The organism is Pseudomonas sp. NBRC 111123, from assembly GCF_001320205.1.
Lineage (GTDB): Bacteria > Pseudomonadota > Gammaproteobacteria > Pseudomonadales > Pseudomonadaceae > Aquipseudomonas > Aquipseudomonas putida_J.
The window spans coordinates 1-104,573 of the sequence record NZ_BCAZ01000017.1 but is presented as its reverse complement, the minus strand read 5'-3'; the positions used below and the strand labels follow the sequence as shown (position 1 = coordinate 104,573).

Below are 104,573 nucleotides of genomic sequence, written 5' to 3'. Positions count from 1 at the left end.
GCGAAGAGGCAGGTGCGGCTTAGCTGTCGTACCCGAGGTTAGGCGCCAACCAGCGCTCGCTCAGGCTGATCTCCTGGCCCTTGCGTGCGCTATAGCGCTCGATCTGGTCCTTGTCGACCTTGCCCACGGCAAAATATTGCGCCTGCGGGTGGGCGAAGTACCAGCCGCTGACCGCCGCCGCCGGGAACATCGCGAAGTGCTCGGTGAGGAACACGCCGCTTGGGCCGGTCTCGCCGATGGCGGTGCCATCGAGCAGGCGGAACAGGGTTTCTTTCTCGGTGTGGTCCGGGCACGCCGGGTAGCCCGGGGCAGGGCGGATACCGCGGTACTGCTCCTTGATCAGCGCCTCGTTGTCCAGGTGCTCGTCGCGGGCATAGCCCCAGTGCTCTTTACGCACCTGCTCGTGCAGCCATTCGGCGCAGGCCTCGGCCAGGCGGTCGGCCAGCGCCTTGACCATGATCGAGCTGTAGTCGTCGCCCTTGTCCTGGTACGCCTTGGCCACTTCCTCGGCGCCGATGCCGGCGGTGGTGATGAAGCCGCCGACGTAGTCGGTGACGCCGCTGGCTTTCGGCGCGACGAAGTCGGCCAGGGACAGGTTCGGCTTGCCATCGGGCTTGATGGTCTGCTGGCGCAGGTGGTGCAGGGTGGCCAGGGCCTGGCCGTCCTCACCGTAGACTTCGATGTCATCATCGGCGACCTGGTTCGCCGGCCAGAAGCCGAACACCGCGCGGGCGCTGATCAGCTTCTCGTCGATCAGCTTGTCGAGCATTTCGCGGGCATCCTTGTACAGCGCGGTGGCCGCTTCGCCGACCACTTCGTCGGTGAGAATGCGCGGGAACTTGCCGGCCAGGTCCCAGGAGATGAAAAACGGAGTCCAGTCGATGTACTCGGCCAGGGTGCGCAGGTCGATGTCTTCCAGCACCTTGACCCCGGTGAAGGCGGGCACTGCTGGCTGGTAACCGGCCCAGTCGTACTGTGGCTTGGCGGCGATGGCCTGGGCATAGCTCAGGCGCTCGGTGCGGGCGCTGCGGTTGGCGGTGCGCTCACGCACCTCCACGTAGTCCTGGCGGGTCTTCTCGACGAAGCCTGGCTTGAGCTCCTTCGACAGCAGCTGGGTGGCAACACCCACGGCGCGGGAGGCGTCGGTGACGTAGACCACGGCGTCGTTGCTGTACTTGGGCTCGATCTTGACTGCGGTGTGCGCCTTGGAGGTGGTGGCGCCGCCGATCATCAGCGGCAGGTGGAAATCCTGGCGCTGCATTTCGCGGGCGACGTGGACCATCTCGTCCAGCGACGGGGTGATCAGGCCGGACAGGCCAATGATGTCGCACTTCTGCTCGCGGGCGGTTTGCAGGATCTTCTCGGCCGGCACCATCACGCCGAGGTCGACGATGTCGTAGCCGTTGCAGCCCAGCACTACACCGACGATGTTCTTGCCGATGTCGTGCACGTCACCCTTGACCGTGGCCATGAGGATCTTGCCCTTGGCTTCTGGCTTGTCGCCTTTCTCGGCTTCGATGAACGGGATCAGGTGCGCCACGGCCTGCTTCATCACCCGGGCCGACTTGACCACCTGTGGCAGGAACATCTTGCCGGCGCCGAACAGGTCGCCGACCACGTTCATGCCGTTCATCAGCGGCCCTTCGATAACCTCGATCGGGCGAGTGCACTGCTGACGGCACTCTTCGGTATCTTCGACGATGAAGGCGGTGATGCCTTTGACCAGCGCGTGTTCCAGGCGCTTTTCAACGGGCAGCGAGCGCCACTCTTCGTTTTCCACTTCCTTGGTCGCGCCGCCGCCCTTGTAGTCGTCGGCAATCGCCAGCAGGGCATCGGTGCCGTGCGGGGTACGGTTGAGCACCACGTCCTCGACCTTCTCGCGCAACGCCGCGGGGATCTCGTCGTAGATCTCCAACTGGCCGGCGTTGACGATACCCATGGTCAGGCCATTCTGGATCGCGTGGTAGAGGAACACCGAGTGAATCGCCTCACGCACCGGGTTGTTGCCGCGGAACGAGAACGACACGTTGGATACACCGCCCGAGCTCAGCGCGTGGGGCAAGTGGTCACGGATGTAGGCACAGGCCTCGATGAAATCGACGGCATAGTTGTTGTGCTCTTCGATGCCGGTGGCGACGGCGAAGATGTTCGGGTCGAAGATGATGTCTTCCGGCGGGAAGCCGACTTCGTTGACCAGGATGTCGTAGCTGCGCTGGCAGATTTCCTTCTTGCGCGCGGCGGTGTCGGCCTGGCCGACCTCGTCGAAGGCCATCACCACCACGGCGGCGCCATAGCGCTTGCACAGGCGGGCGTGGTGCTTGAACTGCTCGACGCCTTCCTTCATGGAGATCGAGTTGACGATGCCCTTGCCCTGGATGCACTTCAGGCCCGCTTCGATCACTTCCCACTTCGACGAGTCGATCATGATCGGCACGCGGGAGATGTCTGGCTCACCGGCGATCAGGTTGAGGAAGCGGACCATGGCGGCCTGGGAGTCGAGCATCCCTTCGTCCATGTTGATGTCGATCACCTGGGCGCCGGCCTCGACCTGCTGCAGGGCGACCTCCAGGGCTTCGGTGTAGTTCTCTTCGCGGATCAGCCGGGCGAACTTGGCGGAACCGGTGATGTTGGTGCGCTCACCGACGTTGACGAACAGCGACTGGCGGTCGATGGTGAACGGCTCCAGGCCCGACAGGCGGCAGGCCTTGGGGATTTCTGGAATCGCGCGCGGGCGGTACTTGCCCACAGCCTCGGCGATGGCCTGGATGTGGCCCGGGGTGGTGCCGCAGCAGCCGCCGATGATGTTGAGGAAGCCGCTGGCGGCGAACTCCTCGACTACCGCCGCCATCTCGGCCGGGGTTTCGTCGTATTCACCGAAGGCGTTCGGCAGGCCGGCGTTAGGGTGGGCGGACACGTGGGTGTCGGCCTTGGTCGCCAGCTCTTCCAGGTACGGGCGCAGGTCCTTGGCGCCAAGGGCGCAGTTCAGGCCCACGGAGATCGGCTTGGCGTGGCGCACCGAGTTCCAGAACGCTTCGGTTGTCTGGCCCGACAGGGTGCGGCCGGAGGCGTCGGTGATGGTGCCGGAGATCATGATCGGCAGCTCGATGCCGTCGTCCTCGAACACCTGTTGCACGGCAAAGATCGCCGCCTTGGCGTTGAGGGTGTCGAAGATGGTCTCGATCAGGATCAGGTCGGCGCCGCCCTCGATCAGGCCGCGGGTGGCCTCGATGTAGTTCTCGACCAGTTCGTCGAAGGTGACGTTGCGGTAGCCGGGGTCGTTGACGTCCGGGGAAATCGAGCAGGTGCGGCTGGTCGGGCCGAGCACGCCGGCGACGAAGCGCGGCTTGTCCGGGGTTTCCAGGGTCTTGGCATCGGCCACCTGGCGGGCGATACGCGCACCCTCGACGTTCAGCTCGTACACCAGCGACTCCATGCCGTAGTCGGCCTGGGAGATCTGGGTGGCGTTGAAGGTGTTGGTTTCGAGGATATCGGCGCCAGCGTCCAGGTAGGCCTTCTCGATCGCGGCGATTACGTCCGGGCGGCTGAGCAGCAGCAGGTCGTTGTTGCCTTTCACATCGCTTGGCCAATCGGCGAAGCGCGTGCCACGATAGTCGTGTTCCTCGAGGCGATAGCTTTGGATCATAGTACCCATGCCGCCGTCGAGGATCAGGATGCGCTCTTTGAGTGCGTGCTGGAGTGCTTGGAGACGAGCGCTGCGGTCGGACATAGGAACTACCTGGTCGGGCAAATATCAGAAGGTGCCGAATCATAACAAAGCTGCGCGGTTTTTAGGCGCATTGCCCATTTGCATGAATTCTGCTCATGTTGGGCTGGCGCTTTGCGAACAGAGCACCCAGGGACGACCAGGCAAATCGTGATGGCTTTCAATTCTCAGGACTTTCCGCACATGGTGCATCGTATCCTTGTCAGCGTCTTCGCTCTGCTCATCAGCAGCGTGGCGTTTGGACAAGCCCCCCAATCGAGCCCGGCCATTTCATACACCCGGGATATCCAGCCGATCTTCACCGAGAAATGCGTGGCTTGCCATGCCTGCAACGATGCCGCGTGCCAGCTCAAGCTGGAAAGCCCCGAGGGCGCAGTACGCGGTGCCACCAAGGTGCCGGTGTACCAGGGCGAGCGAAGCAAGGCAGTGCCCCCCACGCGGTTGTTCTACGACGCCCACAGTGAAGATGAATGGCGCAAGAAAGGCTTCTATTCGGTGCTCGATAACCAGGGCAGCCAGGCGGCGCTGATGGCGCGCATGCTCGAATTGGGGCACAAGACCCCGCTCACACCCAACGCCAAGCTGCCCGACGAGATTGTCCTGGGGCTCAACCGCAACAACATGTGCCCGCTGCCGGAAGAGTTCGATGCCTACGCCGGCGCCCACCCCAAAGAGGGCATGCCGCTGGCGGTGACCGGGCTGACCGACAAGGAATACGACACCATGCGCCGCTGGCTCGCTGCTGGCGCACCGGTCGAGTACCAGCCGATCCAGCCAAGCGCGGCCGAGGCCAGGCAGATCACCGACTGGGAAGAGCTGCTCAACCGCCCAGGCTCCACTGAGGCGCTGGTCGGCCGCTGGCTGTATGAACACCTGTTCCTGGCGCACATCTACTTCGTTGGTGGCGAGCCTGGCCATTTCTTCCAGTGGGTACGCTCGCGCACGCCAAGCGGCAAGCCGGTCGACATCATCGCCACGCGCCGCCCCAATGACCCGCCAGGTACCGACTTCTATTACCGCTTGATCCCGGTGCAAGGCGTGATCGTGCACAAGACCCACATCACCTATCCGATGGGGCCGCAGAAGCTCAAGCGCATCAAGCAGCTGTTCTATGCCGGCGACTGGCATGCCACCGCGCTGCCAGGCTACGGCCCACGCCACCGGGCCAACCCGTTCGAAACCTTCGAGGCGATCCCGGCGGTGGCGCGCTACCAGTTCATGCTGGATAACGCCGAATACTTCGTGCGCACCTTCATCCGTGGCCCGGTGTGCCGCGGGCAGATCGCCACCGACGTGATCCGCGACAACTTCTGGGCGCTGTTCCAGGAGCCGGCCCACGACCGCTACATCACCGACGCCAAGTACCGCGGCGAAGCCACGCCGCTGCTGGCCATGCCCGGGCAGATCGATGATGTCGGCAGCGTGCTGAACCTGTGGCATGCCTACCGCGACAAGCGCAACGAGTACGAAAAACTGCGCCGCGCGGCCTACGCCGAAATGCCCGCGCCAGGTTGGGCAACCCTGTGGGCCGGCAACGACAACGCACTGCTGAGCATCTTCCGCCACTTCGACAGCGCCTCGGTGACCAAGGGCCTGATCGGCGATGTGCCGTTGACCGTGTGGCTGTTCGACTACCCGTTGTTCGAGCGCACCTACTACCAACTGGCGGTCAACTTCGATGTGTACGGCAATGTCTCGCACCAGTTGCAGACGCGGCTGTACTTCGACCTGATCCGCAATGGTGCCGAGGTCAACTTCCTGCGCCTGATGCCGGCCGACCAGCGCGGCAAGATCCTCGGTAGCTGGTACCAGAACAGCGGCAAGGTGAAGATGTGGATGGACTACGAGGACATCGACACCGACACCCCGAGCGGCATCAAGCTCGACCCGCGCGACCCCAAGCGCGACTTCGGCCTGAAACTGCTGCAGCGCACCGGCAGCCTGAACGCCGCGCCCGATCCGATCAACCGCTGTACCGGCGCGTACTGCTCGCGGCCACAGATGAGCGAGGAGTTCCGTAATGTCGAGCAGTCGCTCAGCCGCCTGGTGTCGCGCCCGGCCGCCGGCCTGAAGGTGATCAGCCAGTTGCCCGAGGCGACCATGCTGCGCATCGAAGGCGAGGGCGGCCAACGCCAGGTCTACAGCCTGCTGCGCAACCGCGCGCACAGCAATGTGGCGTTCCTGCTGGGTGAGGCGTACCGCTACCAGCCTGGCCTGGATACATTGACCCTGTACCCGGGCGTGCTCAGCAGCTACCCGAACTTCATCTTCAACATCCCGGCCAGTGATGTGCCGGAGTTCGTCGAAGACATGGAGTACGCCAAGGATGACGCGGCGAAGTTCGAGCGCATCGTCATGCGTTGGGGCGTGCGCCGCAGCCACCCTGAGTTCTGGCGCTACTTCCATGACCTGAACACCTACATCAAGGAGACCGAGCCGGTGGAGGCCGGGGTGCTGGACATGAACCGCTACGAGAACCTCTGATCGGGTCGGTTGACCTTTGCGAATACCTTACGGTCGGAACGGGTGGGTGGTCCGGGGGCTGCAAGTAGCCCCCGAGGCCTCAATGCACCGGCAATCGCAGGGTATTCCATGCTGTATTCGCTTCAGGCACTGCGGGCGTTCGCCGCCTGGGTAGTGGTCTGCCACCACTTCATGCAGATCTTCTTCGACTTCCATGCCACCGGCCCCATCGGCCAACTGCTCACCGACCGCGGCGCTGTAGGCGTCGACATCTTCTTCGTCATCAGCGGGCTGGTCATCTACCTGTCGACCCGTGACAAACCCATCGAGCCGCGCCAGTTCCTGCTCAACCGGGCAATGCGTATCATCCCGGCCTACTGGTTCTATACCGCGCTGATGGCGGCGCTGTTGCTGGCATTCAGCCAATGGATGCCGCACCAGGCCTTCAACTGGCATCACCTGGTGCTGTCGCTGCTGTTCATTCCTGCGGAAAACCCAGGCGGCTACGGCTTGTACCCGACCCTGAACGTGGGCTGGACGCTGAATTTCGAGATGTTTTTCTACCTGTTGTTCGGCCTGGCTTTCCTGGTGCGTCAGCGCCACCACTTGTTGCTGGTGACCGCTGCGTTGCTGCTGGTCAGTGAAGTGCTGGGGCGCATGGGCGTGCTTAGCCGCTTCTACAACAACGACATCATTTACGAGTTCCTGTTGGGCATCGGCCTGGGCGTGATGCATCGCCGCGGCCTGATCCGCGAAGGCCTGTGGCTGCCGCTGGCCGTGCTGGGCGTGGCAGGTTATGCGATCTACCACCTGGACGCGTCACAACGCCTGCTGCACTGGGGCGTGCCAAGCGCCATGATCGTGCTGGCGTTCATCGCCCTTGAGCCGTACTTCAAGGGCAATCGCCTGCTCAAGGCGCTGGGTGACTGCTCCTACTCGGTGTACCTGATCCACGTGCTGGTGCTGTACGCCGGCTGGTTCGCCAGCCAGCGTCTGGGCCTGAACCCGTACCTGGTGTTCGCCTTGTGCGTGCCGTCCATTGGACTAATGTCGTGGTTCAGCTATCAGTGGCTGGAGCGCGGCCTGTACCGGCGGATGCAGGCCTGGCTGGCGGCGCCACGGGGGCAAGGCCGGGAATTTGCGCTATCCCGAGTCAAATACTAGGACTTTGTTCAAGGGCCAGGTTGGCGTACACTTGGCCGCAAGTCTGTGAGGAACTTCCATGAGCGCTATAACCATTACTGACGCCGCCCATGATTACCTGGCCGATCTGCTCTCCAAGCAGAACACGCCTGGCATTGGCATCCGTATTTTCATCACCCAGCCGGGCACCCAGTACGCCGAGACCTGCATCGCCTACTGCAAGCCGGGCGAAGAGAAGCCCGACGACGAACCCGTCGGCCTGAAGAGCTTCACCGCCTACCTTGACGCGGTCAGCGTGCCGTTCCTGGAAGATGCGCTGGTCGACTACGCCACCGATCGCATGGGCGGCCAGCTGACCATCAAGGCGCCGAATGCCAAGGTGCCGATGGTCAATGAAGACAGCCCGATCAACGAGCGTATCAATTACTACCTGCAGACCGAGATCAACCCGGGGCTGGCCAGCCACGGCGGCCAGGTAAGCCTGGTGGACGTGGTCGACGACGGCATTGCCGTGCTGCAGTTCGGTGGCGGCTGCCAGGGCTGCGGCCAGGCCGACGTGACCCTCAAGGAAGGCATCGAGCGCACCCTGCTCGAGCGCATTCCGGAGCTCAAGGGCGTGCGCGACGTAACTGACCACACGCAGAAAGAGAACGCCTACTACTGATCCAGGCGCGGTCATTGTGTAGGAGCGGCTTCGTGTCGCGAGAGGGCTGCGCAGCAGCCTCGGGATATCGGCGGCGAAGCGGATATTGCTGGGGCCGCCATGCGGCCGTTTCGCGACACGAGGCCGCTCTTACAAAGATCGCGACGGGTCAAGGCCTAGCAACAAAGTGTTACGGATTCAACCCCTGCGACAACAGGCCGCAGCCCGTGTTTAAAGGGCTGCGGGCCGTCACCGCCTTGGTCGGGTAGAAGCTCGCCGGGTGTCATGCCAGAATGCCCCGGTTTTTCGGCCGGCCCGCCCCGAGGGTTGGCACCTTCCCTTTAAAGGATGGTTTCATGAATGATCAGTTTACCCGGCGCGCGGTTGTCGCCGGGATGGGCGTTCTGGGGCTCGGCCTGCTGGCAGGTTGCAACCCGGCCCGAGGGCTCGAGTTCAAGTACGGCAAGAACATGAGCAACGAAATCCTTGGGCGCAAGTTCAGCCTCAAGGACCCCCAGGGCAATGTCCGCACCTTGTCGAGCTTCTACGGCAGCATGCCGATGATCTTCTTCGGTTTCACCCAGTGCCCGGCCGTCTGCCCGACCACCCTGGCGCGTGCGGCACAGATCAAGAAGCTGCTCAGGGGCCGCGACCGCGAGATCTTCCAGGTGGTGTTCATCACCCTGGACCCGGAGCGCGACACCCCGGAAGTGCTCGATGCCTACGTCAAGGCCTTCGACCCGTCGTTCACCGCCCTGACCGGCACCCCGGAAGAAATCGCCGCGGTGGCCAAGGAATTCAAGGTGTTCTACGAGAAGGTCCCGGCCGGTGACACCTACACCCTCTCTCACTCGTCCACCAGCTACGTCTACGATACACGTGGCACCCTGCGCCTGAGCCTGGGCCATTCGCTGAATGCCAAGGAATGCGCTGAAGACCTGGCTACCCTGATGGAGATTTGCTAATGGCTGTATCACTGCAACCAATCAAGCGCGGCCTGGCCGCCATCGCCCTGCTGGGCCTGGCCCTGCCAGCCCTGGCCCAGACTACCGTGAGCGATGCCTGGGTACGCGCCAGCGTGCCGCACCAGCCGTCCACCGGCGCCTTCATGACCCTGACCGCCAGCACCGACAGCAAGCTGGTCGGCGTGGCTTCGCCGGTGGCCAAGACCGTGCAGGTGCACGAGATGACCATGAACGGCGACGTGATGGGCATGAAGGAAGTCAAAGCCGTGGAGCTGCCAGCGGGCAAGCCGGTAAGCCTGGACCCCAAGGGTTACCACGTGATGCTGATGGGGCTGACCCAGCAGGTGAAGGAAGGCGAGAAAGTACCGCTGACCCTGACCATCGAAGATGCCAAGGGCGCCAAGGAAACCGTCGAGGTGCAGGCAGAAGTACGCCCGCTCAACGCCGAGGCCGGCGGGCACGATCACATGCACATGAACCACTGACCATCGAAAGGGCCGCATCAGCGGCCCTTTTTCATTGTGCTGCGCGTCTCAGCTGCGAAAGCGTGGCAGCGGCCTGTCGAGGGTCAGCGAGGTCAGGGTCTTGCGGACCTGGGCCTCATCGGCCTCCAACGCCTTGAGGCTGGCGCGGATCTTGCCCGCAGCGGGCACATCGCCCTGGCGGTCGATCCAGTCGGCAATTTCCTTGCAGGCACTGCTCAGGCAGGCTTGGCGCTGGTTCATCAGCGATATCAGGGTGGTGAGCTCTCTTTCGGACATGGCAGGATCCTCCGTTCTGCTCTGTCAGTGTAGCAGTGGCTGCAGGGCTTGCCTGAGGCCTGGGGTCGCAGCTACTCGCTGTGCAGGCAGGCGCTGCGGTAGGCGCCCGGCGTTACGCCATACGCCTGCTTGAACTGCCGGCTCAAGTGGCTCTGGTCGGCAAAACCCAGCGCAAACGCCACGTCAGAGGCCGCCAACCCGCTTTTCAGAAACTCCCTTGCCCGTGCCAGGCGCCGCTGCTTCAGCCAGGCGTGGGGTGGCAGGCCGGTGGCCTGGCGGAACACCCGGGCAAAATGGAATGGCGAAAGGTTGACCGCAGCGGCCAGGGCTTCCAGTGACGGCGGGTTCGCCAACTGGCTTTCCAGCAATTCCCGCGCGCGTGCCACTGCCAGCGGTTCATAGCCGGGGGCTGTGGGTTCAGGGCAGTGGCCGTGGCGCTGCACCAGCGCCAGCACCGCCTGGCGCCAGGCGGTTTGTTGCTCCAAGGCGCTGGCACCGGCTTCCGACAGCTGGTGCAACTGGCTGAAAGCCCGCGCCAGGGCTGGGTCCTGGATCACGCTGTCGTTGAAACGCGGCATCCCGTTGCGGCCCAGTTCCAATTCATCCAGCACGCCGGTTACCCGCTCATGCTCCGGATAAAAACCCCGGTAGCGCCAGCCGGCTTCGTGGGCGGTGGCGCCGGTGTGCAGTTCGTCCGGGTTGATCAGCACCATGCTGCCAACCGGCGCCAAGTGCTCGCTGCCGCGGTGCCAAAAACGCTGTGCGCCCGACTCGATCACGGTGAACACGTAGCCTTCATGCACATGTGGGGCAAAGCGCTGCTGGAAATAGCGCGCGTGCAGCATCTCGACGTCACCGAGGGCCGGCGCCTGCCAGAGGTGGGTCTGTTCGCGCAGGGGCGTGCTCATGCCAGCCAGCTGCGCAGCAGGAAGAAGATCAACATGCTCACCAGCATGCTCAGCAACACGCTACGGGTCAACAGTACCAGCGCAACGGCCACCAGCGCGCCGAGCAGGTAGGGGTTGAGCGGGCTCAGGTCGAGTTGGTGCCCAGGCAAGAAAATGATCGGTCCGCAGATCGCAGTGAGCATGCCGGGCACGGCAAAGCCGAGGAACTGCCGGGCGTTGGAGCTCAGGCGCAGGGGCAGGCGCGGCTCCAGGAAGGCGTAGCGGTTGAGAAATACCACTGCGCCCATGGCAAAGATCAGCAGCCAGATCATGCTCGGCCTCCGGTGAATTTCTGACAGATGAAGCCTGCGGCCATGCCCAGCAAGCCCGCCGCGACCAGTGCGGTTTCCCAGTGCCAATAGCTGAACAGTACCGAGCAGAACAGCGACACCGTCACGCACACCACGGTGGCGAGGTTGCGCACCAGTGGTGCGATTAGCGCGACAAAGGTAGCGACGATGGAGAAGTCCAGGCCCAGTTGATCGAGGTGCGGGATGTTCTGGCCCAGCACGATGCCGGCCAGGGTGAACACGTTCCAGGCGATGTAGAAGGTAAGGCCCACGCCGAGTGCGTACCAGCGGTTGAACTGCTGCTGGTCATAGTGGCTGGTGAGGGCAAAGAATTCGTCGGTGAGCAGGAAGCCCAGGCCCAGCCGCCAGCGCAACGGCTGATTCGACAGCACGGGGCGCATGGACAAGCCATAGAGCAGGTGCTGGGACGTCAGCAGCAGGGTGGTGAGCAGGATCGACAGCAGGCTGGCCCCCCCCTTGAGCATGCCGATGGCCACCAGTTGCGCGGCACCGGCGAAGACGATCGCCGACAGGCCCTGGCCTTGCCAGGCGCTGAGGTTGGCTTCGATGGCCATGGAGCCGGCGAGCAGGCCCCAAGGGGCGACCGCCAGGGACAGCGGCAGGATGGCAATGGCGCCGTGCAGGAAGGCTTGGCGGGCGACGGGGGGACTGATGGGCATGATGGCTGCGACACTTTTTGCGAGGTAGGGCAGCATGACAGAGCCGTGGGGCGGGTGGCTTGAACGATCTTGCTTGTTTGCTGCGTGTCCCGGCCCCTTCGCGGCTGAAGCCGCTCCTACAGCGCAGGCTTCAACCTGCAGGAGCGGCGATAGCCGGTAAGGGCCCCGGGGCAGGCGTTTATCGCTTGCTCAAGTGTTGCTGCGCTGCCACACAGCCATTGATGTCCACGGCCTTCTGCAGGAGTGCCTGGCGATGCTGTGGATCAAGGTCACCCAGCAGCCGGTAGACCTCGGCCTGGTAGTCGCGCTGGCGCCCCCATTGCATCTGCAACCCCTGCGGGTGGCTGCGGCTGCAGGCCAGGCGTGTGGCCGGCTGCGGGTAGTAGGGGGCGTACAACGTCGCCATGCTCGGGACCGCTTCGAGGGCTTCGCGGTAGGCCGGGCTGGCATTGTAGGGTGGGCACCAGGCAGCAATCGCTGTTGCCGGCGGTGCGAAGCCCTGGTTCAGGCTGGCTTCCAGCAGTGGGCAGGCAGCATCGGCGATCTGTGCTGCAGGCAGGTAGGTGGTGTAGTACAGCGCCAGGCGATATTGAGCCACCGGATGGCCAAGCTCTACTGACTTTTTCAGCAAGGCCACCGCCGTCGGCAAGGTTTGCGCCATTGCCCGGCCCTGGCGATTGAGCTCTGGGTCGCCACCCATGGCCGTGCGCAGGGTGCTGTTGTCGTCCTGGTTGTCGGCCTGTTCCAGCAGCGGCAGCGCCTGGCGGTAAAGCAGGTCGGCGTGTGGATCGATGCGAACTTCGAGCGCGTTCACGGCCGCCGGGGCCAGCGCGATGAAGAGGGCCGGTGCCAGCGCGACACGGCTCACAGGCGTGCCCCGAGCAACGAACGGAGCCGGCAGGCTGCCAGGCAGGGATGGGCGGCTTGAAGATTGATCACAACTACGCGTACGCCTCGGGCGAATCGGAACGACGGGGTATTCTAGCCAACCGCAGGCTGAAACCGAAACCCCGACGGTCGGCTGTCAGACCCGCGTGATCGGTGTGACCTTGCGTTGGGCGTGTCGCTCTTGGGCCAGCCCCAGTTTGGCGGTGATCACCTTGGCCAGTGCATTGTTGCCAAGGTCGTTAAGGTGCAGGCGGTCGACGAACAGGTCGGCGCCGAATACCGGCGAGCTGCTGAGCATGCTGTTCATGTCGTAGCAGGGCACGGGGTCCGCCTGGCTCTTGATGCGGCGGAAGAAGGCCATGTGCAGTTGGCTGTCGAATGCGCCTTCGAGCAGGCGATCGAAGTTCGTCGGTTGCCGCTGCAGTGCGGCCAGCATCGCGTGCTCACCCGCTGGCAAGGTTTCCCGGCACCAGGGCAGCAAAGGTTGAAGGATAAAGGTCAATGTGGCGTGGCTGTCAGCCAGCATCCGCTCCCACTGGCGCAAGGTGCGGCCGATGCTGTCGGCCGCTCGAGCGAGGCGTTTTTCCGGGGCGGACAGCGGCCAGACGGGGGCAGGTTCGTTGCGCCGCGGCGCCAGTGCCTGCCCCAGGCGTTGCAACAGGGACACCCGGCGAGCCGGGCCAACCGGCGGCATGCCCTCGTTGAAACTGTTCAGGTAAGCCTGGTGCGCCTTGGCCTGTTGTGGGTCATGCGCGCCGGCCAGGATTTCGCCGAGGGCTTCATGGGCCAAGGTGTTCAGGCCACTGAGCAGCACCACATGGCCCACTTCGCCGAAGCGGTGCTGGTGGGTCAGGAACATCAGTAGCTCCTGGCTGGCGTTGAGACCGCAGCCGGCCAGGCTCAGCCATACCTCACCGGTCAGCATCGACAGGTGCGAGGCCACCGTATGTTCATCGGAGCTGGCACCGATGCCCATGGCGGTCGAACCGCCGACCAGCAGGTTGATGCGTGGTGCACCGCCGCGCTCGGCGGCGGAGAAGCGCTTGCCGGCGCAATGGCTGTAGCGCAGGCCAAGGGCATCGGTGTTGATGGTGCCCGAGCGGTAGCCGCTCTCGTGCACATGCAGGGTGTGCGGTGCGCGGCGGTTGCCCAGCAGCAGAAAGCGCTGGTAGTCCTGATGCAGTGGCGAAGTGAGGCCCGGAACGTGTGTGGCGGTTACCGACGGTGTCATGGGCGCTCCTTCTTGGCTGGCGTAGCCAGGGCTGTCAGCCCGCCAGTTCTTTGAGGTTATAGGCCAGACCACCGGCGGCGATCAGTAGCAGGACGACTCCCGAGGCCAAGGAAATCATGCGGTTGCTACGCTGCGAAGTGATCTTGCCGATGGCGAAGATGTAAAGGCTGAGCACGGCGAAATCGATCAGCACCCACAACAGCGACAGCACCACCATGCTCTTGCCGAACGATTCGGTGATCTGGATGAACTGCGGGAAGAAGGCGATGAAGAAGATGATGTCCTTCGGGTTGGAAATGCCCACCATGAAGCCTTGCCACAAGCCACCGCGCCCGGCCTTGGCTGGCGGGATATCGGCCTCTTCGACGGCAGGCGCCTGCAGGCACTCGCGCAAGGTGCCGACGGCGATGTAGCCGATGAACAGGCAGCCCAGCAGGCTCATGCCGCTGAGCCAGGCCTTGTCGATGGCCGCACTGGTCAGGATCACCCACGCAGCGGCGCCGATCAGCACCAGTGACGCCCAGTTGGTGCCGACGGCGGTGAAAATGGCCTTGCGCGAGCCGGAGGCCGCGGCGGTGTTGACGATCAGCGCCACCACCGGGCCCGGGGTGGCGATCAACAGCAGGACGGTGAGTGCGTAAGTCAGGGTCAGTGCGGTATTCACGGTCAGTTCTCGATCAGAGTGTCAGGTGTCGCATGGGCGTGGGCATGGAAGGGGCAGCGCGACGGATTGAGCGAGCCGGCTTCCTGCAGTTGGTACTGCTTCCATTCGAAGTTGTCGTCCTGGCCAAAGAAGCCCAGGGTTTCGGGCATCACCCCATCGTTGTAATGGCGCACGCGATCACGAATGCGGGCGCGTATACGTTGGCCGCTTTCGGTGCTGGCGTTGGCCACTTCGTCGAAGTTCTCCCGCGGGTTGATGACGAACGTGATCTGCGGGCCAAGGTTGCGGCTTTTCATTTGCTGGTGGCCGGGGAAGTTCATGTTGATGAACAGCGGCATGCCGGCGTAGCAGAACGACCAGGCGTTGTCGTGCGGGTCGGTGGGGATCGCCTGTGGCCAGGGATGCGGGTCACGGGCGTGGACCCCTCGCAGTACTTTCCAGGCCAGTGCCTGTTGTTCGGCCAGGCTGCTGTCGGCGGCGGTCTCGAGAAACACCACCAGGGGGCTGCCGATGCGCTGTTTGATCGGCACGGGAGTCATGGTGCGGACATACTCGGCCAGGCCCTGGGCGATGTCATCGGCCAGTTGCTCGGCACGGGCAAAGAGGATGTGGCAGGATGCGCCGGCTACCGCTTTGCGCCCGAACAGGCAAGGGAAGTCGGGATTGGCGAGTACGTTGCGAAAATGTTGTATGGTTTGGTGCGTCCAGTGCTGAGAGTTCCGTACATGTTCATCGGCCAGCTCTAGCGCATCCAGGCGATAGCAGTTTCCATAAACCGTAAACATGATTTCCCCAGGAGATTCAAGTAAGAGAGAGTTCCACTCATATGCAGGCAGGTTGGTTACTTATCTTTGTTATTTAACTGCATTTTCTGAGACGCTCTTCACGTTGTAAAACGCGTGGAACTATGACCTACTATTAGTCTTACTCATGCTTCGAGGGCGTCATGTCGGAACGGATTCAAGCTTTGCACGCCCTGCGTGCCTTCGAGGTGGCCTCGCGCTACGGCTCGTTCACCCGCGCCGCCGAGGAGCTCGCCTTGACCCAGGGAGCGGTCAGCCATCACATCAAGACGCTCGAGTCCATGTTCGGCTGCGACCTGTTCGAGCGCCGCGGCCCCAAGTTGAGCCTCACCGAACATGGGCGGCTGCTGGCCCAAGAGTTGAAGGTCGGGTTCAAGATCATCGAAAACGCCTGTGCGCTGCTGCGCCAGGACCGCTACGGGCTGCGCTTGAAAGCCCCCTCGACACTGACCGTGCGCTGGCTGCTGCGGGCGCTGGACGGCTTCAAGAAGCTCGAAGACAACTGCAGCGTGCAGCTGTCGAGCGTGTGGATGGACATCGACTCGGTGGACTTCTATTCCGAGCCCTACGACTGCGCCATTCTTCTGGCCAACGGCCGTTTTCCGGCCGATGTCGAGAGCGTCAAGCTGTTCGATGAATGGCTGATTCCGGTGTGCCACCCGGACTACATGGCACAAGCGCAACCGGTGCTGGCCGACCTGCGCCAATGTGAGTTCTTGCACCCGTCACCGGACCGCCGCGACTGGCGGCGCTGGCTGGCGCGCATGGATGCGCTGGACATCAGCATCGACCAGGGCCAGGTGTTCGATACCCTCGACCAAGGCATTTCGGCTGCGCAGCAAGGCCTGGGCATTTCGGTGGTCGACCTGGTGCTGGCCAGTGCCGACCTCGCTGCCGGGCGCCTGGTGACGCCGTACAAGCATGCCGTGTCGACCGGTGACGGTTATTACATGACCTGGCTCAAGAGCAGCCCCAAGGCGCGGCAGATGCACAAGCTGCGCGAGTACCTGCTCGGCCAGGTGCCGCCGCTGGGCTACAAGGACATCAACTACCTGTACGGCTGAACACGCGCTCCAGCATGAAGTCGATGAACACCCGCAGCTTGGGTGGCACGTGGCGCCCGGACGGCCACAGCAGGTAGAAGCTGCCGCGCCGTTCGATGAAGCCGTCAAGCACGCTCACCAGGGTGCCAGCGGCCAGCTCGCGTCGCACGCTGAAGTCTGGCAGGCAGGTGATGCCACGGTGGTTGAGGGCGAAGCAGATACGCGTCTCGACATGGTTGCAGACCATCGATATGGGGATGTCGTAGCCCTGTTCCGGGTGCTCCTGGCGCAGCGGCCAGGTTTCCAGCTTGCCGTTGCTGGGGAAGCGGTAGTGCAGGCAGCTGTGTGCGCCGAGTTCGCGCGGGTGCAGCGGTGTGCCACGCGTGTGCAAGTACTCGGGCGAGGCCACCAGGCAGTGCTGGAAGTGCCCGAGAAATTTGGCATTGAGCCGTGAGTCCAGCGGCTGGCCGCCGCGCATCACCACATCGAAGCCTTCGCCGACGATATCGACCATGCGGTCGGTGAACTCCAGGTCCAGTTCCACCTCTGGGTAGCGTTCCATGAATTCGGCCAAGGCCGGCATCACCAACCCGGTCACCTGAGGCAGGCTTACGCGCAGGCGGCCGCGTGGTGTTTCGCTGGCCTGCGACAGTTCTTGTTCGGTGGCCTCGATCTCGGCCAGGATGCGCCGGCTGCGCTCGAGAAACAGCGTCCCCTCGGCGGTGAGGGTGATGCTGCGGGTGCTGCGGTGGAACAGGCGTACACCCAGGCGACTCTCAAGGCGCGCCACACGCTTGCCCACGGCCGAGGCACTGATCCCCAGCGACTGGCCGGCGGCGACGAAGCTGCGGGTTTCGGCGACCCGGTTGAAGACCATGAAGCCGCTGAGGCTGTCCATTGTGCGCTCCTGATTGCGGACACCGACGTCCTGGGTGAGCGGTATTGTAACCGTCTTTTTCCGCAATCTGGGGCCTTGCAGACTGTCGGCCTTGATCGAAACCACAAGGCATCCTGCAATGTCCCAGACATCCACTGCTTCTCTGACCCGCGCCGAACGCCTGCCCTTGAGCGGGCTGCTGGCGCTGGCCATGACCGGCTTCATCGCCATCCTCAGCGAGACCCTCCCGGCGGGCCTGCTCGACCAGATCGCCGATGGCATGCACATCAGCCAGGCCATGGCCGGGCAATGGGTGACCGCATACGCACTGGGTTCGTTGCTGACAGCCATCCCGCTGGTGACCCTGACCCAAGGCTGGTACCGGCGCCGAGCGCTCTTGCTGGCCATTGTCGGCTTTGTGCTGTTCAACGGCCTGACCGCCATTTCGCCTTCCAACACCCTGACCCTGCTGCTGCGCTTTCTCACCGGCGCCGCTGCCGGATTGGCCTGGGGCCTGATTGCCGGGCATGCCCGGCGCATGGTGCCAGCAGCACTGCAGGGGCGGGCGATGGCCGTGGCCATGCTCGGCCAGCCGATTGCGCTGTCATTGGGTTTGCCGATTGCCACATGGCTGGGAGCGGGGCTTGGCTGGCGCGCCACCTTCGCCCTGGTCACGCTGGTGGCGCTGCTGTTGGTGGCGTGGGTGCTCAAAGCTGTGCCTGATTATCCAGGGCAGGCCTCCGGCAGGCGCCCGTCAGCGTTGCAGGTACTGCGTACGCCAGGCGTGGCCCTGGTGCTGCTGGTGATCCTCACCTGGATCCTCGGCCACAACATGCTCTACACCTACATCGTGCCGTTGCTGGCCGCAGCGGGCATGGCGGCCGATATCGGCCAGGTGCTGATGCTGTTCGGCCTTTCGGCGCTGGCCGGGATCGGCCTGGTGGGCCTGCTGGTCGATCACCACCTGCGCACGCTGGTCGTACTGAGTCTGGCAGGGTTTGCCCTGGCTACCCTGTTGCTGGGGCAGGCCTGGCCATGGGCCATCTACCTGAGCGTTGCGCTATGGGGGGTGACCTACGGCGGCGCGCCGACCCTGTTGCAAACCGCCTGCGCCGATGCGGCGGGTGAGGGAGGCGATGTTGCGCAGTCGATGCTGGTGACGGTGTGGAACAGCGCCATTGCCCTGGGCGGGATCGTCGGTGGCCTGTTGTTGGCCGCGGTGGGCGTCGAGGCGTTCGGCAGTGTGGTGTTGGCACTGGTCGCAATCGCCTTGCTGGTGGTACTGGCAGCGCGCAGAAGCGGCTTCGTGGCGGGGCCGCGCTAGCGTAGAATCGTCTTTTTCAGCAGAGGTCGACGCGGTGGAGTTGCAGCAGGGCTTTGTCCTGACCCGGCATTGGCATGACACGCCCGATGGCACCTGTGTGGAATTCTGGCTGGCCACAGATGCCGGGCCACGGCTATTGCGCCTGGCCCCCCAGGAATCGGTGGCCTTCATCCCGCAGGCGCAGGCCGAACACGCTCGGGTATTGTTGGCCAAGGAAGCGGGCGCGCAGCTCAAGCCGCTGCGTTTGAAAGACTTTGACCAGCGCCCCATGCTCGGCCTCTACACCCGCCAGCACCGTCAGCTGATGCAGCTGGAGCAGCGCCTGCGTAACGCCGGCATCGATGTGTTCGAGGCTGATATCCGCCCCCCGGAGCGCTACCTGATGGAGCGCTTCATCACCGCCCCGGTGCAGTTCACCGGCAAGGTGGATGAGCACGGTGTGTACTGCGACGCCCAGCTCAAGCCGTGCCTGGACTACCGCCCAACCTTGCGCCTGGTGTCGCTGGACATCGAGACCAGCGAACGCGGCGAGCTTTACAGCATCGCGCTTGAAGGTTGTGGCCAGCGCCAGGTGTACATGCTCGGCCCGCCCAACGGCGAAGCCGGCGACCTGGATTTCGACCTGCGCTACTGTGCCGACCGTGCCGAGTTGCTGGTGTGCCTCAACCAATGGCTGGCCGAGCACGATCCAGATGCGATCATCGGCTGGAACCTGATCCAGTTCGACCTGCGCCTGCTGCACGAGCACGCCAAGCTGTTGCAAGTGCCGCTGGCGCTGGGGCGCAACGGCGCGCCGATGACCTTGCGCAGCCATGCCGGTGGTGGCCACGTGTTCGCCGATGCCCCAGGGCGCCTGCTGATCGACGGCATCGAAGCGCTGCGCTCGGCGACCTGGAGCTTCCCCTCGTTCAGCCTCGAAAGCGTCGCGCAGACCTTGCTCGGAGAAGGCAAGGCCATCGACACGCCTTACCAGCGCATGGACGAGATCAACCGCCGCTTCGCCGAAGACAAGCCTGCGCTTGCCCGCTACAACCTCAAGGACTGCGAGCTGGTCACGCGCATCTTCGCCCACACCCGGCTGCTCGACTTCCTGCTGGAGCGCTCATCGGTCACTGGCTTGGCGGTGGACCGCAGTGGCGGTTCGGTCGCCGCATTCTGCCACCTGTATATCCCGCACATGCACCGCATGGGCTTTGTCGCGCCCAGCCTTGGCAGCCGCCCGGAGGAAGCCAGCCCCGGCGGTTTCGTCATGGACTCGCGCCCAGGGCTGTACGACTCGGTGCTGGTTCTCGACTACAAAAGCCTGTATCCCTCGATTATCCGCACCTTCCTGATCGACCCGGTCGGTTTGGTCGAGGGCTTGCGCCTGGCCGATGACGAGCATTCGGTAGAAGGTTTTCGCGGCGGGCGCTTTTCGCGCACCGAGCATTGCCTGCCGGCCATCGTCGAGCGCGTTTGGCAGGGCCGGGAAGCGGCCAAACGCGAGGGCAATGCGCCGCTGTCGCAAGCGCTGAAGATCATCATGAATGCCTTTTACGGCGTGCTCGGCTCCAGTGGTTGCCGTTTCTTCGACCCACGCCTGGCCTCATCGATCACCATGCGTGGCCACCAGATCATGCGCCAGACCCGCGCGCTGATCGAAGCGCAGGGTTACGAGGTGATCTACGGCGACACCGATTCCACCTTCGTCTGGCTCAAGGGCGCCCATGGCGAAGAGGCGGCGGCGCGTATCGGCCATGATCTGGTGGCGCGGGTCAACCAGTGGTGGCGCGAGCACCTGCTGGCAACCGTGAAGCTGGAAAGTGCGCTGGAACTGCAGTTCGAGGTGCATTACCGGCGGTTCCTGATGCCGACCATCCGCGGTACAGAGGAGGGCAGCAAGAAGCGTTACGCCGGCTTGGTGCAGCGTGCAGACGGCAGCGAGGGCATGGTCTACAAGGGGCTGGAGTCGGTGCGTACCGACTGGTCGCCGTTGGCCCGTCAGTTCCAGCAGGCGCTGTACGAGCGTGTGTTCCGGGGCCAGCCGTATCGCGACTATGTGCGCGGCTTCGTGCAGCAGACCCTGGCCGGTGAGCTGGATGAGCTGCTGATCTATCGCAAGCGCCTGCGTCGCCCGTTGGCCGACTACCAGCGCAACGTCCCCCCCCATGTACGTGCGGCGCGTCTGGCCGATGAATACAACAGCCGCCTGGGCCGTGCCCGGCAATATCAGAATGGCGGCTGGATCAGCTACGTCATCACCACGGCAGGCCCTGAGCCGATGGAGAATCGCCAGTCGCCAATCGACTACGAGCACTACCTGAGCCGTCAACTGCAGCCGGTGGCAGATGCCATTCTGCCGTTTGTCGGTGATGATTTCGCGGCTTTGACAGACCGGCAACTGCTCTTGTTCTGAGTGCGGGCGTTAGCTATCTGGCACCTCGCCCAAGGTGCTCGACATAGGCTGGCTGCTTTCTTTCAGGAAGCAGCGAACATGGGCGCCTTACCACCCGACACTCCGCCGAATGGCGATACCCCAGCTACCGTTGCATTGCACGCCGACACGCCGCGGTTTCTCTCTCGGCACCAGCTTAGCGAGGCATTTCAGGATGAGGTCATTGGCAAACGCCTGCCCGACTGGATACGAAAAGTGCCGGTCGACCAATGGCCTGTGCTCAGTCAGGCGCTTGCCAGCAGCCTGAATTGCCGCCAGCGCCTGAACACGCTGCTGGCACGCATCGAGGGCATCGATCGGTTCGTCGCTTCGGCACTGGAGCGCGCGCTCGCCGAGCGACATGGCCTCAGGTGCAATGCACATCGGATGCGGTTCATTGCAGGCCGACGAGAACCGGTGATCAACACGCAACCGGTTGGCGTCCACCTGACTGAAGTGGTGTACGAAGAAAAGCCATTGCTGGAGGTGGTGCTGCGCAATTTCACCGCGGATCAGACCCAGGCGGGTGGACAACCCGCAGGCAACCGTCTGCTTGTGCCCTGTCGGGTCAGCGGTAGATTACCGACGGCTATCGAGTTTGCAGCCCTGTGCCGTGAGTTGGACCTGGGCGAGCGTTACCAGCGTCACCTCGATTCGATCCTGGAGCCTGCGGATGACAGCCAAAGCGTCAAGACGTTGCTGGTGGACGCATGCCGTCATGCCATGCTGGTGGACGCACACAAGGCCAGGCAGGACGGTCGCCTGGATGATAGTGAACTCAGGCTGTTGACAGCCATGTGCCGTGAACGCGTTCTGCTGCGCCTTGCCGGCGATCTGGTCGAGCCCAGGCGCCTGACCCTGTTGGGCTGCACGCTGGAGCAGGTGGTGGTGCTCGAAGTGATTGATCAGGGCGTTCTGTTCAACACCACCCGGCGCTTGCTGATGTATATACCCGGTGACCCGGTCGCTCCCTGGACTGCATTCGACAGTTTGAACGCGCTCAACCGTGAGCTGGGACACCGCTTACGCGTCAAGTCTTATCAGGGCTTTTTCAGCCGGTTCGTGCTTCGGCGTGACAGCCAGGCTTTCTTTGGCAGGGCGGTTCCCGTTTTCGACGACTTGCCGGTCTGGGCCAGCTTCGACCTGAAGCCGCAGTTGCGGCCTTATCCAGCCCCATTGTTCATTAGACTCGCCCAGTCGCGTATCAGGCAGATAAAAGAAGACGCGGCGACGATCGCCATGCCCGTGGCGCGTCTGGATCGCGACGCCCAGCGTGCCCACGACCAGCGTCTGGCTGCGGAAGGTTGGCTGTTGCTAAACGTTGCCGGGCTTTTCGTGCCAGGCATCGGTCTGGGGTTGCTTGCGTTGACCGTGTGGGAGGTGATGGGTGAGGTCTACCATGGCCTTGAGGCGCTGCACGAAAAGGACGCGCAGGAGGCGCTGGAGCACCTGAGCAATGTCGCCATCGACCTGGCGACGATCGCAGCCGCGGTCGTTGGTGTTACCGCGGTGCAGCGTGTGTGGTCACGTTCGGCGGTGGTCGATGCCATGCTGCCGGCACGCCTGGAAGACGGCAGCGTCAAGCTCTGGCAGCAGGACCTGGCGCCTTACCGTTCTGGCGTGCCAAGCGCTGCGGCATCGCGTGATGCCTTGGGCATCCTGCGCCTGGACGGGGCTGCATGGGTGGAAATGGATGGGCATCATTACCCCGTCGTCGAAGCTGACCCTGGCCAATGGCAACTGCGACCGCGCGACGGCAATGGGCCATCCTTGCGCCACAATGGCGCGGGTGCCTGGCGGGTGTGGAGCGAGCAGCCCGCGCAGTGGGATGACACTCGGCGGATGTTCCGTCGGCTGGGTGAACCGTTGAACCAGATGAGCGACGAACAGATCGACGAGGTGCTGAACATCCACGGGCTGGAGGCAGAGCACCTGCGCGCCTTGCATGTGTACGGTCGTGCCCCGGAGCCGGGCATGCTCGACACCGCCGAGCGCTGCCGGCTCGCGCAGCGCATCAGGCAGCTTGTTAACCGCTTGCGCGCAGGCCAGCAAGTCGAGGATGTCACCGTGTTGCAGCATGCCCGGCGCCTGCCGGGGGCAAGCGAGGCATCCGACCAGGCCTTGGCCGAATTGGCATGGACGCAGCGTCGCACGCTGCTCGGCCATCTGTATGATGCCGTGCAGGCCAGCGACAGTACGGCAAGTGCCACCCTGCGCAGAATGTTCCCCAGCTTGCATCCGCGTGCTGCGCAGGCATTGCTGGCGGCGGCCAGTGGTGAGGATCGGCGGCGCTTGCTGGAAACTGGCCGCGTGTCGTTGAGCCTGTCCGAGGCGGCCAGGCGCAGTGCCGCCAGCACCCGCGCTGTCAGGGTTTTCGAAGCCTTCTTCCTGGACACCCCACAAAACGCTGACCTGGCACGCGTGGTTCTCGCGCTTCTCAAATATCTGCCTGGTGCTGCAGAAGGGCTACGCTGGCGTCTGTTCGAAGGTTCGATGAACGGGCCGCTGCTGCTGGCGACCGAACAAGGTGTCGAGCCATTCGCGCTGGTGCACGCCTATGGCACCTTCCAACTGATCGATGGGCAAGGGCTTGCGCAGGGCAATGCGGGAGAGCTGTTCGAGGTGATGGCCGCCGCCTATTCGTCACAGCAGCGCCAGGCCATGCAGATTGGCGACCCTTTTGCGCACAATCTGCGAGTGATGCTGGCGCGCGAAGCCATCCGCCGTCGAGCCGAGGTGGTAAGTGTGCTCAGCCCATTGCGCCCCGGTGCTTTTCGCCCGCCACAGCGCTGGGCGCAGGGGCGGCTGGGTTATCCCTTGGGTGGCAGCAATTCGTCAGGGACCAGGACCAGGCGTGCCAACAGGTCCTTGGCAGCGATGTTGCGTGATCTGTACCCTTCGTTCAGCGATGAACAAGTGGCGGCGTGGGCAGCCAATGTCCAGCGTTCGAGGCGCCCGGTAGAGGATGTACTGTCGGCTCTGCGTCAGCAGTACACAGTGCTGCAGAATGTGCTCCGTGCCTGGGTCGCGCAGGCCGAAGGTGAAACGCAGCAAGATCGTGGCAATGTACGCGACACGTTGATCAACGGCTGGCGGCGAATGGTTACGGATGCAGAGTGCCACATCGACACTGAGGACAACTACCGGATTGTCATCTACAACAACCGGGTCGGGGATTTGCCGGAACTCCCGGCCCAGGTAAGTTTCCCCCATGTCTCCGACCTGTCATTGCTACGCCTGCAGCTTGAAGAGGTTCCGCAGAGTTTTCTCCTGGCATTCCCGCGTCTGCGCAGCCTGGACCTGGGTGGCAACCTGCTGACCCGGTTACCGCAGCCCTTGCTGCAGATGCCGCATTTACGGCAGTTGAGCCTGACCGACAACCAGATCGTGCTTACCATCAGCCAGGCCGCCACACTGGCCAGCGCCTCGACGCTCGAGTACATCGACCTGTCGTTCAACCCGCTGGGGCGTACATTCACCCTCAATGGCCTGGCCTCGCTGCGTTGGCTGAGCCTGCGCAGCACCGGGCTTACGCATTTCCCCCATGCGTTCAACAGCCGTGCAAACCTCTTGTTCATGGATATGCGGGAGAATCGTATCCGGCAGATTCCGGAGGAATTCTTCCGCTTGCCCATCGACATGCGCCGGCGCATCAGGCTAGCTGGAAACCCTCTGAGCGAAGCTGAGTCGCTGCGCCTTCAGGCCTCACTGTTCGCGCCTTTCCTGCCAGTTGACGAGGCGCTGCTCCAGGAGCAGTACGCACGGGCGCGCGAAGTGTGGGGCGACGCCATCGGCCCGCGTTACCGCGGTGTAATGATCGCGGCTTGGGAAGCGGTGGACGTTGGCGAACCTGCGAACCGCTTCTTTCGCGTGCTGCAGCAGTTGTTGCAGTCCGCCGATTTTCAGATCAATGCCCAGGCGCTCGCCCAGCGGATACTTGCGCTGCTGCAGGCGATGGCTACGGAGCCGGCATTGCGTGAAGAACTGTTGGCTGTTGCCAATGATGAGTGGGGCTGCCAGGACGGCGCCACCTGGTGCCTGAGCAATCTTGAGTTGAATGTGCTGGTTTGGCGGGCGCGCACCGATGTGCGGGGCAATACGGAGCAGGCTTTGCTGGCGCTTGGAGTACGCCTTTGGCGCCTGGATGAAGTCGACCGAATTGCCTTGCAGGACATTCTCCAACGCGGTGGCAACCCTGATGAAAGCGAGGTAGGGCTTGCCTATCGCGTCGGCTTGCGTACTCGGCTGAACCTGCCCATTGAAGTCGGGGATATGAGTTTTGGGCAAATAGCGGGCGTAACCGATGAGCAGCTGGAGCGAGCCGCCGCGCGGGTAGAGGAAAACCAGACGCAGGAAGAAATTGCTCGCTCGATGGTCGACCGCACATTCTGGCAGACGTACCTGGAGCGTGCCCACCCCGAACGTTTCCTCCAGCTCGACAGGCCTTTCCGGCGGCGCCTGGATGCCGTGCTGGACGATGACACGCTGACGGATGAAACCCGCCGCCTGCATGCCGATGCCATCCTTGGGGAACAACGTGCAGCCCGGCGTGGCCTGATGCTCGACCTGACGCTCAATGCGCTGCAAGTCGGGCCAGACGACCCTGCCATCGAGGCGCGCTGATACCGGTGACGGCTTTGGGCTATGCTCTATATCGATGGCAGCAGCGGCTGACAGCGGCGTCATTGGCCAGGGGCGGGCTGGAAATTACCAGTTACTTTTCCCTGGCCATCCCTTGTTCGAAGTGGTTTAGGCTCCAGATCGGATTTTTCTCCATGATCTGTAGTCATTGATATATCGGGACAATAAGGAGATTCGCATGCTCTTCCGGTCACTGACCCTCGCCACCTTGTTCGCTGTCGCCGGTCCGCTGTTTGCTGCCGACAGTGACGCGCCACTGGCCAAGGAGCTTGGCAAGGCCAGGCCATTGGTCGTTATCGCACCAAGCAGTGCCGACCCCACCTTGCGAGGGTTGAATGAAGCTCTCAAGGACCCTGCTACCCAGGCGGGTTTCAAAGAGCGCAACCTGGTGCTGTTCAGCGTTGCCCAGATGATGGGCAAGCGTGAAGACAAGAACCTTGAACAGCAGACTACGATGGCCCTTATTCGCGAGCTCAAGCTAGGTGCCAGCAAGGGTACCAAGGTGATCCTGGTGGGTATGGACGGTGAGCGTCACGTGCTCAAGGATGATGAGTCCGGCGAGAAGATCGACCCGCAGTTGATCTTCAAGGCCGTCGACGAGCTGCCAGCCAGCGAAAAGGCCGCGCGTGCGCCAGAACCCGTAGCGGCGGCCGCACCTGAACCCAAGGCCAAGGACAGCAAGCCGGCGAAGCCGGCCAAACCTGCCGCCCCGCCTAAACCCTTGGATGATTGAGTGGCGGCGACCTTCCCGAACGGTTGGCCGAGTCCTACATGGGCAGCCGAATCAGGCGATATCGGCCCATTCCCCTGAACGGTTGAATGGCTCCACATTCTCACCCCAAGTGGAGCTTCACCATGACGCAAGCATGCAACAAACTCGGGCTGTTCGGCGCTGCGCTTATCGGCAGCATGGCCATCGGCAGCCAGGCGTTCGCTGTCGAACCTCTGTCCCAGGGTTACGCGTTGGCTTCGGCCAAGACCCAGGGCGAGGGCAAGTGCGGAGAGGGCAAGTGCGGTGGCAGCGCCAAGGCCGGCCAGAGTGAAGGCAAGTGCGGTGAAGGTAAATGTGGCGGCAGTGGCAAGGCCGGCAAAAGCGAAGGCAAGTGCGGTGAAGGCAAATGTGGTGGCAGTGGCAACCACGCTGAAGGTTAATCCTTAACCGAATCCTTGAGAGATGTGGCAACGCCCCGCCTGCTGGTCAGGCGGGGCATTGTGCTTGTTATGGAGACTCAAAGATGAAAACCACGCCCATGCACGCCGGTCTCGGCCTGCGTCGCAGCCTGATGCCCGAGTTGCTGGCGCTGGACGCAGGTGCAGTGGACTTCCTGGAATGTGCCCCGGAAAACTGGATTGGTGTCGGTGGCGCCTTTGGCCGGGGCCTGGCACAGCTGGCCGAGCGCTTCCCCCTGGCCTGCCACGGCCTGTCGCTGTCGCTGGGCGGCAGCTTGCCACTGGATCGTGAACTGCTCGAGCAGATCCGCCGGTTCCTCGACCATCATCAGGTACACCTCTACAGCGAGCACCTGAGCTACTGCAGCGATGATGGTCACCTCTACGACCTGCTGCCGCTGCCTTTCACCGAAGCGTCCGTAAGGCACGTCAGCGCGCGTATTCGCCAGGTGCAGGATGTGCTGCAACGGCGCATAGCCATCGAAAACATCAGCTACTACGCCGCCCCCTACCAGGCGATGGAGGAGCTGGCGTTCATTCGGGCGGTGCTCGACGAAGCAGACTGCGAACTGCTGCTGGACGTCAACAATGTCTTCGTCAATGCCTGCAACCACGGGTACGACGCACTGGCATTTCTGCAGGGGCTTCCCGTGAAGCGGGTCACGGGCATGCATCTGGCGGGGCACCATGACGAAGCGCCCGACCTCAAGGTCGACACCCACGGCGCAGCGGTGAAGCCGCAGGTCTGGGCACTGTTCGCCAGTGCCTGCGAACGTTTTGGCATCCAGCCTACCGTGCTCGAACGCGACTTCAATTACCCGTCCATGGACGAGCTGCTGGCAGAAGTTGCGCACATTCGTACCGTGCAGCAGGAGGTGGTGCATGCACGAAGTTTTGCGTGAACAGCAACTCTGCCTGGCTCGTCACCTGCGAGACCCTGAACGCCATGCGCCACCGGTCGGTCTCGAAGACCGGCGTCTGAAGCTGTACAGGGAATTGTTCTACGGTGGTATCGAGGCGTTGCTGGCGGGGAGTTTTCCGGTGTTGTGCAAGACCCTGGGTGATCAGTGCTGGCATGCGCGAGTGCATGACTTCTACGCCAACTACCGCTGCCGCTCGCCCTTGTTTTCCCGGGTCGCGGATGCCTTCGTCGATTATCTGCAAGGCATCGAGCCAGACACCCCCTGGCAGCGGGAGCTGGCCCACTACGAGCTGATCGAATCGCAGTTGTACCTGAGCGATGCCCAGGATCCTGACCATGATCCGCACGGTGACCTGTTGCAAGGCGAGCCGTTGCTATCGAACACGGCAAGGGTGCTGGCCTATCGTTGGCCAGTGGAGCGCATCGGCCCGGCGTATCAGCCGGTTGAGCCGCCTCCCTTGCCGACTTTGCTGTTGGTCTATCGCGATGCCGCATTGCAGGTGCGTTTTGCCCGGCTTTCGCCCATGGCCTACCGTTTGCTGACCCAGGTTCAGGGCACGGGGCGGGAGCGTTTGCGTGCACTGGCTGCGGATCAGCAGGAGGGCTTGGCGCTCCTCGAAAACCTGCGTGACCAGGGTGTCGTCATCGGTACGCGATGACGGCTGAAGGGGCTGCCTGGCAGCCCCTCTGATCCTTACCCCATTACGCGGTTCCTGATCCAGTGATCCAGGCTCAAGCGCCCTGAGCCTTTGAGCAGCAGCGGCAGCAGGGCTACCAGATAGATGAGCGGCAATTTGAAGTTGCCGAAGCCCTGGTCAGTGATGGCATACCCCTGGGCCAGTTCTGCCAAGGTTGACCAGTGGCTGGGCCAATGCACTGCAGCAATCGCCACCACGGTCACCACCATCAGCCCGGCCGATGCCAGCCTTGTGCCCAGGCCAAGCAGCAGCAGCAGGGGGAGCAGCAGCTCCGCCCACATCGACAACTGCCAGTTGAACTCCGCCGGCAGCACATTGAAAGGAAACGGGAAGTTAGCCTGCAGATCGTCGAACCAGTTGCTGCCGTTGAATTTCTCCCAGCCGGACTCGAAAAACTCCCAGGCCAGGAACAGCCGCAACGGCAGGTCGGCGCTCCAGCTGCCGACGCGATCGAAGGTCATGAAAGTGCGGGTCAGTGTGGTCATAGTGGTCATCTCGTTTCAGGAAAGGGCAGAAGCAGTGCGGCGCTGCTGTTGGGCCAACTTGGCGGTGAGCTTGAGGGCCATGGCGCTGAACATCAGGGCGAACGCCAGTGGGTACCAGCCACCCATGGGGATACGTTTGTAGAACGACAGGCAGAACACCCCGGCCAATACCCACATGCCGGTGCTGTGCAGGGCTTTCCAGGCGCGCCCGCCGAGCAGGCGCATCGGCGCCTTGAACGAGGTCAGGGTGAGCAACAGCAGGAACAGGTAACCGATGCTGCCAGGCAGGCTCGTGGTGACCGTGCGCCCGGCCCAGAACAGCTCAGGGAATTGCTGGGCGTAGCGGTAGATCAGCAGGCCATGCACGGTATGCGAGAAGGCAAAGGCCAGACCCACGTAGCGCCGCTCGCGGAGCAACCGGCGGCTGCCGCTGCCAGGCAGGAAGGTGACCAGTGACGAGGCCAGGAACGCCAGCAGGAACAGCGCGAAAGAGCTGCGTGCAGTGGCGCGGATGGCACTGCGCAGGCCATCGGCACCGGGCGGATAGCTGAGCAGTACCGCGGCGGTCATGCACAGGATCAGGCCGGCCAAGGCGGCGAACAGCTTCCAGCCGGAGGGCAGGGTGAGCGGCTTCATGGGTGAGGTCTCCCGGGGTGTCGTTGTGTGACCGGGAGTGTGTGGGGGATGGGTATCTGCAGTGTGTCGGTGAAAGCGGCTTTGTGTATCGGACTGTAGCTCTTGAGGCTGTAAGGCGGCCCGTGCAGGCCGCCGCGTCTGTCGTTACAGCTCGATCTGCGCGCACAACCCGCCGCTTTTGCGGTTGCTCAAGGTCAATCGCCCGCCCATGGCTTGCGTCAGTTGCTGGGCAATGGCCAGCCCAAGGCCGGTACCGCCGGTACTGCGATTGCGGGAGCTCTCTACCCTGTAGAACGGCTTGAGTACTTCGTCCAGCTCTTCGGCGGGGATCCCGGGGCCTTCATCGAGTACCCGTATCAGCGTCTTGCCCCGCTCGCGGCTGACTTCAAGCTGTGCTTTGCCGGCGAACTTCAGGGCGTTGTCCACCAGGTTCACCAGCACGCGGCGCAACGCATGCGGGCGGGTTTCCAGCAGGCTGCCGGTATGTCCGTGGCGCTCCACCTGGGCGCCGCTGTCCTGGTAATCGAACACCACGCTGTCGAGGAAGGCATCGAGGTTGATCCGGCAGGGCGCCTCGGTGTTGATGTCCATGCTGCGGGCGTAGGCCACGCCTTCGCGCACCAGGTGCTCCATGGCGTCCAGGTCATGCCAGAGCTTGTCCTTTTCGCTGCCATCCTCCATGACCTCGACCCGCAGTTTCATACGTGTGATCGGTGTTTGCAGATCGTGGGAAATGGCCGCGAGTAATTGCATGCGTTCTTTCAAATAAGCGGCGATACGTGCCTGCAGCGCGTTGAAGGCTACGGCAGCGTACTGCACTTCGCGTGGGCCGCTTTCGTCCAGCTGCACGCCGGGCTTGTCCGGATCGAGGTCGTCCACCGCCTGTACCAGGCGTGTCAGCGGGCCGATAGCCAGGCGCACTGCCAGCCAGGTGCAGAACAGCAACACGCCGAGCTGGATCAGCAGTACCAGCGGCAACCAGCTCGCCACCGGCACCGGCGTGGGAGTGACATCGATGGTCAGTGGCGCGCCGTCGGCCAGGTGCAGGTGAACCTGAAAGTGCTGGGTCGGCCCGGGTATTGCCTGGAAGCGCAGCTTGTAACGGTCGCCGATCGCCTTGACGATCGATTCGGCAGCCATGGGCGGGTCGTCACTGGCCATCTGAGTGCCTGCCTGGCCCTGGTCCAGGCGGTAGCGATAGGTGTGACGTTCCAGGCGCGGCAGCCAGCTGGCGCGCTCGTCGGCAGGCAGCCGCTCGAAGATGGCCAGCGAGGTGGTGACGTCCTGTTCCAGGTGGCTGAGCATCATCGAGCGGCTGCTGACGTAGCGCTCGTAGGCCTGCAGGCTGAACGACAGACCATAGGCCAGGACCAGGCCGGTGATGAAGATCAACGCCAGGCGCGAGGCCAGGGTGCGTGGCCATTTCATGACGGCGTCTCGAGCAGTTGCACGGCCAGTGAGAACACATACCCCTCGCTGCGCACGGTCTTGATGCAGCTCGGCTCACGGGCGTCGTCGCCCAGGCGCTGGCGTAGGCGGCTGACCAGCAGATCGATGGAGCGGTCGAAGATGTCCGCCTCGCGGCCCTGGGTCAGGTTCAGCAGCTGTTCGCGGCTGAGCACCCGTTGCGGATGGTCGAGGAACACGCGCAGCAGCCGGTATTCGGCGCCACTGAGGGCCACCAGGGTGCCTTCGCTGTCGAGCAGGTGGCGGGCGGTAGTGTCCAGGCGCCACTGGCCAAAGGCGAGCAGGCGGCTGCTTTCGCTGATGGTCAGGTTGGGCGGCAGCATGCGTGTGCGGCGCAGTACGGCATTGATACGGGCCAGCAGTTCGCGGGCGGAGAAGGGTTTGGTCAGGTAGTCGTCGGCCCCCATTTCCAGGCCGATGATGCGGTCGGTCTCGTCATTGCGCGCGGTCAGCATCAGCACCGGCGTGTTGCGGTGTTTGCCGGCGCGCAGCTCGCGGCAAAGCAGCAGGCCGTCGTCGCCGGGCATCATGATGTCGAGCACGATCAGGTCGACGCTGTTGGCTTCGAGGAATGCGCGCATCTGCCGGCCGTCGCCGACGATGCTGGTGCGCAGGCCGTTTTTCTTCAGGTAGTTGCCGACCAGCTCGCGGATCTCACGGTCGTCGTCGACGATCAGGATGTGATCGACATGTTCCATTCGCGGTGTTCCTGTTCAGGGGGAGTGGGCGCAGTGTACCGAGCGCGTGGCGGCTTGCCTGTGGGGTTTTGTATTGCAGTGTATCTGCACCGGCTACAGATACAGGAGGAAGCAGATCACAGGATAAGGCGACACATGCGAGATACCTGGCAGGGGTGAAATGGCTAGCAACCGGGGAGCACTGATCCCCACCCCTGAAAGTGTTGCAAAGGAGACATGCCATGAACTTCAAGACTATCGCCAGCGCCAGCCTGTTCGCCGTGCTCAGCTTCGCGGCCGTTGCCGCCAATGCCAGCACCACATCGATGAACGATGCCAGCGTGATGCACTACCGCTACGGCGACCATCTGGACGTACAGAAAGTGCTGTCGGTGAAAGATGACCAGAGCAACGCCTGTGGCCCGGTCAAGACCCGCATGGATTACCTCGATTCAAAGGGCCAGAAAGAGAGCGTTGAATACCGCACCTACGCCACGAGCGGTTGCCATGACAACTGATCGTCGGCTGTTGTTGAAAGTGGGGGGCGTGGCCCTGGCGCTGGTTGGCCTGGGCCTGGCCGGAGGGCAACTGATGGCTCGCGAACGTTACGGCGCCATGCCGTCGCTGGCCGGGGCCAGCCAATGGCTCAACTCGCCGCCGCTGGATAGCCAGGCGCTCAAGGGCAAGGTGGTGCTGGTGGATTTCTGGACCTGGGACTGCATCAACTGCCAGCGCAGCCTGCCGCACGTCAACGACTGGGCGCGGCGTTATGCCGACCAAGGCTTGGTGGTGGTGGGGGTGCATACGCCGGAATACGACTACGAGCATGATGTGGGCCAGTTGAAGAGCAAAGTGGCCCGCCTCGGTATCGCGTATCCGGTGGCGGTGGACAACGATTACCACGTGTGGAATGCCTGGGGTAACCAGTTCTGGCCGGCGCACTACTTTGTCGATCGCCAGGGGCAGGTGCGGCATGTGCACTTTGGCGAGGGTGACTATGCCGGGCAGGAGAAAGTCATACAGGCGCTGCTGGATGAAAAAAGTTAGATCGGTGTTTGCCCCTTCGCGGGCAAGCCCGCTCCCACAGGTGAAACGCCGACTTCAATGCCTGCGGTGAACCTGTGGGAGCGGGCTTGCCCGCGAAAAGGGTGTTGCGGTCTGTCAGGAGAGGCTGGCGAAATGCGCCTGCATCCGCTCGGCGTCTGCCGGTTTGCCACTGAACAGCTCGAACGCCTTGACTGCCTGGAACACCGCCATGTTGCTGCCATCCAGCGTGCGGCAACCCAGCGCTCGCGCCGCTTTCAGCAGTTCGGTCTCTAGCGGGAAGTAGATGATCTCAGCCACCCACAAGCGCGGGTGAAGCAGCTCCACCGGTAGTGGCGTACCCGGCAATTTGGCCATGCCCACCGGCGTGGTGTTGACCAGGCCATCGGCCTCGGCCACTTCCCCTGCAAGGTCTTCGCCCAGTACCGCTCGACCCGCACCGAAATGGCCATTGAGGTTGTCGACCAGCGCCTGGGCGCGCGCCGCGTCCACTTCGAACAGCACCAGTTGCTCGACCCCTTCGCTCAGCAGCGCATGGGCCACTGCCGAGCCGGCGCCGCCAGCGCCCATTTGCACCACGCGTCGGCGCGACACATCCGGCAGGCCGCGGCGCAGGCCTTCGGCAAAGCCCAGGCAGTCAGTGTTGTGACCCACCCGCTTGCCGTCCTTGAGCACCACAGTATTCACCGCACCAATCCCGCGTGCCTCGTCCGACAGCTCATCGAGCAGCGGCAGGATCGCCTGCTTGAACGGGAAGGTGATGTTGAGCCCGGTAAAACCGGTGTGCTGGGCAGCATCGAGCAGCTGTGCCAGGGCGCTGTCTTCGAGCTGGAGCTGGTCGGCGTCAATCAGGCGATAGAGGTAGCGCAGGTGCTGGGCGTCGCCTTCGTGCTCGTGCAGGGCAGGGGTGCGCGACAGCTGGATGCCACGGCCGATCAGGCCGGCAAGGATGGCAGGCTGGCTCATGCGCGTGGCTCCTGGAGCATCTGGGCAAAGTAGCTCAGGGCCATGCGGTAGCCATGGCTGCCCAGGCCGCAGATCACGCCGACGGCTATCGACGAAACGAACGACAGGTGGCGGAACGGTTCGCGCTTGTGCACGTTGGACAGGTGCACTTCGATCACCGGCAGTTCGCTGGCCACCAGGGCGTCGCGAATCGCCACCGAGGTGTGGGTCCAGGCACCGGGATTGATCACGATACCGGCACAGCGACCGCGGGCGGCGTGGATCCAGTCGATCAGTTCGCCTTCGTGGTTGGTCTGGCGGAATTCGATTTCCAGGCCGTGGGCTTGGGCAGTGTCGGCGCAACCCTGGGCCAGGTCGGCAAGGGTTTCATGGCCATACTGGGTGGGTTCGCGGGTCCCCAGCATGTTCAGGTTGGGGCCATTGAGCACGAGAATAAGGGGCGTCATGACGGGCATCGCTTTGTTGTTGTTGAATGTCTCTATGTTTGTACCGGGTGGTTAATTCCGTCAATTGGGTCGGCTGTCGCAGGAGGGCAAAGTGGGCGATTATCGGACTTGTTTACGTTGCCAGCCGGATTACAGAATTGTAATTTTCACGCCACCGCCCCGATAACCGCCCGTCCTTACAGTTCCTCGCCAACGCTCGCCGACGAGGACGCCCGAAGTGCCCACCCCCCGCAAGATCGCCTTGCTCAGCCTGTTGCTGGCGGCCACCGCCAGTGCCCAGGCCGGGCAAGGCATGAGCCTGCCCGAGGCGCTGAGCGCCGCCTTTGCCTACAACCCTGAACTGGCCGCAGCTGGCCGCGCAATCGGTATTGCCGAGGGGGAGCGGCGCCAGGCCGGGTTGCTCCCGAACCCGGAACTGGCCTGGGAAATGGAGGACACCCGCCGCGAGACCAGCACCAGCACCGTTACCCTCAGCCAGCCATTGGAGCTGGGCGGCAAGCGCGGTGCGCGCATCGCTGTGGCCGGTGCCGGCCAGGCCATTGCCCAGCTGGACCTGGAGCGCCAGCGCAATGGCCTGCGTGCCGACGTGGTCCAGGCTTATCACGCCGCCCTGCGCGCGCAGACTGCCGTGGAACTGGCGCAGCAGTCGCAGGCGCTGACCGAACGCGGATTGCGGGTGGTGCAGGGCCGGGTCAGCGCAGGCCAGTCATCGCCGGTGGAAGCCACCCGCGCGCAGGTGCAGCTGGCTCAGGCTCAGGCCGAGGTACGTCGCGCCGAAACCCAACGTACGGTGGCCTACCAGGCGCTGTCACGCTTGACCGGCAGCCCGCTGGCGACCTTCGACGCGTTGCAGGCGAGCAACCTGTCACCCGGCCAGGCCCCTTCAGCCGACACCTTGCTTGCCCAGGTCGAACAGACCGCCGAATGGCGCCTGGCAGCTGCCCAGGTCGAGCGTGGCGAAGCGTCGCTGGGCTCGGAAAAGGCCCTGCGCATTCCCAACCTCACCGTCAGCGTCGGCAGCCAGTACAGCCGCGAAGACCGCGAGCGGGTCAACGTGGTGGGCCTGTCGATGCCCTTGCCATTGTTCGACCGCAACCAGGGCAACGTGCTGGCCGCTGCACGCCGCGCCGACCAGGCCCGCGACCTGCGCAATGCGGTGGAGCTGCGCCTGCGCAGTGAAACCCGCAGCGCCGTCGATCAGTGGCGCACCGCGATGCAGGAGGTGCAGGCCTACGACCGCACCATCCTGCCGTCGGCGCAGCAGGCCGTGGACACCGCGACCCGTGGCTTCGAAATGGGCAAGTTCGCCTTCCTCGACGTGCTCGATGCCCAACGCACGTTGATCGATGCGCGCGGGCTGTACCTCGAGGCACTGGCCGCAGCAACCGATGCACGGGCGCAGGTCGAGCGGATCTACGGCGACCTTGAAGGTTTGAGCAAAAATTCGAGCAGCAGGAGCAACAATGACTAACCCCCGCAAACTCGCTCTTCTGGCCGCTGTCATTGCCGTGCTCGGCGTGGGTGGCCTGGCCTGGACCGGCAACTCAAGCCAGGCCAGCAAAGGCGAAGACAGCCATGGCCACGGCATCGAAGGTGCTGAAGAACACCAGGAAAAGGAAGGCGCACTGCACCTGTCGATCGCCCAGATCGAGTCGGCCGGCATCCAGCTTGCTACGGCCGCCCCGCGCGAACTGGGCAGCGCTATCAGCTTCCCTGGCGAGATCCGTTTCGACGAAGACCGCACGGCCCATGTGGTACCACGGGTGCCGGGTGTGGTCGAGGCGGTGCAGGCCGAACTCGGCCAGGCGGTCAAGCGCGGCCAGGTACTGGCAGTGATCGCCAGCCAGCAGATCTCCGACCTGCGCAGCGAGCAGCAGGCCGCCCAGCATCGTCTCGAACTGGCGCGCCTGACCTTCCAGCGCGAGCAGCAACTGTGGCAGGAACGCATCAGCGCCGAGCAGGACTACCTGCAGGCGCGCCAGGCCTTGCAAGAGGCCGAGATCGCCCTGGCCAATGCCCGGCAGAAGGTGGCAGCAGTCGGCCCGGCCGGTGCCGGAAACCGCTACGAATTGCGCGCCCCCTTCGATGCCGTGGTGGTGGAAAAGCACCTGACCGTGGGCGAGGTGGTCGACGAGACCAGCAATGCCTTCACCCTGTCGGACCTCAGCCGGGTCTGGGCCACCTTCGCGGTCGCACCGCGCGACCTGGCGCGGGTCACCACTGGGCGCAGCGTGACCGTCAGCGCGCCGGACCTCGGCGCAGAAGTCGAAGGCAAGGTCAACTACGTCGGCAGCCTGCTCGGCGAGCAGAACCGCGCCGCCACGGTGCGCGCCACCCTGGCCAACCCCAACGGTGCCTGGCGCCCCGGGCTGTTCGTCAGCGTCGCGGTCAATGTCGAGCGCTTCAATGCCGCCGTCGTCGTGCCCGAGAGCGCCTTGCAGAACTGGGAGGAGCAGACAGTGGTGTTCGCCCGCACCGACGAAGGGTTCGAGGCCCGCCCGGTGAAGACCGGCCGCCGCGACGCTGGCCAGGTGGAAATCACCGCAGGCCTGGCGGCCGGCACGCAGGTGGCTGCCGCCGGCAGCTTTGTCCTCAAGTCCGAGCTCGGCAAGGCTTCTGCCGAGCACAGCCATTGATCGCGGGGACGCTTGCATGTTCGAACGCCTGATCCAATTCGCCATCGAGCAGCGCCTGGTGGTGATGCTCGCCGTGGTGCTGATGGCTGCCGTGGGCATCCACAGTTACCAGAAACTGCCGATCGATGCGGTACCTGATATCACCAACGTCCAGGTGCAGATCAACACGGCCGCGCCGGGTTATTCGCCGCTGGAAACCGAGCAGCGCATCACCTTTGCCATCGAGACCGCCATGGCGGGCCTGCCGGGGCTGAAACAAACACGTTCGCTGTCACGCTCGGGGTTGTCCCAGGTGACGGTGATCTTCGACGATGGCACCGACATCTTCTTCGCCCGGCAACTGGTCAACGAGCGCCTGCAGGTGGCCCGCGAGCAGTTGCCAGAGGGTATCGATGCCGGCATGGGGCCGATCTCGACGGGCCTGGGCGAAATCTTCTTGTGGACGGTGGAGGCCCAGGAGGGCGCGCTCAAGGATGACGGCACGCCCTACACGGCGACCGACCTGCGGGTGATCCAGGACTGGATCATCAAGCCGCAGCTGCGCAACGTGCCCGGTGTCGCCGAGGTCAACAGCATCGGCGGCCACGCCAAGCAGTACCTGATCGCCCCCGAACCCAAGCGCCTGGCGGCCTACAAACTCACCCTCAACGACCTGATCGCGGCGCTGGAGCGCAACAACGCCAACGTCGGTGCCGGCTACATCGAACGCAACGGCGAGCAATTGCTGATCCGCGCGCCGGGGCAGGTGGCCTCGGCCGAGGATATTGCCAACATCGTCATCGCCAGCGTCGATGGCACACCGATCCGCGTCAGCCATGTTGCCCAGGTAGGGCTGGGCGACGAGCTGCGCTCTGGCGCGGCCACCGAGAACGGCCGCGAAGTGGTGCTGGGCACGGTGTTCATGCTGATCGGCGAGAACAGCCGCACGGTGTCCCAGGCGGTGGCGGCCAAGCTCGCCGAGATCAACCGCAACCTGCCCAGGGGCGTGGTCGCGGTGACGGTCTACGACCGCACCAACCTGGTGGAAAAAGCCATTGCCACGGTGAAGAAGAACCTGGTCGAAGGCGCCGTCCTGGTGATCGCCGTGCTGTTCCTGTTCCTTGGCAACATCCGCGCTGCGCTGATCACCGCGATGGTCATCCCGCTGTCGATGCTGTTTACCTTCACCGGCATGTTCAGCAACAAGGTCAGCGCCAACCTGATGAGCCTCGGCGCCCTGGACTTCGGCATCATCGTCGATGGTGCGGTGGTGATCGTCGAAAACGCCATCCGCCGCCTGGCCCATGCCCAGCAGCGTCATGGCCGCATGCTGACCCGTGCCGAACGCTTCCATGAGGTGTTCGCCGCCGCCCGCGAGGCGCGTCGGCCGCTGATCTACGGGCAGTTGATCATCATGGTGGTGTACCTGCCGATCTTTGCCCTGACCGGGGTCGAGGGCAAGATGTTCCACCCGATGGCTTTCACTGTGGTGATGGCACTGCTGGGGGCCATGATCCTTTCGGTGACGTTCGTGCCCGCGGCCATCGCGTTGTTCGTCACCGGCAAGGTCAAGGAAGAAGAGGGCGTGGTCATGCGCACCGCCCGCCAGCGCTATGCGCCGGTGCTCGGCTGGGTACTGGGGCGGCGCAAGTTGGCGTTCGCCGGCGCCGCAGGGCTGGTGCTGTTGTCTGGGGTCATGGCCAGCCGCATGGGCAGCGAGTTCATCCCCAGCCTCAGCGAGGGCGACTTTGCCTTGCAGGCGCTACGCGTGCCAGGCACCAGCCTGTCGCAGTCGGTGGACATGCAGCAGCGCCTGGAACAGGCGATCATCGCCCAGGTGCCGGAAGTGGAGCGGGTATTCGCCCGTACCGGTACCGCCGAGATCGCCTCCGACCCGATGCCGCCGAACATCTCCGATGCCTACGTGATGCTGCGCCCGAGTGAGCAATGGGCCGACCCGGGCAAACCCCGCGAGGAGCTGATTGCCGAAGTCCAGCGCGCTGCCGCCAGCGTGCCGGGCAGCAACTACGAGCTGTCGCAGCCGATCCAGTTGCGTTTCAACGAACTGATCTCCGGCGTGCGCAGCGATGTGGCAGTGAAGGTGTTCGGTGATGACATGGACGTGCTCAACCGCACCGCCGCGCAGATCGCCAGCCGCCTGCAGCAGGTACCGGGCGCCTCGGAAGTGAAGGTCGAGCAGACCACCGGCCTGCCAGTGCTGACCATCGACATCGACCGCGACAAGGCCGCGCGCCACGGCCTGAATGTGGGTGACGTACAGGATGCCATCGCCATTGCCGTTGGTGGGCGCACGGCGGGTACGTTGTACGAGGGCGATCGGCGCTTCGACATGGTGGTGCGGCTGTCCGAAACCCTGCGTACCGATGTCGATGGCCTGGGCAACCTGCTGATTCCGGTGCCCGCCAGCGCCGCAGCCGGTGCGGTACAGATCGGCTTCATCCCGCTGTCGCAGGTGGCCACCTTGAACTTGCAGTTGGGGCCGAACCAGGTCAGCCGCGAGGACGGCAAGCGCGTGGTGGTGGTCAGTGCCAACGTGCGTGGGCGTGACCTGGGCTCCTTCGTCGAGCAGGCCGAACAGACCCTGCGCGAGCAGGTGCAGATCCCGCCAGGTTACTGGACCCGTTGGGGCGGCCAGTTCGAGCAGTTGCAGTCGGCGGCCGAGCGCCTGCAGGTGGTGGTGCCGGTGGCGCTGCTGCTGGTGATGGCCTTGCTGCTGATGATGTTCAACAACCTCAAGGACGGCCTGCTGGTGTTCACCGGGATTCCGTTTGCCTTGACCGGCGGGGTGCTGGCGTTGTGGCTACGGGATATCCCGTTGTCGATTTCCGCAGGGGTGGGGTTCATCGCCTTGTCGGGGGTGGCGGTGCTCAATGGCCTGGTGATGATCGCCTTTATCCGTAACCTGCGCGAGGAGGGGCGCGGTTTGCGTGCAGCGGTCGAGGAAGGCGCGTTGACGCGCTTGCGGCCGGTGCTGATGACTGCGTTGGTGGCGTCGTTGGGGTTCATTCCAATGGCCTTGGCGACAGGGACAGGCGCCGAGGTGCAGCGACCGCTGGCGACGGTGGTGATTGGCGGGATCCTGTCTTCCACGGCGCTGACCTTGCTGGTGTTGCCGGCGCTTTATCAGTGGGCGTACAGACGCGAAGAAGATTGAGATCGCCGGGGCCGCTTTGCGGCCCATCGCCGGCAAGCCCGCTCTCATAGAACTGCACATAATTCATTGAATTAGCAGGGACACTGTGGGAGCGGCTTTAGCCGCGAACACCGGCGCAGCCGGTGCCCTGCACCGCGTTGGATTCATCGCGGCTAAAGCCGCTCCCACAGTGTATGCGGACCGCTTGCGAAATGCTTGAGGCATACGCTATCCCAGTGGGACCTGGCTTGCCGGCGAGGGGCTGCAAGGCAGCCCCCAGGGATCTCAACTCGTCGTGCGGACTGCAGGGCTTGCATCGCCCCCTGCTTCATCATGCAGCGAAATGCGCGATGTTTCCGGCAACGCCAACCCACCCACCAACGCCACCAGCGCAATCACCACCAGGTAGAACGCCGGCGCCAGGCTGCTGCCGGTCTGCCCGATCAGCCAGGTCGCCACCAGCGGCGCGGTACCGCCAAACAGGGTGTAGGCCACGTTGTAGGTAATTGCCGAAGCGGTATAGCGGGTACGGGTCGGGAAGCTCTCCGAAAGCAACGCCGCCGTCACCACGCCGCTGCACAGCGCCCCTACTGCCAGCAGGATCACCCCCAGCAGCGCCCCCGACATCGAACCGGAACTGGCCAGCCAGTAAGCGGGGAACACACAGAGCATCACCCACAGGCAGGTGAAACCAATGGTCTTGCGTCGCCCGACCCGGTCCGAGAAGGCCCCGGCCAGTGGGCAACCGACCGCCGCGAACAGCAACGCCACGGTGGTCACCAGCAGCGACTGGGCGCGGGTCAGGTGACCGACCAGTTGCAGGTAGGTGGCGAAGTAAGTGGTGAACATATAGAACGACAGGGCTGTCAGCGAGATGAACATGCCCAGGTTGCGAATTGCCCGGCCGTGGTTGCGCAGGGTTGCCTTGAGCGGCGAATGTTCATGCTCCTTGCCTTGAGCGATAGCTTCGCGGAACGCCGGGGTTTCCTCCATGCGCCAGCGCAGGTACAAACCCACCAGCCCCAGCGGCGCGGCCACCAGGAACGGGATGCGCCAGCCCCAGGCGGCCATCGCCTCGGCCGACAGGCTGGCCTCCAGGCCATAGGCGATCACCGCCGCACAGGCAAAGGCGGAGAAGGTCGAGACCGGTACGAAGCTGCCGTAGAACGCACGCTTGTTCTGTGGGGCATGCTCCATCAGGTAGGCACAGGCGCCGGCGTATTCGCCACCGGCGGAAAAGCCCTGTAGGCAACGCGCCAGGGTCAACAGCGCGGGTGCGGCAAGGCCGATGCTGGCGTAGGTCGGCAGCAGGCCGATCAAGGTGGTGGAGCCGGCCATCAGCAGGATGGTCAGCGACAGGATGCGCTTGCGCCCAAGACGGTCACCGAGTGCGCCGAACACGATGCCGCCGAGCGGGCGCAAGGCGAAGGCCACGGCAAACACGGCAAAGGTCTTGAGCAGGGCGACACTGGCATCTTCGCTGGCGAAGAACTGGCTGGCGATCAGCGTGGCGAGGAAGCCATAGACGGCGAAGTCGAACCATTCGACGAAGTTGCCGATGGCCGAGGCGGCGATGACCCTGCGCAGGGTGGCGGGGGATACCTCATGCGATGCAGACATACGGAAGCTCTCCGGTTTCCATAGGCAGCCTGGATGAATGTGGCGCGCTCAAGGCGCGCCATCGTTGTTATCAGGGCCAGTAGACCGGGTAGCGCAGTGGGGGGCTTCGTTCAGGGCGACATCGGGATATCTGATTCGACCACAGGCCGTTATTGCCGGCCGACCCGCCACGGCGCGTATTCCAGCTCGCTGTATCCTTTGGCCACGCCGTGCATGTCTGGCGAAAAACCCGGCAGGCGGCTCAGGTCCATGGTCTGGCAACGGCTGTTGAGCTGGGCCTGCAGCGTGCCGTCCAGGCGAAAGTCGTTCGGCCGCAGCGGGTGCGGGTAGATCTGCACCAGGCAATCTTCGACCTTGCCTTGCGCGTTGGCCTGGTAGTACACCGAGACCCTGCCGATGCTGTTCACTGGTTGGTCGCGCAGCAAGTGCTGCCAGAAGTACTCGCGTTGCGCGATGACCTGGCGCCGTGGCGTACCGGGTGCCTGTGCGGCCGCGGACAGCAGCACGAACATCGGTGCGCGCACTTCCACGGTGCCGTCCTCATCGCGCATCCCCTCGGGTACCACCGGGTAGATGGTCTTCCAGCACTGCGTCTCGACCATGCTGGCCAGTGCCTTGAAGACCGAGCGCTTCACGTCTGCAGGTAGTTGCATCTCCAACCTGACCGGGGCCTTGCTGGCCTTGCAGAGGGTGGGGGAGGAGTGCTGGTCGAGCTTGACCGTCAGCATGACCACGCCCACCTGCTCGTCGGTATCTGCCGTGGCGATGCCGAGTTTCAGGGCCTGCTGCATATCGCTCACGAACGTTTTCCGAGCCTGAGGATCGACCTTTTCAGCGACATGGCTTTGGCAGCCAGGCAACAGGAAAAGTGCAACAGACAGAAGGGCGGGAGACAGCGATTTCAACGCGGGAGCTTTCAAAGCGGGAACTTCCTTGAATTGCCTGAGCCGGGGCTTCATGTGCCGGCGTGGACGAGGTTGCACATTATCACTGATGGCGAGTTAGGAATTGGGAGCGAGTTGAGTAGGAGAGTTCTTAAAGTCTGTGCCGGTGTGGTAGCCGGCACAGACGTGGGCGTCAGAAGCGCCAGTCCAGCGCCACTTCGAAGGTCCGCGGTGCGCCCATGTAGTACTGCAGCCCATAGGCCTGCTTGGCATACACCTCATCGGTCAGGTTGCGCACCCGCCCGGTGATCGTGGTGTGTTCATCCAGCCGATAGCGGGCAAAGGTGCCGAACAGGGTGTAGGCCGGCGCCTTGAGGGTGTTGGCGTTGTCGGCATACACCGAGCCGACATAGCGGGCATCCACCCCCGCCGACCAGGCCGACGTGAAGCTATAGGTGAGCCACAGGTTCGCGACATTGGCCGGCACGTTGACCGGGGCATTGCCCTTGCGCGAAACCGATACGCCGTTGACCGCTTCGTTGAACTCATCGTACTGCGCGTCGACGTAGGCATAGTTGCCCTCGGCCAGCAGCTTCGGCGTGACCTGCAGCCGCCCGGACAACTCGACCCCGCGTGAGGTCTGCTGGCCGGCCTGGACCGTCAGGTTGGGGTTGCTCGAATCGCGCACGGCAAAGTCCTTGCGCACGATCTGGTACAGGGCCACGGTCGCCGCGCCGCGCCCATCGAGGAAGTCGAACTTGCTGCCCACTTCCCATTGCTCGCCCTTGGACAGGTCGAACGTGCCGACGTTGGCGTAGGTGGCCGCCGCCAGCGAGCCGGCCGGCAGGTCGGCAGCGGTGCTGTACTGGGCATAGAAGCTGGCCGACGGCGTCAGTTCGTAGGTCAGGCCGATGCGCCCGGACAGCGGTTCCCAGCGCCGCTCGAAGAATGCCGGTGAAGTTGGCGTCACCGCGCCATAGTTGGTCACCTCCATGTCCAGGTAGTCGTAACGCAGGGCCGTGAGCAAGGCCAGGCGCTCGGTCAGTTGCAGGCGGTTTTCGGCGAACACCGCGCGGTTGCTGGTGACATGCCGGCGCTGCTTGGTCAGCCCGGCATTCACCCCGGGGATGTCGTAGAAGCTGCCGGGGTCGAAGTGGTCCGGGTCGACCACATCGGTCCAGCTGCCTGAGGTCGGGTAGACGCTCTGGCGCATGTGCGAGTAGTCCAGGCCCAGCGACCACTGGCTGGCCAGGCCGAACAGCTGATTGTCGTGGCGCAACTCGATGCGGTCGCCCAGCACGCTCTGTTCGTGGCGCTGCAGGTAGGGGCTGGCGCGCTGCACGTTGCCGTCGCTGGTGTAGCTGTAGCGCTCGACGTTGCGGTAATCGCGCTGGGCACTGTAGTGGTACACGGTGTTGTGCACGCTGGTGCTGTCGCTGAGCTGGTAATCGAGCAGCGAACGCAGCCAGCGTACCCGCTGCTCGTAACGGCCGTCGGCAACGTTGTAGTTCTCGAAGCGGCGGCTGTTGTCGATTTTCAGCGTGCTGCGCCCCGGCAGTATCGGCGCCCCCCAGTACGGGCTGTCCTCACGGTCTTCCTGATATTCCAGCGCCAGGGTATGGGTCAGGTTGGGCGTCAGGTCACTGAGCAGTGAGAATGCCAGGCTGTCGGTCTTGCGCTGGTTGCGATCGATGTAGCCGTTGCCGTCGGTGTGGCTGAAATCCAGGCGCATGAAGTGGCGGGCATCGGCCGGGTTGCTGGCCAGGGCCTGGTTGATGCCAAAGGCTACTTCCGAGTCGTCGTAACTGCCATAGCGCACGCGGCCATCGAGGGTCTGCTGGTCGCGGGTGGCGGTCTTGGTGATGTAGTTGATCGAGCCGCCCACGGCACCTGCGCCATGCAGGAACGATGACGGCCCGCCAAGCAGCTCGACGCGGTCCAGCACCCAGGCATCCACCGGCCGGGTGGCGCTGCTGTAGCCGAGGTTGATGCCGTTGTAGAGCTGGCTGACCTGGTTCTGGGTGAATCCGCGGTAGCTGACGAAACCGCCGTAGCCGGGGTTGGCCGAAGCGTTGACGCCGGTCATGGCGTTGATCACGTCCTGGCTGTCCTTGGCGCCGCGTTCTTCGATGACGCGCCGGTCCGAGACGCTTACCGAGGCAGGTGTTTCCCGCGCGGTGAGGCCCAGCCGCGAGCCGGTGCGGATCGGCTCGTCCAGTTGCACGCCGGTGGGCGCATCGCGCTCGCCATCGATGGTGGTGGCGCTGAGTTCGACAGCGGCGTCATCCGCCCAGGCGAAGGTGCAAGTGCCCATGAGGAGCACCAGGGAGGTCTTGCGGAGCATGTTGTTGGGTCTTCCACGCAAAGGTCATGGCTGACGGCGAGCGCGCAGGCAGGCGCGCCCGCTTCAAGTCAGGCGAAATGATTAACGGCTGCGGGGAAAATGGCAGGTGGAGCGCGGGGGGTGAGGGCAGGGCGTTGGTAACGGGGCGGCGGCTGCGCCCAGCTGCGCACGACGATGGGCGAGGTGGCAGTGGCTTGCGCCGGGCTGAACGACCAGCCGCCGCTGCCGAGTGGCACGGCCAGGCCGAACGAGGAGCACACCGGGCAATCGAGCTGGGCCATGTGCTGGTCGCTGCCGGCACCGTCAAGGTCGATGGCCACACCGTGCTCGCTGTTGATCGAGCAGAAACCACCTTCCAGGCCGGCCAGGCGCAGGCCTCCCATCTGGCCGTGGTGCAGGCCGCACAGCAACAGGCTGAACAGGACGCTGGCATAGAGCGTCCAGGCAGTCAGCGTGCGGGTGTGCCGGGTGATTTTCATGGCGGCGAATCTATCACCCGGACGAACGGCAGGGTAGTCCTTTTGAGTGGAGCATCCGGGGGCTGCTTTGCAGCCCAATCGCGACACAAGGCCGCTCCCACAGTGTTGTCGCAGCTCAGGCGGCGCGTTCGAGCACGTCCAGCAGCTCGACGAACTCCTGCGCCAGCTTGTGGCGTGGCGCCATGTGCACCAGCGGTACCGAAACCTGGTGCGATTCGCGCATCTTGATCGAGCTGCTGAGGTACACCGGCAACACCGGCATGCCTTCGTCACGCAACTGTTCGACCAGGGTCTGGTGCAGCGCGGTGCGCCCGGCGAACTGGTTGACCACCACGCCTTCCACCTGCAGCGCCGGGTTATGGTCCTGGCGCAGCTCCTCGACCTCGGCCATGACGCTGAGCAGTGCCTGGCGCGAGAAGCTGTCGCAGTCGAACGGAATCAGCAGGCGCTCGGCAGCCACCAAGGCGCTGAAGGTGTAGAAGTTAAGCGCTGGCGGGGTGTCGATGTAGATCCGCTCGTAGTCTTCGCCCAGCTCCACCAGCAGCTTGCGCAGCTTGTTGATCTTGAACTTGCTCTCCAGCTTGCTCTGCAGGTCGCTGAGGTCGGGGCTGGCGGTCACCATGTGCAGGTTGTCGTAGCGGGTTTCGGTGATTGCCACGCGGTGCTTCTTGCCGGCGGCGGTGACTGGCGAGAGGGTCTGGCGGAAGAAGTCGGCGATGCCGGCGGGGATGGCGTCGTTGGTCAGCCCGGTGAGGTAGTAGGTGGCGTTGGCCTGGGGGTCGAGGTCGACCAGCAACGTGCGATAGCCTTCGGCGGCACTGGCGGCCGCCAGGTTGCAGGCGATGCTCGATTTGCCGACGCCACCTTTCTGATTGAAAACCACACGACGCATGAGACGCTCATCCATGAAGAAGGGAAATGTCAGGTTGGGGTCAATCCTATGACCGAAAGACGACAGTTTTATGACAAGCTTTGTTACAACAGTTAAGTTCATCGTTCTCGACGTTCAAGCTGTCTGTTCCGCGGCCTCTGCGCTCATGGCCCTTCGATATAGCGTTGGTAGAAATCCAGTGTCGTGAGGTTCTTGTCCTTGGCTTCGAACATGATGTCGAAGCGGTCGACGAACTGCAGGGCGTAGCGGTTGGTCCAGTCGTTCCACATCTGCGCGCTGTGCGGGTACAGGTCGCGCTTGTTCACCTTCTGCAGCAGTGCCGGGATGGTCAGTTTGCTGTCGGCGTCGAAGCCCAGCGCCTGCAAGCTCTCTGGCGGTTGCGAGTAGTGCATGGTCGGCCGCACACCGCGCCAGCTGTCGATGATCCGTGCCACGCGCGGGTCGTGCGGGTCGATGTAGTCACCCTCATGAATCCAGCAGTGGTGAATGTCCAGCACCACGGGTGCCAGGTCGGCCAGCGCCAGGCAGTCGTCGACGCCGTAGGTCTTCTCGTCGTTCTCGAACGTGATCACGTTGCGCGCCACTTGCGACAACCTTGGCCACACCTGGCGTACACCACTCGCGCCAAGGCGCCCGGCGATATGCACATTGCACTTGAAGTCCTGAAAGCGCTGGCCGAAGCCCATCATGCGGATCATGTCGGCGTGGTACTCGAACTCGGCCAGGCTGTTTTCCACTACCTCGGGGCGGTCCGACCCGAGCACGCAGTACTGGCCAGGGTGGAATGACAGGCGCAGGTCCTGGTCGCGGGCCAGCTTGCCGATGGCGGCGAAGCCGTCGACCATCAGGGCCTGGAACTCGGCGTCGCGGTACAGCGGTGCCACACCAGGGTGGCTATAAAGCGGCAGCAGGTCGCTGCTCAGGCGCACCATGCGCAGCATCGGCGGCAGCTCACTGACGTAGGCCAGCAGGCGCAGCTGGGCGTCGAGGTTGTGCTGTACCAACTCCAGCAACTTGGCCCGGGCCGCCTCGGCACTGGCGGCGGACAGCCAGCGCAGGGTGGTGGTGCGCGGGTTGAAGGTGCGCTCGATGGCCTCCAGCGCTTTTACCGACAGGCTGCGGTGCGGGTGGCGGTACATACAGGCAAAGCCTAGGCGGGGCATGGTGAGCCTCCAGTTGCGGGATGTCCCTTGGACCCCTGTGGACTACAGAATGATCACTTCAAACCTGTGCCGGCCGCTTCGCGGGCAAGCCCGCGAACACCGGCGAAGCCGGTGCCAGGTTCAGGTCATGAGCCTGACTTCTCCAGTTCATCCAGCTCATCCTCAACCTGCTGCATGCGCTGCTCGGCCAGGGCCTGGACCTTTTCGTCCCGCGCCGTCTCGCGCATCAGGCCGGTGAGCTTGTCGCTCAGGCGCTTGCCTTCGTCGGTCTCTTCCAGCGCCTTGGCCTTGGCCGGGTCACGAGTGGCGGCGACGATGGTAGCGAATTCGGCATCGCTGAAGTTCTTCTCGCTGTAGAGCTTGTACAGGTCCTGGCGCTGGTCCTCGACGGTGAGGTGCTTGCGCAGGACGTTGCTGATCGTGGCGGCATCCAGCTGCGGGTGGGTGCGGGTGAGCAGCGCGGCCATGCGTTCGATGTTGTGGTCGTAGGCCTCCTGCAGCGGCAGGTTGGCCAGTATCTGCTGTTCGCGGGTGGGCTTTTGGTCGCAGGCGGCGAGTGCGGCAAGCAACAGCAGGGGTAACAGCAACTTCTGGATGCGGGGCATGGGGTGGCCTTGGGCGCGTATTGCAGAGGGGGGATTATAGCGGTGTCGGGTTGCCAGCTAGCAGCCCTTGAGGTAGAAAAACCGGTCGCTCAAGCTACGTTTGCACGCTCATGACCCACTGGACCATCCAACCGCCCAGCCACGCCTGTATCAGTGAAGTCGTGGCGTTCATCGACAGCGCCCGTCGCGGGCTATTCCCGATGCTGGCGGGTTCGCCGTTGCCCAAGGACCTCGCTCATTTCGCCCAGACTTATCTGGAAGGCGCAGGCCATTTCCTTGAAGCCCGCGATCAGGGCCGGTTGATCGCAGGCATCGGCTATCTGCCCTACGACCACCGCTTCGCCCAACTCGATTACCAAGGCAAGCACGTGGTCGAGGTGGTGCGCCTGTTCGTGCTGCCCGAATACCGCCGGCTTGGCCTGGCTGCGGCCCTGTTCGCCGCCTTGCGTGAGCACGCCCGCGCCTCGGCGGTCGAATGCCTGTATCTGCATACCCACCCGTTTCTGCCCGGCGCGATCCGCTTCTGGGAGCAGCAGGGCTTTGCGCTGATCGATGTGGAAGACGACCCGGTCTGGCGCACGACGCACATGGAAAACTGGCTGGCCAGATAGGCCTGCGGCCTGTCAGAAACTGCCGGACAACGGCCATTGCACCGCTAACCGAATCTGGTCGCCGTCCAGCTCCGCCTGTGCCGTGTTACCTCGGTGCACGTTGTGCCGCAGCGAGAACGTGGTGCCCTTGGCCTGGCCACTCTGCACCACATAGTTGGCCTCAAGGTCGCGCTCCCAATGCTTGCCACCCTTGCCATAACCCAGGTACGCATAGCCGCCGTTGGGGTCGAGGTGGGTGCCGTCGATATCGAAGCCGCGCACATACAAGGCGCTCAGGCTCAGCCCCGGCACGCCGTAGCCGCCCATGTTCAGGTCGTAGCGCGCTTGCCATGACTTCTCGTTCGGCGCATTGAAGTCGGACATCTGCACGGCGTTGGCGATGTAGATCGCCCCGCGGGTGACGTAGTCGAACGGTGTGTTGCCATCCACCTGCTGCCAGCCGAGGCTGAAGCTGTGCGGGCCCTGGTTGTAGCGCGAGACCAGGCTCCAGGTGGTGTTGTCGATACGCCCGGACAGCGCCTTGCCGGTATCGGTGGTGCGGTACAGGTTGAGGTCCAGGCTCAGGCTGCGGCGGTCGTCCAGCGCATGGGTGAGGGTGCTGCCGAGGTAGTGCTGGTTCCAGGTGTCTTCGTAGCGCGAGGTGTACAGGCTGCCACTGAAGGCGGCGCCGGGGTTCCATACCAGGCCGGCGAGGTCGAAGCTGTTGCCCTGGCGGCCGTCGGAGTAGTTCACCACGAAGCCCTGGTCGTGGCTGGACGCGTTGCGGTCGGTGCTTTCGTTGAAGTGGCCAGCGACCAGCTTGACGGTGTCGATCTCATTGCTGGCAAGGAAGAAACCGGTGGCCGTTTCCGGCAGCAGGCGGCTGTCGGAGGAGCTGAATACCGGCGTCTTCACCCGCTGCTCGCCGTAGGACAGCACGGTGTTGGACACCCGCAGTTTAAGCGCCGCGCCGCCACGGCTGTATTCGTTCTTCGGCTGGCCGTCGTTGTCCAGGCCCAGCAGGCGTGCCTTGCCGGCACGGCCCCCACCACTGTCGAGCTGCACGCCGAGGTAGGCGTGGGCATCCACACCGACACCGATAAGGCCTTGGGTGAAGCCAGACTGCAGCGTGCCCATCAGGCCGTAGGCCCATTCTTCAGCCATCCCATTACGTTCGCTGCGTGGCTTGTAGGCATTGCGTGCGCTGCTGTTGCGGCCGCCGTGTTTGAAATCGCGCTGGTCGTAGACCGTGCGGTTGAGGATGCTCCAGTTGCTGTCTTCGACGAAACCGTTGCTTTGCGACTGCGCCGAGTCCGCAAGGGCGAATGGTGCCAGGCCTGCCAATGGCAGGGATAGCAGAACAGCAGCGGGGCGTAACGACATGGCGGGAACTTCCTGGTTCAGGGGGCGCGAAAACGCAGGATGCGCGCGCCATCGAAGGGGTCGGTAAGGTAGTGGGCGTGCACGCCGAAGGTGCTCAGCAGGCGCTCGGGGGTGAGCACATCCAGTGGCTTGCCGAGGGCCACCAGGTGCCCCTTGTCGAGCACCGCCACGCGGTCGCAGGTCAGCGCCTGGTTAAGGTCGTGCAGGGCCACCAGGGTGGTTACCGGCAGTGCCTGCACCTGTTGCAGCAGGCTGAGCTGGTGCTGGATGTCGAGGTGGTTGGTCGGCTCGTCGAGCAGCAGCACCTGCGGGCGCTGGGCCAGGGCGCGGGCGATGTGCACGCGCTGGCGCTCGCCGCCAGACAACGTACGCCAGATACGTGTGCGCAGATGCGCTGCATCAAGGTCGGCCAGGGCCTGTTCGACGATGGCGCGGTCTTCCCTGGAAAACGGTGCCAGCGCCGACAGCCACGGCGTACGGCCAAGGGCAACGGCATCGAACACGCTGATCGCATCGAGGGTGTCGGCTTGTTGCTCGACCAGCGCCAGGGCCTGGGCGATGCGCCGGCGCGGCAGGCCTGCCAGCGGCTCGCCAAGCAGCTGAACACTGCCAGTACCCGGTGTGCGCAGGCCGGCCAGCAACTTGAGCAGGGACGACTTGCCTGAGCCGTTGGGGCCGACGATGGCCAAGGTTTCACCGGCCACCACGCTGAGCCCGATGTTGCACAGCACGGTGTTGCCCGACAGGTGCAAGCCCAGGCCGCTGCACGCGAGTGGCGCCAGTTGCGCGCTGTTCATGACCGTCATGGGCGCCCCCGTCGGCTGACCAGGATCAAGGCAAATACGGGCGCGCCGAGCAGCGCGGTGACCACGCCCACCGGGATCACCTGGCCGGGGATCAACGTGCGCGAGAGGATATCGGCGGCAATCAGGAACAACGCCCCGCCAAGGGCGCTGGCCGGCAGCAAGCGGCTATGGCCCGGGCCGAGCAGCAGGCGCAAGGCATGGGGAATGACCAGGCCGACAAAGCCGATTGCGCCGACGATGGACACCATCACCGCTGTCACCAGCGCCGCGCAACTGATCAGCAGCAGCTGGCTGCGACGCACGGCGATACCCAGCGACGCCGCAGAGTCGGCGCCGAAGGTAAAGGCATCCAGCGCCCGGCGGTGCCACAGGCACACCACCAGCCCGAACAAGGCCACTGGCACGGCCAGCCACACCGATGGCCAGCGCACGCCACTGAGGTTGCCCAGCAGCCAGAACAGGATGCCCCGCGCCTGCTCGGCGGTGGCCGACTTGGTGATGAGGAAGGCGGTGAGGGCGTTGAACAGCTGCGAGCCGGCGATACCGGCGAGGATCACCTGGGCATTGTTGCTGCCTGGCCCGGCGGCGCGGGCCAGCACCAGCACCAGGGCGAACGCTGCCAGGGCACCCATGAAGGCGCCGCCGGACATGCTCAGGGCGAAACTGCCCAGCCCCAGCAGGCCGACCAGCACCGCGCCGGTCGAGGCGCCTGCGGACAGGCCCAGCAGGTACGGTTCGGCCAGCGGGTTGCGCAGCAGCGCCTGAAGGATCACCCCGCAGGTCGCAAGCCCCGCACCGCAGGCGGCGGCGACCAGCGAGCGGGTCAGGCGGTAGTTCCAGACGATGCCGGCATCGATCGGGTCGACCGGGTAACCGGCCTGCCACAGGTGGTTGGCCAGCACCTGGCAGACCACGCTCGGCGACAGGTTGGTCTCGCCGATGGCGGTGCCGGCCAGCACGGCCGCGAGCAGGGCCAGCAGGGCCAGGGCGCTGTAGGGCAGGGCTCTCATCACTGCGCCGCGTGACCGCTGGCGAAGGCCGCAGACAGGGTCTGCAGGCCACGGAACAGGCGAATGCCGGCCTGCATGGCGTCGGCGTCGAGGATGATGATGCGGTTGTGTTTCACCGCGTCCATGTTTTTCGTCACCGGGTCGCTATGGAGGAATTCGAGCTTCTTCTGGTAGTCGTCGGCGGGGAAACGACGGCGGTCCATGCGCGCGATGATCAGCCAGGTCGGGTTGGCCTTGGCCAGGGTTTCCCAGCCTACGGTCGGCCACTCCTCGGTGGATTCGACCACGTTGCGCACGCCCAGGGTGCGCAACATGAAGTCGGCCACGCCCTGGCGGCCGGCAACGTAGGGGTCGATGTCGAGGTTGGCGCTGGAGAACCAGAACAGTGCCGAGGTGTTGGCCAGGTCCTTGCCGCTCAGTTGCTGTTTCGCGCTGTCCAGGCGTGCCTTGAGGTCGGCATTGAGTGCGGCGCCGCGGCCCTGTACGTCGAAAATCTCGGCCAGCTGGCTGACACTTTTGTAGATGCTCTCGACCTTGAACGCCTGCAGGCGGGTGCCGTCGGCGCCGACCCGGTTGTCCTTGCCTTCGCAGTCCGAGGGCAGCAGGTAGGTCGGGATCTTCAGCTCGCTGAACTGCTCACGGGTAGCGACTGCGCCCTGGGCACCGACCATCCACTCGAACTGCACCGCCACCAGTTGCGGGCGCTTGCCGACCACGGCCTCGAAGCTGGGTTCGTTGTCGGCCAGGCGCGGTACCTTGTCGTTGAGTGCCTTGAATTCGGGCAGCACGTTGTTGAACCACAGCGAGGTGCCGGCCAGCTTGTCGCTCAGGCCCAGGGCGTAGAGCATTTCGGTGCCGGCCTGGCCGATGGTGACCGCCCGCTCGGGCGCCTGGTCAAAGGTTTGTGGCGCACCGCAGTTGTCGATGGTCAGCGGGTAGTGGGTGGCGGCGGCCTGGGCCAGGCCGGTGAGGCAAAGGCCGGCGAGCAAGGCGGTGATACGGGGCAGCATGCTGGGCGATCTCCTGTCGGACAGTTCTGGTGAGGAACGCACGGACAGGCATCGCCCAGCCCCTGCAGGCGCAGAGGCAACACGGATGGCCATCCCGGACACCCCGCCGGTTGGTGAATGTTCGCCGGCAGGTCTCCTGACTGGTGCGTCGTCGCCCGGCTCCGGCCTTCCCGGATCGGTTGATCCAGTGGCATCGATGGAGCAGGCTCGGCACTTACAGTTGCGGGGGCAGTTCCGTTTGGCACGCCTGGGGCGGGCCTGGGATTCCCTATTGATTCCGTGGTGGAAACCGGCGGGCCGCATGGTAGACCATCAGGCCGCCGGGCAAAAGGTCAAATCAGAAGTACTTCAGCCAGCGGACGTCGCGCCGCCGCGCCTTGAGCCGGGCAAACCCGCGCACCGGCAGGTACAGCGCCGCCGCCAGCAGCAGCGCGGCCAGCCACACGGCGCCAATGCCGTCGAAGCCGAAGTAGTTGCCGTGGTTGAGGCCGAACAGTGCCACGCAGGCCAGGTACAGCAGCTTGAGCACGTACAGGTGCAGCAGGTAGAAGAACATCGGGGCCGCGCCGAACACCGCCAGGGCGCTGACCCAGCGGGCCAGCCCGGCGCGCTCGAAGGCGCGCAGCAACAGCAGGCCGCAGCCCAGGGTCAGGGCCAGGAAAAGCAGTGAAGGCGGGTATTTGGTGATGTTGAAGAAGCTCATCAGCGTCTGGGTGACGGTCGGGTAGCCACTCCATGGCGCCTCGCCGTAGCCGTTGTAGAGGCGCAGCACCATGAAGCCGAGCAGGGCGATGACGCCGGCGATCAGCAGCCGGTGCTGGCGCTTGCCGGCTTCGCTGCCACGCGCGAACCAGGGGCCGAGGCCGTAGCCCAGGGCAATCACGCCGATCCACGGCAGCACCGGGTAGGAGGTGCGCAGGCGCAGGTTGTCCGAGACCTCCAGCCAGCCCCGGTCATGCAGGATCGCCCACGGCACATGCATGGCCGACTCCACGCCGAAGTGCAGGCCGTCGAGCAGGTTGTGGCCGGCGATGATCAGCGCGCCCAGGGCGAGCAGGGCAGGGCGCGGCAGCCACACCAACAGCGACAGGGCGATCATGCTCACGCCGATGGCCCAGATCACCTGCATGTAGACCACGCTCGGCGGCAGCTGGAAGGTCCAGGCGAAGTTGACCAGGGTGAATTCCAGCGCTACCAGGAACAGCCCACGCTTGAACAGGAACGCCGAGACATCGCTGCGGCCTTGATACTTCTCGCCATACAGCCAGGCCGACAGGCCGGTGAGCAGGACGAATACCGGGGCGCACAGGTGGGCCAGGGTACGGCTGGCGAACAGCGATGGGTCGGTGGCATCTATGACCATCGGGTCACTGACCTGGCGGTGCAGGAAGAAGGTTTCCCGCACGTGGTCGAGGAGCATGAACAGGATCACCAGGCCGCGCAGGGCATCGATGTTCTGCAGGCGCTGGGTGAGCAGGGTGGGGGTGGCTGAGGCACTGGTCATGGGGTGGTCGCAGGCAGGAATGAATGTCAAATGAAACGTTATCTTATAACTATTTCATGTGAGGTTGATAGCAGTTTTTGTGTTGCCTGAGCTGGCCTCTTCGCGGGCGGGCCCGCTCCCACAGCAATACCACTCACTTGGAAATGGTGGGGTACCTGTGGGAGCGGGTTTATCCGCGAAGAGGCCATTAGCTAAAAGGTGTAATCCACGGTGGCAAAATACGACCGCGGTGCGCCCATCACCCACTGCTCGCCACTGAACACCGAGGCCACATACTCCCGGTCGAACAGGTTGTTCACCTGCAACCCCAGGCGCACATCCGGCAGCACCTGCCAGCCGATGTTCGCATCGACCACGGTATACCCCGGCGCACGCTGGCTATTGGCTGAGTCGGCATAACGCTCATCCACATACCGCGCGCCGATCCCGGCCTCCACCTGCTGGCCAAAACCCTTGCTCAGCCACAGGTTGGCCGTGCGTCGCGGCACATTGGCCGGCCGGTTGCCGGCACGGTCCTGGGCCACACCATCGACAACCTCGTCGAAATCATCGAACGTGGCCCGCACCAGCGAGGCGTTGGCCGACACCTGCCACTGCTGCCCCCAGGCCAGTTCCAGCGACGCCTCCAGACCATCGGAGGTCTGTTGCCCGGCCTGCTGCGCCTCGTGGGTGATCGGGTCATCCACCAGCAGCTTGTTCTTGACGATATGGAACGCTGCCAGCGTCCACTCGCCACGGCCCTCCCAGAAGCGCTGCTTGAGGCCCAGCTCGGTCTGCTTCGCCTCGGTCAGGTCGTAGTGCATCTGCGTCGGGCTGAGGCTGACCAGGTTGTCCACGCCGTCCTCGCTGGTGGAGTACTGGCCATACAGCGACAGGTTGTCGGTGACCGCCAACACCAGCCCTGCGCGCCAGTTGCCGCCCTGCAGGCTGCGGTCGCTGCGGCTGCCGTCGATGAGGTTGTCGCGGTCGATATGGTTCTGGTCACGGCGCACGCCGGTCACCAGCGACAGGCGCTCGCTGAGCTGCAGGCGGTTCTCGGCGAACAGGGCGAAGGTGTGGGTGGTGGACAGCGTCTGCGGGCGGGTTGGCGAGTCGCTGTGGAACCAGCCCGGGGTTGGCTGCCACGGATCGATGTAGTCGCCACCCACATCGTTGTAAGGGCGGTTGCTGTCGACGTTGAAGCGCACCTTGTTGTACTCGACACCGACCAGCGTCTTGCTGGCCAGCCCGAACAGGCGGTGGTCGAAGGTGAAGGCCTGGCGGTCGCCGAGCTGCTCCTGGTTGTGCTTGATCTCCAGGTAGCTCTGGCGCTCCAGCTGCTGGCGATCGGCATCCCAGCTGTAGTTTTCGGCGTTGCGCCAGTGGCGGCGGCTCTTGATGTAGTAGAGCTGGTTGCTGGCGCTGATGTGGTCGTTGAGCGTCCAGTCGGTGGTGAAGCGGGTCCACTCGTCGTGGTAGCGCTGCACGTCGTTGTGGATGTTGTAGTTCTTCTTGCGCAGGCTGCTGCGGTACTGGCCGTCGATCAGCGGCGTGCCGTAGTAGTTGGCCGGCTGGGCGTCACCGCGTTCGTGAGCCAGGGTGAAACTGAGGTCGTCACTGGCATCGAAGCGCAGTGCGGCACTGAGCGCCAGGCTGCGTGAGTCGGTGCGGTCGACCCAGCCGTTGCCGGCCTGCTGGTTCAGGGTCAGGCGGTAGCTCAGGCGCTCGCTGAGGCTGCCGCCGCTGTCCAGCCCCAACTGCTGGCGGTCCCAGGAACCGTAGCCCAGGCGCAGGCGGTTGTGGATGTCGCCAACGAACGGTTTCTTCGGGATCACGTTGATCACTGCGCCTGTGGCGCCTTCGCCATACAGAACCGAAGCAGGGCCGCGGATTACGTCGATCTGTTCGACCATCCACGGGTCGACCGGGAACGTCTGGGTGCCGGCCCCGGTGTACAGGCGCGCGCCGTCGAACAGGGTCATCACCGAACCGTGGCCAGTGAAGCCGCGTGCCGACAGGCCAGTGCCGCCATCGCCCGGGTTGCCGATGAAGCTGATGCCGGGTGAGCGAGTCACGGCGTCCTGCACGGTGAGGTTATTGCGTTGCTCGATCTGTTCGGCAGTGATGCTGCTGGTGCTGGCCGGGGTTTCCAAGGCGCTGAGATGCAGCCGTGAACCGGCCTCGGTCGGCGTGGCCAGGTCGACATGCTGTGGGTCACGGGTATCGGTGATGGCCGTGGAGGGGAGGTTCAGTACAGGTTCGTCGGCCAGGGCTGGCAGGGTAACGGCCAGGCAGGCCGCCAGAGGGTGAAGCTTGATGAATCGGGACATGTCGTTCCACTGCTGCAGGAATGAATGGATCCCGGTGGAAAACACGCAAAGGCACACCACGCATGCAGGCGCACACGCGGATACCGGCCTGCGCCCGCCCACCGCGGGTTGCCAAGTGACGCTTCAGGCCGGTCTCCGGGCTTGCGAGGGTCGTGAGGCCTTCACCTTCCCATGCTGGCGCACAGTGGTGTGTCGAAGGCATCGCTCGCTTACCGTTGCGGGGGCAGCGCCGGACTTGTCGTGGACCACGACGCACCGGCTTCCCGTTTCACCCTGCGCTCGGCGGCGCAGGACACCTGAAACTGGCGCGCATCTGACCATCGAATGGCCAGCACGTCAAATGCGCGTGCTAGCGCCCGCGGCGGCGCGACACCCGTGCCTCGATGTTCTTGCGCCCGATCAGCAGTGCTGGCTTCTCCACCACCGGCTCATCGGCCAGCCACTTGTACATCACCAGGCAGTCGACCAGCCCCAGGCGGGCATGGCGATAGGCTTTGGGCAGGCGGCCAACGGTCTCGAAGCCCAGCTTGGTCCACAGCGCCACAGCCACTTCGTTGCTCGCCACCACCGAATTGAACTGCAACGCCAGGAAGCCCTCCTGGCGCGCCAGCTTCTGCGAGTGCTCGCACATCAGTCGGGCCACGCCACGGCCGCGGGCGCCCTCGCAGACCATGTAGCCGCAGTTGCCGACATGCGCGCCAGGCCCTGCGGCATTGGCCTTGAGGTAGTAGGAGCCGAGCAGTTCGCCATCCTCTTCGGCCACCCGTGTGCGCAGCGGCAGTTGCAGCCACAGCTGGCGTGCCTGCTCGATGGTCAGTGTGGGGTCGAAGGCGTAGGTCTCGCGGGCCTGGACGATGGCCTGGAAAGTCGGCCAGAAACGCTCGAAGTCGTCGGGCGTCATGGGGCGGATGTGAATCATGGCGGTTCCTGCAATGGCTAGGCCGCCAAGTCTGGGTGGCGCGGCGCCGTCGCGCAAGGGCGGCGACGCCGGTTGGCTTCAGCCGTTGGCCTTGCCCACTGCGTCCATGGCGCGCGCCGAGTAGACCAGCGCGGCCCCGGCATTCATCGCCACGGCCACACCCAGGGCCTCGGCGATTTCCTCGCGGGTGGCGCCGTGCTTGACGGCTTGTTGCGAGTGCACGGCGATGCAGCCGTCGCAACGGGTTGTGACGGCCACGGCCAGGGAGATCAGTTCGCGGGTCTTGGCGTCCAGGTGGTTGGTCTTGGCACCTGCACCGCTGGCGGTCATGTAGCCGGCGACGGTGTCGGGGGACAACTGCTTGAGATCGCCGATGCCGGCCATCAACTGCTTACGGTAGGCGTCCCAGTCCATCATGCTCATCGTCTTCACCTTGGCAAGGTTGCGGGAGGAGCTTTCAGGCTAGTCGAATTTGCGCCTGTCGCCGGTTGCCGGCGACAGGTTGCGCGAAGGGCCTCAGATGTAGACGAACACCAGTACCAGGGCGGCGACCACCAGCCACTTTTCCAGGTAGTAGCGCATGCGGTTGCGCTTCTTCAGCGCCTTGCCACGCTCGCGGATCTTGTAGATGCGGGTGAACAGGCGGTTGATGCCGCCGGTCTTGTCGCCCGCGTCGTTGGGCGCTGCGGCGGCGGCCATGACGTTGCGGCTGAACCAGCGGTTGAACGCGGTGGCCCAGCGGTACTTCAACGGGCGCTCGATATCGCAGAACAGGATGATGCGGTTGTGCTCGGTGGTGTTGGCGGCGTAGTGGATGTAGGTCTCGTCGAAGACCACGCCCTCGCCATCGCGCCAGGAGTACTTCTCGCCGTCCACATCGATGTAGCAACCGTCATCGTTCGGCGTGTCCAGGCCAAGGTGGAAGCGGTACGACCCTGCATACGGATCACGGTGACGGACCAGCTTGGCCCCCGGTGGCAGGGTGGCGAACATCGCCGCCTTGACCGTGCCGATGCCTTGCAGCAGCTCGGTGGTGCGCGGGCACAGGGTCATCGCCGACGGGTGGCTTTCGCCGTACCACTTCAGGTAGAAGCGCTTCCAGCCGGTCTTGAAGAACGAATTGAAACCGACGTCGTCATAATTATCGGACTTCTTGATCTCACCCACGTGCAGCAGCTGCTGGGCTTCGGCACGGATCTCCTGCCAGTTGTCCTTGAGCGGCTGCAGCTCGGGGAAGGCTTCCACCGGCAAGTAAGGCTTGGCCGGGTGCTTGGAGAACAGGTACAGGAAGCTGTTGACCGGGGCCAGGAAGCTGGAGTGGTCGCCCAGCTGACGGGTCAGCTTGTGGCGCACCCGACCGCGCAGGTGAACATAGGCGATCGAGAGGACGAAGATCAGTACGAGTGCAATTTTCATGGACGGTTACTTGTCGAAAAATGGCCATGCGCCATGGCATAAGCTCGCCAGCATAAACAATCATGGGGGCAGTTTGTACTTATTGTTACGTTGATGCGGGTCGACATTGGTGTAAGGCGTGTGGGTGTGCGCAAACGTTTCACGTGATGGAGTTCACATGGTTCAGGACATTCGCCCGAGTGGCACCCCCTTCAAAAGGTTGTTCTTCGCCTTGCCTGTCAGCGATGCCCAACGCCGTGGGATAAGCCAGTGGCGACGCGGCCTGGGCCTGCGCAGCGGCAAGCCGGTGCCGAACGAAAACTTCCACCTGACCTTGCTGTTTCTGGGTGATGTGGATGCGGCCCGGGTGCCTGCAGTGTGCGCGGCCGTGGACAACCTGGCGCGGCCGGGCGCGCCGTTGCGTTTGCTGCTGGATCAGCTGAAAACCTGGCCGCGGGCCAATGTGCTGGTGCTGGAACCACAGGAAACGCCGGCTGCCTTGCGCCAGTTGGTCTATGGCCTGCAGCAGGCGCTGTTGCCGCTGGGGTTCGAGGAGCAGGCCCGTGAATACCGCCCGCACCTCACCTTGTCACGGGACTTTCACGGCCAGGCCCCGGAGGCGGCCGTGGCGCCTGATTTCCATTTCAGCGCCAGGCACTTCACCCTGTACGAGTCGCGCAAAGGCCGTTACTGGCCGCTGGCGCAGTGGCCTTTGGCAGGCTGACTGCCACAGGCACCCTTGGCCCCGAAACAAACAGTAGCAGGCCACTGGCACTTACCTGTTCGTGCTCTGCGGGGCGCATGCTGGCGAATGCCTGGTTGTTGGGCGCAGCAGCGCGGACAAACCCAGCAGCAGCAAGGTACCAATGACCATGATTCCCCAAGCCCAGTGCAAGGAACTGAGGTTGTCGCGCACTACACCGGCCATCAGCGGTACGGTGGCGGCAATCAGGTAGCCACCCCCTTGTACGAATGCCAGGAGTGAACCGGCTTGCGCTGGTGAGTCGGCGTGGTCGAGGGTGACGATGAGCGAAAGGGGGAAAAGTGCACCGATGCCCAGCCCCAGGCACAAAGTGGCCACTATCGCGAGCTGCAGCGGAGCGGTCATCAAGCATGCCAAGCCCGCAAGTAGCAGGATTATCACCACCGTCAGCGGCTGCCTGCGGTCGGGGTAGCGTTGAATGAGGGCTGATACCAGCAGGCCGGCGATGACTTCCGTGATGGTAAGTGCCCCCAACAGGTAGCCGGCATCGGCGGCAGCCCAACCCAACTCGACATAGAACGGCGCAAGCCAGGCAAGCACCAGCGTGTAGGCCCCGGTGCCTAGACCGAAGAACAACAACAGCAACCAGGCTCGCCCGTTTCTGTATGGCAAACGGGCATCGCTGCGGCTGACGGGGTGGCGACCGACGGCGAACAACCAGGCGAACAATCCGAGCAATGCCGGCAAAGCCGCCACCCCCAAGGTCAGTTGCCAACCCATCAGGGCCGCGCCAGGGGCCGCAAAGGCGGCAGCCAGAGCTGCGCCGCCCATGATGCCCGTGGTGAACAACCCCATCAGCATGCCCGTGCTATCGGGGTGACTGCGCTTGATGAACGCGGGCATCAATGCCTGGATCACTGCAATGCCGACACCTCCCAGGGCCGCTGTGGCGATCAGCGCCGAACCCGATGTTACATAGGCCCTCGCGGCGCAACTAATGGCAATCAGCGTGATACCCAACGCCACCCCGTTGACTTCGCCGACAAGGCGCAGCAGCCATGGGCCGGAGAGCGCAAACAGGCCCATCATCATTACCGGCAGGGTGGTCAGCAGGCCGCCTTCGGCGTTGCTCAGGCCCAATTCATGTTGCAGTGTTCCCAGCAATGGGCCGATGGCGGCCATGATGGGGCGCAGGTTCAATCCGATCAGGACGGCCAACACGCCGACGCATGCTTTGCTTGGCAGATTACGCATCGTGAGGTCGCTCCTGCAGGAAGGCACCTATCGCCTGGTTGAAGGCGTGGGCGTGGGGGATGTTGAACACATGGCCGTCGCCCGCCAGGGTTACCTGTCGGGCGTGAGCGATACGAAGGCTGATTTCCTCGGCTTCCGAGCGTGGGCTTATGCAGTCTCGTTCGGCTGCGAGTACCAGCGTCGCGGCTTGGATAAGCGGCAACTGGTTGCTGACGTCGAAGTGCTTCATGCCATTGCACCAGCGGATCTGGTCTTGCGCGGACAATTGAGCGGCTTGGGCGTGCCAAGCCTGGTAAAGCCGCTGGCCGCGGGCAGAGTCTGCGAAATCAGCACCGACCAACGCCTGCCAGGTTGACTTGAATCGCTTCAGGCATCCATCCGTCTGTTGCAGGCCTGCGGCCCAGTCATCGAGCATGCCCTGCCGATGTGCAGTGTTCATGTTGACGAACGTACCGGCGACGACCAGCTTCTGCACCGCTTGCGGAGCATGGCAGGCCATTTCGAGTGCCACCATCCCGCCCAGTGACAGGCCGATCAGGTGTGTGCTGTCGAGCCCCAAGTGATCGAGCAGTGCCAGCATTTCCAGTGCCTGGGTATGGGCTGTGATACCTTCGGGCGCTTCACTGGACGCGCCGTGGCCCAGTAGGTCGGATACGATGACGCGATGGCCGAGGCCAAGCAGCGCGCCAACTTGAGGTATCCAGGCCCGCCCGCTGTTGCCGAGGCCATGCAATAGCAAAACAGGGCTGCCGGCGCCTGCGTCGTAATAGTAATGTCGATGCTGTCCGTGTGTGAAAAATGCCATGTGTATCTCCTGATCCTTCAGCCACATGCCCGTCAAGATAGCTTAACGTTAAGATAGTTTAAAGGCGTCAAGGTTCAGGAATGTGTACGGGTTAACGTTGATAATTTGCACGATCGAGGGAAGCGATGAATGACCATGTGGATTTCGTGGTGGCACAATGGGCTCAGGCGATGCCCTCAGTGGATGTCACCTCCATGGAGGTATTCGGGCGTATGGTGCGCATTCAGAAACACCTGGAACGCATGCGTGCCGAAGCGCTGGCACAGTACGGATTCAAGGAAGGTGAGTTCGATGTGCTGGCAACGCTGCGTCGATCAGGGGCGCCGTACCGCTTGACGCCAACTGAACTGTATCGTTCGTTGCTCATCACGTCGGGGGCCATGACCAACCGGCTGGCTCGGCTGGAAAGCGCCGGGATGGTCGAGCGTGTTGCCGACAGCCACGACAAGCGCAGTTACCAGGTTGCACTGACCGCCGGGGGGAGGGCATTGATCGAGAGGGCCGTCCTTACACATACCGAGATTCAAGAGTTGGTGTTGGCCCCATTGGATGCACAGCAGCGAGCAGTTTTTGCACAACTGCTGAAGCAGTTACTCGCGCATCTGCCCGGCGAGGGGGCACCGGCACCCTGAACTGGAATATTCAGGAGGAATTTCCATGCTTCACAGCAACTACCTCAAGCAGTTGGACCTGCAGGACATCGTGGTGTTTCTCAACTTGCTGGAGCTGCGCAGCGCCAAGCGCACTGCCGAGCTGATGAGTGTCAGCCAGCCCACGGTCAGTTATTGCCTCAAGCGACTGCGCGGGTGCTTTGACGACACGTTGTTTTCTTCTTCCCAGGGCGTGCTTCAGCCGACCACCAAGGCTGAGAAGATCGCGCCCTATCTGCGGGTGGTGGTCGAATCCGTAAACCGCTGCGCAGAAGACGACAGCACGGTGTCGCTGCAAGCCGTGCGTAAAATCTGGAGGCTTTGTGCCCCGGAATATTTTGAGCTGTCATTCCTGCCCCAGGCCCTGGCGGTGCTGTCTCGCACCCATGGCAACACGTCGCTGCATTTGGATCGCCTGAGCCGTGACCTCCCGGTGGACCGGCTGATTTCGGGTGAAATTGATATTGCCATCGGTTTTGGACCCGGCTATCACCAGATGCACCCCGAGCTGCAATGGCAGGCGGTGATCAACGATGATTTCGTATGCCTGACCAGCCTGGACGCGCTGGCGAACGACGGTGCAATGAGCCTGGATGAGTTTTGTGCCTCGCCCCATGTATTCCCCACGCCATGGATCTCGGAAAAGAACATGGTCGACAGCTGGCTAGACAAAGTGGGGCGCTCGCGCAATGTGCTGGTGCGCGCCAACGGCTACCAGGCCTGCGTGAACATCGTCGCCGCGGTGCCTGCCACCGTTGCGTTGCCTGCGCGGTTGTTACCGCTGTTGCGGATCCCCGCGCAAGTGAAAGTCTGCCAACCGCCGCTCGGGTTTCCCAGTTTCACCTTGGACATGATCTGGGCGCGCGATCGCAGCGACAGCAAAGATCTTTCCAGCTTGCGCACGTTGATTGAGCAAGTCGCCGAGGCGTTGCTGACGGATGGATGAAACGGATTTTTAATTTTTTACAACGCATTTAGATTTCTTAAAACCAGCCACGTACTCATTTCACTTACTGTGTGGTCATCGGGTAGCGGACGTTTCTACCTGAATCCACACTTCACGGAGGAATGAGTAATGCTGGCGCACGTTCAACCCCTGGTACCCCCTTATTTTCGGCAGCCGACGCCTTGCTACGGCTTCGAATGTGTAATCGCTGTCGATCGTGACAGCCGCGTTTGCGATGCGATCAGCGGTGCAGCACTGTACGAAGACCTGGCCCATAGCGGTGCGGTCATTTACCGTGATTTTGCAGATAGTCTTACTGACTTCAATGAATTCGTCAGTGCACATTCATCACGCGTCACCTTTGACCCTGCACGCAAGGCGGCCACGTCGAATACTGCAGAAATCGAAGCGGGCGTGCACGAAATGGGCCTGCACCGCGAAAACGGCAACCTGCCGTTCAATCCTGACTTGCAGTGGTTCTATTGCCTGGAAGCGGCTTCTGTCGGATCGCAAACAACGCTCTGCGATGGCCAACGCGTGCTGTTCGACTTGTCGGCGAAAACCCGAAAGTTATTTGAGCAGCGCGAGATTCGATACAGCCGGCGTATTCCGTGGCAAAACGTGAAACGCTTCCTCAGCATTGAACTGCAATTGCCGTTGGAGGCGATAACGGACGAGCATCTGCAGCAAGTCAATGAGCAGGTAGCCGGGCAAACTTATCGTCGCATCGACCAAAATCTCATCGCCTCGGAACTGATTATTTCAGCCGTGGAAACAAGTTGCTTCAGCGGCCGCAAAGCGTTCTGCAATTCGATGCTTGGCCCCAGTGTCAACTACGAACCGCCACGTATAACGTGGGCGGATGGGGAGGATATCTCGCTTGATATATGGGATGAAATCAAGGAGGTGACGGAGCGCAATACCTACAGCCATTTCTGGCAGAAGGGCGACATCATCGTCATCGATAACACGCGTGTCATGCACGGCCGCCGCCGGCTGGATGATACTTCGCGTCGCATTTTCGGCGCCCAGAGCTATCGCGTTGGAGGTACCGGCCAATGATCAGCAAGAAAATGCAGGATTACCTGGCAGGAACGCCCGACCGCGTCGTCATCCGTGAAATGGGAGGGCGAGACTATACCTTGCACGAACTGCGGCGTGATGTGGTGCGCCTGGCGAATGCCCTTGAAGGCCGTGTGGGCCGCTGCGAACGCAAGGTGTTCGGTATTGCCATGCGCTCTTGTTACGAATGGGTCTACACGTTGTTGGCGATTCAAAAAATCGGTGCCGTACTGTTGCCCGTGCCAATCGAGTTTTCCGATGATCAGATCGGCAGCCTGCTGGGCAAGGCTGCAGCGGTACTGGTCAGCGATGAGAAAACCGCTGGCCGCCTGCACGGCATTCTGCCGGACAAGCCCTGCTTCATTCCAGGCCAACTGATGGCCCAGGCTATCGGCGATGAGTGGCGCAACGAAGACGAATTGATGCCGGACGGCATCGTATCGATCATTCATACCTCAGGTACCACCTCCAAACCCAAGGGGGTGATGATTCGCGACGAAGCGGTCGGCCTGTTGGTGGACAACGTGATGAAGCGCTTGCCACAGCAACCGTTGCACTACTTCTCCATCGTGCCCATGAGTTTGTTGATCGAACAGGTGCTCGGCGTGTTCATCCCGATTCTGTCGGGGGGCACCCTTTCCTTGATGCCCGAGGGCGTGCCCGAGTATGGCGCGGCAAGTGGCAACGCTGCGCAATACCTGGAACTCATTGCCCCCAACCAGCCGAACTTCCTGTACCTGCCGCCCAAGTTGCTGGAGGAGGCCAACATGCTGCTTGAGCACTGCTCGGTGCAGCAACTGTTCGGTTCGCAGCGCCCGCATATCATCACTGGCGGCGCGAAGATCCCGGTCATCGTCCTGGAGGCACTGGAAGCCCGTGGTGTGCAGGTGTTCGAGGCCTATGGCCTGAGCGAGAACTCGTCGATCATTTCGCTGAACTCACCCGCCGAGCGGCGAATCGGCTCTGCCGGCAAGCTCCTCGACGGCATCGAGCCCAAGCTGGTTGATGGCGAGCTGCTGGTCCGCACGCCAACCCTGTGCGCGGGGTATTACAACGCTGACGATACTGCTTGCGATCTGTCCGACGGCTATTTGCATACCGGTGATATCGCCGAGTTCCGCGACGGCTTCCTCTATATCACCGGGCGCAAGAAGCACGTGATCATCCTCTCCACGGCGCGCAACATTTCGCCCGAGTGGGTGGAGAACGTTTACAAGGAAAGCCCCCTGGTGGACGACATGATCGTCATGGGAGAGGGCAAGGACGAGCCCTGCGCCATCGTGCTCAGCACCGCTGGCACTGAGTGCGTGCGTGACGAGATGCAACGTCTGGAGCACCGCCTCGCCGATTTTGCCAGGGTTCGGCAGATTCGCGTCATCGAAGATATCGCCCTGTTCCGCGAGCAGTTCTACACCGTTACCGGGCGCCCGCGACGTGCGGAAATCGAAGCGCGCTTCATTGATCAGATGTACGCCTGAGGAGGAGGGACCCCCATGTACATCGTGCGTAATTTCTATAAGGGGCGGCCCGGCTACCGGTGCCTGCAAGAGGCGGTGCGTGCGCATTACCTGAAGCACTATGACGCCACTCCAGAGCCGCAGCCCGATCTGTTCGTCTGCCTGACAGATGCCAATGGCGGAGCCCCGGGCTATGCCTGCGCCGGTATCAGCTATGGCGATTCCGGCAAGCTGTTCAGCGAATACTACCTGGATGAAGGCCTGGATGAACGTTATGGCGTGGATCGCGGGCGCATCGCCGAAGTCGGTGCCTTTGCGTCATTCCGAAGCGGCAGCGGGGCAGGCAAGTACCTGCTCAATAATGTGATCAGCATGCTGGCACTGCGCAACTTTGGCCTGGTTGTACTGACCGCGACCGAACAGGTGCGCCAGCTGCTGTCGCCAATTGTCGACAACCTCGACGACCTGGGAAGTGCGGACAAAGGGCGAGTCAAAGAGCCTGCCATCAACTGGGGGACCTATTACGAGCAACAGCCACGGGTTGTGGTGTCCCGTTTGTCACCCCCCAGCATCTGGACCCGCGCACCTGCACCTGAACTTGGCCTCGCCCAGTCACATTTCACCCGCCAGGCATCAGCCTGACCATGACACGCGCTGGGCATCACCTTGCCCGGCGCGCTGGAGGTAAACATGACCGTGACCAAGCGTTACGAGAATTTCATCGTCTTTCTGGCGCCCCTGATCAACAGCGTGGGCGGTATCGCCATCGACCTGTATGCGCCCAGCATTCCCTCCATCGGCCGGGAGTTGTCGGCCAGCCCTGCCCTGATGCAGAACACCATTACCATCACGCTATTGTTCTATGCGATCGGCCAGCTGTTCTTCGGCGTCATGGCCGATGCCCGTGGGCGCAGGCCTGCGGTGCATTTGGGGCTACTGGTGTTTCTTGCCGGCAGCGTGCTTGCCACGGTTGCCACTTCCATAGAAATGCTGCTGCTGGCCCGGGCACTGCAAGGTTTCGCTATCGGCGCTTGCCAAGTGGTTGCACGTGCCTTGCTGGTGGACATCGTCAAAGGGCCACGTTTCTATGTGGCAATCATTTACCTCAGCCTGGCTTTCGGCCTGGGGCCCGTCATCGCACCCTATGTGGGCGGCATGATCGAAGTGCATCTGGGCTGGCGTTACAACTTCGTCCTGTATGCAGTGTACGCAGTGATCGTGCTGGCCTTTGTGCTGGCCGGGCTCAAGGAGTCGTTGCCACGCACCGGGCGGCGCAGCCCCTTGCAGACCATTGCTGGCTACCGCTGCATCTTGGCTGACAGCCGTTTTCTTTCCTCGGTGACCGTGCTTGGCTCCAGTTTCTCGGCGTTCCTGTTGTGGAATGTGTTCGGGCCGTATGTTGTCCAGGAGCGGTTGGGGCATAGCGCACAATATTTCGGTACGACGGCGCTCGCCGTGGGTAGCTGCTACCTGGTCGGTACTTTGCTGAACCGGGCGTTGATCCGGCGCGTCAATCCGCAGGTCTTGATGTGGACGGGTATGTCGCTGTTCTTGCTAGGGGTAGCAGTGATCGCTGCCATGCCGAGTGGTCTGAGCCTGGCGAGTATCCTGAGTGGCATCATGTTGGTCGCGTTCGGTCAGGGTTTCATCTTCTCCAATGCCATGGCCCGTTCCATGTCCCTGTTCCCTGATCGAGCAGGTGTTGCGGCTAGCTTGCAAGGTTGCTTGATGTTGATAATCGGCTCGCTGGCCTCAGGCATCGTCAGCACCTTGCCGCTAACGTCGAATCTCGCTATCGCCGGTGTGTTCCTGGTGCTGTGGCTAGTTTCGCTGTCGGGCATGCTGAGTGTGCGGGTACAGCAGCAGGCTACGGCGGCCTGAGCCACAGACGGTCATGCAGATCAGCCCTTGGGACTGCGTCGCGTCCTTGGTTTTTCGGGGCAGATCTGTATGGCCATCCCCCACCCATTGATCTGCGGGGCGATAAAAATCCTGTGTCAAACAGGCAGGCTTTGGTAGGGCAGTTCATCCCCAGGGCTGCGGGCAAACTGGCGCTTGTACTCGCGGCTGAATTGCGAGGTGCTCTGATACCCCACCCGGTGCGCCGCCTGCGCCACACCCAGCCCTTCGCCGATCAGCATCTGCTGCGCCTTGAGCAGGCGCAGGCGCTTGAGGTACTGCATCGGCGCCATGTCGGTGCAGCGTTTGAAGTGCTCGTGGAAGGTCGACACGCTCATGTTGGCGCAGGCGGCCAGTGCCTCGACACTCAGCGGCTCGCTGTAATGCGCGCGCAAGTGCATGAGGGCCGCACCGATGCGGGCGAAATGCCCTTGCTGCTCGACCAGCGCCCGCAGCACCCCCGCCTGCGGGCCGCGCAGTGCGGTATACAGCACTTCGCGAATGCGCGCCGGGCCCAGCACCTTGGCGTCCAGCGGGTCCTGCAGGCACTGCAGCAGGCGTTCCACGCAATCACGCATTGGCGCATCGAGCGCCGCCGAGGTCATCGACTGTGGCGTCTGCGCCTGTACCGCAGGATCCGGTGCCAAGTCCATGCTCTGCACCAGCTCGCCCAGCACACCGCGGTCGATGTCCACCGCCACGCCCAGCAGCGGCTCGTCGGGGGTGGCAAAGGTCTCGCACATGAACGGCACCGACAGCGCCTGCACCAGGTAGTGCCCGGCACCGTACTCCAGGGTGCGCGGCCCAAGGCGCGCCAGTTTGCTGCCCTGGGCCAGGATCATCAGGCTCGGCTCGTAGATCTGCGGGCTGCTGGCCACGTAATGGTCCCAGCTCAGTACTTGCACCTGGGGCAGGTGCGTGGGCACGAAGCCCGGGCCGGTGGCCAGGCTGCGGATCAGCGAACACAGGGGGGCGTTGGCGTCGACGTGGCGGGTCAGTTGCATGATGAACCAGGGCAGAGAATCAGACAGTCTCATCATCGCAGATTGGCTGGCCAGCGCCAGATGGCCATTGGCAGGTTCGGAGGATCAGGCATGGATGCCGGAGAATCAGCCGTGGGCGGGGAGGGCGCCGGCGCGCAGAATGCTCGGCCTGAATCGTTTCACTTCCCTGTGAGGTCCTGCATGTATACCGCCATCGGCTACGCCGCCCAGACCCCGACCAGCCCCTTGGCCCCCATGACGTTCCAGCGCCGTGCACCGCGCGCGGACGATGTCGCCATCGAGATCCTCTATTGCGGTGTGTGCCACTCCGACATCCACCAGGCGCGCAACGAGTGGGGTATCGCCGTGTACCCGCTGATGCCTGGCCACGAGATCATCGGCCGCGTTACTGCGGTGGGTGACAAGGTCACTTCGCACAAGGTTGGCGACCTGGTCGGTGTCGGCTGCATGGTCGACTCCTGCCGCCATTGCGAAGCCTGCGCCAAAGACCTGGAGCAATACTGCCTGGAAGGCCCGACCATGACCTACGCCACCCCGGACCGGGTCGACGGCAGCAACACCATGGGCGGTTACTCCAGCAGCATCGTCGTCAGCGAGCACTTCGTTGTACGCATCCCGGCTGGCATGGACCTGCCCAGCGCGGCACCGATCCTCTGCGCAGGCATCACCACCTACTCGCCGCTCAAGCACCACGGCGTCGGCCCCGGCCACAAGGTCGGCATCCTCGGCATGGGTGGCCTGGGCCACATGGGCATCAAGCTGGCCAAGGCGCTGGGCGCCGAAGTGACCCTGTTCACCCGCTCCCCGGCCAAGGCCGAAGAAGCCCGCCGCCAGGGCGCCGACCACGTGATCGTGTCCACCGATGCCGAGCAGATGCAAGCCGCCGCTGGCCGTTTCGACTTCCTGCTCGATACCATCCCGGTGCAGCACGACCTCAACCCGTATCTGGAAACCCTGAAGTTTGATGGCGTGCACATCCTGGTCGGCCTGATCGAGCCGATCGACCCGGCCGTGCATGCGGCCAACCTGGTGCTCAAGCGTCGGGTGCTGGCCGGCTCGTTGATTGGCGGTATCGCCGAAACCCAGGAAGTGCTGGATTTTTGTGCCGCGCATGACATCCGTTGCGATATCGAGATGCTCGACATCCGCAACATCAACCAAGCCTATGAGCGCATGATCGCCGGCGATGTGAAGTACCGCTTCGTGATCGACATGGCGACCCTGCAGGGCTGAGCCCTGCCTGTACCGGCCCTCGCGCCGGTACAGGCCCTAGCACGCCAGTGCGCTTTGCCAGTCCTTCCATAACAGCGCCTGCCGTACTTCGTCAGCCTCGGCATGCGCCCGCAAGCACGCGTAGGCCTTGCCCAGCATGCAGCTGTCATGGAGCTGGCAGCCATCGACCATCAGTGGCTGTTCGCTGCCCGTGGCGATCTCGCCGATGACCTCAAGTTGTTCGTTCAGCACCAGGTGAGGGCTGTTTTGCTCGCCAACCATGATCAGCCGGCCATCGGGCGAGACGGCGCCTTGCGCCATCGACAGCCCCAAGTCGATGTCGTCCGGGTCCATGCCCGTTGCCAGTGCCTCGACAATTTGCACCTGACGCGGCAACAGGCGTGTGGTGCCCTCGCTGGCGAGCAGGAAGATGCCCTCGGCGCTGACCAGCAACACCCGTTGCCCATCAGGGAACGGTACCAGCGTGGTCGGCGTCGGCGGCAGGTCGAAAGGTTCGAACGGGTAACCCCTGGGCAGGTTTTCCAGCCCGGTCGGCCAGGCCAGCCGGGTCACCTGCGGGCCGTCCCAGCCATCGGTGATGCGCACGCCCTCGGCGTTGGCCAAGGCAAAGTAACGGCGCTGCGGGCAGCGGCCGAAGTGCGTGAGGCCGATGACGGGAACCACCCCCTGACGGTCGATACGCAGCACCTGGCCTTTTTCGCCGGGCATGCCGAAGCGCGCCAGCAGGCTGCCGTCGTCCAGCAGCAGCACGCTGCTGAGGCATTGTTCGGGGGACTGCTTGTCCATGGGCGGACCGTGCTCCTTGTTCCGCTTTGCCATTCACATGTAGCGCGCATGGTACTCGCAATGCCGCCATGGTTGTGAGGCTCCGGTGTGACGCGTACCATGCAGGCCATCCATCCAATAACAAACCCGTGCCTCAGCGCGGCCGATACTTGGCCCCTGACGCGCGTCCTTTCGCCATGCCTGCGGAGAACAGATTCCTACCCATGAACGGACCTATCCCCACCAACCTGCCCCCGACCGCGGGTGGCGGCAGTTGGCTGAGCGTGATCGCCCTGGCCCTGGCGGCGTTCATCTTCAACACCACCGAGTTTGTCCCGGTGGCGCTGCTCAGTGACATCGGCAGCAGCTTCGACATGACCACCGCGCAGGTCGGCCTGATGCTGACCATCTATGCCTGGGTAGTGGCGCTGGCTTCTTTACCGATGATGCTGGTCACCCGCAACGTCGAGCGCCGGCGCCTGCTGCTGTTCGTGTTCCTGGTGTTCATCCTCAGCCACCTGCTGTCGTGGTTGTCGCAGAGCTTTGCCATGCTGCTGGTCAGCCGCATCGGCATCGCCCTGGCCCATGCAGTGTTCTGGGCCATCACCGCGTCGCTGGCCGTGCGTGTGGCGCCGCCGGGCCAACAGGCCAAGGCGCTGGGCTTGCTGGCGACGGGCACGACCCTGGCGATGGTGCTGGGCATTCCACTGGGGCGCGTGGTGGGCGAAGCGCTGGGCTGGCGCATCACCTTCCTCAGCATTGCCGGTGTAGCGCTGGTGACCATGCTGTGCCTGATGAAGTCGCTGCCGTTGCTGCCTAGCCAGAACTCCGGCTCGCTGCGTAGCTTGCCGGTCCTGTTCAAACGCCCGGCGCTGGTGATTACCTACCTGCTGGTGACCTTGGTGATCACCGCGCAATTCACCGCCTACAGCTACATCGAGCCCTTTGCCCTGCACGTGGCGCAGATCGGTGGCGAGCGCACCACGGTGTTGCTGTTGTTGTTCGGTGGCGCTGGTGTGGTCGGCTCGGTGCTGTTCAGCCGTTACAGCGATCGCTTCCCGCATGGCTTCCTGGTGGGGTCGATCGGCGTGCTGGCGGCTTGCTTGCTGTTGCTGCTGCCGCTGTCCGGCAATTTCTATGTGTTTGCGGTGTTGAGCATGTTCTGGGGCGTGGCGATTCTCAGTTTCAGCCTGTCGCTGCAGTCCAAGACACTCAAGCTGGCGTCCGATGCCACCGATGTGGCCATGGCGCTGTTCTCCGGTATCTACAACATCGGCATCGGTGGCGGGGCGTTGCTGGGCAGTATCGTCAGCAGCCAGATGGGCGTGGCCGACATCGGCATGGTCGGTGGCAGCGTGGCGGTGGCCGGTTTGCTGTTGGCGGTGGCCAGTACCCGGCGGTTCCGCGAGGCGTTGAGCCACTGATTACCTGCGACGGCCTCTTCGCGGGTAAACCCGCTCCCACAGGTACTGCATAGTCTTCAAAATCAATGCGTTGCCTGTGGGAGCGGGTTCACCCGCGAAGAGGCCAGTAAAGGAAACCTCAATAATCAGCTCAACACCGCAGCCCAAGCCGATACCAGCAGCAACCCGGCCAAGCCCCGGTTGAACCACAGCAACCGCCCCGGCGCCTGCAACCAGCGCGCACTGCCCACACCCAGCACCGCCCACGCCGCCATGCACGGCAGCGCAATCAGCAGGAACACCAATGCCAATTGCCACACCGGCAATGACGGCGCCGCAAACACCCCGATCACTGCCACGGCCATCATCCACACCTTCGGGTTCACCACCTGCAGCGATGCCGCGCTCAAGGGCCCGAAAGTTTTGCCCGCCGACGTATCCAGCGGTTCACCTGCGCTGCGCAGCATGCGCAAGGCCAGCCAGCTCAGCCAGATCACGCCAGCCCAGCTCATCGCTTGCTGAGCCAGTGGGTGGCGAATCAGTAATTCGCCCAGGCCCAAGCCCACCAGCAGCACCACCGCCGCAGCCGCGCCGCAGGCCGCGAGTATCGGTACCAGGCTGGCGCGCATGCCTTCACGGGCGCCGTGGGCAAGCATCAGCAGATTGGTCGGCCCCGGGCTGATGCTGGCCACCAGGGCGAAGAGGATGAAGGGCAACAACGATTGCGACATGGTAAATGGCTCCGATTGATCAGAGCCCGATGCTCGCAGCTGACCTCGGATCAGTCTGGAAGGTTTGAGCAGCGGCGACGGTAGTCGGCCGGGGTCAGCTGGTAAGCGCGCCGGAACCAGCGCCCCAAATGGCTCTGATCGGCAAAGCCCAGGATCATGGCCACTTCTGCGGGTGTCTGGCCCTGAGCGAGCAGGCGCCGGGCGCGGGCCAGGCGCAGCTGGATCAGGTAGGCATGGGGTGCCAGGCCAAAGGCGGCCTTGAAGGCCCGGGTCAGGCGGAAGCGGTCGACCCCGCAAGCCTGTGCCAGTTGCTCCAGGCCGATGTCCTGGTCGAGGTGGGCATGCAGGTAGTCGCGTGCCCGTTGCGCAGTCAGCGGCAGGCGCGGGTCGGGGTTCAGGCGCTTGCGCCAGTGCAGGTGGCGGGTCAGGCAACTGAGCAGGTCATCGGTGGCGGTTTGCCGCACGATGCGCAGCTCCGGGCCATGCACGGCCTGGAATGCCCGGGCGACAGCACCGGCCAGGCGTGCGTCATGGCACAACGGCTCGGCAATGCTGGGCAGGCTATCGCTCGGTGCCTGTTCGAACAACGTGCGCAACTCGGCCTCCAGCCAGTGTGGCTGCAGGTACAACGTCGAGTAGGTAAAGCCTTCTGCGGTGGGCGCCTGGCCATTGTGGATATCGCCAGGCTCAAGCAGGAACACGTGCCCTGGCGTGCTGTTGTGGCGCACCTTCCGGCAATCGAATTGCTGCACGCCCTGCTCGGTGAAACCGACCAGGAAGCTGTCATGCCAGTGTGGGTCATAGGCGTGGCCGACAAAATGCGCGCGGACCGACTCGATGCCGGTGTCGGCGTCTTGCTTGAGGTCGATCCAGTTGCTCATGGCGGGGTCGCGTGGAAGATTGGCCTGCCACATTAGCCCGAAAACCAGGCGCTGTTTAGAACGATTGTGCAACCAGGCATTCCGATATCATGCATGTTCCATTATTTAAGGAGCGGCATCGGGCGCAGCTGGAGTAGCAATTGCCTCTAGTGGAGTGACTGAATTGCGCTGGAATGGGATACAGGCGTGAGTGTGCTTGTCCATTTCATTGATGCGCTTTTCAGCTAGTCCGGGGGGGCAAATGAGTTCGACCGCGCCGTATGAATAGAGCGAGTAGCCGGTCAGCCTGTATTTCTTTGCCTCGCTATCCTTGATCGCCCACATTGACGCGTTCAATGATGAAGCCGGGTAGGCGGCGTTATCGATGAGGTAATGCTTGGGGTGTGTATCGCGAATGCCCAGCAGCTTCATTGCCCCAATCGAGGGAGCACTGACCAGCGATGGAGAGAAACTTAGAACAACCAGCAGGTACAGTGTAGTGGTGGCGATTGATGTACGGATACGTGTCAATCGATCCTTCTGCATATTCCAGTAGTAACCCACAGAGGGTGCCGCCGAGCCAGTCATGATTAGACACATGTACATGACCAGTTTGATATTGTCAGCAGTGGATGCCTGTTCCTTGTAGAAGATGATGCTCAATTCCAGAGGGAACGCCGCGATGAGCGTTGCCATGACCAATAGCACGGCCAAGCCGAAAGCTTTGCTTGCCCGCACTTTGAAGGTGTCCGAAGGAGAAAGTGATTTGCAGTAGGCCGCGCACCTGCCGATTGTCACCAGCGCACCTGCGAAGGCCACCAAGGGCACTAGAAGCATGGGCCAATAGCTGATATCTGCGTCGAACAAGATGTTGATGGCAACAGGGCTGATACCGGCCAGCACGCAGAGTGCGAGCGTGAAGAGCAGGTTACGAAGCACCGCAGCGGAATGTTGGGGAGCAGGCTGCAACCAGGTAATGATCTGCACGATCACACATGATGTGCACACCATTATCCCCAGTGCCAAAATCGAAAGTACAAAGTAGACGAGCCATAGCAAAATCAGACTTGGGCCTACTTCAAGTGAACGCAGAAAAACATCCGGGCGACCGATGTAGTTGGTATACAACAGCAGGTTTAGCAGACCCGATGTTGAAACGATCACGGCTAGGATGGCCGATAACCATGAGTAGTTGTCCTTAACCAGCTGGAGCAGTCTCCTGCTTGTGCCGGCTGGAAGTCCATAGTCCTCGGACGGAACGGGCTTGCTATTGAAAGTGATACTGAGCGCCTTGCTATCGTATGCACCGGCGGACAAAAGATGAACATTGGCATTCATTGGCCAGAAAACTCCATGGGGGGATATTGTTACCTGGATGCAGGTATCAGGCTCTATTTTCCGCGCTTGGCCGTAGTGAGGTGAAGCGTTCACGCAGCCACAGGTGCAGTTGCGTCACTGCGGGCGACAGTTGCTTGCGGTGCGGACACACCAGCGTCACAGGCGTGGCTTCGCCCTGATGGTCGGGCAGCAGGATCTCCAGCTCGCCGGCGGCGATGTTGGCGCTGACATCCAGCCACGATTTGTAGACGATACCTTCGCCCTCCAGCGCCCAGCGCCGGACCACGTCGGCATCGTCGCTGACCAGTGGCCCGCGTACCTGCACGGTGCGGTTGCCAAGCTGCCATTTGTCGTACACGCGGTTGTGCTGCAGGTACAGCAGGCAATCATGCTGCTGCAGTTCTTCGGGCGTGCGGGGGCGGCCGTGGCGGGCCAGGTAGCCGGGGGATGCCACCACTACCCGGCGGTTCCAGGGCGCCAGCGGCAGGGCGATGTAGTTGGCGTCCTGGTTGAGGCCGTAGCGGATGGCGATGTCCACCGGGTCGCGGCTGAAGTCGGCAATCTGGTCCGAAAGGAAAAAGCGCAGGCTCAGTGCCGGGTGCTCGCGGCGAAAGGCGCTGAGCCAGGGCAGCAACAGGTTGCGGCCAATGTCGGAAGGCGCCGAGACCTGCAATACCCCACGCAGGGTGCTGTGGTGGCCGTGAAGCTGTTCGTGGCCCTGGCGCAGGGTGTCCAGCACACGCTGGGCGGTGGGCAGGTACAGCTCGCCTTGCGCAGTCAGGCGCAGGCTGCGGGTGGTGCGGGCGAACAGGCGCACGTCGAGGTCGCGCTCCAGGCGCTTGATCGCGGCGGCCACTTGCCCGGGCAGCAGGTCGGCTTCATGCGCGGCGGCGGTGAAGCTGCCCAGTGCACTGCTGCGCACGAACAGTTCCAGGTCGGTAAAACGAAGCATTTTCACTCCAGAGGTGAAAGTGTTGCTGCATTCTGCCGGTTTTTCTTATCAGCAGGAAAGATAAGATGCGCAACAAATCCCGTTTCGTTCACTGGAGTTGCAGCATGGATACCGTCTCCCTGGCCAAGCGCCGTTACACCACCAAGGCCTACGATGCCGCTCGCAAGATCCCTCAGGCCACGGTCGATGCATTGCTTGAGCAGCTGCGCCACAGCCCGTCCTCGGTCAACTCGCAGCCTTGGCACTTCATCGTCGCCGACAGCGCCGAAGGCAAAGCCCGCCTGGCCAAGGCCACCGACGGCCGTTTTGCCTACAACTCGCCAAAAATCCTCGACGCCTCCCACGTGATCGTCTTCTGCACCCGCACCGAGATGACCGAGGCGCACCTGAATGCGGTGCTCGACCAGGAACAGGCCGATGGCCGCTTCCGCGATGAGCAGGCGCGGGCAGGGCAGAACCAGAGCCGTCGCGGCTATGTCGACTTGCACCGCTTCGATCAGAAAGACCTGCAGCACTGGATGGAGAAACAGACCTATCTGGCTTTGGGCACCGCACTGCTGGGCGCCGCGGCCCATGGTCTGGATGCCACGCCGATCGAAGGCTTCGACAGCAAGGTACTGGATGCCGAACTGGGCCTGCGTGAGCAGGGCTTTACCAGTGTGGTGGTAATGAGCCTGGGCTATCGCAGCGAGGCCGATTTCAATGCCGGGCTGAGCAAGTCGCGGCTGCCGGCTTCGACGGTGTTTACCTTCCTCTGAGGCTGCGGTGGGCGTTGGGGTGTTCGCTGTGTACCTTGCAGCGCCTGTGAGATCGAGCGCCGCCCACGCGGCGCATCGCGGATAAAATCCGCTCCTGCATCTATGTGCAACGTGCCTGATACGCCATGGTTGCCCGCCAAGGCGAGCCTTGCAAACCGGCTGACAACCATGGCCTTACAGCCATGGCCACGTTGCAACGAATGTAGGCGCGGATTTTATCCGCGATGCGCCGCGTGGGCGGCGCTCGGTCTCACAGGCCCCGAAAAGCTTGAGGCATGCGCCCAGCCCCTACCACAATGCCGCCGAAGCCGCAGTCAACGCCCGCTTGAACACCCCGATCGCCGTGTCCACCTCAGCCTGGCTGGTAAACCGCCCAATACTCACCCGCACACTTTTGCGTGCCCGCGCCTCATCAAGCCCCAGCGCCAACAGCACATGCGAAGCCGCATTGCTCGCCGAATTGCATGCCGACGTGGTCGACAGCGCCAATTCACTGGCCAAGGCCATGCTGTTGAAGCCGTTGGCTTCGATGCACAGGTTCAAGGTGTGAGGAATCCGCTGCAAGGCGCAGCCATTGAGGCTGACGCCTGGCAATGACAGCAGCCCCTCACGCAAGCGTGTGGCCAATTGCTCGATACGCTGGTGCTCGCTGTCACCCGGCTCACCGGCCAAGGCGAAGGCGCTGCCCATCCCAACAATCTGATGCGTCGGCAGGGTACCCGAACGCAGCCCTTGCTCATGCCCGCCGCCGTGGATCTGTGCACGCATCAACTCACGGGCGCGGTGGCCGACGTACAGCGCGCCGATGCCTTTTGGCCCATACACCTTGTGCGCCGAGAACGACATCAGGTCCACCGCCATCGCCTGCAGGTCGAGGGCCAGCTTGCCGACCGCCTGGGCCGCGTCCACATGCAGCAGGGCGCCATGGGCGCGCACTCGCTCGCCAATGGCAGCGAAATCGGTGATGGTACCCAGTTCGTTGTTGACGGCCATCAGCGACACCAGGCGAGTGTCGGCACGCAAGGCCGCCTGCACGGCGTAGGGCTGGATCAGGCCGCTGGCGTCCGGCGCCAGACGCGTGATGGCCCAGCCCTGGCGCTCCAGTTCGTTGACCGTGTCGAGCACGGCCTTGTGCTCCAGCTGGCTGGTGATCAGGTGGCCCGGCTGGGCCTTGCCCTGAATCATGCCCTGGGCGATGCCCTTGAGTGCCAGGTTGTTGGACTCGGTGGCGCCCGATGTCCAGATGATGTCTTCGGCGCGGGCACCGACCCGCTCGGCCACTTGCCGGCGGGCTTGCTCGACCACTTCGCGGGCGGCCTGGCCGTAGGCGTGGCCACTGGAAGCAGGGTTGCCGAAGTTAACCTGGCGCCCGAGGCAAGTGAGCATGGTTTCGATGACCCGGTCATCGACCGGAGTGGTGGCGGCGTAGTCGAAATAGAGCGGGGCGCTAGGCATAGGGCGAGTCCGTGCAGTGCTGCCGTGGTATCGGCAATCGTTGCATCAAGCCTACGCGCTGGAGTGGGAATGAATTTGCCTTTTATGCTGGATCTAACCGTCTTATGGAGAATATTTTTCTCTATTTATAGATCGCTATGGAATAGGTTTTTACTCTGTGGGTTCGTACCGAGCCCACACATCTTGAGTGGGGTCAGGCAGGCGCCAGCGCACGCTCTTCTTCGGCCACCACACGCTCGCACAATTCGATGATCTGCTCGCGCATCCAGCGGTTAGCCGGGTCCTGGTCGGTGCTTTCGTGCCAGTACAGATGAGTTTCCAGCGGTGGCACTTCGACCGGCAGCGGCTGGAAGCGCAGCTGGTGGCGGCGGGCGAAGCGCTCGGGCACGGTCATGGCCATGTCCGTCTGCTGCAATACCTGCGACGCCATCAGGTAATGCTGAGAACGCAGCGCGACCTTGCGTTGCACACCCATCTTGCCCAATGCCAGGTCGACGTAACCCAGACCGTTGCGGCGGCTGGAAATATGAATGTGGGTCATGCCCAGGTAGTTGTCCAGGGTCAGCTTGGCATCAGCCAGCGGGTGGCCCTGGCGCAGGGCACAGACGTAGCGGTCCTGCATCAGTTTGACGTGGCGCACCTGTGGGTCGGTGTTCAGGGGGGCATCGACGGCGAAGTCCAGGCGCCCGGCGGCCAGTTCCTTGGTGGTTTCACGGCGCTTGCACAGGAAACTTTCGATCAGCACTGCCGGGGCCAGGCGGCGCAGGCGCTGGAATAGCGGCGGCAGGATTACCGCCTCGGTGAGGTCGGTCATGCTGATGCGGAAGGTTTTGTTGGCCTGTTGCGGGTTGAAGATGCGGCTTTCTTGCACCGAGGTACGCAGCAGCGCCAGGGCATTGCGCACCGGGCCGATGATGTTCTGGGCCATGGGCGTGGGCACCATGCCCTGGGCGGTGCGCACGAACAGCGGGTCGTTGAAGGTTTCGCGCAGCCGCGACAGGGCATTGGACACTGCCGGCTGGGTGATGCCGACGATCTGCCCGGCGCGGGTCAGGTTGGCTTCGGTGTAGATCGCGTCGAAGACAATGAACAGGTTGAGGTCGACCTTGCTGAGGTTCATGGCGCCGCTCTTTGTTGGAATTATTGGCCGATCATATATCGGTTATGAATGTTTATACACGCGGAAAATAGACTAGGTAGATCGAGGCTGGCTGCTCTAGGCTCTGCCCATGTACTTCCAACCGTGAAGGTAACCCCGATGGATTTCGCCTATTCGCCCAAGGTCCAGGCACTGCGAGAGCGCGTCAGCGCCTTCATGGATGCTTACGTCTACCCCGCAGAACCGGTGTTCGAGCGCCAGGTTGCCGAGGGCGACCGCTGGCAGCCCACTGCGATCATGGAAGCGCTCAAGGCAAAGGCCCGCGCCGAGGGTTTGTGGAACCTGTTTCTGCCGGAATCGGAATACGGCGCCGGCCTGAGCAATCTTGAGTACGCCCCGCTGGCCGAGATCATGGGCCGCTCGTTGCTTGGCCCGGAGCCGTTCAACTGCTCGGCGCCGGACACCGGCAACATGGAAGTGCTGGTGCGCTACGGCAGCGAGGCGCAGAAACGTCAGTGGCTGGAGCCTCTGCTGTGCGGCGAAATCCGCTCGGCATTCGCCATGACCGAACCGGACGTGGCGTCTTCGGACGCGACCAACATGGCTGCCACCGCCGTGCGAGACGGTGACCAGTGGGTGATCAATGGGCGCAAATGGTGGACCTCCGGCGCCTGCGACCCGCGCTGCAAGGTGATGATCTTCATGGGCCTGTCGAACCCCGACGGTCCGCGCCATCAGCAGCACTCGATGGTGCTGGTGCCCACCGATGCGCCGGGCGTCAAGATCGTCCGCCCATTGCCGGTGTTCGGTTATGACGATGCGCCGCACGGCCATGCCGAAGTGCTGTTCGAGAACGTGCGGGTACCGTATGAAAACGTACTCCTTGGGGAGGGGCGTGGCTTCGAGATCGCCCAGGGCCGCCTGGGCCCAGGCCGCATTCACCATTGCATGCGCTCGATCGGCATGGCCGAGCGGGCGCTGGAATTGATGTGCAAGCGCTCGGTCGAGCGCACGGCCTTTGGCCGGCCATTGGCGCGCCTGGGCGGCAACGTCGACAAGATCGCCGACTCGCGCATGGAGATCGACATGGCGCGCCTGCTGACGCTGAAGGCGGCGTACATGATGGACACCGTCGGCAACAAGGTCGCACGCAGCGAGATCGCGCAGATCAAGGTCGTGGCGCCGAACGTGGCGTTGAAGGTGATCGACCGGGCGATCCAGATGCACGGCGGGGCAGGGGTGAGCGGCGATTTCCCGCTGGCTTACATGTATGCCATGCAACGCACCCTGCGCCTGGCGGATGGGCCGGATGAGGTGCACCGGGCGGCGATCGGCAAGTACGAGATTGGCAAGTATGTGCCGTCGCACATGCTGAGCGGCGGAAGGTGATGCAAGCCCATACCGGCCTTTTCGCGGGCAAGCCCGCGAAAAGGCCGGTATGGGCAAACCTTACACTTTCAGTTGTGGGTCCTTTCCCTTTTTGCGGGTTGCAACAGGTTCGCTGACGCTCGGTACCTGCTTCTCCCCCCGCGTCTTGATCAACGAAACCACCACCCCACCCAGCAACAACCCGAACGTCACCCCCAACGACAGCAACGCCGGCACCTTGCCCACCATGCCGTGGTAGAAGATCTTGCAGCCAATGAAAATCAGCACCAGTGCCAACGCATACTTGAGGTAGACGAACCGGTGCATCAGCGCCGACAAGGCAAAGTACAGCGAGCGCAAGCCGAGGATGGCGAAGATGTTGGAGGTGTAGACGATGAACGGGTCCTGGGTGATGGCGAAGATCGCCGGCACGCTGTCGACGGCAAACACCAGGTCGGCCAGCTCGATCAGTACCAAGGCCAGGAACAGGGGTGTGGCATAGCGCAACGCCTTGCTTGCGCCGGGCGGCGTCAGGCGCACGAAGAAGTGCGAGCCATGGATCTGGTCGGTCACGCGCATGTGCCGGCGCACGAACTTCAAGATCGGGTTGTTGGCCAGGTCGGGGTGGCTGTCTTCCTTCGACAGGGCCATCTTGACCCCGGTGAACAGCAGGAAGGCGCCGAAGACATAGAGCACCCAGGCAAAGTTCTGTACCAGCGCCGCACCCACGCCAATCATGATCGCACGCAGGAACACCACCCCGAGAATCCCCCAGAACAGTACACGGTGCTGATAGCGACGGGGGATGGCGAAGAAGCCGAAGATCATCGCCATGACGAACACGTTGTCCATCGACAGTGACTGTTCGACCAGGAAGCCGGTGTAGAACTCCAGCGCCGATTGCGCCCCAAGCTCATGCCAGACCCACAGGCCAAACAGTACGCCGACACTGAAATAGCCTGAATACAGCAACAGGCTCTCGCGCATTTCGATCTCGCGTTCCTGGCGGTGCAGCACGCCTAGGTCGAGTACCAGCAAACCGATGACGATGGCCATGAACACCAGCCACAACCAGGTGCTGGTGCCAAGAAACGGGGTGGTGAGGAATGTCTGCAGAGCTGTCATGAGCCCCTCCTTGATAGTCGACGTTGCCATGTGAAGATCGCAACAGTGATCCGACATCACGGCTTGGCAGCCGTCAGAGGGGCCCGGTATCACATGAGCTTGAGCCTAGACCCGTTTGCCAGTGATGCCGAATGGTGAGCTGTTACAATTCTTTGCCCGTCAGTAGACCCAGACTTCCACTCGCCGGTTACGCAAGCGGCCTTGCTCCAGGTCATTGCCAGCGACTGGCAATTCATCGCCCATGCCTGTCACCTCCAGCACCTCGACGCCACCGCGTGCCAGTTCGCGGCGTACTGCCTGGGCGCGCAGGCGCGATAGCAGGGCTGCACGGCCAGGTGTTTCCTTGGGGTCGCCAAAGCCAACCAGCACCGCCTTGCTTTGCAGCTTGCCGGCCTGGCGCAGGTATTCGGTGACCCGCTGCACATCGCGCAGGGCCTTGTTGTCGAGGCTGGCGCTGCCTTCCTGGAAACGGAAGTTGACGCTCAAGCGTTGCGCCTGCTGGGCCAGGCTGCGGTAGCGCGGTGGCATGTCGGCCTGCGCCGGTACCGGTTGCGCGTTGACTTGCTGCGAGACAAAGCCCTGTGCAGCGACGATGGCCTGGCCGGCCGGGCTCTGGGCGAAGTCCGCCAGCGCTCGGGCCTGGGGTTTGGCATTGGCCGGCAGGTAGAAGTACAAGCGGCGTGACAGTGGGTAGTCTTCGCTGGCCACCAGCTGACGGTCCGGCAACATGGCCGGTGCATCGCCCTCGGCCACCGCCAGCACCTTGGCCCCGTGCACGGCTGCCAGGCTGCTGAAACCGATAGCCTGGCGGTCGGCGCCGACCCGCTCGGCCAGCGCTTCGCTGGACTCGAAACGCTGCGCCTGGCTGGCCAGTTCGCCATGCTGCGGTTCCAGCACCAGTGCCTTGAAGGTCTCATAGGTCCCGGAGCGATCATCACGTGCATACAGGTGAATGGCACCGCCGGCCACGCCCAGTTGCTCCCAGCGCCGTATCTGCCCGGAGAAGATTTGTGCCAATTGCTGGGTCGTCAACTGTGGCAGGGGGTTATCGGGGTGGACGATCACCGCCACGCCGTCCAGGCCGATGACCTGTTCGGCGTTGGCCGAGCGCAGGTCGCCCAGAGCCTTGAGCTGGCGCACCTCGGCGTCGCTGATGGGGCGTGAGGCCGCAGCCAGGTCGGCATTGCCCTGGCTCAGCGCGGCAAAGCCGGTGCTGGAACCATGCGCCGCGACGTCGATGCGCAGCGCCTGCCCGTGGGCATCGCGTGCGGTGATCACGGTCTCGTTCGGCACTGCCCCCGGTGATTGCTGGATGTCCGTCGCCTGTTGCGCCCACAGATGCCCCTGCACCAAGGCGGGCAACAGCGCCGCGCCCATGGTGTTTGAGCCTTGCACGCGCAGGTGGCCAGCTTCGGCCAGGGCCGTCAGCGGGAGCAGGGGAAGCAGCAGGAGCAGCAGGCGGAGCATGCCGGGCGACCTTGTGGCATAGAGTTGCCCGGCAGATTACGACGCAGGCGTGACCGAAATGTGACTGTCAGGCGGCGTTCAGCGCCTCGACGATGGCTTGGCCGACTGCCTGGGTCGAGCGGCTGCCGCCCATGTCAGGCGTGGTCGCACCGCTGGCAATGACCGCCTCGATGGCCTGCAGGATGTCATCGTGTGCTGTCTGGTAACGGCTGTCAGCCGTTTCCTTGCCGAGAAACTCGAGCATCAGCGCGCCCGACCAGATCATGCCGATCGGGTTGGCGATGTGCCTGCCGAAGATGTCCGGTGCCGAGCCATGCACCGGTTCGAACAACGACGGGAATTTGCGCTCGGGGTTCAGGTTGGCCGACGGCGCGATGCCGATGGTACCGGTGCAGGCTGGCCCGAGGTCAGAGAGGATGTCGCCGAACAGGTTGGAGGCCACCACCACGTCGAAGCGCTCCGGCTGCAGCACGAAGCGTGCGCAAAGGATGTCGATGTGCTGCTTGTCCCAGCTGATCTGCGGGTAGTGTGCGGCCACGGCGGCGGTGCGCTCGTCCCAGTAAGGCATGCTCACGGCCATGCCGTTGGACTTGGTGGCCGAGGTCACATGCTGACGCGGGCGATTGTGCGCGAGCTCGAAGGCATATTCGAGAATCCGGTCGACGCCACGGCGGGTGAACACCGATTCCTGCAGGACGAATTCGTTGGCGGTCCCTTCGAACATGCGCCCACCCAGCGACGAGTACTCGCCTTCGGTGTTCTCCCGCACCACCACGAAGTCGATATCGCCAGGCTGCTTGCCGACCAGCGGGCAGGGTACGCCGGGGAACAGGCGCACCGGGCGGATGTTCACGTACTGGTCGAAGTCGCGGCGGAACTTGAGCAGCGAACCCCACAGGGAAATATGGTCAGGCACCTTGTCGGGCCAGCCGACGGCACCGAAGTACAAGGCGTCGAAGCCCTTGAGCTGGTCGAACCAGTCGTCTGGCATCATCTTGCCGTGGGCCAGGTAGTAGTCGCAGCTGGCCCACTCGAAGAACTCGAACTGCAGGTCCAGGCCGTGCTTGCGGGCGGTGGCTTCGAGCACGCGGATGCCTTCGGGCAGCACTTCATTGCCGATGCCGTCACCGGGGATCGCGGCGATCTTGAAAGTCTTGGTCTTGGTCATGGCCACACCTTGTGTCTGGGGATCTGATGTGGGCCATGCTATAAGCGTTTGCTTCATGGATAATCAGCCAGTTCATGCATTCTTGGTGTACGTATCGTGAATAATCTGCCGAGCCTCGACGACCTCGAGATCTTCCTTCAAGTGGCCCGCCGCGCGAGTTTTGCGGCGGTGGCCGACGCCCGCGGCATGTCGGCGGCGTTCGTCAGCAAGCGCATCCGCCTGCTCGAGGCGGACCTGGGGGTGCGCCTGCTGCACCGCACCACCCGGCGGGTGACGGTGAGCGAGGAGGGCGAGCGGGTCTACCAGTGGGCGCAGCAGATTTTCGAGGCCCTGCAGCGCATGGGCGATGACCTGGACGCCGGCCAGCGCGAGCCGGCCGGGCAGTTGCGCATCGCCAGCAGCCTGGGCCTGGGCCGGCGGATGGTGGCGCCGGCGTTGTCGGAGCTGGCGGCGCGCTACCCACGGCTGGACATACGCCTGGACGTGCATGACCGCCTGGTGGACCTGGCGGCCGAGGGGGTCGATCTGGACATCCGCGTCGGCGACCAGATTGCCCCGAACCTGATCGCCAAGCGTCTGGCGCGCAACTGGCGGGTGCTGTGTGCGGCGCCGGATTACCTGGCCCGGCGCGGCACGCCGAAGACCCTGGCCGACCTGGCCAGCCATGACTGCCTGGTGATCAAGGAGCGCGACCATCCGTTCGGTCTCTGGCACCTTGAAGGGCCTGCTGGCGAGGAAAGTGTGCGGGTTACCGGCGCGCTGTCGAGCAACCACGGTGAAGTGGTGCACCAGTGGTGCCTGGACGGGCGCGGGATCGTGCTGCGGTCATGGTGGGATGTGCACGACAGCCTGGCCGATGGCCGGTTGGTGCAGGTGCTGGAAGGGTATCGGCAGAGTGCCGATATCTGGGCGGTGTATACCGCGCCGCTGGCCGGGTCGGCCAAGGTGCGGGTGGCGGTGGCGTTCTTCCGCCAGTATTTCACCGAGAGGTTTCAGATCCCGGGCTGACAGTGCCGGCCCTTCGCGGGTAAATCGGGGCGCCGAACCGCCGCTCCCACAGGTACTCCACTGCATTCAAATTTTGTGCAATGCCTGTGGGAGCGGCGGTTCGGCGCCCCGATTTACCCGCGAAGGGCCGGCACAGCCATTAACCCGCTGGGATCAATGCGCCCCGGCCGACTTGCTCAGGTCACTTTCCGCCCACTCGGTGTAGATGCAGGCATCCGCCACCGCCCAGCGCACTTTCACGTTATCGCCCGGCTGCATCGGCATCCCGGCGGCCGAAAGCGCCTTCACCGTCAGCTCGGTACCGCCGGCGGTCACCACATGGCAAGTCTGGCTCTCGCCCAGGAACAGCACCTCTCCCACCTTCGCAGTTACCTCGTTCCAGCCCGCAGGCAATGGCTCCCGTGCGGCCTGCTCGGCAGTCAGGGCCAGTGCTTTTTCCGGCCGCACCATGATCAGCGCATCCTGTTGCGCGGTGAGGCCTGGGGTCAGACGAATCGCCACCGGCTGGCCCTCGAAGCTGCCTGCACCATTGCTGTTGGCCTTGATCCGCAGGAAGTTCGAGTTGCCCAGGAACGACGCAACAAAAGCATTTGGCGGGTTCTGGTAAAGGTCGTAGCCGGTACCCAGGCCAACGATCTTGCCATGGCTGAAGATGGCGATGCGCTGGGACAGGCGCATGGCTTCTTCCTGGTCATGGGTCACGTAGACGATGGTGATGCCCAGCCGGCGGTGCAGCTGGCGCAATTCGTCCTGCAGGTCTTCGCGCAGTTTCTTGTCCAGAGCGCCGAGCGGCTCGTCCATCAGCAGGATGCGCGGCTCGTACACCAGCGCCCGGGCAATCGCCACACGCTGCTGCTGGCCACCGGACATCTGCGACGGCTTGCGGTGGGCGAATTGCTCCAGCTGCACCAGCTTGAGCATGGCATCGACGCGCTTGGTGGTCTCGGTGGCGCTGAGCTTGCGAATGGCCAGCGGGAAGCCGATGTTGTCACGCACGTTCAGGTGCGGGAACAGCGAGTAACGCTGGAACACCATGCCGATGTCGCGCTTGTGCGGCGGCACGTTCACCAGCGATTGGCCTTCGACCAGGATCTCGCCGCTGCTTGGCGTTTCGAAGCCGGCCAGCATCGACAGCGTGGTGGACTTGCCCGAGCCGCTGGAGCCGAGGAAGGTCAGGAACTCGCCGTCCTGGATCTCCAGGTCGAGGTTGTCCACGGCGGTGAAGTCGCCGTAGTGCTTGTTCAGGCCACGCAGGCTGACCAGGGTCTTGCCGTGCGCGTTGTCTTTGATGACTGCACTCATTGTTGTTTTCTCCGCACGCTCAGGCGTTGACTTCGGTGCGCCGGCGCAAGGCGGCGGCAATGAACATGACAAGCAGCGACAGGCCGATCAGCAGGGTCGAGGCCACGGCGATCACCGGGCTCAGATCCTGGCGCAGGGTGGTCCACATCTTCACCGGCAAGGTCTGCAGGTCGGGGCTGGCCATCATCACGCTCAGCACCACTTCATCCCACGACACCAGGAAGGCGAACAGGCCACCGGCGATCATGCCCGGGCGAATCGCCGGGAAGGTCACCTTGAAGATCGCCTGCAGGCGCGAGGCACCACAGATCACCGCAGCATCCTCGATCGACTGGTCGAACAGCTTCAGCGAGTTGATGATCGAGATGATGGTGAAGGGCAGGGCGACGATCACATGGCTGACCACGAAGGCGAACAGCGTGCCGGTGTAGCCCAGTTTGAGGAACAGCGCATACACCGCCACGGCGATGATCACCAGCGGCACGATCATCGGCATGGTGAACAGCCCATAGAGCATTTCGCGGCCAGGGAAGCGGCCACGCACCAGGGCGAAGGCGGTAGGCAGGCCGAGCAGCACGGCAGCGATGGTGGTCAGCACGGCGACCTTGAGGCTGGCCAGGGCGGCGTCCATCCACTCCGGGTTGGAGAAGAACTGGCCGTACCACTTGAAGGTCCAGCCCGGCGGCGGGAACACCAGCCACTGGGACGAGCCGAACGACAGCAACACGATGAACACCACCGGCAGCAGCAGGAAGGCCGCGATGACCCCGGTGGTCAGGTACAGGCCCGTACGCAGCGGGCGGCCCATGGCATTGGGAGACAGGAGCATGGCGGTTTACCTCGCGTTGCCAACCGGCGATTCCGGCTGCAGCTTCAGGTACAGGTAGAAGAGCACCAGGGTGATGACCACCAGCAGTGCGGCGGCGGCGCTGGCCAGGCCCCAGTTGAGGAACGACTGCACCTGCTGGATGATGAACTCAGGCAGCATCATGTTCTGTGCACCCCCGAGCAGGGCCGGGGTGACGTAGTAGCCCAGAGACATCACGAACACCATCAGCGCCCCGGAGAACAGCCCCGAGCGGCACAGCGGCAGGAACACTTTCCAGAAGTTGGTCCACGGGCTGGCGCCGCAGATCGAGCCGGCCTGCAGCACCATCGGGTCGATGGCGTGCATGGTCGCCTGCAGCGGCAGCACGATGAACGGGATCATGATGTAGCTCATGCCGATCACCACGCCGGTGAGGTTGTGCACCATCTCCAGCGGGGTATCGATGATACCCATGGCCATCAACGCCTTGTTGATCACCCCCGAGCTCTGCAGCAGCACCAGCCACGAGTAGGTGCGTGCCAGCAGGCTGGTCCACATCGACAGCAGCACGATGTTCAGCAGCCAGCGGCCCCAGCCATTGGGCACCAGGGTGATCGCCCAGGCCAGCGGGAAGCCCAGCAGCACGCTGATCAGGGTGACCACGCCGGCCACCGAGAAGGTGTTGAACAGTACCCGTGCATAAGCCGAGTTGGCGAACAGCTGCTCGTAGTTGCCCAGCCCTGGCGTTGGCTCCAGCACCCCGCGCAGCAACAGGCCGATCAGCGGGGCGAAGAAGAACAGGCCCAGGAACAGCAGGGCCGGCAGCAGGTTGCGGCTGCCTTTCCATCGTTGGCTCAGGCTGACGCGGCGCGGGGCCGTTCCCGGGGCGCCGGTGCCCGTGGGGGCACCTTGCGCGTTATGCAGGGCGTTGATGGCGACTTTCATTTGACCAACCACTCATTCCAGCGGGCTGCGATGGCCTGACCGTTTTTAGCCCAGTAGGCGAAGTCCAGGGTGACCTGGTCCTGGGCGTAGGCGGTCGGCAGGTTCGGCGCGAGGTCTTTGTCGAGCTTGGCCACGCTGTCGATGTTCACCGGGGCGTAGGCGGTCTTGTTGGCGAATGCGGCCTGGCCTTCGGCGCTGCTGGCGTTGGCCAGGAACTTCATGGCCGCGTCCTTGTTCTTCGAACCTTTCGGGATGACCAGGAAGTCGGCCATGACCAGGTTCTGCTTCCAGCTCACGCCCACCGGTGCACCGTCTTGCTGCAGGGCATAGACGCGGCCGTTCCAGAACTGGCCGAGCGAGGCTTCACCGGAGGCCAGCAGTTGCTGCGACTGGGCGCCACCGCCCCACCAGACGATGTCTTTCTTGATGGTGTCGAGCTTCTTGAAGGCGCGGTCCAGGTCCAGCGGGTAGAGGTCTTTGGGGGCTACGCCGTCGGCCAGCAGGGCCAGTTCCAGCACGCCGGGGCTAGGCCATTTGTAGAGGGCGCGCTTGCCAGGGTAGGTCTTGGTGTCGAACAGCGCGGTCCAGTCGACCGGCTTGTTGGCACCGAGCTTGCCTTCGTTGTAACCGAGCACGAAGGAGAAGAAGAACGAGCCGACACCGTGATCGGAAACGAAGCGCGGGTCGATCTTGTCGCGCTTGATCTGGTTGAAATCGAGGGGTTCGAGCAGGCCTTCGCTGGCGGCACGCAAGGCAAAGTCGGCTTCGACGTCGACCACGTCCCACTGCACGTTGCCGCTTTCGACCATGGCCTTGAGCTTGCCGTAGTCGGTCGGGCCGTCCTGGACGACTTTGATGTCGGTCGATTTGCTGAAGGGTACGGCCCATGCTTCTTTCTGGGCGTCCTGGGTGGTACCGCCCCAGCTGACGAAATTGAGGCTGTCGGCGGCCTGGGCGGCCTGACATGCCAGGGTCAGCAGGCTGGCGGACAGCACTGCGGTTACACGTTTGCTCAACAGCATGGTTACGCCCTCGTTGCTTTTGTTATTCGAGGCGGGGCTTCTGGTGCGCCCGCCAACAGTGTTCGGGGAGCAGCTAAAACAAAGTGTCTTGTGGCCGTTTGTAATTGTAGGTGCCGGCCTGCAGATTCAAGGTCTACGGGATATCATATTATGGTATTCCAAACTTTTGGCAAGAGGCATGAGGCGACCGGCCATCACTCCGTCCTCATCAGACTGCCGCAGCACTTGTAGAAGCGGCCTTGTGTCGCGAAAGGGCCACGAAGTGGCCCCAGGGTTTCGGCGTCGACACATGAATTGCTGGAGCCGCTGTGCGGCCCTTTCGCGACACAAGGCCGCTCTTACAGGGCCCGTGTCAGCCAACCATGCTCGGCTCGAACGGAATGCTCTGTACCACTTCCAGCTCATAGCCGGCCAACCCTGCATACTTCAGCGGCGGGCCCAGGTGACGCAGCTTGCCCACGCCCAGGTCCTGCAGAATTTGCGCACCGGTACCGACCTCCGAATACACCTTCGACTGCCCACGCTGGTAGGGACGAATCGGTTGGGTCAGCTGCGGCACGCGTTCGAGCAACGCCTGGGAAGACTCGTGGTTGGCCAGGATCACCACCACCCCGGCACCTTCCTCGGCGACTTTCTGCAACGCCGCCCAAAGCGTCCAGTTGGCGGGCCCGGCGTATTCGGCACCGACCAGGTCGCGCAGCGGGTCGATCACATGCACCCGCACCAGGGTCGGCTGCTCACGCCGTATATCGCCCATGACCATGGCCATGTGCACGCCGCCTTCGATGCGATCCTCGTAGGTCACGAGGCGGAACGTGCCGTGCACGGTCGGCAGCTCGCGCTCGCCGATGCGCTTGATGGTCTGCTCGGTGCTCAGGCGGTAGTGGATCAGGTCGGCGATGGTGCCGATCTTGATGTCGTGTTGCGCGGCGAATACTTCCAGGTCGGGGCGCCGGGCCATGGTGCCGTCATCGTTGAGCACCTCTACGATCACCGAGGCCGGGATAAAACCGGCCAGCCGGGCCAGGTCACAACCGGCTTCGGTGTGCCCGGCGCGGGTCAGCACACCGCCTTCGCGGGCACGCAGGGGGAAGATGTGGCCGGGCTGCACCAGGTCTTCGGGGCGGGCATCGGGCGCCATGGCGGCGGCCACGGTGCGTGCCCGGTCGGCGGCGGAGATGCCGGTGGTGACGCCGCTGGCGGCTTCGATCGACACGGTGAAAGCGGTGCTGAACACGCTGCCGTTGGCCGGTACCATTTGCTCCAGGCCCAGGCGCTGGCAATGATCGTCGGTCAGGGTCAGGCAGATCAGGCCGCGTGCTTCACGGGCCATGAAGTTGATGGCTTGGGCGTCACAGCGCTCGGCAGCGATCAGCAGGTCGCCTTCGTTTTCCCGGTCCTCGTCGTCCACCAGCAGGACCATCTTGCCTTGCCGGTAGTCCTCGAGGAGTTCCTCGATGGTGTTGAATGCCATGTTGCACGCTCACTGTGGTGGGGTGATTTTATGGTATACCATCATACACAAATATCGTTGTAACAGGAGAGCAGCGGATGAAGGCCTATTGGATCGCCCACGTCGATGTGACCGACCCCGAGCAGTATCAGCAGTACACCCAGCGCGCTCCCGCTGCCTTCAAGGCATTCGGCGGCCGCTTCCTGGCCCGCGGCGGGCGCAGCGAGGCGCTGGAGGGGCGGCCCACTCCACAGCGTAGCGTGGTGATCGAGTTCGATTCGTATGAGCAGGCGCTGGCGTGCTACCGGTCCGAGCTGTACCAGGAGGCGTGCAGCCATCGCCAAGGGGTGGCAAAGGCTGAGGTGATCATCGTTGAAGGGTTCGAGCCTTGAGTGAAGGCTGATGGCCCTTTCGCGGGTAAACCCGCTCCCACAGGTGCACCACAAGTTTCGAATTCAGTGATGTTCTTGAGGAGGCCCACAGGTACATCACAAGTTTCGAATTCAGTGGTGTTCCTGTGGGAGCGGGTTTACCCGCGAAGAGGCCGGTCCTGCTTATGGCATACCGGGAAGTTCATTGGGCCGCAGGTCGAACACCAGCACTTCGGCATCCAAGCCATTGCCCAGCTCCAGCAGCTGTTCCTGGCGCACCCGCACGCCGTCGCCTTCATTCAGCACCTGGCCATTGAGCTCGATGCTGCCACGAGCCACATGCACATAGGCATGGCGGTTTTCCGGCAAGACCAGCGACGCGCGTTCCGCTCCATCAAACAGCCCGGCATACACCCGCGCGTTCTGCCGTACCTGCAATGACCCCTCGGCCCCATCCGGCGAGATGATCAGGCGCAACTTGCCGCGCTTCTCCTCGGCACTGAAGTGCTGTTGCTGATAACGCGGTGTCGCCCCTTTGACGTTGGGCACGATCCAGATTTGCAGGAAGTGCACCGGCTGCGCCTGGCTGTGGTTGAACTCGCTGTGCGCCACGCCGTGGCCGGCACTCATCAGCTGAACATCGCCCGGCCGGATCACCGAGCCAGTGCCCAGGGTGTCCTTGTGCTCCAGTGCGCCTTCAAGCACATAGGAGAAGATTTCCATGTCGCGGTGAGGATGCTCGCCAAAGCCTTTACCGGCAATGACACGGTCATCGTTGATGACCAGCAGGTCGGAGAAACCCTGCTCGTCGGGGTTGCGGTAATGGCCAAACGAGAAGGTGTGGAAGGATTTCAGCCAGCCATGAAAGGCCAGGCCGCGGTCTTGAGCGTTACGGACGGTGAGCATGGTGAATTCTCCTTGAAACGCCGAGGCTGAAAGGGCTGGCGGCTGTTGGAAAAAGACCCGCCTGGGCGGGTCTTTTGTTGTCAACGAGTCACTGCAGATGCACCTTCAATTCCCCAGCCGCCTGGCGCATCGCCGCTTTTACTGCTGGCACCTGGCTCAACGGGTTGAGCAGCCCATAGTCATGGATCATGCCGTTGTACCGTACTGAGGTCACCGTTACGCCCGCCGCATTCAGCTTGCGTGCATAAGCCTCACCCTCGTCCCGCAGCACATCGAATTCGGCAGTCTGCACCAGTGCTGGCGGCAGGCCCTTGAGCTGCTCGCTGCTGGCGCGCAGCGGCGAGGCGTCGATCTGTTCCCGAGCCTTGGCGTCGGTGGTGTAGTTGTCCCAGAACCATTTCATCATCCCGGTGGTGAGGAAGTGCCCCTCGGCAAACTGCTTGTACGACGCAGTCTCGAAGCTGGCATCGGTCACCGGCCACAGCAGCAACTGGAAGCGCAGTGCCGGGGTGCCGGCCTCTTTGGCCTTGAGCGCAACCACTGCCGCCATGTTGCCGCCAACGCTGTTGCCTGCGACGGCCAGGCGCGTGCCGTCGACACCGATTTCCTTGCCGTGTTCGGCCACCCACTGGGTTGCGGCGTAGGCCTGGTTGATCGCCGTCGGGTAGTGCGCCTCTGGCGATGGGGTGTAGTCCACGTAGACCGCCACCGCGCCAGAGCCGACCACCAGGTCCCGGATCAGCCGCTGGTGGGTCGGGAAGTCGCCGAGCACCCAGCCGCCGCCGTGGAAGAACATGAACACGGGCAGGTCACCTTTGACATTGGCCGGGCGCACCACTTGCAGCTTGATCGACTGGCCGTTGGCCGTGATGGTGCGTTCCTTGACCTCGATACCGGACAGGTCGACCTTCACCGAAGCCTGGGCGCCGGTCAGCACGGCGCGGGCGTCTTTCGGGCTGAGCTGCTCGAGCGGCTTGCCACCCCCTTGTTCCAGCGCTTCGAGGAAGGCCTGGGTGTGCTGTTCGACGCCTGGGCTGCCGGCGGCGAATGCGGTCGATACGGACAGGGCGAGGAGGGAAGCGGTGAGGCCCTTGTGGACAATGTTCATGCGCGAATCCTTTTCTGTTCAAGTGTTGGTATTGGGCGTCTTGCCTGGCCTTCAGGGCCATCGCTGCGACCTGTGTGTAGATTAAGACGATGCGCTTTCGAGAAAAAGCCGCTATAAAGCGTTTGACTGTCACCAAGAGCGAGACAATGAACCCCTACGAAGACATGCGCATCTTTGCCCAGGTCATGGAGGCTGGTAGTTTCACCGCCGCTGCCGACCGCCTGGGCATGTCCAAGCAATCGGTCAGCCGCCGCCTGATGCAGCTCGAAGAGCGCCTTGGCGTGCGCCTGCTCAACCGCTCCACCCGGCGCCTGGACGCCACACCGCTGGGCCAGCACTATTACCAGTCGGCGCTGCGCCTGCTGGGCGAGGTGCAGCAGGTGGAGCACGACATCAGCGGCCAGGCCCAGGCCTTGCGCGGCACCTTGCGCGTCAGTGCGCCGCTGTCGTTCGCCATGGCTCACCTGGGCTGCCTGCTGACCGAGTTTCTGCAGTTGCATCCCCAGGTGGATGTGGAGGTGGACCTCAGCGACCGCCCGGTGGACCTGATCGGCGAGGGCTACGACCTGGCGCTGCGTATCGGTGCGCTGGAGGACTCCAGCCTGATTGCCCGGCGCATTGCCGATGTCGCGCGGGTGTATTGCGCGAGCCCGGCCTACCTCGACGCACGTGGCGTACCGGCCAAGCCGGAAGCGCTGGCCGAACATGATTGCCTGCCCTACGGGCACTCGCGGCAGGTGCAGTGGCAGTTCCGCCAGGGCGGCAAGGTGCAGACGATCCAGGTGAGCGGGCGCATGCGGGCGAACAACGGCGAGTTGCTAAGGGATGCGGCGATTGCCGGGATGGGGGTGACCTATTTGCCGACCTTCATCGTCGGGCAGGCGCTGGCGGACGGGCGGCTGGTGACGGTGCTGGATGAGTGGGCGACGCCAGCGTTGCAGCTGTCGGCGGTGTACCCCCAGCACCGCCAGGTGGCGCGGCCGGTGCAGGGGTTTGTGAACTTCCTGCGCGAGCGGTTGGTGCAGCTGTAAAGCTGGGGCTGCTTTGCAGCCCTTTCGCGACACAAGGCCGCTCCTACAGGCGATCGCATTCCCCCTGTAGGAGCGGCCTTGTGTCGCGAAAGGGCCGCAGAGCGGCCCCCAGGGATATCAAACCTCCAACTCGTCCACCCCAACCCACCCACCCTCGAACTCACCCATGGCATCCAGCACCGCTTCCTGGAAATACGCCAGCGACGCCCTGTCGAACAGCAGCTGCAACGCCGGTAGCTGATCACTCCCGACATTCACCACGATCACATTGATCCGCGCCGCCGAAGTCTGCGCCACGGCCCCGACCGCAAACGCCTGCGGACGCAAATCGACCCCGCACAACTTGGCCATCACCGCACTGCAGTGTTCCCCCGACAGCTGCAACCAGGCATGGCTGTCCTGGCGCGGCAGCAGGTAGTTGCGCCGGGCATCCTGCACCCAAGCCTGTTCTTCGGCGGCTACCCGTGCACCCTGGTCGGCAAAGCTGCCCAGCAACAGATACTCGCTGGCCGACAGGCGCGCCACCCAGCTGCCGTCATCCTGGCGCAACGCCTGGTTGGGCAGCGCTGGCAAACGGTATCCACGCTCCTGCAAATACGCCGCACTGTCCCCCCCGCGAAACCCGACCCGCGCCAGGTTGGTCAGGTCGCTCAACGCACAGGTGTGCAGCAGCTCGGTCCGGGGGCTGCGTGGGATGAAGGCTTCGGCTTTCAGACGGGTCATGGCTCAGAGCTCCTGGCGCAGGTTGTCGGGGTCATGGAAGGGCAGTTGCACCACCTTGGCATTGACCATCAGGCCGCCTTCAACGCGGATCGGGATGTGCATGCCAGGCGTCGCCTGATGGGCGCTGGCGTAGGCCATGCCGATGATCTGCCCCAGGGTTTGCGAGTACTCGCAGGAGGTGACGTTGCCGCTGATGTCCGGGCCGTCCAGCACCAGGTGGCCTTCCAGTGGCTGCGGGCTGCCTTTGGGCAGGGTGAAGCCGACCAGCTTGCGCTTGAGTGGCTGGGCTTCGAGGATCTCGATCGAGCGCTTGCCGACGAAGAACGGCTTCTTGCGGCCGATCGCCCACTGCATGTCGATTTCCGCCGGGTGGGTCATGCCGTCGGTGTCCTGGCTGATGATTACGTGGCCTTTTTCCAGGCGCAGCAGGCGCTGGGTCTCGACGCCGAAAGGGCGGATGCCCAGCCCTGCACCGGCCTGCATCAGGGCGTCCCACAGGCGCTCGGCGTGGCGCGCCGGCACGTGCACTTCGTAACCCAGCTCCCCGACGAAGCCGACGCGCAGGATACGCGCCGGGATGCCGGCCACCGTGCCCAGGCGTACACCCAGGTAGGGGAAGGCAGCGGCCGACAGGTCGACATCGTCACAGACCTTGGCCAGCACCTGGCGCGACAGTGGCCCGGCCAGGTTGACCGCAGCCAGCGCGGCAGTCACGTTGGTGATGTCCACGTCCAGGCGCCACTGCGCGTTCCACTTGAGCATCTGCTGGTAGATGCGGTCGACGCCGCTGGTGGTGGTGGTGACATAGAAGTGCTGCTCGGCCAGCCGCGCACAGACGCCGTCGTCGATCACCACGCCGTGCTCGTTGGTCATCAGCGCATAGCGGGTGCGGCCGATGGGCAGCTTGGCGAAGCCGAAGGTGTACAGGCGCTCCAGCAGCTCGGCGGCGTCCGGGCCGCGCACATCCAGGCCTCCGAGGGTGGAGACGTCGATCAGGCCGACTTTCTCGCGCACATGGCGGGCCTCCTCCTGCATGCAGCGCTCGCGCTCTTCGGGCTTGCCGTAAAAGGCCGGGCGCTGCCAGATGCCGGCAGGCATCATCTTCGCGCCGGCTTGCAGGTGGCGGCGGTGCATTGGCGTCTGCCGGTACGGGTCGAATGCGCGACCGGCGACATGCGCCAGCTTCTCTGCCTGGAACGGCGGGCGGGCGGTGGTCACCCCGGTTTCGCTGATGCTGCGGCCGGTGGCCTGGGCCACCAGGCGCGCGGTGGGCAGTGCCGAGTGGCGGCCCTGGGACGGGCCCATGCCGACCGTGGAGAAGCGCTTGACCAGTTGTATGTCGCGGTAGCCGCTGCGGGTGGCGTTGACGATATCGCGCACTTGCAGGTCCTCGTCAAAGTCGACGAAGTCCTTGCCCTTGGGGTGTGGGAAGATCGGCCAGGGGAAGTTGATCTTGGCCTCGGCAACGTAGGCCGATGGCGTAGGTGCTTGCAGGCCCAGCGCGGCGAGTGCTTCAGCAGCGCCGCGGCTGGCGTCGGTTAGCACGTTGTCCAGGCGGTGGCGGCCGTTCACGGAGCCTGCGATACCCAGCCCGGCTGGCAGGTTGCTGATGGCGAACTCGTCACGGTTGACGTCATAGGCCAGCTTGCCACCGGCCTGGCACAGCAGTTGGTACACCGGCATGTAGCCGGCGGACATGCACAGCAAGTCGCAGGCCACACGCAGGCCCTGCTCGGCAACCTTGCCCTGGCCAGTGACCGGGCGGATGTCCGCGCCCGTGACATGGCGCAGGCCTGCTTCGTGCAGGGCTTCATAGACGGTGCAGCCCAGGTGCAGGGGAATGTCGCGGCGCTTCAGCTCGCTGGCCAGCGCGGCATCGGCAGGCGCGGCGCGCATGTCGACCAGGGCGGCGACGGCCACGCCTTGCTCCTGCAGGTCGAGCGCGGCCAGGTAGCCGTCATCGTGGCCGGTGAGGATCACCGCACGCTGCCCCGGCTTCACGGCGTAAAGCTTCATCAGCCGCTGCGCGGCACTGGTCAGCATCACCCCGGGCAGGTCGTTGTTGCGGAATACCACGGGCTGGTCGAACGAGCCGGCCGCCACCAGGCAGCGCGTGGCCCGCACCTTGTACAGGCGTTTGTGCTGGATCACCGGCAGGTAGTTGTCGGTGAACCAGCCGTTGCAGGTGGCCTCGCACAACACCTGTATGTTCGGGTGCCCTTCGACGGCGGCCAGCAGTTCCTTGCGCAGGCTGCTGGCGCGGCTGCCGGCGATGTCGAAGCGGGCGTAGGTCAGCGAGCCGCCCAGTACCGGCTGCTGCTCGACCAGCAACACCTTGGCCCCGGCATTGGCCGCGTCCAGCGCAGCGCGCAGGCCAGCCGGGCCAGCACCGATGACGGCGACATCGACAAACAGATAGGCCTTGTCGTAATACTGCGGCCTGAAGCCCAGGTCCAGCACGCCGAGGCCGGCCTTCTTGCGGATCAGCGGCTCCCAGACCTTCCACATGCCCTTGGGCTTGTAGAACGAGCGGTAGTAGAAGCCCACTGGCATGAAGCGCGAGAACTTGCCCAGATAGGCGTCGCGGTCGTGCTCCAGGCTGCCGCTGAAGTTCTGCCCGGTGACCACCTGGCCATCACGGGCGGCTTCCATGTCGGCCAGCACGTTGGGCTCTTCGGGTAGTTGCACCAGGGTATTGGCGTCCTGCCCGGCCATGCTCAGCGGGCCACGCGGGCGGTGGTATTTGAACGAGCGCGACAGCAACCAGCGGCCGTTGCCAAGCAGGGCGCTGGCAATGGTGTCACCGGCAAAGCCCGAGCAGGCCTGGCCGTCGAATTCGAAACGAACGGGCCGCTCGCGGTCGATCAGCAGGCCCATGGGCGCGGGGAGGCGAGTGAGGCTGTTCATCCGGCGATCTCCGGGGTGGCGGCGGGGCTGAAGTCGACGCGGCGGTCGAACAGTTGTTTGGGATCGAAGGTGCGCAGTACCTGGTCGCTGACAGTGTGGCGCTCGGCCAGGAACCAGTAGCTGGAGGCGTTGTGCAGCCACCATTCGATGACCACGCCGGCCAGGTTGTCGCTGTTGAACACGTAGTCGGCCCACTCGGCGTCACTGCAACTGGCCGGGTCGGGCATGTGCTTGAACTCGCCGCCGTAGGTGAACTCGCTGATGTTGCGCGGGCCGTTCAAGGGGCAGGTCAGGATCTTCATCGTCGTATGCTCCTAGTGGCTGGCCGCAGTGGCGCCCATTTCGTTGACTTGCTGGAAACGGCTGAAGCGCTCCAGGGCGAATGGCGCAATCATGTCTGGCACCTTGCCGCCGCTGGCGACCAGCTCGGCCATGGTCTTGCCGCAGATCGGCGTCGCCTTGAAGCCCCAGGTGCCCCAACCGGCATCCAGGTAATAGTTCTCGACCGGCGACAGGCCCATGATCGGGCTGTAGTCCGGGGTCATGTCGGTCATCCCGGCCCACTGGCGCATCAGCTTGGCGTTGGCCATGAACGGGAACATCTCGATGGCATGGGCCAGCAGGCTTTCCTTGAGGTCGAGGGTGGAGCGGGTGTTGTACAGCGGGTACGGGTCGGAGCCGCCGCCGAAGACGATCTCGCCACGGCTGGTCTGCTGCACGTAGCAGTGCAGCGCCGAAGAGCTCACCAGCGGGTCGAGGAACGGTTTGAACGGCTGAGTGACCATGGCTTGCAGCGGGTAGGTGTGGATCGGCGCGCGGATGCCCGCCTTGGCCATCAGTAGCGAACTGGCACCGGCCACCGCCTGCACCACGCAACCGCACTGCACGGTGCCGCGGTTGGTCTTGACCGCTTCGATGCGGCCGTTGCGGATCAGCAGGTCCTGCACGTCGGTCAGCTGATGGATCTCCACGCCGCGCTTGGCGGCCTGCTTGGCGTAGCCCCAGGCCACCGCATCGTGGCGCGCGGTGGCGCCGTCGATGTGCCACAGCCCCGCAAGCACCGGCAAGTGCCCGGGGTCGAGGTTCAGGCTCGGCACCAGCTCGCGGATCTGTTGGCGGTCGATCATTTCGGTGCGCCCGCCGAAGTGCTTGTTCACCTCGGCGCGCTGGCGGAAGGCGCGCACTGTGGCGTCTGTGTGCGCCAGGGTCAGTTGGCCACGCTCGGAGTACATGATGTTGAAGTCGAACTCGTTGGACAGGTTCTGGAACATCCGCACCGATTCTGCGTAGAAGCGCACGCCCTCGGACGTCAGGTAGTTGGAGCGGATCACCGCGGTGTTGCGCGCAGTGTTGCCGCCGCCCAGGTAGGCCTTTTCCAGCACCGCGACATGGGTCACGCCGTGGTACTTGGCCAGGTAGTAGGCGATGGCCAGGCCATGGCCGCCGCCGCCAATGATCACCACGTCGTAGCGTGGCTTGAGTTCGCACGGTGGCGGCAGGTCGACCTCCACCGGGTAGTCGGCGCTCAGGCCGTATTTCAGCAGGGCGAAAGGCATGCGGTGCGCTCCGGGTGGGCGGCCTGTTGCTGCAGGTCGAGGGCGAGCAGGGTGTTTTTCATCAGGTAGGCGATGGTCATCGGGCCGACGCCGCCGGGCACCGGGGTGATGGCGGCGACCTGGGGCAGTGCGGCGGCGAAGTCGACGTCACCGACCAGGCGGCTGTGGCCGGCCTCCTCGATGCGGTTGATGCCGACGTCGATCACCACCGCGCCGGGCTTGAGCCAGTCGGCACCGATCAGGCGCGGCTTGCCGACGGCGGCGACGACGATATCGGCCTGGCGGCACAGTGCTGGCAAGTCGCGGCTGCGCGAGTGCACCACGGTCACCGTGCAGTCGGCCTGCAGCAGCAGGGCGGCCATGGGTTTGCCGACGATGTTCGAGCGCCCGACCACCACCGCATGCTTGCCGCGCAATTCGCCGCAGGCATCGCGCAGCAGGCGCATGCAGCCGCTGGGTGTACAGGGGGTGAGCACGTCACGCCCCTGGGCCAGGCCGCCGACGTTTTCGCTGTGGAATCCGTCGACGTCCTTCAGTGGGCTGATCGCCTGGAGAATGCGGTGTTCGTCCACATGCTTGGGCAACGGCAATTGCACGAGGATGCCGTTGACCCCGCAGTCACGGTTGAGCCGGTCGATCAAGGTCAGCAGCTGCGCCTGGGTGGTGTCGGCTGGCAGGCGGTGTTCCAGCGACCGGATGCCCACTTCCTCGGCGCGCAGCACCTTGTTGCGCACATACACCTGGCTGGCTGCGTCGGCCCCGACCAACACCACTGCCAGGCCCGGCTGCACGCCAGCCTGGCGCAAGCGTTGCACCTGCTCGCGGACCTCGGCCAGCACCCGCGTCGCAGTGGCCTTGCCGTCGATCAGCTTGATGCTGGGGATGACGTTCATTTGAAGATCACCGTGCGGTCGTGGTTGAGGAACACCCGGTGTTCGAGGTGGTACTTCACTGCGCGGGACAGGGCGATGGTCTCGGTGTCGCGGCCGATCGCCACCAGGTCGCCGGGGGCGTAGGCGTGGTCCACGCGCTGCACTTCCTGTTCGATGATCGGGCCTTCGTCGAGGTCGCTGGTGACGTAATGGGCGGTGGCGCCGATCAGCTTGACCCCGCGCTGGTAAGCCTGGTGATAGGGTTTGGCACCCTTGAAGCCGGGCAGGAACGAGTGGTGGATGTTGATCGCCCGGCCCGACAGCTGGCGGCACAGGTCATCGGAGAGGATCTGCATGTAGCGCGCCAGCACCACCAGCTCGGTGCCGGTGTCCTCGACGATGCGCATCAACGCGGCTTCCTGCTCGGCCTTGGTCTCTTTGGTCACCGGCAGGTAGACGAAGCGGATGCCCTGGCGCTCGGCCATCGGCCGCAGGTCGAGGTGGTTGGAGACCACGGCGGTAATCTGCATGTCCAGCTCGCCTTTGGCGTGGCGGTAGAGCAGGTCGGCCAGGCAGTGGTCGAACTTGCTGACCATCAGCAACACGCGCAGCGGCCGGGCACTGCTGTGCAGGCTCCAGTCCATGTCGAAACGCCGGGCCACGTCGGCGAAACCCGCTTCCAGTTGCGGGGTGTCACCCGTGATGCCGGTGTTGTAGCGGAACACGGCGCGCATGAAGAAGCGGCCATTGTCCTCGTCGTCGAACTGCGCCATCTCGCTGATGTAGCAACCGTGCTCGGCCAGGTAGGTGGTCACCGCGGCGACGATGCCTGACACGGCCGGGCAACTGACGCGCAGGATGAAGTGATCGGGAGCGGGGTACATGTCGGATAGGCCTCGTGATGGAGTGGGGCAGGTCGGGCACAAGGGCAAAAGAAGTTTCGCGGCGGGCGAAGTGATGTTTCTTGGTGGGAATATAAATTTCCCTTGGGCGATTTATAGGCGAAGCGAGGGGGTGCGGTCTAGTGGTTTGTGAAATTTTTTATCCTGTCAGGAAAGTTCTGGTCAGGCGTTCACCGCGAACTGGCCGTGAGGCTATGATTGCTCCATGAGCTCCCCACCCCCGCTTCGCCAACCGTGCCCCCCTGGCGCCTGTGACTGCGGCCGCGAACACCTGGTCGAGCACCCGCCGGCGGCCCAGCGCATCCTGCTGCTCACCCGCCAGGAAGAAAAGCGCCTGCTCGAACGCTTGGAACACCTCAAGGACCTCGAAGACCTGCAGCGTCTGCAGCTGAAGCTGTACGAAAACCTCGGCATCCGCGTGCACATCAGCCCAGGCTTCAACGAGGTACGTACCATGCGCGGCATCGTTATTGAACTGGACGACCAGCCCGGCCTGTGCCGCAAAACCCGCCAGTCGATCCCGGCCGCGATCCGCCGGGGCCTGGAACGCAATCCAGAGGTGGCGTTCCGCTTGCTGGATGCTCACGACCTGTTGCGTAACACCTGAGAGCAGGCGCGTTTTTTGTTGGAGCGGCCTTGCCGGGGCGCTAATTTTTATGAAGCGTCCTACGTCTACCTGAGAACCTCCCTGCGCCAAGCGCGCAGCGGCATCCAACACTCAAGGAGACAGGCAATGACTTCCGTATTCGACCGCGACGATATCCAGTTCCAGGTAGTGGTCAACCACGAAGAGCAATATTCCATCTGGCCGGACTACAAGGCCATCCCCGAAGGTTGGCGCGCGGTGGGCAAGAGCGGCCTGAAGAAGGATTGCCTGGCCTACATCGACGAAGTGTGGACCGACATGCGCCCCCTGAGCCTGCGCCAGCAGATGGCTGAAGCTGCCGCTCAGTGACCACGCTCAACCTGCTGTGCCTGCCTTACTCCGGGGCCAGTGCTATGGTCTACAGCCGCTGGCGGCGCAAGCTGCCGGCCTGGCTGCAGGTGCGCCCGGTAGAGTTGCCCGGGCGCGGCGCGCGCATGGGCGAGCCGCTGCAGACCGACATGCAGGCCTTGGCCCGGCAGCTGGCCAGCGAGCATCGGCTGACCGCCAACGCCCCATACGCGTTGCTTGGCCACAGCCTGGGCGCTTTGCTGGCCTTTGAGCTGGCCCACGAACTGCACGCGCTGGGCTGCCCGCCACCGTCCGCGTTGTTCGCCTGCGGCACCGCAGCGCCGACCCGGCGCGAGGACTATGACGGCAACAACTGGCGCGTGCCCAAGAGCGACGATGAACTCAAGCACGAGCTGCGCGAGCTCAACGGCACCCCGCCAGAGGTGCTGGACAACGCCGAGCTGATGAGCCTGACGTTGCCGATCCTGCGTGCCGACTTTCTGCTCTGCGGCCGTTACCTCTACCGCCAGCGGCCGGCCTTGCCGTGCCCACTGCACGTGCTGGGGGGCGAAGCGGATCGGGCCAGCGCAGAGCAACTGCAGGCCTGGCGCCAGGAGACCCACGGCACGTTCACGCTGCAGATGTTCCCTGGCGGCCACTTCTTTATCCATGAACACGAAGACCAGGTGCTCGGCGCGCTGACGCAGGCCCTTGAAGCGCATAGGCTTTCTGCCTGATTGACGCCGCCGCCTGCCTGGGGGAGGCTAGGCCTTTTCCCAGGCAAGGGGCAGACAATGCTGATCGAACATCGCAAGGCCACGCTGCTGGTCGTCGACATCCAGGAAAAACTCATCGGCGCCATGAGCGACCCGCAAGGCACCGGCGACCGCGCGCGCTGGTTGCTGGCCGCCTGTGCCGACCTGGAGCTCCCGGTGGTGATTTCCGAGCAGTACCCCAAAGGTCTGGGCCATACCTTGCCTGCACTGCTCGCCGCTGCCCAGGCTGCCGAGGTGGTGGAAAAGACCCATTTCTCGTGTGTGGCCGCCGAGTGCCTGCCCGCCAGCCTGATGGCCCGCGAGCAGGTAATCGTCTGCGGCATGGAAACCCACGTCTGCGTGCTGCAGACCGTGCTCGGCCTGCTGGCCCTGGGCAAGCAGGTGTTCGTGGTCGAGGATGCCTGTGACAGCCGCACGCCGGCCAACAAGGCGGCGGGGCTGGCACGCATGCGCCAGGCCGGGGCGCAGGTGGTGACCCGGGAAATGGTGTTGTTCGAGCTCATGGGCAGCGCCAGCCACCCGCAGTTCCGCCATATCAGCAAGACCTACATGGTCGGTGAACAGCCCTGAACGGGCGGCTGCTGGCGGCAGGGCTGATGGCCCTGGCGCTGTTGCAGGGCTGCGCCGGGCGCCACGAGGAAGAACCTGAAGCCGACCCGGCCAAGGTGCGTGCCCAGCTGCTGCGCCTGTTGCCAGCGCAGGCCAAGGACCGCGAAGGCTGGGCCAAGGACATCCAGTTGGCCTTCGAGGCTCAGCGCATCACGCCGAGCAAGCGCAACCTGTGCGCCGTGCTGGCGGTGACCGAGCAGGAGTCGACCTTCAACGCCGACCCGCAGGTGCCAAACCTCGGGCGCATCGCCCGCGAAGAAATCGACCGCCGTGCGGCGCGCCTGCACATCCCCGGTCTGCTGGTCGACGGCGCACTGAAGACCCCCTCGGGTAACGGCCAGAGCTATCAGCAGCGCCTGCTGGCGGTGCGCAGCGAGAAGCAGCTGAGTGCGCTGTACGACGAGTTCATCGCTCGCCTGCCACTGGGCAAGACCTTGCTTGGGGACTTGAACCCGGTGCACACCGGTGGGCCGATGCAGGTCAGCATCGAGTTCGCGGAAAAGCACGCCAAGGATTATCCCTACGCCTACGACGGCACCATTCGCCAGGAAGTGTTCAGCCGCCGTGGGGGCATGTACTTCGGTATTGCCCACCTGCTCGGCTACCCGACGCATTACGAACGGCAGCTGTACCGCTTCGCCGATTTCAACGCGGGTTGGTACGCCAGCCGTAATGCCGCGTTCCAGGCAGCCTTGAGCAAGGTCACGGGGGCGGACCTGGCGCTGGATGGCGACCTGATCGCCCCGGGTTCGATCATGCCCGGCAGCACCGAGCAGGCAGCGCGCAAGCTGGGGGTGAAGCTGGGGCTGCGTAATCCACAGATCCGCAGCCAGCTGGAATTGGGGGATAGCCTGGCGTTCGAGGACAGCAAGCTGTACAGCGGCGTGTTTGCCCTGGCCGATGCGGCGGCAGGCAAGCCGGTGGCGCGGGCGGTGCTGCCCGGGATCGAGCTGAAGAGCCCGAAGATCACCCGCAAGTTGACCACTGCGTGGTTTGCCGGGCGGGTGGATGAGCGCTATGAACGGTGCATGAACCGGTAGTTTTTTTGCCTGTACCGGTTTCTTCGCGTCGGTTTGCGTGGGGATGGCGTCAGGGCCATCCTGTGCTCGCCATGACAGGTTCAGCGCCTATGGAATCGAGCGCCG

At 63.8% G+C, this 104,573-nt stretch carries 94 protein-coding genes, 2 pseudogenes and 2 riboswitches; of the genes and pseudogenes, 38 read left to right on the top strand and 58 right to left on the bottom strand.

Features of this window, described 5'->3' with window-relative positions:
* Positions 1-19: 19 nt before the first annotated feature.
* Complete coding sequence (gene metH, locus APH27_RS11480) at positions 20-3,727, bottom strand: methionine synthase (RefSeq protein WP_060484857.1); 3,708 nt, start codon at positions 3,725-3,727, stop codon at positions 20-22.
* 180 nt (positions 3,728-3,907) lie between these two features.
* Between metH and APH27_RS11475 the strand changes: the two genes are divergently transcribed.
* From APH27_RS11475 to APH27_RS11455, 5 genes are all read left to right on the top strand, one after another.
* On the top strand, positions 3,908-6,208 hold the full coding sequence (locus APH27_RS11475) for a fatty acid cis/trans isomerase (protein WP_060484860.1): 2,301 nt from the start codon (positions 3,908-3,910) through the stop codon (positions 6,206-6,208).
* Between the two features lie 108 nt (positions 6,209-6,316).
* Complete coding sequence (locus tag APH27_RS11470; protein ID WP_060484856.1) at positions 6,317-7,351, top strand: acyltransferase; 1,035 nt, start codon at positions 6,317-6,319, stop codon at positions 7,349-7,351.
* A gap of 58 nt (positions 7,352-7,409) precedes the next feature.
* On the top strand, positions 7,410-7,994 hold the full coding sequence (nfuA, locus tag APH27_RS11465) for a Fe-S biogenesis protein NfuA (protein WP_027919855.1): 585 nt from the start codon (positions 7,410-7,412) through the stop codon (positions 7,992-7,994).
* A gap of 335 nt (positions 7,995-8,329) precedes the next feature.
* Positions 8,330-8,938 carry an SCO family protein gene (locus APH27_RS11460; RefSeq protein WP_027919856.1) on the top strand — a complete coding sequence of 203 codons (609 nt, stop codon included), beginning with the start codon at positions 8,330-8,332 and terminating at the stop codon, positions 8,936-8,938.
* Positions 8,938-9,423 (top strand): copper chaperone PCu(A)C, encoded by a 486-nt coding sequence (locus APH27_RS11455; protein ID WP_060484855.1) that lies wholly within the window; start codon positions 8,938-8,940, stop codon positions 9,421-9,423. Before APH27_RS11460 ends, APH27_RS11455 begins: the two co-directional genes overlap by 1 nt.
* Positions 9,424-9,471: 48 nt before the next feature.
* Here the strand turns inward: APH27_RS11455 and APH27_RS11450 are convergent, their stop codons facing one another.
* The 8 genes from APH27_RS11450 to APH27_RS11415 form a co-directional block, all read right to left on the bottom strand.
* On the bottom strand, positions 9,472-9,699 hold the full coding sequence (locus APH27_RS11450; RefSeq protein ID WP_027593874.1) for a hypothetical protein: 228 nt from the start codon (positions 9,697-9,699) through the stop codon (positions 9,472-9,474).
* A gap of 71 nt (positions 9,700-9,770) precedes the next feature.
* Positions 9,771-10,607: an AraC family transcriptional regulator gene (locus tag APH27_RS11445; RefSeq protein WP_027919858.1), complete on the bottom strand. Its 837-nt coding sequence runs from the start codon at positions 10,605-10,607 to the stop codon at positions 9,771-9,773.
* Positions 10,604-10,918, bottom strand: a complete 315-nt coding sequence (locus tag APH27_RS11440) for an AzlD domain-containing protein (protein WP_027919859.1) — start codon at positions 10,916-10,918, stop codon at positions 10,604-10,606. The genes APH27_RS11445 and APH27_RS11440 overlap by 4 nt, the downstream gene beginning before the upstream one ends.
* Positions 10,915-11,616, bottom strand: a complete 702-nt coding sequence (locus tag APH27_RS11435; protein WP_156335875.1) for an AzlC family ABC transporter permease — start codon at positions 11,614-11,616, stop codon at positions 10,915-10,917. The genes APH27_RS11440 and APH27_RS11435 overlap by 4 nt, the downstream gene beginning before the upstream one ends.
* Positions 11,617-11,794: 178 nt before the next feature.
* Positions 11,795-12,484: a hypothetical protein gene (locus APH27_RS11430; RefSeq protein WP_027919861.1), complete on the bottom strand. Its 690-nt coding sequence runs from the start codon at positions 12,482-12,484 to the stop codon at positions 11,795-11,797.
* Positions 12,485-12,640: 156 nt separating this feature from the next.
* Positions 12,641-13,735 carry a hypothetical protein gene (locus APH27_RS11425; RefSeq protein ID WP_060484853.1) on the bottom strand — a complete coding sequence of 365 codons (1,095 nt, stop codon included), beginning with the start codon at positions 13,733-13,735 and terminating at the stop codon, positions 12,641-12,643.
* 34 nt (positions 13,736-13,769) lie between these two features.
* A complete protein-coding gene (locus tag APH27_RS11420; protein ID WP_060484852.1) occupies positions 13,770-14,399 on the bottom strand; it encodes a LysE family translocator in 630 nt (209 codons plus the stop codon).
* 2 nt (positions 14,400-14,401) lie between these two features.
* The gene (locus tag APH27_RS11415; protein WP_027919864.1) at positions 14,402-15,184 is read right to left on the bottom strand and encodes a YqcI/YcgG family protein; all 783 of its coding nucleotides are present in this window, start codon (positions 15,182-15,184) and stop codon (positions 14,402-14,404) included.
* Positions 15,185-15,345: 161 nt separating this feature from the next.
* On the opposite strand from APH27_RS11415, the gene APH27_RS11410 reads away from it, so the two are divergent.
* A complete protein-coding gene (locus tag APH27_RS11410; RefSeq protein ID WP_027919865.1) occupies positions 15,346-16,266 on the top strand; it encodes a LysR substrate-binding domain-containing protein in 921 nt (306 codons plus the stop codon).
* Here APH27_RS11410 and APH27_RS11405 read toward each other — a convergent pair.
* Entirely contained in the window at positions 16,247-17,143 is an 897-nt protein-coding gene (locus APH27_RS11405) for a LysR family transcriptional regulator (RefSeq protein WP_027919866.1), read from the bottom strand. The genes APH27_RS11410 and APH27_RS11405 overlap by 20 nt on opposite strands.
* Before the next feature lie 118 nt (positions 17,144-17,261).
* Here APH27_RS11405 and APH27_RS11400 point away from each other — a divergent pair, with 118 nt between their 5' ends.
* The 7 genes and pseudogenes from APH27_RS11400 (at position 17,262) to APH27_RS11370 (ending at position 28,251) form a co-directional block, all read left to right on the top strand.
* The gene (locus APH27_RS11400; RefSeq protein ID WP_060484851.1) at positions 17,262-18,446 is read left to right on the top strand and encodes an MFS transporter; all 1,185 of its coding nucleotides are present in this window, start codon (positions 17,262-17,264) and stop codon (positions 18,444-18,446) included.
* Positions 18,447-18,480: 34 nt separating this feature from the next.
* Complete coding sequence (locus APH27_RS11395) at positions 18,481-20,841, top strand: DNA polymerase II (protein WP_060484850.1); 2,361 nt, start codon at positions 18,481-18,483, stop codon at positions 20,839-20,841.
* A 78-nt stretch (positions 20,842-20,919) separates the two neighbouring features.
* Positions 20,920-25,482 (top strand): NEL-type E3 ubiquitin ligase domain-containing protein, encoded by a 4,563-nt coding sequence (locus tag APH27_RS11390; RefSeq protein ID WP_082435090.1) that lies wholly within the window; start codon positions 20,920-20,922, stop codon positions 25,480-25,482.
* A 196-nt stretch (positions 25,483-25,678) separates the two neighbouring features.
* A complete protein-coding gene (locus tag APH27_RS11385) occupies positions 25,679-26,233 on the top strand; it encodes a DUF4174 domain-containing protein (protein WP_060484849.1) in 555 nt (184 codons plus the stop codon).
* A gap of 122 nt (positions 26,234-26,355) precedes the next feature.
* Positions 26,356-26,625: pseudogene (locus APH27_RS11380) on the top strand (hypothetical protein); the annotation flags it as partial.
* Between the two features lie 110 nt (positions 26,626-26,735).
* Positions 26,736-27,572, top strand: coding sequence for a DUF692 domain-containing protein (locus APH27_RS11375; RefSeq protein ID WP_060484848.1), 837 nt, complete (start codon positions 26,736-26,738; stop codon positions 27,570-27,572).
* Entirely contained in the window at positions 27,553-28,251 is a 699-nt protein-coding gene (locus tag APH27_RS11370; RefSeq protein WP_060484847.1) for a DUF2063 domain-containing protein, read from the top strand. The genes APH27_RS11375 and APH27_RS11370 overlap by 20 nt, the downstream gene beginning before the upstream one ends.
* A gap of 35 nt (positions 28,252-28,286) precedes the next feature.
* Here the strand turns inward: APH27_RS11370 and APH27_RS11365 are convergent, their stop codons facing one another.
* The 4 genes from APH27_RS11365 to APH27_RS11350 all read right to left on the bottom strand — a co-directional run bounded on the left by APH27_RS11365 (position 28,287) and on the right by APH27_RS11350 (position 31,576).
* Positions 28,287-28,775: a DoxX family protein gene (locus APH27_RS11365; RefSeq protein WP_060484846.1), complete on the bottom strand. Its 489-nt coding sequence runs from the start codon at positions 28,773-28,775 to the stop codon at positions 28,287-28,289.
* A 15-nt stretch (positions 28,776-28,790) separates the two neighbouring features.
* Entirely contained in the window at positions 28,791-29,411 is a 621-nt protein-coding gene (locus APH27_RS11360) for a ferric reductase-like transmembrane domain-containing protein (RefSeq protein ID WP_060484845.1), read from the bottom strand.
* A gap of 144 nt (positions 29,412-29,555) precedes the next feature.
* Entirely contained in the window at positions 29,556-30,839 is a 1,284-nt protein-coding gene (locus tag APH27_RS11355) for a HAMP domain-containing sensor histidine kinase (RefSeq protein ID WP_060484844.1), read from the bottom strand.
* The gene (locus APH27_RS11350; protein ID WP_027919875.1) at positions 30,836-31,576 is read right to left on the bottom strand and encodes a response regulator; all 741 of its coding nucleotides are present in this window, start codon (positions 31,574-31,576) and stop codon (positions 30,836-30,838) included. Before APH27_RS11350 ends, APH27_RS11355 begins: the two co-directional genes overlap by 4 nt.
* Positions 31,577-31,797: 221 nt before the next feature.
* Between APH27_RS11350 and APH27_RS11345 the strand changes: the two genes are divergently transcribed.
* Both APH27_RS11345 and APH27_RS11340 read left to right on the top strand, forming a co-directional pair.
* Entirely contained in the window at positions 31,798-32,073 is a 276-nt protein-coding gene (locus APH27_RS11345; RefSeq protein WP_027919876.1) for a DUF2790 domain-containing protein, read from the top strand.
* Positions 32,063-32,602, top strand: coding sequence for a thioredoxin family protein (locus APH27_RS11340; RefSeq protein WP_060484843.1), 540 nt, complete (start codon positions 32,063-32,065; stop codon positions 32,600-32,602). The genes APH27_RS11345 and APH27_RS11340 overlap by 11 nt, the downstream gene beginning before the upstream one ends.
* A gap of 114 nt (positions 32,603-32,716) precedes the next feature.
* On the opposite strand, the gene APH27_RS11335 is transcribed toward APH27_RS11340, so the two are convergent.
* Complete coding sequence (locus APH27_RS11335) at positions 32,717-33,565, bottom strand: shikimate dehydrogenase (protein WP_060484842.1); 849 nt, start codon at positions 33,563-33,565, stop codon at positions 32,717-32,719.
* On the bottom strand, positions 33,562-34,011 hold the full coding sequence (aroQ, locus tag APH27_RS11330; RefSeq protein ID WP_060484841.1) for a type II 3-dehydroquinate dehydratase: 450 nt from the start codon (positions 34,009-34,011) through the stop codon (positions 33,562-33,564). The genes APH27_RS11335 and aroQ overlap by 4 nt, the downstream gene beginning before the upstream one ends.
* Before the next feature lie 217 nt (positions 34,012-34,228).
* On the opposite strand from aroQ, the gene APH27_RS11325 reads away from it, so the two are divergent.
* The 3 genes from APH27_RS11325 to APH27_RS11315 are packed head-to-tail and all read left to right on the top strand — an operon-like array spanning position 34,229 to position 39,801.
* On the top strand, positions 34,229-35,482 hold the full coding sequence (locus tag APH27_RS11325; protein ID WP_060484840.1) for a TolC family protein: 1,254 nt from the start codon (positions 34,229-34,231) through the stop codon (positions 35,480-35,482).
* Positions 35,475-36,647: an efflux RND transporter periplasmic adaptor subunit gene (locus tag APH27_RS11320; protein WP_060484839.1), complete on the top strand. Its 1,173-nt coding sequence runs from the start codon at positions 35,475-35,477 to the stop codon at positions 36,645-36,647. Before APH27_RS11325 ends, APH27_RS11320 begins: the two co-directional genes overlap by 8 nt.
* Before the next feature lie 16 nt (positions 36,648-36,663).
* Entirely contained in the window at positions 36,664-39,801 is a 3,138-nt protein-coding gene (locus APH27_RS11315) for an efflux RND transporter permease subunit (protein ID WP_060484838.1), read from the top strand.
* Positions 39,802-40,065: 264 nt separating this feature from the next.
* Here the strand turns inward: APH27_RS11315 and APH27_RS11310 are convergent, their stop codons facing one another.
* The 7 genes from APH27_RS11310 to APH27_RS11280 form a co-directional block, all read right to left on the bottom strand.
* The gene (locus APH27_RS11310; protein ID WP_060484837.1) at positions 40,066-41,400 is read right to left on the bottom strand and encodes an MFS transporter; all 1,335 of its coding nucleotides are present in this window, start codon (positions 41,398-41,400) and stop codon (positions 40,066-40,068) included.
* Positions 41,401-41,549: 149 nt separating this feature from the next.
* Positions 41,550-42,191, bottom strand: a complete 642-nt coding sequence (locus APH27_RS11305) for a hypothetical protein (protein WP_256250576.1) — start codon at positions 42,189-42,191, stop codon at positions 41,550-41,552.
* Positions 42,192-42,477: 286 nt separating this feature from the next.
* Complete coding sequence (locus APH27_RS11300) at positions 42,478-44,628, bottom strand: TonB-dependent siderophore receptor (protein WP_060484835.1); 2,151 nt, start codon at positions 44,626-44,628, stop codon at positions 42,478-42,480.
* 68 nt (positions 44,629-44,696) lie between these two features.
* Positions 44,697-45,107, bottom strand: coding sequence for a DUF2946 family protein (locus tag APH27_RS11295; protein WP_027919886.1), 411 nt, complete (start codon positions 45,105-45,107; stop codon positions 44,697-44,699).
* 115 nt (positions 45,108-45,222) lie between these two features.
* Entirely contained in the window at positions 45,223-45,999 is a 777-nt protein-coding gene (locus tag APH27_RS11290) for a ParA family protein (RefSeq protein WP_060484834.1), read from the bottom strand.
* A 143-nt stretch (positions 46,000-46,142) separates the two neighbouring features.
* Entirely contained in the window at positions 46,143-47,162 is a 1,020-nt protein-coding gene (uvsE, locus tag APH27_RS11285) for a UV DNA damage repair endonuclease UvsE (protein ID WP_060484833.1), read from the bottom strand.
* 125 nt (positions 47,163-47,287) lie between these two features.
* Complete coding sequence (locus APH27_RS11280) at positions 47,288-47,767, bottom strand: hypothetical protein (protein WP_060484832.1); 480 nt, start codon at positions 47,765-47,767, stop codon at positions 47,288-47,290.
* A 110-nt stretch (positions 47,768-47,877) separates the two neighbouring features.
* Here APH27_RS11280 and APH27_RS11275 point away from each other — a divergent pair, with 110 nt between their 5' ends.
* On the top strand, positions 47,878-48,378 hold the full coding sequence (locus APH27_RS11275; protein ID WP_027919890.1) for a GNAT family N-acetyltransferase: 501 nt from the start codon (positions 47,878-47,880) through the stop codon (positions 48,376-48,378).
* Between the two features lie 12 nt (positions 48,379-48,390).
* On the opposite strand, the gene APH27_RS11270 is transcribed toward APH27_RS11275, so the two are convergent.
* The 9 genes from APH27_RS11270 to lpxO form a co-directional block, all read right to left on the bottom strand.
* Positions 48,391-49,740, bottom strand: coding sequence for an OprD family porin (locus APH27_RS11270; RefSeq protein ID WP_027919891.1), 1,350 nt, complete (start codon positions 49,738-49,740; stop codon positions 48,391-48,393).
* A 17-nt stretch (positions 49,741-49,757) separates the two neighbouring features.
* Positions 49,758-50,546 (bottom strand): ABC transporter ATP-binding protein, encoded by a 789-nt coding sequence (locus APH27_RS11265; protein ID WP_060484831.1) that lies wholly within the window; start codon positions 50,544-50,546, stop codon positions 49,758-49,760.
* Complete coding sequence (locus APH27_RS11260; RefSeq protein WP_027919893.1) at positions 50,543-51,559, bottom strand: iron ABC transporter permease; 1,017 nt, start codon at positions 51,557-51,559, stop codon at positions 50,543-50,545. The genes APH27_RS11265 and APH27_RS11260 overlap by 4 nt, the downstream gene beginning before the upstream one ends.
* Entirely contained in the window at positions 51,556-52,566 is a 1,011-nt protein-coding gene (locus APH27_RS11255; protein ID WP_027919894.1) for an ABC transporter substrate-binding protein, read from the bottom strand. The genes APH27_RS11260 and APH27_RS11255 overlap by 4 nt, the downstream gene beginning before the upstream one ends.
* A 108-nt stretch (positions 52,567-52,674) precedes the next feature.
* Positions 52,675-52,875, bottom strand: a riboswitch (cobalamin riboswitch).
* A 28-nt stretch (positions 52,876-52,903) separates the two neighbouring features.
* Positions 52,904-54,070, bottom strand: coding sequence for a DUF1624 domain-containing protein (locus APH27_RS11250; protein ID WP_060484830.1), 1,167 nt, complete (start codon positions 54,068-54,070; stop codon positions 52,904-52,906).
* A gap of 191 nt (positions 54,071-54,261) precedes the next feature.
* Positions 54,262-56,379, bottom strand: coding sequence for a TonB-dependent siderophore receptor (locus APH27_RS11245; RefSeq protein ID WP_060484829.1), 2,118 nt, complete (start codon positions 56,377-56,379; stop codon positions 54,262-54,264).
* A 108-nt stretch (positions 56,380-56,487) separates the two neighbouring features.
* Positions 56,488-56,694: riboswitch (cobalamin riboswitch) on the bottom strand.
* Between the two features lie 34 nt (positions 56,695-56,728).
* On the bottom strand, positions 56,729-57,298 hold the full coding sequence (locus APH27_RS11240; protein ID WP_027919897.1) for a GNAT family N-acetyltransferase: 570 nt from the start codon (positions 57,296-57,298) through the stop codon (positions 56,729-56,731).
* A gap of 78 nt (positions 57,299-57,376) precedes the next feature.
* Positions 57,377-57,721, bottom strand: a complete 345-nt coding sequence (locus APH27_RS11235) for a carboxymuconolactone decarboxylase family protein (protein WP_027919898.1) — start codon at positions 57,719-57,721, stop codon at positions 57,377-57,379.
* A gap of 93 nt (positions 57,722-57,814) precedes the next feature.
* The gene (lpxO, locus tag APH27_RS11230) at positions 57,815-58,714 is read right to left on the bottom strand and encodes a lipid A hydroxylase LpxO (RefSeq protein WP_027919899.1); all 900 of its coding nucleotides are present in this window, start codon (positions 58,712-58,714) and stop codon (positions 57,815-57,817) included.
* Between the two features lie 157 nt (positions 58,715-58,871).
* On the opposite strand from lpxO, the gene thpR reads away from it, so the two are divergent.
* Positions 58,872-59,417, top strand: a complete 546-nt coding sequence (gene thpR / locus APH27_RS11225; RefSeq protein ID WP_060484828.1) for an RNA 2',3'-cyclic phosphodiesterase — start codon at positions 58,872-58,874, stop codon at positions 59,415-59,417.
* Between the two features lie 51 nt (positions 59,418-59,468).
* On the opposite strand, the gene APH27_RS11220 is transcribed toward thpR, so the two are convergent.
* Both APH27_RS11220 and APH27_RS11215 read right to left on the bottom strand, forming a co-directional pair.
* Positions 59,469-60,650, bottom strand: coding sequence for an MFS transporter (locus tag APH27_RS11220; RefSeq protein ID WP_027919901.1), 1,182 nt, complete (start codon positions 60,648-60,650; stop codon positions 59,469-59,471).
* The gene (locus APH27_RS11215; protein WP_218187547.1) at positions 60,643-61,482 is read right to left on the bottom strand and encodes an alpha/beta fold hydrolase; all 840 of its coding nucleotides are present in this window, start codon (positions 61,480-61,482) and stop codon (positions 60,643-60,645) included. Before APH27_RS11215 ends, APH27_RS11220 begins: the two co-directional genes overlap by 8 nt.
* 98 nt (positions 61,483-61,580) lie before the next feature.
* Between APH27_RS11215 and APH27_RS11210 the strand changes: the two genes are divergently transcribed.
* The 6 genes from APH27_RS11210 to APH27_RS11185 all read left to right on the top strand — a co-directional run bounded on the left by APH27_RS11210 (position 61,581) and on the right by APH27_RS11185 (position 67,451).
* Positions 61,581-62,087, top strand: a complete 507-nt coding sequence (locus tag APH27_RS11210; protein ID WP_027919903.1) for a MarR family winged helix-turn-helix transcriptional regulator — start codon at positions 61,581-61,583, stop codon at positions 62,085-62,087.
* Between the two features lie 25 nt (positions 62,088-62,112).
* Positions 62,113-63,051 carry a LysR family transcriptional regulator gene (locus tag APH27_RS11205; protein ID WP_027919904.1) on the top strand — a complete coding sequence of 313 codons (939 nt, stop codon included), beginning with the start codon at positions 62,113-62,115 and terminating at the stop codon, positions 63,049-63,051.
* Positions 63,052-63,180: 129 nt separating this feature from the next.
* Complete coding sequence (locus APH27_RS11200; protein ID WP_027919905.1) at positions 63,181-64,113, top strand: TauD/TfdA family dioxygenase; 933 nt, start codon at positions 63,181-63,183, stop codon at positions 64,111-64,113.
* A complete protein-coding gene (locus APH27_RS11195) occupies positions 64,110-65,591 on the top strand; it encodes an AMP-binding protein (protein WP_027919906.1) in 1,482 nt (493 codons plus the stop codon). Before APH27_RS11200 ends, APH27_RS11195 begins: the two co-directional genes overlap by 4 nt.
* Before the next feature lie 15 nt (positions 65,592-65,606).
* Positions 65,607-66,212 (top strand): thermostable hemolysin, encoded by a 606-nt coding sequence (locus tag APH27_RS11190; RefSeq protein WP_060484826.1) that lies wholly within the window; start codon positions 65,607-65,609, stop codon positions 66,210-66,212.
* 48 nt (positions 66,213-66,260) lie between these two features.
* Entirely contained in the window at positions 66,261-67,451 is a 1,191-nt protein-coding gene (locus tag APH27_RS11185; protein ID WP_027919908.1) for a multidrug effflux MFS transporter, read from the top strand.
* A gap of 116 nt (positions 67,452-67,567) precedes the next feature.
* On the opposite strand, the gene APH27_RS11180 is transcribed toward APH27_RS11185, so the two are convergent.
* Positions 67,568-68,473, bottom strand: a complete 906-nt coding sequence (locus APH27_RS11180) for an AraC family transcriptional regulator (RefSeq protein ID WP_060484825.1) — start codon at positions 68,471-68,473, stop codon at positions 67,568-67,570.
* Positions 68,474-68,653: 180 nt separating this feature from the next.
* On the opposite strand from APH27_RS11180, the gene calA reads away from it, so the two are divergent.
* Positions 68,654-69,706: a vanillin reductase gene (gene calA / locus APH27_RS11175; protein WP_027919910.1), complete on the top strand. Its 1,053-nt coding sequence runs from the start codon at positions 68,654-68,656 to the stop codon at positions 69,704-69,706.
* Positions 69,707-69,880: 174 nt separating this feature from the next.
* Here calA and APH27_RS11170 read toward each other — a convergent pair.
* Positions 69,881-70,471: pseudogene (locus APH27_RS11170) on the bottom strand (hypothetical protein); the annotation flags it as partial.
* 224 nt (positions 70,472-70,695) lie between these two features.
* Here APH27_RS11170 and APH27_RS11165 point away from each other — a divergent pair.
* Complete coding sequence (locus tag APH27_RS11165; RefSeq protein ID WP_027919911.1) at positions 70,696-71,895, top strand: sugar transporter; 1,200 nt, start codon at positions 70,696-70,698, stop codon at positions 71,893-71,895.
* Between the two features lie 125 nt (positions 71,896-72,020).
* Here APH27_RS11165 and APH27_RS11160 read toward each other — a convergent pair whose 3' ends face one another.
* From APH27_RS11160 to APH27_RS11145, 4 genes are all read right to left on the bottom strand, one after another.
* Complete coding sequence (locus tag APH27_RS11160) at positions 72,021-72,605, bottom strand: LysE family translocator (protein WP_027919912.1); 585 nt, start codon at positions 72,603-72,605, stop codon at positions 72,021-72,023.
* Between the two features lie 50 nt (positions 72,606-72,655).
* Positions 72,656-73,486, bottom strand: coding sequence for an AraC family transcriptional regulator (locus APH27_RS11155; protein WP_060484858.1), 831 nt, complete (start codon positions 73,484-73,486; stop codon positions 72,656-72,658).
* A gap of 105 nt (positions 73,487-73,591) precedes the next feature.
* A complete protein-coding gene (locus tag APH27_RS11150; RefSeq protein ID WP_060484824.1) occupies positions 73,592-74,803 on the bottom strand; it encodes a hypothetical protein in 1,212 nt (403 codons plus the stop codon).
* Positions 74,804-74,849: 46 nt separating this feature from the next.
* Positions 74,850-75,755 carry a LysR family transcriptional regulator gene (locus APH27_RS11145; RefSeq protein WP_060484823.1) on the bottom strand — a complete coding sequence of 302 codons (906 nt, stop codon included), beginning with the start codon at positions 75,753-75,755 and terminating at the stop codon, positions 74,850-74,852.
* A gap of 104 nt (positions 75,756-75,859) precedes the next feature.
* Here APH27_RS11145 and APH27_RS11140 point away from each other — a divergent pair, with 104 nt between their 5' ends.
* Positions 75,860-76,513: an oxygen-insensitive NAD(P)H-dependent nitroreductase NfsB gene (locus tag APH27_RS11140; RefSeq protein WP_027919915.1), complete on the top strand. Its 654-nt coding sequence runs from the start codon at positions 75,860-75,862 to the stop codon at positions 76,511-76,513.
* Between the two features lie 288 nt (positions 76,514-76,801).
* Here APH27_RS11140 and APH27_RS11135 read toward each other — a convergent pair whose 3' ends face one another.
* Complete coding sequence (locus APH27_RS11135) at positions 76,802-77,968, bottom strand: cysteine desulfurase family protein (RefSeq protein WP_060484822.1); 1,167 nt, start codon at positions 77,966-77,968, stop codon at positions 76,802-76,804.
* A gap of 193 nt (positions 77,969-78,161) precedes the next feature.
* Entirely contained in the window at positions 78,162-79,088 is a 927-nt protein-coding gene (locus APH27_RS11130) for a LysR family transcriptional regulator (protein ID WP_060484821.1), read from the bottom strand.
* Between the two features lie 138 nt (positions 79,089-79,226).
* On the opposite strand from APH27_RS11130, the gene APH27_RS11125 reads away from it, so the two are divergent.
* Entirely contained in the window at positions 79,227-80,456 is a 1,230-nt protein-coding gene (locus APH27_RS11125) for an acyl-CoA dehydrogenase (RefSeq protein ID WP_060484820.1), read from the top strand.
* Between the two features lie 60 nt (positions 80,457-80,516).
* Here APH27_RS11125 and APH27_RS11120 read toward each other — a convergent pair whose 3' ends face one another.
* The 3 genes from APH27_RS11120 to APH27_RS11110 form a co-directional block, all read right to left on the bottom strand.
* A complete protein-coding gene (locus APH27_RS11120) occupies positions 80,517-81,560 on the bottom strand; it encodes a TerC family protein (protein ID WP_060484819.1) in 1,044 nt (347 codons plus the stop codon).
* Between the two features lie 159 nt (positions 81,561-81,719).
* Positions 81,720-83,027 carry a substrate-binding domain-containing protein gene (locus APH27_RS11115; RefSeq protein ID WP_060484818.1) on the bottom strand — a complete coding sequence of 436 codons (1,308 nt, stop codon included), beginning with the start codon at positions 83,025-83,027 and terminating at the stop codon, positions 81,720-81,722.
* Between the two features lie 67 nt (positions 83,028-83,094).
* Positions 83,095-84,195 (bottom strand): tartrate dehydrogenase, encoded by a 1,101-nt coding sequence (locus APH27_RS11110; protein WP_060484817.1) that lies wholly within the window; start codon positions 84,193-84,195, stop codon positions 83,095-83,097.
* 96 nt (positions 84,196-84,291) lie between these two features.
* Here APH27_RS11110 and APH27_RS11105 point away from each other — a divergent pair, with 96 nt between their 5' ends.
* Positions 84,292-85,203 carry a LysR substrate-binding domain-containing protein gene (locus APH27_RS11105; protein ID WP_027919922.1) on the top strand — a complete coding sequence of 304 codons (912 nt, stop codon included), beginning with the start codon at positions 84,292-84,294 and terminating at the stop codon, positions 85,201-85,203.
* 153 nt (positions 85,204-85,356) lie between these two features.
* Here the strand turns inward: APH27_RS11105 and APH27_RS11100 are convergent, their stop codons facing one another.
* From APH27_RS11100 to ribBA, 5 genes are all read right to left on the bottom strand, one after another.
* The gene (locus APH27_RS11100; protein ID WP_027919923.1) at positions 85,357-86,505 is read right to left on the bottom strand and encodes an ABC transporter ATP-binding protein; all 1,149 of its coding nucleotides are present in this window, start codon (positions 86,503-86,505) and stop codon (positions 85,357-85,359) included.
* Positions 86,506-86,524: 19 nt separating this feature from the next.
* On the bottom strand, positions 86,525-87,334 hold the full coding sequence (locus APH27_RS11095) for an ABC transporter permease (protein WP_027919924.1): 810 nt from the start codon (positions 87,332-87,334) through the stop codon (positions 86,525-86,527).
* Positions 87,335-87,340: 6 nt separating this feature from the next.
* Complete coding sequence (locus tag APH27_RS11090) at positions 87,341-88,258, bottom strand: ABC transporter permease (RefSeq protein WP_033696399.1); 918 nt, start codon at positions 88,256-88,258, stop codon at positions 87,341-87,343.
* Positions 88,255-89,280, bottom strand: a complete 1,026-nt coding sequence (locus APH27_RS11085; RefSeq protein ID WP_027919926.1) for a polyamine ABC transporter substrate-binding protein — start codon at positions 89,278-89,280, stop codon at positions 88,255-88,257. The genes APH27_RS11090 and APH27_RS11085 overlap by 4 nt, the downstream gene beginning before the upstream one ends.
* Before the next feature lie 352 nt (positions 89,281-89,632).
* On the bottom strand, positions 89,633-90,754 hold the full coding sequence (gene ribBA / locus APH27_RS11080) for a bifunctional 3,4-dihydroxy-2-butanone-4-phosphate synthase/GTP cyclohydrolase II (RefSeq protein WP_060484816.1): 1,122 nt from the start codon (positions 90,752-90,754) through the stop codon (positions 89,633-89,635).
* A gap of 77 nt (positions 90,755-90,831) precedes the next feature.
* On the opposite strand from ribBA, the gene APH27_RS11075 reads away from it, so the two are divergent.
* Positions 90,832-91,125 carry a DUF1330 domain-containing protein gene (locus APH27_RS11075; RefSeq protein ID WP_060484815.1) on the top strand — a complete coding sequence of 98 codons (294 nt, stop codon included), beginning with the start codon at positions 90,832-90,834 and terminating at the stop codon, positions 91,123-91,125.
* 162 nt (positions 91,126-91,287) lie between these two features.
* Here the strand turns inward: APH27_RS11075 and APH27_RS11070 are convergent, their stop codons facing one another.
* Together APH27_RS11070 and APH27_RS11065 are read right to left on the bottom strand one after the other, a co-directional pair.
* Complete coding sequence (locus tag APH27_RS11070) at positions 91,288-92,010, bottom strand: pirin family protein (RefSeq protein WP_060484814.1); 723 nt, start codon at positions 92,008-92,010, stop codon at positions 91,288-91,290.
* A gap of 88 nt (positions 92,011-92,098) precedes the next feature.
* Complete coding sequence (locus APH27_RS11065; protein ID WP_060484813.1) at positions 92,099-93,118, bottom strand: alpha/beta hydrolase; 1,020 nt, start codon at positions 93,116-93,118, stop codon at positions 92,099-92,101.
* A 146-nt stretch (positions 93,119-93,264) separates the two neighbouring features.
* On the opposite strand from APH27_RS11065, the gene APH27_RS11060 reads away from it, so the two are divergent.
* A complete protein-coding gene (locus APH27_RS11060) occupies positions 93,265-94,149 on the top strand; it encodes a LysR family transcriptional regulator (protein WP_060484812.1) in 885 nt (294 codons plus the stop codon).
* 117 nt (positions 94,150-94,266) lie between these two features.
* On the opposite strand, the gene APH27_RS11055 is transcribed toward APH27_RS11060, so the two are convergent.
* From APH27_RS11055 to purU, 6 genes are read right to left on the bottom strand one after another with little or no spacing between them, the layout of a single operon-like run.
* Positions 94,267-94,872, bottom strand: a complete 606-nt coding sequence (locus tag APH27_RS11055; RefSeq protein WP_060484811.1) for a sarcosine oxidase — start codon at positions 94,870-94,872, stop codon at positions 94,267-94,269.
* Between the two features lie 3 nt (positions 94,873-94,875).
* Entirely contained in the window at positions 94,876-97,779 is a 2,904-nt protein-coding gene (locus tag APH27_RS11050; protein ID WP_060484810.1) for an FAD-dependent oxidoreductase, read from the bottom strand.
* A complete protein-coding gene (locus tag APH27_RS11045) occupies positions 97,776-98,081 on the bottom strand; it encodes a sarcosine oxidase subunit delta (protein WP_027918503.1) in 306 nt (101 codons plus the stop codon). Before APH27_RS11045 ends, APH27_RS11050 begins: the two co-directional genes overlap by 4 nt.
* Before the next feature lie 12 nt (positions 98,082-98,093).
* The gene (locus APH27_RS11040; RefSeq protein WP_027918504.1) at positions 98,094-99,335 is read right to left on the bottom strand and encodes an FAD-dependent oxidoreductase; all 1,242 of its coding nucleotides are present in this window, start codon (positions 99,333-99,335) and stop codon (positions 98,094-98,096) included.
* Positions 99,317-100,228 (bottom strand): bifunctional methylenetetrahydrofolate dehydrogenase/methenyltetrahydrofolate cyclohydrolase FolD, encoded by a 912-nt coding sequence (gene folD / locus APH27_RS11035; RefSeq protein WP_060484809.1) that lies wholly within the window; start codon positions 100,226-100,228, stop codon positions 99,317-99,319. Before folD ends, APH27_RS11040 begins: the two co-directional genes overlap by 19 nt.
* Complete coding sequence (purU, locus tag APH27_RS11030) at positions 100,225-101,091, bottom strand: formyltetrahydrofolate deformylase (RefSeq protein WP_060484808.1); 867 nt, start codon at positions 101,089-101,091, stop codon at positions 100,225-100,227. The genes folD and purU overlap by 4 nt, the downstream gene beginning before the upstream one ends.
* Positions 101,092-101,314: 223 nt before the next feature.
* Here purU and APH27_RS11025 point away from each other — a divergent pair, with 223 nt between their 5' ends.
* The 5 genes from APH27_RS11025 (at position 101,315) to APH27_RS11005 (ending at position 104,468) form a co-directional block, all read left to right on the top strand.
* Complete coding sequence (locus APH27_RS11025) at positions 101,315-101,716, top strand: hypothetical protein (protein WP_027918507.1); 402 nt, start codon at positions 101,315-101,317, stop codon at positions 101,714-101,716.
* 126 nt (positions 101,717-101,842) lie between these two features.
* Positions 101,843-102,064 carry an MbtH family protein gene (locus APH27_RS11020; RefSeq protein ID WP_027918508.1) on the top strand — a complete coding sequence of 74 codons (222 nt, stop codon included), beginning with the start codon at positions 101,843-101,845 and terminating at the stop codon, positions 102,062-102,064.
* Positions 102,061-102,780 carry a thioesterase II family protein gene (locus APH27_RS11015; RefSeq protein WP_060484807.1) on the top strand — a complete coding sequence of 240 codons (720 nt, stop codon included), beginning with the start codon at positions 102,061-102,063 and terminating at the stop codon, positions 102,778-102,780. The genes APH27_RS11020 and APH27_RS11015 overlap by 4 nt, the downstream gene beginning before the upstream one ends.
* Before the next feature lie 57 nt (positions 102,781-102,837).
* A complete protein-coding gene (locus tag APH27_RS11010) occupies positions 102,838-103,389 on the top strand; it encodes a hydrolase (RefSeq protein ID WP_060484806.1) in 552 nt (183 codons plus the stop codon).
* A gap of 26 nt (positions 103,390-103,415) precedes the next feature.
* Complete coding sequence (locus APH27_RS11005) at positions 103,416-104,468, top strand: DUF1615 domain-containing protein (RefSeq protein ID WP_060484805.1); 1,053 nt, start codon at positions 103,416-103,418, stop codon at positions 104,466-104,468.
* Positions 104,469-104,573: the final 105 nt, after the last annotated feature.

Excerpts from the sequence above, each read along its gene's own strand:
- metH (WP_060484857.1), bottom strand. The coding sequence starts at position 3,727 with ATGTCCGACCGCAGCGCTCGTCTCCAAGCACTCCAGCACGCACTCAAA.
- APH27_RS11475 (WP_060484860.1), top strand. The coding sequence starts at position 3,908 with ATGGTGCATCGTATCCTTGTCAGCGTCTTCGCTCTGCTCATCAGCAGC.
- APH27_RS11470 (WP_060484856.1), top strand. The coding sequence starts at position 6,317 with ATGCTGTATTCGCTTCAGGCACTGCGGGCGTTCGCCGCCTGGGTAGTG.
- nfuA (WP_027919855.1), top strand. The coding sequence starts at position 7,410 with ATGAGCGCTATAACCATTACTGACGCCGCCCATGATTACCTGGCCGAT.
- APH27_RS11460 (WP_027919856.1), top strand. The coding sequence starts at position 8,330 with ATGAATGATCAGTTTACCCGGCGCGCGGTTGTCGCCGGGATGGGCGTT.
- APH27_RS11455 (WP_060484855.1), top strand. The coding sequence starts at position 8,938 with ATGGCTGTATCACTGCAACCAATCAAGCGCGGCCTGGCCGCCATCGCC.
- APH27_RS11450 (WP_027593874.1), bottom strand. The coding sequence starts at position 9,699 with ATGTCCGAAAGAGAGCTCACCACCCTGATATCGCTGATGAACCAGCGC.
- APH27_RS11445 (WP_027919858.1), bottom strand. The coding sequence starts at position 10,607 with ATGAGCACGCCCCTGCGCGAACAGACCCACCTCTGGCAGGCGCCGGCC.
- APH27_RS11440 (WP_027919859.1), bottom strand. The coding sequence starts at position 10,918 with ATGATCTGGCTGCTGATCTTTGCCATGGGCGCAGTGGTATTTCTCAAC.
- APH27_RS11435 (WP_156335875.1), bottom strand. The coding sequence starts at position 11,616 with ATGCCCATCAGTCCCCCCGTCGCCCGCCAAGCCTTCCTGCACGGCGCC.
- APH27_RS11425 (WP_060484853.1), bottom strand. The coding sequence starts at position 13,735 with ATGACACCGTCGGTAACCGCCACACACGTTCCGGGCCTCACTTCGCCA.
- APH27_RS11415 (WP_027919864.1), bottom strand. The coding sequence starts at position 15,184 with ATGTTTACGGTTTATGGAAACTGCTATCGCCTGGATGCGCTAGAGCTG.
- APH27_RS11410 (WP_027919865.1), top strand. The coding sequence starts at position 15,346 with ATGTCGGAACGGATTCAAGCTTTGCACGCCCTGCGTGCCTTCGAGGTG.
- APH27_RS11405 (WP_027919866.1), bottom strand. The coding sequence starts at position 17,143 with ATGGACAGCCTCAGCGGCTTCATGGTCTTCAACCGGGTCGCCGAAACC.
- APH27_RS11400 (WP_060484851.1), top strand. The coding sequence starts at position 17,262 with ATGTCCCAGACATCCACTGCTTCTCTGACCCGCGCCGAACGCCTGCCC.
- APH27_RS11390 (WP_082435090.1), top strand. The coding sequence starts at position 20,920 with ATGGGCGCCTTACCACCCGACACTCCGCCGAATGGCGATACCCCAGCT.
- APH27_RS11385 (WP_060484849.1), top strand. The coding sequence starts at position 25,679 with ATGCTCTTCCGGTCACTGACCCTCGCCACCTTGTTCGCTGTCGCCGGT.
- APH27_RS11375 (WP_060484848.1), top strand. The coding sequence starts at position 26,736 with ATGAAAACCACGCCCATGCACGCCGGTCTCGGCCTGCGTCGCAGCCTG.
- APH27_RS11370 (WP_060484847.1), top strand. The coding sequence starts at position 27,553 with ATGCACGAAGTTTTGCGTGAACAGCAACTCTGCCTGGCTCGTCACCTG.
- APH27_RS11365 (WP_060484846.1), bottom strand. The coding sequence starts at position 28,775 with ATGACCACACTGACCCGCACTTTCATGACCTTCGATCGCGTCGGCAGC.
- APH27_RS11360 (WP_060484845.1), bottom strand. The coding sequence starts at position 29,411 with ATGAAGCCGCTCACCCTGCCCTCCGGCTGGAAGCTGTTCGCCGCCTTG.
- APH27_RS11355 (WP_060484844.1), bottom strand. The coding sequence starts at position 30,839 with ATGAAATGGCCACGCACCCTGGCCTCGCGCCTGGCGTTGATCTTCATC.
- APH27_RS11350 (WP_027919875.1), bottom strand. The coding sequence starts at position 31,576 with ATGGAACATGTCGATCACATCCTGATCGTCGACGACGACCGTGAGATC.
- APH27_RS11345 (WP_027919876.1), top strand. The coding sequence starts at position 31,798 with ATGAACTTCAAGACTATCGCCAGCGCCAGCCTGTTCGCCGTGCTCAGC.
- APH27_RS11340 (WP_060484843.1), top strand. The coding sequence starts at position 32,063 with ATGACAACTGATCGTCGGCTGTTGTTGAAAGTGGGGGGCGTGGCCCTG.
- APH27_RS11335 (WP_060484842.1), bottom strand. The coding sequence starts at position 33,565 with ATGAGCCAGCCTGCCATCCTTGCCGGCCTGATCGGCCGTGGCATCCAG.
- aroQ (WP_060484841.1), bottom strand. The coding sequence starts at position 34,011 with ATGACGCCCCTTATTCTCGTGCTCAATGGCCCCAACCTGAACATGCTG.
- APH27_RS11320 (WP_060484839.1), top strand. The coding sequence starts at position 35,475 with ATGACTAACCCCCGCAAACTCGCTCTTCTGGCCGCTGTCATTGCCGTG.
- APH27_RS11315 (WP_060484838.1), top strand. The coding sequence starts at position 36,664 with ATGTTCGAACGCCTGATCCAATTCGCCATCGAGCAGCGCCTGGTGGTG.
- APH27_RS11310 (WP_060484837.1), bottom strand. The coding sequence starts at position 41,400 with ATGTCTGCATCGCATGAGGTATCCCCCGCCACCCTGCGCAGGGTCATC.
- APH27_RS11305 (WP_256250576.1), bottom strand. The coding sequence starts at position 42,191 with ATGCAGCAGGCCCTGAAACTCGGCATCGCCACGGCAGATACCGACGAG.
- APH27_RS11300 (WP_060484835.1), bottom strand. The coding sequence starts at position 44,628 with ATGCTCCGCAAGACCTCCCTGGTGCTCCTCATGGGCACTTGCACCTTC.
- APH27_RS11295 (WP_027919886.1), bottom strand. The coding sequence starts at position 45,107 with ATGAAAATCACCCGGCACACCCGCACGCTGACTGCCTGGACGCTCTAT.
- APH27_RS11290 (WP_060484834.1), bottom strand. The coding sequence starts at position 45,999 with ATGCGTCGTGTGGTTTTCAATCAGAAAGGTGGCGTCGGCAAATCGAGC.
- uvsE (WP_060484833.1), bottom strand. The coding sequence starts at position 47,162 with ATGCCCCGCCTAGGCTTTGCCTGTATGTACCGCCACCCGCACCGCAGC.
- APH27_RS11280 (WP_060484832.1), bottom strand. The coding sequence starts at position 47,767 with ATGCCCCGCATCCAGAAGTTGCTGTTACCCCTGCTGTTGCTTGCCGCA.
- APH27_RS11275 (WP_027919890.1), top strand. The coding sequence starts at position 47,878 with ATGACCCACTGGACCATCCAACCGCCCAGCCACGCCTGTATCAGTGAA.
- APH27_RS11270 (WP_027919891.1), bottom strand. The coding sequence starts at position 49,740 with ATGTCGTTACGCCCCGCTGCTGTTCTGCTATCCCTGCCATTGGCAGGC.
- APH27_RS11265 (WP_060484831.1), bottom strand. The coding sequence starts at position 50,546 with ATGACGGTCATGAACAGCGCGCAACTGGCGCCACTCGCGTGCAGCGGC.
- APH27_RS11255 (WP_027919894.1), bottom strand. The coding sequence starts at position 52,566 with ATGCTGCCCCGTATCACCGCCTTGCTCGCCGGCCTTTGCCTCACCGGC.
- APH27_RS11250 (WP_060484830.1), bottom strand. The coding sequence starts at position 54,070 with ATGACCAGTGCCTCAGCCACCCCCACCCTGCTCACCCAGCGCCTGCAG.
- APH27_RS11245 (WP_060484829.1), bottom strand. The coding sequence starts at position 56,379 with ATGTCCCGATTCATCAAGCTTCACCCTCTGGCGGCCTGCCTGGCCGTT.
- APH27_RS11240 (WP_027919897.1), bottom strand. The coding sequence starts at position 57,298 with ATGATTCACATCCGCCCCATGACGCCCGACGACTTCGAGCGTTTCTGG.
- APH27_RS11235 (WP_027919898.1), bottom strand. The coding sequence starts at position 57,721 with ATGAGCATGATGGACTGGGACGCCTACCGTAAGCAGTTGATGGCCGGC.
- lpxO (WP_027919899.1), bottom strand. The coding sequence starts at position 58,714 with ATGAAAATTGCACTCGTACTGATCTTCGTCCTCTCGATCGCCTATGTT.
- thpR (WP_060484828.1), top strand. The coding sequence starts at position 58,872 with ATGGTTCAGGACATTCGCCCGAGTGGCACCCCCTTCAAAAGGTTGTTC.
- APH27_RS11220 (WP_027919901.1), bottom strand. The coding sequence starts at position 60,650 with ATGCGTAATCTGCCAAGCAAAGCATGCGTCGGCGTGTTGGCCGTCCTG.
- APH27_RS11215 (WP_218187547.1), bottom strand. The coding sequence starts at position 61,482 with ATGTGGCTGAAGGATCAGGAGATACACATGGCATTTTTCACACACGGA.
- APH27_RS11210 (WP_027919903.1), top strand. The coding sequence starts at position 61,581 with ATGAATGACCATGTGGATTTCGTGGTGGCACAATGGGCTCAGGCGATG.
- APH27_RS11205 (WP_027919904.1), top strand. The coding sequence starts at position 62,113 with ATGCTTCACAGCAACTACCTCAAGCAGTTGGACCTGCAGGACATCGTG.
- APH27_RS11200 (WP_027919905.1), top strand. The coding sequence starts at position 63,181 with ATGCTGGCGCACGTTCAACCCCTGGTACCCCCTTATTTTCGGCAGCCG.
- APH27_RS11195 (WP_027919906.1), top strand. The coding sequence starts at position 64,110 with ATGATCAGCAAGAAAATGCAGGATTACCTGGCAGGAACGCCCGACCGC.
- APH27_RS11190 (WP_060484826.1), top strand. The coding sequence starts at position 65,607 with ATGTACATCGTGCGTAATTTCTATAAGGGGCGGCCCGGCTACCGGTGC.
- APH27_RS11185 (WP_027919908.1), top strand. The coding sequence starts at position 66,261 with ATGACCGTGACCAAGCGTTACGAGAATTTCATCGTCTTTCTGGCGCCC.
- APH27_RS11180 (WP_060484825.1), bottom strand. The coding sequence starts at position 68,473 with ATGCAACTGACCCGCCACGTCGACGCCAACGCCCCCCTGTGTTCGCTG.
- calA (WP_027919910.1), top strand. The coding sequence starts at position 68,654 with ATGTATACCGCCATCGGCTACGCCGCCCAGACCCCGACCAGCCCCTTG.
- APH27_RS11165 (WP_027919911.1), top strand. The coding sequence starts at position 70,696 with ATGAACGGACCTATCCCCACCAACCTGCCCCCGACCGCGGGTGGCGGC.
- APH27_RS11160 (WP_027919912.1), bottom strand. The coding sequence starts at position 72,605 with ATGTCGCAATCGTTGTTGCCCTTCATCCTCTTCGCCCTGGTGGCCAGC.
- APH27_RS11155 (WP_060484858.1), bottom strand. The coding sequence starts at position 73,486 with ATGAGCAACTGGATCGACCTCAAGCAAGACGCCGACACCGGCATCGAG.
- APH27_RS11150 (WP_060484824.1), bottom strand. The coding sequence starts at position 74,803 with ATGAATGCCAATGTTCATCTTTTGTCCGCCGGTGCATACGATAGCAAG.
- APH27_RS11145 (WP_060484823.1), bottom strand. The coding sequence starts at position 75,755 with ATGCTTCGTTTTACCGACCTGGAACTGTTCGTGCGCAGCAGTGCACTG.
- APH27_RS11140 (WP_027919915.1), top strand. The coding sequence starts at position 75,860 with ATGGATACCGTCTCCCTGGCCAAGCGCCGTTACACCACCAAGGCCTAC.
- APH27_RS11135 (WP_060484822.1), bottom strand. The coding sequence starts at position 77,968 with ATGCCTAGCGCCCCGCTCTATTTCGACTACGCCGCCACCACTCCGGTC.
- APH27_RS11130 (WP_060484821.1), bottom strand. The coding sequence starts at position 79,088 with ATGAACCTCAGCAAGGTCGACCTCAACCTGTTCATTGTCTTCGACGCG.
- APH27_RS11125 (WP_060484820.1), top strand. The coding sequence starts at position 79,227 with ATGGATTTCGCCTATTCGCCCAAGGTCCAGGCACTGCGAGAGCGCGTC.
- APH27_RS11120 (WP_060484819.1), bottom strand. The coding sequence starts at position 81,560 with ATGACAGCTCTGCAGACATTCCTCACCACCCCGTTTCTTGGCACCAGC.
- APH27_RS11115 (WP_060484818.1), bottom strand. The coding sequence starts at position 83,027 with ATGCTCCGCCTGCTGCTCCTGCTGCTTCCCCTGCTCCCGCTGACGGCC.
- APH27_RS11110 (WP_060484817.1), bottom strand. The coding sequence starts at position 84,195 with ATGACCAAGACCAAGACTTTCAAGATCGCCGCGATCCCCGGTGACGGC.
- APH27_RS11100 (WP_027919923.1), bottom strand. The coding sequence starts at position 86,505 with ATGAGTGCAGTCATCAAAGACAACGCGCACGGCAAGACCCTGGTCAGC.
- APH27_RS11095 (WP_027919924.1), bottom strand. The coding sequence starts at position 87,334 with ATGCTCCTGTCTCCCAATGCCATGGGCCGCCCGCTGCGTACGGGCCTG.
- APH27_RS11090 (WP_033696399.1), bottom strand. The coding sequence starts at position 88,258 with ATGAAAGTCGCCATCAACGCCCTGCATAACGCGCAAGGTGCCCCCACG.
- APH27_RS11085 (WP_027919926.1), bottom strand. The coding sequence starts at position 89,280 with ATGCTGTTGAGCAAACGTGTAACCGCAGTGCTGTCCGCCAGCCTGCTG.
- ribBA (WP_060484816.1), bottom strand. The coding sequence starts at position 90,754 with ATGGCATTCAACACCATCGAGGAACTCCTCGAGGACTACCGGCAAGGC.
- APH27_RS11075 (WP_060484815.1), top strand. The coding sequence starts at position 90,832 with ATGAAGGCCTATTGGATCGCCCACGTCGATGTGACCGACCCCGAGCAG.
- APH27_RS11070 (WP_060484814.1), bottom strand. The coding sequence starts at position 92,010 with ATGCTCACCGTCCGTAACGCTCAAGACCGCGGCCTGGCCTTTCATGGC.
- APH27_RS11065 (WP_060484813.1), bottom strand. The coding sequence starts at position 93,118 with ATGAACATTGTCCACAAGGGCCTCACCGCTTCCCTCCTCGCCCTGTCC.
- APH27_RS11060 (WP_060484812.1), top strand. The coding sequence starts at position 93,265 with ATGAACCCCTACGAAGACATGCGCATCTTTGCCCAGGTCATGGAGGCT.
- APH27_RS11055 (WP_060484811.1), bottom strand. The coding sequence starts at position 94,872 with ATGACCCGTCTGAAAGCCGAAGCCTTCATCCCACGCAGCCCCCGGACC.
- APH27_RS11050 (WP_060484810.1), bottom strand. The coding sequence starts at position 97,779 with ATGAACAGCCTCACTCGCCTCCCCGCGCCCATGGGCCTGCTGATCGAC.
- APH27_RS11045 (WP_027918503.1), bottom strand. The coding sequence starts at position 98,081 with ATGAAGATCCTGACCTGCCCCTTGAACGGCCCGCGCAACATCAGCGAG.
- APH27_RS11040 (WP_027918504.1), bottom strand. The coding sequence starts at position 99,335 with ATGCCTTTCGCCCTGCTGAAATACGGCCTGAGCGCCGACTACCCGGTG.
- folD (WP_060484809.1), bottom strand. The coding sequence starts at position 100,228 with ATGAACGTCATCCCCAGCATCAAGCTGATCGACGGCAAGGCCACTGCG.
- purU (WP_060484808.1), bottom strand. The coding sequence starts at position 101,091 with ATGTACCCCGCTCCCGATCACTTCATCCTGCGCGTCAGTTGCCCGGCC.
- APH27_RS11025 (WP_027918507.1), top strand. The coding sequence starts at position 101,315 with ATGAGCTCCCCACCCCCGCTTCGCCAACCGTGCCCCCCTGGCGCCTGT.
- APH27_RS11020 (WP_027918508.1), top strand. The coding sequence starts at position 101,843 with ATGACTTCCGTATTCGACCGCGACGATATCCAGTTCCAGGTAGTGGTC.
- APH27_RS11010 (WP_060484806.1), top strand. The coding sequence starts at position 102,838 with ATGCTGATCGAACATCGCAAGGCCACGCTGCTGGTCGTCGACATCCAG.
- APH27_RS11005 (WP_060484805.1), top strand. The coding sequence starts at position 103,416 with ATGGCCCTGGCGCTGTTGCAGGGCTGCGCCGGGCGCCACGAGGAAGAA.